Source organism: Amycolatopsis sp. cmx-11-12, from assembly GCF_046269425.1.
In the GTDB taxonomy this organism is placed as follows: Bacteria; Actinomycetota; Actinomycetes; order Mycobacteriales; family Pseudonocardiaceae; genus Amycolatopsis.
Genome location: NZ_JADNQM010000033.1, coordinates 1 through 103,872, shown reverse-complemented (window position 1 = coordinate 103,872; position 103,872 = coordinate 1). Strand labels below are relative to the sequence as shown.

The 103,872-nt window shown below is 68.0% G+C and carries 92 protein-coding genes and 2 pseudogenes; 50 read left to right on the top strand and 44 right to left on the bottom strand.

Features of this window, described 5'->3' with window-relative positions:
• Positions 1-116 precede the first annotated feature (116 nt).
• The 4 genes and pseudogenes from ACLARN_RS34020 to ACLARN_RS34005 all read left to right on the top strand — a co-directional run.
• Positions 117-347, top strand: a pseudogene (locus ACLARN_RS34020) (HNH endonuclease signature motif containing protein); the annotation flags it as partial.
• Between the two features lie 190 nt (positions 348-537).
• Positions 538-1,164, top strand: coding sequence for a hypothetical protein (locus tag ACLARN_RS34015; protein ID WP_409495568.1), 627 nt, complete (start codon positions 538-540; stop codon positions 1,162-1,164).
• Between the two features lie 305 nt (positions 1,165-1,469).
• Positions 1,470-1,847: a DUF1801 domain-containing protein gene (locus ACLARN_RS34010; protein WP_409495567.1), complete on the top strand. Its 378-nt coding sequence runs from the start codon at positions 1,470-1,472 to the stop codon at positions 1,845-1,847.
• Positions 1,848-1,866: 19 nt separating this feature from the next.
• On the top strand, positions 1,867-2,253 hold the full coding sequence (locus ACLARN_RS34005; protein WP_409495576.1) for a YchJ family protein: 387 nt from the start codon (positions 1,867-1,869) through the stop codon (positions 2,251-2,253).
• Here the strand turns inward: ACLARN_RS34005 and ACLARN_RS34000 are convergent.
• Positions 2,246-2,731: an NUDIX domain-containing protein gene (locus ACLARN_RS34000; protein WP_409495566.1), complete on the bottom strand. Its 486-nt coding sequence runs from the start codon at positions 2,729-2,731 to the stop codon at positions 2,246-2,248. The genes ACLARN_RS34005 and ACLARN_RS34000 overlap by 8 nt on opposite strands.
• A 154-nt stretch (positions 2,732-2,885) precedes the next feature.
• Between ACLARN_RS34000 and ACLARN_RS33995 the strand changes: the two genes are divergently transcribed.
• The 5 genes from ACLARN_RS33995 (at position 2,886) to ACLARN_RS33975 (ending at position 9,691) form a co-directional block, all read left to right on the top strand.
• The gene (locus tag ACLARN_RS33995) at positions 2,886-5,984 is read left to right on the top strand and encodes a glycosyl hydrolase 2 galactose-binding domain-containing protein (RefSeq protein WP_409495565.1); all 3,099 of its coding nucleotides are present in this window, start codon (positions 2,886-2,888) and stop codon (positions 5,982-5,984) included.
• A 62-nt stretch (positions 5,985-6,046) separates the two neighbouring features.
• Complete coding sequence (locus ACLARN_RS33990) at positions 6,047-6,514, top strand: helix-turn-helix transcriptional regulator (protein WP_409495564.1); 468 nt, start codon at positions 6,047-6,049, stop codon at positions 6,512-6,514.
• Between the two features lie 4 nt (positions 6,515-6,518).
• A complete protein-coding gene (locus tag ACLARN_RS33985; protein ID WP_409495563.1) occupies positions 6,519-6,914 on the top strand; it encodes a VOC family protein in 396 nt (131 codons plus the stop codon).
• Positions 6,915-6,954: 40 nt separating this feature from the next.
• Positions 6,955-8,823 (top strand): Na+/H+ antiporter, encoded by a 1,869-nt coding sequence (locus ACLARN_RS33980; protein WP_409495575.1) that lies wholly within the window; start codon positions 6,955-6,957, stop codon positions 8,821-8,823.
• Between the two features lie 181 nt (positions 8,824-9,004).
• Positions 9,005-9,691, top strand: coding sequence for a histidine phosphatase family protein (locus tag ACLARN_RS33975; RefSeq protein ID WP_409495562.1), 687 nt, complete (start codon positions 9,005-9,007; stop codon positions 9,689-9,691).
• Here the strand turns inward: ACLARN_RS33975 and ACLARN_RS33970 are convergent.
• The 3 genes from ACLARN_RS33970 to ACLARN_RS33960 form a co-directional block, all read right to left on the bottom strand.
• Positions 9,654-10,421, bottom strand: coding sequence for an ABC transporter permease (locus tag ACLARN_RS33970; protein ID WP_409495561.1), 768 nt, complete (start codon positions 10,419-10,421; stop codon positions 9,654-9,656). The genes ACLARN_RS33975 and ACLARN_RS33970 overlap by 38 nt on opposite strands.
• A gap of 28 nt (positions 10,422-10,449) precedes the next feature.
• Positions 10,450-10,935, bottom strand: a complete 486-nt coding sequence (locus tag ACLARN_RS33965; protein ID WP_409495560.1) for an MmpS family transport accessory protein — start codon at positions 10,933-10,935, stop codon at positions 10,450-10,452.
• 203 nt (positions 10,936-11,138) lie between these two features.
• On the bottom strand, positions 11,139-11,543 hold the full coding sequence (locus tag ACLARN_RS33960) for an NUDIX hydrolase (RefSeq protein WP_409495559.1): 405 nt from the start codon (positions 11,541-11,543) through the stop codon (positions 11,139-11,141).
• Positions 11,544-11,573: 30 nt separating this feature from the next.
• Here ACLARN_RS33960 and ACLARN_RS33955 point away from each other — a divergent pair, with 30 nt between their 5' ends.
• The gene (locus ACLARN_RS33955) at positions 11,574-12,302 is read left to right on the top strand and encodes a DUF6597 domain-containing transcriptional factor (RefSeq protein ID WP_409495558.1); all 729 of its coding nucleotides are present in this window, start codon (positions 11,574-11,576) and stop codon (positions 12,300-12,302) included.
• Here ACLARN_RS33955 and ACLARN_RS33950 read toward each other — a convergent pair.
• Positions 12,233-13,720, bottom strand: coding sequence for an FGGY-family carbohydrate kinase (locus ACLARN_RS33950; protein WP_409495574.1), 1,488 nt, complete (start codon positions 13,718-13,720; stop codon positions 12,233-12,235). The two genes, ACLARN_RS33955 and ACLARN_RS33950, sit on opposite strands and share 70 nt — an antisense overlap.
• A gap of 112 nt (positions 13,721-13,832) precedes the next feature.
• Here ACLARN_RS33950 and ACLARN_RS33945 point away from each other — a divergent pair, with 112 nt between their 5' ends.
• The 3 genes from ACLARN_RS33945 to ACLARN_RS33935 all read left to right on the top strand — a co-directional run bounded on the left by ACLARN_RS33945 (position 13,833) and on the right by ACLARN_RS33935 (position 16,494).
• A complete protein-coding gene (locus ACLARN_RS33945; RefSeq protein ID WP_409495557.1) occupies positions 13,833-14,813 on the top strand; it encodes a LacI family DNA-binding transcriptional regulator in 981 nt (326 codons plus the stop codon).
• Positions 14,814-15,157: 344 nt separating this feature from the next.
• Positions 15,158-15,739 (top strand): DNA-binding protein, encoded by a 582-nt coding sequence (locus tag ACLARN_RS33940; RefSeq protein WP_409495556.1) that lies wholly within the window; start codon positions 15,158-15,160, stop codon positions 15,737-15,739.
• A gap of 98 nt (positions 15,740-15,837) precedes the next feature.
• Positions 15,838-16,494, top strand: a complete 657-nt coding sequence (locus ACLARN_RS33935) for an RES family NAD+ phosphorylase (protein ID WP_016335461.1) — start codon at positions 15,838-15,840, stop codon at positions 16,492-16,494.
• A 189-nt stretch (positions 16,495-16,683) separates the two neighbouring features.
• On the opposite strand, the gene ACLARN_RS33930 is transcribed toward ACLARN_RS33935, so the two are convergent.
• Both ACLARN_RS33930 and ACLARN_RS33925 read right to left on the bottom strand, forming a co-directional pair.
• Positions 16,684-18,645 carry an alpha/beta fold hydrolase gene (locus ACLARN_RS33930; RefSeq protein WP_409495555.1) on the bottom strand — a complete coding sequence of 654 codons (1,962 nt, stop codon included), beginning with the start codon at positions 18,643-18,645 and terminating at the stop codon, positions 16,684-16,686.
• 30 nt (positions 18,646-18,675) lie between these two features.
• Complete coding sequence (locus ACLARN_RS33925; RefSeq protein WP_409495554.1) at positions 18,676-19,650, bottom strand: TerC family protein; 975 nt, start codon at positions 19,648-19,650, stop codon at positions 18,676-18,678.
• A gap of 334 nt (positions 19,651-19,984) precedes the next feature.
• Here ACLARN_RS33925 and ACLARN_RS33920 point away from each other — a divergent pair, with 334 nt between their 5' ends.
• From ACLARN_RS33920 to ACLARN_RS33885, 8 genes are all read left to right on the top strand, one after another.
• The gene (locus ACLARN_RS33920; RefSeq protein ID WP_409495553.1) at positions 19,985-22,876 is read left to right on the top strand and encodes an alpha/beta fold hydrolase; all 2,892 of its coding nucleotides are present in this window, start codon (positions 19,985-19,987) and stop codon (positions 22,874-22,876) included.
• Positions 22,869-23,828: an ABC transporter permease gene (locus ACLARN_RS33915; protein WP_409495552.1), complete on the top strand. Its 960-nt coding sequence runs from the start codon at positions 22,869-22,871 to the stop codon at positions 23,826-23,828. Before ACLARN_RS33920 ends, ACLARN_RS33915 begins: the two co-directional genes overlap by 8 nt.
• A 256-nt stretch (positions 23,829-24,084) precedes the next feature.
• Positions 24,085-24,507 (top strand): hypothetical protein, encoded by a 423-nt coding sequence (locus tag ACLARN_RS33910; RefSeq protein WP_409495551.1) that lies wholly within the window; start codon positions 24,085-24,087, stop codon positions 24,505-24,507.
• Positions 24,508-24,539: 32 nt separating this feature from the next.
• A complete protein-coding gene (locus tag ACLARN_RS33905; protein ID WP_409495550.1) occupies positions 24,540-25,310 on the top strand; it encodes an enoyl-CoA hydratase/isomerase family protein in 771 nt (256 codons plus the stop codon).
• Positions 25,311-25,399: 89 nt separating this feature from the next.
• A complete protein-coding gene (locus ACLARN_RS33900; RefSeq protein ID WP_409495549.1) occupies positions 25,400-26,809 on the top strand; it encodes a S28 family serine protease in 1,410 nt (469 codons plus the stop codon).
• Positions 26,810-27,009: 200 nt separating this feature from the next.
• On the top strand, positions 27,010-27,240 hold the full coding sequence (locus ACLARN_RS33895) for a hypothetical protein (RefSeq protein WP_409495548.1): 231 nt from the start codon (positions 27,010-27,012) through the stop codon (positions 27,238-27,240).
• A gap of 490 nt (positions 27,241-27,730) precedes the next feature.
• Positions 27,731-28,285 (top strand): hypothetical protein, encoded by a 555-nt coding sequence (locus ACLARN_RS33890; RefSeq protein WP_409495577.1) that lies wholly within the window; start codon positions 27,731-27,733, stop codon positions 28,283-28,285.
• Positions 28,237-28,386, top strand: a complete 150-nt coding sequence (locus ACLARN_RS33885) for a LuxR C-terminal-related transcriptional regulator (protein WP_409495573.1) — start codon at positions 28,237-28,239, stop codon at positions 28,384-28,386. The genes ACLARN_RS33890 and ACLARN_RS33885 overlap by 49 nt, the downstream gene beginning before the upstream one ends.
• On the opposite strand, the gene ACLARN_RS33880 is transcribed toward ACLARN_RS33885, so the two are convergent.
• The 4 genes from ACLARN_RS33880 to ACLARN_RS33865 form a co-directional block, all read right to left on the bottom strand.
• Entirely contained in the window at positions 28,346-29,605 is a 1,260-nt protein-coding gene (locus ACLARN_RS33880) for a helix-turn-helix domain-containing protein (protein ID WP_409495547.1), read from the bottom strand. The two genes, ACLARN_RS33885 and ACLARN_RS33880, sit on opposite strands and share 41 nt — an antisense overlap.
• A gap of 385 nt (positions 29,606-29,990) precedes the next feature.
• On the bottom strand, positions 29,991-30,563 hold the full coding sequence (locus tag ACLARN_RS33875; RefSeq protein WP_409495546.1) for an NUDIX domain-containing protein: 573 nt from the start codon (positions 30,561-30,563) through the stop codon (positions 29,991-29,993).
• 597 nt (positions 30,564-31,160) lie between these two features.
• A complete protein-coding gene (gene uvrB, locus ACLARN_RS33870; protein WP_409495545.1) occupies positions 31,161-33,320 on the bottom strand; it encodes an excinuclease ABC subunit UvrB in 2,160 nt (719 codons plus the stop codon).
• A gap of 59 nt (positions 33,321-33,379) precedes the next feature.
• The gene (locus ACLARN_RS33865; RefSeq protein ID WP_409495544.1) at positions 33,380-34,636 is read right to left on the bottom strand and encodes a DUF5685 family protein; all 1,257 of its coding nucleotides are present in this window, start codon (positions 34,634-34,636) and stop codon (positions 33,380-33,382) included.
• Positions 34,637-34,778: 142 nt separating this feature from the next.
• Between ACLARN_RS33865 and ACLARN_RS33860 the strand changes: the two genes are divergently transcribed.
• The 3 genes from ACLARN_RS33860 to ACLARN_RS33850 all read left to right on the top strand — a co-directional run bounded on the left by ACLARN_RS33860 (position 34,779) and on the right by ACLARN_RS33850 (position 38,577).
• Positions 34,779-35,294: a DUF402 domain-containing protein gene (locus ACLARN_RS33860; RefSeq protein WP_409495543.1), complete on the top strand. Its 516-nt coding sequence runs from the start codon at positions 34,779-34,781 to the stop codon at positions 35,292-35,294.
• 139 nt (positions 35,295-35,433) lie between these two features.
• On the top strand, positions 35,434-36,966 hold the full coding sequence (locus ACLARN_RS33855; RefSeq protein WP_409495542.1) for an ArnT family glycosyltransferase: 1,533 nt from the start codon (positions 35,434-35,436) through the stop codon (positions 36,964-36,966).
• 90 nt (positions 36,967-37,056) lie between these two features.
• Positions 37,057-38,577, top strand: coding sequence for an ArnT family glycosyltransferase (locus ACLARN_RS33850; RefSeq protein WP_409495541.1), 1,521 nt, complete (start codon positions 37,057-37,059; stop codon positions 38,575-38,577).
• Position 38,578: 1 nt separating this feature from the next.
• Here the strand turns inward: ACLARN_RS33850 and coaE are convergent, their stop codons facing one another.
• Positions 38,579-39,763 carry a dephospho-CoA kinase gene (coaE, locus tag ACLARN_RS33845; RefSeq protein ID WP_409495540.1) on the bottom strand — a complete coding sequence of 395 codons (1,185 nt, stop codon included), beginning with the start codon at positions 39,761-39,763 and terminating at the stop codon, positions 38,579-38,581.
• A 347-nt stretch (positions 39,764-40,110) separates the two neighbouring features.
• Here coaE and ACLARN_RS33840 point away from each other — a divergent pair, with 347 nt between their 5' ends.
• Positions 40,111-40,335, top strand: coding sequence for a hypothetical protein (locus ACLARN_RS33840; protein WP_409495539.1), 225 nt, complete (start codon positions 40,111-40,113; stop codon positions 40,333-40,335).
• A 163-nt stretch (positions 40,336-40,498) separates the two neighbouring features.
• Here the strand turns inward: ACLARN_RS33840 and rpsA are convergent, their stop codons facing one another.
• Positions 40,499-42,013, bottom strand: a complete 1,515-nt coding sequence (gene rpsA / locus ACLARN_RS33835) for a 30S ribosomal protein S1 (protein ID WP_409495538.1) — start codon at positions 42,011-42,013, stop codon at positions 40,499-40,501.
• Between the two features lie 304 nt (positions 42,014-42,317).
• Between rpsA and ACLARN_RS33830 the strand changes: the two genes are divergently transcribed.
• The 6 genes from ACLARN_RS33830 (at position 42,318) to ACLARN_RS33805 (ending at position 48,357) form a co-directional block, all read left to right on the top strand.
• Positions 42,318-43,181, top strand: coding sequence for a class I SAM-dependent methyltransferase (locus ACLARN_RS33830; RefSeq protein WP_409495537.1), 864 nt, complete (start codon positions 42,318-42,320; stop codon positions 43,179-43,181).
• The gene (locus tag ACLARN_RS33825; protein WP_409495536.1) at positions 43,178-44,080 is read left to right on the top strand and encodes a GNAT family N-acetyltransferase; all 903 of its coding nucleotides are present in this window, start codon (positions 43,178-43,180) and stop codon (positions 44,078-44,080) included. The genes ACLARN_RS33830 and ACLARN_RS33825 overlap by 4 nt, the downstream gene beginning before the upstream one ends.
• Before the next feature lie 32 nt (positions 44,081-44,112).
• Positions 44,113-45,042, top strand: a complete 930-nt coding sequence (locus ACLARN_RS33820; RefSeq protein WP_409495572.1) for a GNAT family N-acetyltransferase — start codon at positions 44,113-44,115, stop codon at positions 45,040-45,042.
• A 140-nt stretch (positions 45,043-45,182) separates the two neighbouring features.
• Positions 45,183-45,890 (top strand): ABC transporter ATP-binding protein, encoded by a 708-nt coding sequence (locus ACLARN_RS33815; RefSeq protein ID WP_409495535.1) that lies wholly within the window; start codon positions 45,183-45,185, stop codon positions 45,888-45,890.
• Complete coding sequence (locus ACLARN_RS33810) at positions 45,887-47,782, top strand: YhgE/Pip family protein (RefSeq protein WP_409495534.1); 1,896 nt, start codon at positions 45,887-45,889, stop codon at positions 47,780-47,782. The genes ACLARN_RS33815 and ACLARN_RS33810 overlap by 4 nt, the downstream gene beginning before the upstream one ends.
• Positions 47,779-48,357 (top strand): TetR/AcrR family transcriptional regulator, encoded by a 579-nt coding sequence (locus tag ACLARN_RS33805; protein WP_409495533.1) that lies wholly within the window; start codon positions 47,779-47,781, stop codon positions 48,355-48,357. Before ACLARN_RS33810 ends, ACLARN_RS33805 begins: the two co-directional genes overlap by 4 nt.
• Here the strand turns inward: ACLARN_RS33805 and ACLARN_RS33800 are convergent.
• The 7 genes from ACLARN_RS33800 to polA all read right to left on the bottom strand — a co-directional run bounded on the left by ACLARN_RS33800 (position 48,354) and on the right by polA (position 59,327).
• Positions 48,354-48,680, bottom strand: coding sequence for a CU044_2847 family protein (locus tag ACLARN_RS33800; RefSeq protein ID WP_409495532.1), 327 nt, complete (start codon positions 48,678-48,680; stop codon positions 48,354-48,356). The two genes, ACLARN_RS33805 and ACLARN_RS33800, sit on opposite strands and share 4 nt — an antisense overlap.
• Before the next feature lie 10 nt (positions 48,681-48,690).
• Positions 48,691-49,980 (bottom strand): ABC transporter substrate-binding protein, encoded by a 1,290-nt coding sequence (locus tag ACLARN_RS33795; RefSeq protein ID WP_409495531.1) that lies wholly within the window; start codon positions 49,978-49,980, stop codon positions 48,691-48,693.
• Positions 49,977-51,065 carry a hypothetical protein gene (locus ACLARN_RS33790; RefSeq protein ID WP_409495530.1) on the bottom strand — a complete coding sequence of 363 codons (1,089 nt, stop codon included), beginning with the start codon at positions 51,063-51,065 and terminating at the stop codon, positions 49,977-49,979. The genes ACLARN_RS33795 and ACLARN_RS33790 overlap by 4 nt, the downstream gene beginning before the upstream one ends.
• Positions 51,062-52,486, bottom strand: a complete 1,425-nt coding sequence (locus ACLARN_RS33785) for a VWA domain-containing protein (RefSeq protein WP_409495529.1) — start codon at positions 52,484-52,486, stop codon at positions 51,062-51,064. Before ACLARN_RS33785 ends, ACLARN_RS33790 begins: the two co-directional genes overlap by 4 nt.
• A 10-nt stretch (positions 52,487-52,496) precedes the next feature.
• Positions 52,497-54,740, bottom strand: a complete 2,244-nt coding sequence (locus tag ACLARN_RS33780) for a tetratricopeptide repeat protein (RefSeq protein WP_409495528.1) — start codon at positions 54,738-54,740, stop codon at positions 52,497-52,499.
• The gene (locus tag ACLARN_RS33775) at positions 54,737-56,341 is read right to left on the bottom strand and encodes a trypsin-like peptidase domain-containing protein (protein WP_409495527.1); all 1,605 of its coding nucleotides are present in this window, start codon (positions 56,339-56,341) and stop codon (positions 54,737-54,739) included. The genes ACLARN_RS33780 and ACLARN_RS33775 overlap by 4 nt, the downstream gene beginning before the upstream one ends.
• Positions 56,342-56,582: 241 nt before the next feature.
• Positions 56,583-59,327 (bottom strand): DNA polymerase I, encoded by a 2,745-nt coding sequence (gene polA / locus ACLARN_RS33770; protein WP_409495526.1) that lies wholly within the window; start codon positions 59,325-59,327, stop codon positions 56,583-56,585.
• A gap of 62 nt (positions 59,328-59,389) precedes the next feature.
• Here polA and ACLARN_RS33765 point away from each other — a divergent pair, with 62 nt between their 5' ends.
• Both ACLARN_RS33765 and ACLARN_RS33760 read left to right on the top strand, forming a co-directional pair.
• A complete protein-coding gene (locus ACLARN_RS33765) occupies positions 59,390-59,818 on the top strand; it encodes a hotdog fold thioesterase (RefSeq protein ID WP_184892383.1) in 429 nt (142 codons plus the stop codon).
• 156 nt (positions 59,819-59,974) lie between these two features.
• Positions 59,975-60,943, top strand: coding sequence for a LysR family transcriptional regulator (locus ACLARN_RS33760; protein WP_409495525.1), 969 nt, complete (start codon positions 59,975-59,977; stop codon positions 60,941-60,943).
• Here the strand turns inward: ACLARN_RS33760 and ACLARN_RS33755 are convergent.
• Positions 60,909-61,730, bottom strand: coding sequence for an alpha/beta hydrolase family protein (locus ACLARN_RS33755; RefSeq protein WP_409495571.1), 822 nt, complete (start codon positions 61,728-61,730; stop codon positions 60,909-60,911). The two genes, ACLARN_RS33760 and ACLARN_RS33755, sit on opposite strands and share 35 nt — an antisense overlap.
• 469 nt (positions 61,731-62,199) lie before the next feature.
• Between ACLARN_RS33755 and ACLARN_RS33750 the strand changes: the two genes are divergently transcribed.
• The 5 genes from ACLARN_RS33750 to ACLARN_RS33730 all read left to right on the top strand — a co-directional run bounded on the left by ACLARN_RS33750 (position 62,200) and on the right by ACLARN_RS33730 (position 67,041).
• Entirely contained in the window at positions 62,200-63,354 is a 1,155-nt protein-coding gene (locus ACLARN_RS33750) for a branched-chain amino acid ABC transporter substrate-binding protein (RefSeq protein WP_409495570.1), read from the top strand.
• Positions 63,355-63,469: 115 nt separating this feature from the next.
• Positions 63,470-64,441, top strand: a complete 972-nt coding sequence (locus ACLARN_RS33745; RefSeq protein WP_076157295.1) for a branched-chain amino acid ABC transporter permease — start codon at positions 63,470-63,472, stop codon at positions 64,439-64,441.
• Complete coding sequence (locus ACLARN_RS33740) at positions 64,438-65,568, top strand: branched-chain amino acid ABC transporter permease (protein ID WP_409495524.1); 1,131 nt, start codon at positions 64,438-64,440, stop codon at positions 65,566-65,568. The genes ACLARN_RS33745 and ACLARN_RS33740 overlap by 4 nt, the downstream gene beginning before the upstream one ends.
• Entirely contained in the window at positions 65,565-66,338 is a 774-nt protein-coding gene (locus ACLARN_RS33735) for an ABC transporter ATP-binding protein (RefSeq protein ID WP_409495523.1), read from the top strand. The genes ACLARN_RS33740 and ACLARN_RS33735 overlap by 4 nt, the downstream gene beginning before the upstream one ends.
• Positions 66,328-67,041 (top strand): ABC transporter ATP-binding protein, encoded by a 714-nt coding sequence (locus ACLARN_RS33730; protein WP_409495522.1) that lies wholly within the window; start codon positions 66,328-66,330, stop codon positions 67,039-67,041. Before ACLARN_RS33735 ends, ACLARN_RS33730 begins: the two co-directional genes overlap by 11 nt.
• 51 nt (positions 67,042-67,092) lie before the next feature.
• Here ACLARN_RS33730 and ACLARN_RS33725 read toward each other — a convergent pair whose 3' ends face one another.
• The 11 genes from ACLARN_RS33725 to ACLARN_RS33675 form a co-directional block, all read right to left on the bottom strand.
• Positions 67,093-67,641, bottom strand: a complete 549-nt coding sequence (locus ACLARN_RS33725; RefSeq protein WP_409495521.1) for a hypothetical protein — start codon at positions 67,639-67,641, stop codon at positions 67,093-67,095.
• Between the two features lie 286 nt (positions 67,642-67,927).
• On the bottom strand, positions 67,928-71,062 hold the full coding sequence (locus ACLARN_RS33720; protein WP_409495520.1) for a TIM-barrel domain-containing protein: 3,135 nt from the start codon (positions 71,060-71,062) through the stop codon (positions 67,928-67,930).
• A gap of 140 nt (positions 71,063-71,202) precedes the next feature.
• Positions 71,203-71,988: a DeoR/GlpR family DNA-binding transcription regulator gene (locus ACLARN_RS33715; protein ID WP_409495519.1), complete on the bottom strand. Its 786-nt coding sequence runs from the start codon at positions 71,986-71,988 to the stop codon at positions 71,203-71,205.
• Positions 71,989-72,114: 126 nt separating this feature from the next.
• Positions 72,115-73,971 carry a DUF5107 domain-containing protein gene (locus tag ACLARN_RS33710; RefSeq protein WP_409495518.1) on the bottom strand — a complete coding sequence of 619 codons (1,857 nt, stop codon included), beginning with the start codon at positions 73,969-73,971 and terminating at the stop codon, positions 72,115-72,117.
• On the bottom strand, positions 73,968-75,035 hold the full coding sequence (locus tag ACLARN_RS33705; RefSeq protein WP_409495517.1) for an ABC transporter ATP-binding protein: 1,068 nt from the start codon (positions 75,033-75,035) through the stop codon (positions 73,968-73,970). The genes ACLARN_RS33710 and ACLARN_RS33705 overlap by 4 nt, the downstream gene beginning before the upstream one ends.
• A gap of 6 nt (positions 75,036-75,041) precedes the next feature.
• The gene (locus ACLARN_RS33700) at positions 75,042-75,974 is read right to left on the bottom strand and encodes a carbohydrate ABC transporter permease (RefSeq protein WP_409495516.1); all 933 of its coding nucleotides are present in this window, start codon (positions 75,972-75,974) and stop codon (positions 75,042-75,044) included.
• Positions 75,975-75,984: 10 nt separating this feature from the next.
• Positions 75,985-76,926 carry a carbohydrate ABC transporter permease gene (locus tag ACLARN_RS33695; protein ID WP_409495515.1) on the bottom strand — a complete coding sequence of 314 codons (942 nt, stop codon included), beginning with the start codon at positions 76,924-76,926 and terminating at the stop codon, positions 75,985-75,987.
• Complete coding sequence (locus ACLARN_RS33690; RefSeq protein WP_409495514.1) at positions 76,926-78,317, bottom strand: ABC transporter substrate-binding protein; 1,392 nt, start codon at positions 78,315-78,317, stop codon at positions 76,926-76,928. Before ACLARN_RS33690 ends, ACLARN_RS33695 begins: the two co-directional genes overlap by 1 nt.
• 121 nt (positions 78,318-78,438) lie before the next feature.
• Positions 78,439-79,281 (bottom strand): ketose-bisphosphate aldolase, encoded by an 843-nt coding sequence (locus tag ACLARN_RS33685; protein ID WP_409495513.1) that lies wholly within the window; start codon positions 79,279-79,281, stop codon positions 78,439-78,441.
• 10 nt (positions 79,282-79,291) lie between these two features.
• Entirely contained in the window at positions 79,292-80,182 is an 891-nt protein-coding gene (locus ACLARN_RS33680; protein ID WP_409495512.1) for a 1-phosphofructokinase family hexose kinase, read from the bottom strand.
• Between the two features lie 7 nt (positions 80,183-80,189).
• Entirely contained in the window at positions 80,190-81,071 is an 882-nt protein-coding gene (locus ACLARN_RS33675) for an SIS domain-containing protein (protein WP_409495511.1), read from the bottom strand.
• Positions 81,072-81,294: 223 nt separating this feature from the next.
• Between ACLARN_RS33675 and ACLARN_RS33670 the strand changes: the two genes are divergently transcribed.
• From ACLARN_RS33670 to ACLARN_RS33660, 3 genes are all read left to right on the top strand, one after another.
• Positions 81,295-81,768 carry a carboxymuconolactone decarboxylase family protein gene (locus tag ACLARN_RS33670; protein WP_409495510.1) on the top strand — a complete coding sequence of 158 codons (474 nt, stop codon included), beginning with the start codon at positions 81,295-81,297 and terminating at the stop codon, positions 81,766-81,768.
• Positions 81,769-81,867: 99 nt separating this feature from the next.
• A complete protein-coding gene (locus tag ACLARN_RS33665) occupies positions 81,868-82,317 on the top strand; it encodes a MoaF C-terminal domain-containing protein (protein ID WP_409495509.1) in 450 nt (149 codons plus the stop codon).
• Between the two features lie 306 nt (positions 82,318-82,623).
• Positions 82,624-84,075 carry an APC family permease gene (locus ACLARN_RS33660; protein ID WP_409495508.1) on the top strand — a complete coding sequence of 484 codons (1,452 nt, stop codon included), beginning with the start codon at positions 82,624-82,626 and terminating at the stop codon, positions 84,073-84,075.
• On the opposite strand, the gene ACLARN_RS33655 is transcribed toward ACLARN_RS33660, so the two are convergent.
• A complete protein-coding gene (locus ACLARN_RS33655) occupies positions 84,055-84,804 on the bottom strand; it encodes a GntR family transcriptional regulator (RefSeq protein ID WP_409495507.1) in 750 nt (249 codons plus the stop codon). The two genes, ACLARN_RS33660 and ACLARN_RS33655, sit on opposite strands and share 21 nt — an antisense overlap.
• A gap of 112 nt (positions 84,805-84,916) precedes the next feature.
• Between ACLARN_RS33655 and ACLARN_RS33650 the strand changes: the two genes are divergently transcribed.
• Both ACLARN_RS33650 and ACLARN_RS33645 read left to right on the top strand, forming a co-directional pair.
• The gene (locus tag ACLARN_RS33650) at positions 84,917-85,786 is read left to right on the top strand and encodes an aldolase (RefSeq protein WP_409495506.1); all 870 of its coding nucleotides are present in this window, start codon (positions 84,917-84,919) and stop codon (positions 85,784-85,786) included.
• A 25-nt stretch (positions 85,787-85,811) separates the two neighbouring features.
• On the top strand, positions 85,812-87,296 hold the full coding sequence (locus tag ACLARN_RS33645) for a CoA-acylating methylmalonate-semialdehyde dehydrogenase (protein ID WP_409495505.1): 1,485 nt from the start codon (positions 85,812-85,814) through the stop codon (positions 87,294-87,296).
• Positions 87,297-87,372: 76 nt separating this feature from the next.
• Here ACLARN_RS33645 and ACLARN_RS33640 read toward each other — a convergent pair whose 3' ends face one another.
• Positions 87,373-88,758: an amino acid permease gene (locus tag ACLARN_RS33640; RefSeq protein WP_409495504.1), complete on the bottom strand. Its 1,386-nt coding sequence runs from the start codon at positions 88,756-88,758 to the stop codon at positions 87,373-87,375.
• Between the two features lie 170 nt (positions 88,759-88,928).
• Between ACLARN_RS33640 and ACLARN_RS33635 the strand changes: the two are divergent.
• Positions 88,929-89,835: pseudogene (locus ACLARN_RS33635) on the top strand (glutaminase).
• A gap of 4 nt (positions 89,836-89,839) precedes the next feature.
• Here ACLARN_RS33635 and ACLARN_RS33630 read toward each other — a convergent pair.
• Together ACLARN_RS33630 and ACLARN_RS33625 are read right to left on the bottom strand one after the other, a co-directional pair.
• The gene (locus ACLARN_RS33630; RefSeq protein WP_409495503.1) at positions 89,840-90,256 is read right to left on the bottom strand and encodes a hypothetical protein; all 417 of its coding nucleotides are present in this window, start codon (positions 90,254-90,256) and stop codon (positions 89,840-89,842) included.
• Between the two features lie 39 nt (positions 90,257-90,295).
• Positions 90,296-91,156, bottom strand: coding sequence for a LysR substrate-binding domain-containing protein (locus ACLARN_RS33625; RefSeq protein WP_409495502.1), 861 nt, complete (start codon positions 91,154-91,156; stop codon positions 90,296-90,298).
• Positions 91,157-91,238: 82 nt separating this feature from the next.
• Between ACLARN_RS33625 and ACLARN_RS33620 the strand changes: the two genes are divergently transcribed.
• Complete coding sequence (locus ACLARN_RS33620; RefSeq protein WP_409495501.1) at positions 91,239-92,180, top strand: MBL fold metallo-hydrolase; 942 nt, start codon at positions 91,239-91,241, stop codon at positions 92,178-92,180.
• Here the strand turns inward: ACLARN_RS33620 and ACLARN_RS33615 are convergent.
• From ACLARN_RS33615 to ACLARN_RS33600, 4 genes are all read right to left on the bottom strand, one after another.
• A complete protein-coding gene (locus ACLARN_RS33615) occupies positions 92,127-92,303 on the bottom strand; it encodes a hypothetical protein (protein WP_409495500.1) in 177 nt (58 codons plus the stop codon). The two genes, ACLARN_RS33620 and ACLARN_RS33615, sit on opposite strands and share 54 nt — an antisense overlap.
• A gap of 127 nt (positions 92,304-92,430) precedes the next feature.
• Complete coding sequence (locus ACLARN_RS33610) at positions 92,431-93,204, bottom strand: hypothetical protein (protein ID WP_409495499.1); 774 nt, start codon at positions 93,202-93,204, stop codon at positions 92,431-92,433.
• On the bottom strand, positions 93,191-94,723 hold the full coding sequence (locus ACLARN_RS33605) for a substrate-binding domain-containing protein (RefSeq protein WP_409495498.1): 1,533 nt from the start codon (positions 94,721-94,723) through the stop codon (positions 93,191-93,193). Before ACLARN_RS33605 ends, ACLARN_RS33610 begins: the two co-directional genes overlap by 14 nt.
• On the bottom strand, positions 94,720-95,955 hold the full coding sequence (locus tag ACLARN_RS33600) for a hypothetical protein (RefSeq protein ID WP_409495497.1): 1,236 nt from the start codon (positions 95,953-95,955) through the stop codon (positions 94,720-94,722). Before ACLARN_RS33600 ends, ACLARN_RS33605 begins: the two co-directional genes overlap by 4 nt.
• Positions 95,956-96,137: 182 nt before the next feature.
• Between ACLARN_RS33600 and ACLARN_RS33595 the strand changes: the two genes are divergently transcribed.
• The 3 genes from ACLARN_RS33595 (at position 96,138) to ACLARN_RS33585 (ending at position 100,117) form a co-directional block, all read left to right on the top strand.
• A complete protein-coding gene (locus ACLARN_RS33595; protein WP_409495496.1) occupies positions 96,138-97,790 on the top strand; it encodes a glutamate--tRNA ligase in 1,653 nt (550 codons plus the stop codon).
• A 580-nt stretch (positions 97,791-98,370) separates the two neighbouring features.
• Complete coding sequence (locus ACLARN_RS33590; RefSeq protein WP_409495569.1) at positions 98,371-99,837, top strand: SulP family inorganic anion transporter; 1,467 nt, start codon at positions 98,371-98,373, stop codon at positions 99,835-99,837.
• 58 nt (positions 99,838-99,895) lie between these two features.
• A complete protein-coding gene (locus tag ACLARN_RS33585) occupies positions 99,896-100,117 on the top strand; it encodes a hypothetical protein (protein ID WP_409495495.1) in 222 nt (73 codons plus the stop codon).
• Positions 100,118-100,135: 18 nt separating this feature from the next.
• Here the strand turns inward: ACLARN_RS33585 and ACLARN_RS33580 are convergent, their stop codons facing one another.
• Positions 100,136-100,369 carry a hypothetical protein gene (locus ACLARN_RS33580; RefSeq protein WP_409495494.1) on the bottom strand — a complete coding sequence of 78 codons (234 nt, stop codon included), beginning with the start codon at positions 100,367-100,369 and terminating at the stop codon, positions 100,136-100,138.
• Between the two features lie 212 nt (positions 100,370-100,581).
• On the opposite strand from ACLARN_RS33580, the gene ACLARN_RS33575 reads away from it, so the two are divergent.
• Positions 100,582-101,583 (top strand): ferritin-like domain-containing protein, encoded by a 1,002-nt coding sequence (locus ACLARN_RS33575; RefSeq protein ID WP_409495493.1) that lies wholly within the window; start codon positions 100,582-100,584, stop codon positions 101,581-101,583.
• A gap of 196 nt (positions 101,584-101,779) precedes the next feature.
• Here ACLARN_RS33575 and ACLARN_RS33570 read toward each other — a convergent pair whose 3' ends face one another.
• The 3 genes from ACLARN_RS33570 to ACLARN_RS33560 form a co-directional block, all read right to left on the bottom strand.
• Entirely contained in the window at positions 101,780-102,124 is a 345-nt protein-coding gene (locus tag ACLARN_RS33570) for a hypothetical protein (protein ID WP_409495492.1), read from the bottom strand.
• A gap of 290 nt (positions 102,125-102,414) precedes the next feature.
• Positions 102,415-102,711, bottom strand: a complete 297-nt coding sequence (locus ACLARN_RS33565) for a hypothetical protein (protein WP_409495491.1) — start codon at positions 102,709-102,711, stop codon at positions 102,415-102,417.
• Positions 102,712-102,845: 134 nt separating this feature from the next.
• Complete coding sequence (locus ACLARN_RS33560) at positions 102,846-103,478, bottom strand: hypothetical protein (RefSeq protein ID WP_409495490.1); 633 nt, start codon at positions 103,476-103,478, stop codon at positions 102,846-102,848.
• Positions 103,479-103,668: 190 nt separating this feature from the next.
• Between ACLARN_RS33560 and ACLARN_RS33555 the strand changes: the two genes are divergently transcribed.
• On the top strand, positions 103,669-103,872 hold a 204-nt coding region (locus ACLARN_RS33555; protein ID WP_409495489.1), incomplete at its 3' end, for a hypothetical protein.

The following is a 103,872-nucleotide window of genomic DNA, read 5'->3' as shown; positions in this document are numbered from 1 at the left end:
GCCCAACAAGCATAACTACATGGAGAGCCCGTTGCGGCGAGAGTCGCACGGCGGGTTCGGCGGGCGGCCTCTGGGAAACGCACCCGAGGAAACTCGGGCGGCGCGCCCAGGGCCGACCCATCTGCCATCGGCGGCCGAAGAACTGCCACGCCCACCACATTCATCACTGGGCAGACGGCGGACCCACCGACCTCCGCAACCTCACACTGCTCTGTTCTTTCCATCACCGGCTGATCCATCATGGTGATTGGCAAGTCCGGATGGCGGCCGATGGGTTGCCGGAGTTCATTCCGCCCCAGTATCTGGATCCGTTGCGAAGATCCCGGCGTAACGCCCTCCCTGCCTGACTCTGACCCCGAGGAGCCCGCCAGCCACACCGGCGACGGGCCCCTCGGCATGCCTGAAGACTGTTCGGTACCGGAGAAAGCCCAAGGGCCGATTGGGCTATTCGGGCGTATTCGCGGCAAAGGTCTCCGTGTCCTGTAGCTGTCGGAGCAGGATCGTCCGTTCCGGACTTGGGAGGGGACGGAACGCCTCATGGTGAATCAGCCACGTGGCCCGGACGGTCGTTGGGTCAAATACAAGTACGGTGTCGGCGCGGCGGCCTTGGGAGTGGCCGTGGCCGCCGGAATCGGGCTGGGCGGAGGCAGTGCCGCTTCGCTCGATTCCGCAGCGGGCCAAGCCCTCAAAGGCAAGACGTCCAGCAAGAAATCCGCACAAAAGGGCCGCCAGTCCGAGGCATGGCAACGTCTCGGCTGGCGTCAGCTCAGGAAGGCCGAGAACCGTGAACTGAAATGCGGACCGCATTCCTTCGGCGAAGTCCAGCGTTTCTTCCTTCGTCATCCTTGCACCGATCTCGATCGCATGATCGTCACCGTCGATGACGGGGCCGGGACCAGCATCGCCGTATCCGTCGCGTGGGTGAAGATGCCCAAGGCGAACGAGGCAGGCGAGCTGAAACGGCTCGTCGACAAGGACGGCACCGGCAATATCGCACTTCTCGGCGAGGTGCGGCACGGAGAGCGTTTCACCGGAGAGGACTACGACTCGCGCCTGGACAGGAAGCTGGTCGTGATCGCCGAATCCGCTCGCGTCGCCGGACGACCGAGCGAGGCGACACTGGAGACCGCCGTCGAAGTCGCCGTCGAATTCCCCGCACCTTGACGTTGTCACCGACCAAACGGAATGCGCACGTGGGCAGAAGCGAAGACTCGAGAAGGCGACTTCTCGAGTAAACCTTCCCCGGCCTGGACTCGTTGCACCGCGCGGCCGCGCGCCAGGTACTGCGTGACGCGAAGCCCCCGGACCGCAGGGCCGTTCCGGTCCCGGCTACCCGCGCTCAGGACTTCCCCTGGCACGGAATGCTCGACGACCAGGCCCATCGACCCACCGAATAATTTTTTTGTCTTGACAACTTGAACCTTCGGACGGTTAGCTGACCGCAGCACACCGACCGAAGGGATCAAGTCATGGCCAAGTTCGCGAATGTCGACGACTACCTCGCCGCTCTGCCCGAGGACCTGCGCGAGGTCACCGTCGCACTGCGCCCGATCGTCAACGCCGCCCTGCCCGGCTCCATCGAGGCGATGTACCACGGCTCCCCGACGTGGAGTGCGGGCGAAGCCGCGGGAAAGAACCTCGTCTGCTTGGTGAAGGCGTACTCGTCGTATGTCACTTTCGCCCTCTGGAAGGGCCAGGTCATCGACGATCCGTCCGGCAGGCTGGAGGCGAGCGCCCGGGAGATGGCGCACGTCAAGCTGCGCTCGGTCGACGAGATCGACGCCGAGTTGTTCACCGGATGGCTGAAGCAGGCACGGGACCTCGAATCGACCGCGGCGGCGCGATGACACAATCGCCGTCGTGCCTGTGATCACCGACGAATCCCGTTGCCCGTGCGGCCTCGGCGAGCCCTACGGCGCTTGCTGCGGCCGCTTCCATCGGGGAACCGCCACCGCGCCGACCGCCGAACTCCTGATGCGGTCGCGGTTCAGCGCGTTCGCCGTCGGCGACACCGCGTACCTCACCGAGACCTGGCACCCGAAGACCCGGCCGACAGACCTCGATCTCGATCCGGGCCAGCGCTGGACGTTCCTGGAGATCCTCGGCAAGACCGGCGGCGGACTGCTGGAGAGCGAGGGCACCGTGGAGTTCCGGGCCCACTACCGGCAGGACCGCCGGGCCGGCAGCATGCACGAGAACAGCAGTTTTGTCCGCATGGACGGGCAGTGGATCTACGTGGCACCTGTCAGCTGACGGGGCGGCCGCTTTCGCAGATCGCGAGACCGCCGGACCGGGCGGCTCCGAGCGCCGCGGAGACTCGCCGCGCGAGGCCGGGGTTCAGTTTCCGCGCCGCCTCCGCCAGGGGCACCAGCGCCGCGGTCAAGATCTCGGAGTCCGCGAAGACGAACGTGGCGACGTCTTCGTCCGTGATCACTCCGCCGTCGAAGACGAACGTGAGACCTTCGGGCATCCGGCCGTCTGCGGGGGCGTAGTCGATGGCGATCAACCGACCCGGCTCCCGGACGATTCCGAGTTCTTCACCGAGCTCGCGCTCCACTGTCCGCCAAGGCGGCTCGCCCTCGTCACACGCGCCGCCGGGGATCTCCCAGGTCTTCTTGTAGGACGGCTCCACGATCAGGACGCGGTCGGCGTCGTCACGGAACAGGACCCCGGCGGCCATCCGCTTCCGGTTCAGGGACCGCACGTACTCGTCGAACGGCAGCAGCTCCACGACCCGGAGGCTACCCGGCTCACCGCTGACAAACCCGGCGCAAGGGTCTGTTCCCCGCGTGACAGGGCGGCTACTATCTCCCCCAACATTGTTAGGGAACTTTCTTAACGATTTCCGCCCAGGTCCGCCGCCGTGTGCCCGAGGAGGCGCGCTCGTGAGTTTTCGGCAGAAGAAAACCCGGATCCCGTTACTGGCCTTGACCGTCACCGCGCTGGCCGCAGCGGTCTGCGGGGTGACCACCGCTCCCGCCGCCACCGGCGCGGAAGTGGCCGTTCCGCTGTCCGTCGGCGCCGCCGCGGGCAACGCCACCCCCATCCCCGGCTTCGTGATCCAGTCCTCGGCGCAGGTCGGCGACGACTCGGCGGTGTCGAAGCCGGGCTTCCCCACCTCCGGCTGGTACCCGGTGTCGTCGCGGTCGACGGTGTACGCCGGATTGCTGCAGAACGGCAAATACGCCGACCCCTTCTACTCCACGAACATGAAGAACGTCCCGGCGGCGCAGTTCTCCGTGCCGTGGTGGTACCGCACCGATCTGAACGTCGCGGACACCTCGTCGCGCACCTATCTCGACTTCAGCGGCGTTCTCTCGAAGGCCGACGTCTGGGTCAACGGCACCAAGATCGCGACGAAGGACCAGGTCAACGGCGCCTACACCCGGCACGACCTGGACATCACCGCGCATGTCCGCGCGGGCGTCAACAGCGTCGCGTTCAAGGTCTACCCCAACGACCCCAACAACGACCTCTCGATGGGCTGGATCGACTGGGCGCAGACCCCGCCGGACCAGAACATGGGCATCGTCCGTGACGTCCTCGTCCGCCGCGGCGGCCCGGTCGCGCTGCGCAGCGCTCACGTCGTCCAGAAGCTGAGCTCTTCGCTCAACCACGCCGACCTCACGGTGAAGGCCGACGTCCGCAACGACACGGCGAACGCGGTGCAGACCACCGTCGCAGGCACGGTCGCGGGCAAGCCGGTCAGCCAGACCGTCTCGCTGGCGGCCAAGGAGCGCAAGACCGTCACCTTCGGAGTGGTCGGTCTCGACAACCCGAACCTCTGGTGGCCCGCCGGGATGGGCTCGCAGCACCGGTACGAACTCGACCTGACCGCGAGCGTCGGCGGCACGCCGTCCGACTCCTCGAAGTCGAAGTTCGGTGTCCGCGACGTCAAGGCACCGCTGAACTCCAGCGGCGGGCGCCAGTACAGCGTCAACGGCAAACCGCTGCTGATCAGGGGCGGTGGCTACACGCCGGACCTGTTCCTGCGCTGGGACAAGACCGCGGCGGCCGACAAGCTCAAGTACGTGCTGAACCTCGGGCTCAACACGGTCCGCCTGGAAGGCCATATCGAACCGGACGAGTTCTTCGACCTCGCCGACGACCTCGGTGTGCTGACCATGCCCGGCTGGGAATGCTGCGACAAGTGGGAAGGCCACGTCAACGGCGAGGAGAAGGGCGAACCCTGGGTCGAATCGGACTACCCGATCGCCAAGGCTTCGATGTTCTCCGAGGCCGAGCGCCTGCGTGACCACCCGAGCGTCATCTCCTTCCACATCGGCAGCGACTTCGCGCCGGACAAGCGGATCGAGCAGGGTTACCTCGACGCGATGAAGGCCGCCGACTTCCAGCTCCCGGTGATCCCGTCGGCGTCGAAGCGGCCGTCTCCGATCACGGGCGCGTCCGGGATGAAGATGAACGGCCCGTACGACTACGTCCCGCCGGTCTACTGGTACGACAAGTCACAGAAGGACCGTGGCGGCGCGTGGAACTTCAACTCGGAGACCAGCGCCGGGGTCGACATCCCGACGATGGACACGCTGAAGCGGATGATGTCACCGAGCGAGCTGGAGACGATGTGGAAGAACCCGTCGGCTCCGCAGTACCACCGCTCGTCTTCGACCACGTTCGCGAATCTGAAGCTGTTCGGTGACGCGCTCACCAAACGGTATGGCGCGGCGTCGAACCTGAACGACTTCGTGCGCAAGGCGCAGCTCGCGCAGTACGAGAACGTCCGGGCGGAGTTCGAGTCGCACTCGCGCAACTACACCGACTCGAGCAACCCGTCGACCGGGTTGATCTACTGGATGCTCAACAGCCCGTGGACTTCGCTGCACTGGCAGCTGTTCGACGCCTACATGGACCAGAACGGCGCCTACTACGGTGCGAAGAAGGCCAACGAGCCACTGCACATCCAGTACTCGCACGACAACAAGTCGGTCGTGGTGATCAACCAGACGTCGAACGCGGTGAACGGGCTGACGGCGACCACGAAGCTGTACAACCTCGACGGCACGGAGAAGTACAGCAACACCAAGACCGGGCTGTCCGTCGGCGCGCTGGGCGCCAAGGCCACCGCGGTCACCGTTCCGGCGGTGAGCGGGCTGTCGACGACCTACCTGGCGAAGCTGGTGCTCACCGATTCCTCCGGCAAGGAGGTCAGCCGGAACGTGTACTGGCTGTCCACCAAGGAGGACAAGCTCAATTGGGCCGGCAGCGACTGGTACTACACCCCCCAGTCCGCTTTCGCCGATCTGTCCGGGCTGAACAACCTCGGCCAGTCGGCCGTCAGCGCGACGGCGAACTCGGTCGCCGGAGCCGACGGCACCACCACGACGACCGTGACGCTGAAGAACACCTCGGGCGGCAAGCTCCCGGCGTTCTACGTCGACACGAAGGTCGTGGATTCCGAAGGCAAGCCGGTGCTCCCGGTCGAGTGGAACGACAACGCGATGAGCCTCTGGCCGGGTGAAACGACCACGCTGACCGCGAAGTACCGCACCGCCGACCTCAAGGGCTCCAAGCCTTCGGTGCGGGTCTCGGGCTGGAACACCGGCACGCAGACCGTTCCCGCCGACGGCTCGGGCCCCGGCCCCGGCAACCCGGTCGACTACCAGGCCGAGGACGCCACGGTCGTCAAGGGCGCGGTGGAGTCCAACCACGCCGGGTTCACCGGCACCGGCTTCGTCAACTACGACAACGTGGCGGGCAGCTCGGTCGAGTGGACGGTCACCGCACCGGCGGCGGGCACCTACGACGTCGTCGTCCGGTACGCCAACGGGACGACGGCGAACCGGCCGCTGGACTTCTCCGTCAACGGCACGGTCAGCCCGTCAGGTGTCGGCTTCGGCGGCACAGGCGCCTGGCCGAACTGGACGACGAAGACCGTGAAGATGGCCCTGTCCGCAGGGGTGAACAAGATCAGGGCCGTCGCCACCACGGCGAACGGCGGTCCCAACGTCGACAAGATCACCCTCTAACCCGGGGAGCTGCCCCAAGGCCCCCTTCGCCGACCAGGCGAAGGGGGCTTTCCCGTCCCAGCGTGGGTTACGCTTTCCGGGTGACCGGACAGCGTGACCCCGACCCGCGCCTGCGCGACCTCGCCATGCTGCGACGCGTCCGCGACCGGATCGACCGTGACTACGCGCAGCCGCTGGACGTCGAGGCGCTGGCGCGTGGCGTCCACGTCTCGGCCGGGCACCTGAGCCGCGAGTTCCGGGCCGCGTACGGCGAATCGCCCTACAGCTACCTGATGACCCGCCGGATCGAGCGGGCCATGATGCTGCTGCGGCGCGGGGACATGTCGGTCACCGAGGTCTGTTTCGAGGTCGGCTGCTCGTCACTGGGCACGTTCAGCACGCGCTTCTCCGAACTGGTCGGGATGTCGCCGAGCGCGTACCGCAAGCAGGCGGTCGAAGAGGGACGCGGGATGCCCGGCTGCGTCGTCAAACAGGTCATGAGGCCGATCAGGAATAGAGAAGCGACTCCCCCTCGCGCCGACCTACCTTGACCGCATGACCCTCTCGATTCACGCGTCCTACCTCCCCGCCGACGATCTCGAGGCCTCACTTTCCTTCTACCGTGACATCTTGGGCTTCGAAGTGGGTGAGGAAGGCCCGCGCCTGGTCACCGTCAGCCCGCCGGGACAGCCGCGGACGTCGATCGTGCTCCATCCCCCGGCCGCCGACCCGGAAATCACCGACGAGGAACGCTCCACGATCCTCGAACTGATGGCCAAAGGGACCTACGGGGCCATCCTGCTGTCCACCCCGGACCTGACCGCGACCTTCGACCGGATCCAGGCGACCGGCGCCGACGTCGTCCAAGAGCCGCTCGACCAGCCCTACGGCGTCCGCGACTGCGCTTTCCGCGACCCGGCGGGCAACCTGGTGCGGATCGAACAGCGGTAGCCGGGCCTCGGTGCGCGCGCACCGGGGCTTCCGGGTGATGATGAGCGGCGTGGAGATCGCGGTAGAACTCGTGGCACTGGTGGTGGCCGTCCTCCTCGTCACCACCGCGGCGCGGAAACTCGACTGGTCGGCGCCGCTGTGCCTGATCGCGGTCGGGGTCGTCGCCTCGTACATCCCCGGCGTCCCGGAGTACGAACTGGACCCGGAGGTCGTGCTGCTGGGGCTGCTGCCCCCGCTGCTGTACGCGACCGCGATCCGCACCTCGCTGATCGACTTCCGCCGCAACCGCGGGCCGATCCTGCTGCTGTCGGTGGGGCTCGTCATCTTCACCACGGCCGCGGTCGGCTTCGTGGCGTGGCTGGTGATCCCCGGTCTGCCGCTCGCCGCCGGACTCGCGATCGGCGCGGTGGTCGCCCCGCCCGACGCGGTCGCGGCCACCGCCGTCGCCCGCAAGGTCGGGATGCCGCGCAAGCTGACCAGGCTGCTGGAGGGCGAAAGCCTCTTCAACGACGCGGCCGCGCTGGTCGCGCTGCGGACCGCCATCGCCGCCATCGCCGGTTCGGTCAGCCTGCTGCAGGTGGGTGGGGATTTCCTGCTCGCCGCCGGCGGTGGGCTCGTGATCGGGTTCGCAGTCGGCGCGCTCGCCGCGATGATCCGCACCCGGCTCCAGGATCCGGTCAGCGACACCGCGCTTTCGCTGGTGGTCCCGTTCGTCGCCTATCTGGCCGCCGAGGCGATCCACGGTTCCGGGGTGATCGCCGTGGTCGTCGCGGGCCTGATCCTCGGGCACAAGTCGCCCAGCATGCTTTCGGGCCGCTCCCGGCTGGCGAGCAGGCTGAACTGGCAGACCATCCAGTTCCTGCTGGAGAACATCGTCTTCCTGCTGATCGGGCTCCAGGTCCGCCGGATCATGACCGAGGTCGGCGAAAGCGGGCTGAGCGCGCTGGACCTCGTCCTGATCTGCGCCGCCACGCTCGCCGCGACGATCGTCACCCGCGTCATCTGGATGGCGGGTATCGGACTCGCCAGGCGACTGTTCCGCCGCCACGCCTGGCCTTGGCGGTACTCGGCGGTGATCGCCTGGGCGGGGATGCGCGGGGTCGTCACGCTCGCGGCGGCGTTCGTGCTGCCCGCGGACACCCCGCAGCGGGCCGTGCTGGTGCTGGTCGCGTTCGTCGTCGTGGCGGGAACGCTGTTGCTGCACGGAACGACACTGCCGGTACTGGTCCGCCGTCTGAAACTGCCTCCGCCCGATCCCGCCGAAGACGCGTTGCAGGAGGCGGCCGTCATCAACAACATGACGCGGGCCGCGCTCCAGGAGCTGGAGAAGATCCGGACGCCCGAGGATCCGGACGACATCGTCGAGCGGCTCCGCAGCAGGCTCCAGCACCGGTCCGATTCGGCTTGGGAAGAGCTCGGCAGGCAGAGCACGGTGACCGAAACGCCGAGCGACGTCTACCGCCGCCTCCGGCTGAGGCTGCTCGAAGTCGAACGGGAGAAGTTCCTGGAGGCGCGTGACTCCGGGATGGCCGATGATGATGTCCTGCGCCGGATCCTCGAACGCCTCGACATCGAGGAATCCATGCTCGACAGGGAGGAAGAGGTCGTGCCGGACTCCGATCGGGAACTACGCACCCCCGCCGCGACGGCCGGATCCTGCAAACATCTGACCAAGGAGTGGCCGCAGGTCGAACCCGGTTCTCCTGACGTGTGCGCGGTCTGTGTCGAGAACGGGATGACCTGGGTCCATCTGCGTGAATGCGTCAAATGCGGGAACGTGGCCTGCTGCGACTCGTCGCCGGGCAAACACGCGACCCAGCACTTCCACGACACCCTGCATCCGGTGATGCGCAGTCACGAGCCCGGGGAGACCTGGCGCTGGTGCTTCGTGGACAAACAGCTGGGTTAGCCAGGCCGTGTCCTGTAAGTCTGTTCGATGGGCTTCGCGATCCAGGTGGCTCCTGGCGGTGCGGGCGGTTCGGCCTCGTACCGGGTTGTACTCGGCTGAACCGCCCGTGCCGTCAGGGGCCGCCTGGGCGCGAAGACCGCGAACAAGACTTGCAGGACGCGGCCTGGGTATCGTCCGTTGCATGAGCACCCCTGAGCAGGAGATCGAATACCGCCAGCACCGGTTCTCGCCCCCGCCGGGGTCGACCGAGATCTTCCTTGTCCGCCACGGAGAATCAGCCCCGGCGAAGGGCAGTTCGCCGTTCGACATGGTCGACGGGCAGGCCGACCCCGACCTCGCGCCGGAGGGCCGGGACCACGCCGAGCGGGTCGGGCGCCGTCTGGCGGACGAGCGGCTCTCCGCGCTGTACGTGACCACCTTGCGGCGGACGTCGCAGACCGCGGCGCCGCTGGCGGCGAAACTCGGGTTCACGCCGGAGGTCGAGGCGGACCTGAGGGAGATCCACCTCGGAGACTGGGAGAACGGGCTCTTCCGGCGCTACACCCACGAAGGTCACCCGATCGTCGAAAAGCTGTGGCAGGAGCAGCGCTGGGACGTCATCCCTGGCGCGGAGACGATGGAGAGTTTCGGCGGCCGGATCAGAACGGCCATCGGCAGGCTCGCGGCCGCCAACCCGGACCGGCGGATCGCCGTGTTCACTCACGGCGGCGTCATTGGCGAGGTCTTCGCGCAGGCCAGCGCCGCGAAGAACCGGTTCGCGTTCCTTGGGGCGGACAACGGGTCGATCTCACACTTGGTGGTGTCGGGCGACAACTGGATGGCGCGCCGGTTCAACGATACGTCGCATCTTCAGTCGCCTTTCGGCTGATCCGGCCCGCCGCGACCAGGTGCACGGCGACCAGGACCGCGACCGCTTCCGCGGCCAGCAGCCCGATGAGGACGAGCACCTGGGTCACCCCGGCCTGCAACGGCCCGGCGCCACCGAGGAGGACACCGACGTAGGCGCCGGGCAGGGTCACCAGGCCGACCGTCCGCGTCTGGTCGAGCGCGGGGATCAGCGCGTGTCCCGCCGAAGGGCGGCAGATCTCCAGCGCGGCCGGGCGGCGCTGGAAACCCAGTGCCAGCGCCGCTTCGTACTCGCCGTGCCGGGACACGAGTTCGTCCAGGGCTCGCCGCGAAGCCTGGGAGGTCGCGGACATCGCGCCACCGATGACGATCCCGGCGATCGGCACGATCGCGATCGGTTTCCACGGGACCACCCCGGTCGCGAGCACGAGCGCCAGCACCGGCACCACGCCGGAGGCGATGGCGAGCGCCACCCACGCCAGGTCTTTCGGCACGCCGATCCGGCGCGACGAGGTGAACGCCGCGATCGCGAACATCAGCAGCACGAACCCGCCGGTCAGCCAGCCGGACTTCAGGATCCCGACGATCACCAGCGAGACGGCCGCGAGCTGCACGACGGCACGCGCGGCCGCGAACAACACCGCCTTGCCCTGCCCCAGCCGCCCGAACTGCACCACGGCCGCACCGAAGATCGCCAACACGACGAGGACCACGGCCAGCACAGGACCGAAAGAGATCGCACCATCCGTCACGCGGATGATCCTGCCGGAGAATCGAGGGTCAGGACGTGCAGGTCACCGGCGCGCCCGCGGCGGGGGCGGTGCGGTCGCTGACGACCTCGCCGTCGACGAGGATCCGGCATCGCAGCGCGCCGCTGCCGACACCCTGCGCGGAGACGCTGTAGAACTCGTCGCGGCCTTCTTGGCTCGCGCGGTCGAAGGCGGTGCTCCACGGCAACGTCACTTCGGTCTTCTGCATGAGTTCCGAACCCTGCGCGACGTAGGTGACGTTCTGCGCGCTCTTCGCTCCGGACAGCTCGTAGACGACCGAGTGCGTCACGGTGCGGACGGCCGCCGCGGCCTGCTCGACCTGCGGCGCGGGTGGGTTCTGCACCGGCTGGGAAGCCTTCGGCAGCACGTAACTGGTCAGGGTGACGGCGACGGCCATCACCCCCAGCACGACCACGACGGTCCCGAGCGGCTTCATCCTGCCCGGGGCACCCTGTCCCGGCGCCGATGCCGGAGGGGTCGCGGTGGGAACACCCATGGAGAGGTCTTCTCTCGTCCGAGCGCACTTCCGTCGAGTGCGTCAACTCCTTTTCGCTCGAAGGTGACTCCGCGTTAGCCGTTATCGGGAAGAAACCCGATATTCACCCTTTTGGGTGTCCTGGCGAGGACGGAGTACCTGGTCATCGGGCGATCGGCGTAAACAGACTGAGCCGGATAGCTCACTTTGAGTGATATCAGCCCTCAGTCGACGAGACCCGCCTCGGCGAGCAGACCCAGCATCCGCCGCCCTGCCGGCGGGCAGCGGTCGGCGTCGGCCGAAGACAGCCAGGCGGACTCCGCGATCTCCCGGCCAGGCGCGGGCTCACCGCGATGCTCGGCGGTATAACAGGTCATCCGGACGCGGCGGCCGTCCGCATAGCCGTCGGCCCGCTCGTTCAGCACCGTGAAGAAACGGAAGCTCAGCGGGTCGAGTTCGACGCCGAGTTCCTCCCTGATCTCCCGGCACAACCCGGCGACGTCGCCCTCCCCCGGCTCACGTTTGCCTCCCGGCAGGTAGAACTTGGCCTTGCCCTCGGTCCGCACCGACAGCAGACGGCGGTCGCGGACGTGGATCCAGGCCAGTGAATCGATCTCTGCTTCCGACACGGTCCGATTCTGTCGTAGTGCCGGTGCATCATGGCAACCGTGTATCAGGAGAAGACGGCACCCGGCGGCTTGAGCGACGTGGTGCGCTGCCTGTGGGAGGACGCGGGCGAGGCGCCGAAGCGGATCGTGCCCGACGGCTGTGTCGACCTAATCGAGAGCGGCGGCGAGGTCTTCGTCGCCGGGCCGGACACGACGGCCTGGACCTGGGAAACACCGCCCGGCGTCCGCGTGCGTGGTGTGCGCTTCGCCCCCGGCCGGGCGGGCGCCGTCCTGGGGCTGGGCGCCGACGAAGTGCGTGATCAGCGCGTCCTCCTCGGCGATCTCTGGGGCCGGGAGGGCGACCTGCTGGCCGAGCGGGTGCTCTGCGGCGGCGCCTCGCTCGCCGACGTCGTCGCGGAACGCCGAGCCGGGCGAGCCGATCGGGAGATCTCGGAACTGATCGCCAGGCTGGACGGCGGCGTGACCCGGGTGTCCGCCGCGCTGGAGCGGTTCACGACCGGGGAACGGCAGTTGCGGCGGCGGTTCACCCTCGCGGTCGGCTACGGACCGGCGACCTATCTGCGCGTCACGCGGTTCCAGCGCGCCATCGGGCTCGCCGGGACGGCACCGGATCTCGCCTCACTGGCGGCGTCGGCCGGATACGCCGATCAAGCGCATCTGAGCCGGGATTGCCGGGAATTCGCCGGAGTTCAGGCGAGGGAGTTCTTCCGCGCCAAGAAGTGCGCGATGTCCACTGTGGACTCGTATAGCGCGCGGTAATGCAGGTAGAACTCGTCGTAGACCTCGGCGTCCGCGCTCGGGCGGACGATCTCGGCGACCGGGTTCCAGGCTTCGACGTCCGGTTCCCGGCCCAGCGCGGTCGACGCGAGAACGGCGTTCCCGAACGCGGCGCCGATGGTTTCCGTGGGGATCTCCTGCTCGATCCGCGCGACGTCGCTGACGATCCGCGTCCATACCCCGCCTTGCGTCCCGCCGCCGACGGCGACGAACCGCCGCGCGCCGCCACCGGCTTCCCGCATGGCTTCGAGGTTGTGCCGCACCCCGAACGCCGTACCTTCGAGTGCCGCGCGGTACAGCTCCGCACGACCGTGGGAAGTGGTGAGTCCGGCGACGATGCCCCGCGCGTCCGGATCCGGCACCGGTGTCCGTTCTCCGGCGAAGTACGGCAGCATCAGCAATCCGCGGCTGCCCGCGGGGACCTCACCCGCCGCCGCGGTCAGTTCGCCGAACTCGCCGCCGACGAGATCCCGCAACCAGTCGGTGATCGCGCCGGACGTGGCCATCCCCGCCGCGAGCGAATAGGTGCCGGGGAACGCGCCGCGGGTCGTCCACAACCCCGGGCCGGGGCGGGGATCGGAGAGCACCTGGATCAGGAACATCGTGGTGCCGTACATCAGCATCGTGTCGCCGGGCGCGGTGACACCGGCACCGGTCGCCTCTGCCCAGGCGTCCACCGTGCCCGCCGTCACCGGGATCCCGTGCGGCAGACCGGTTTCCGCGGCCGCCTCGGCAGTGACCGAACCGACCACGTCGGTCGGCCACGCGAGCCTCGGCAGGTCGATGCCGGGGGCGATCGCGGCCACCCGGTCCGGCGCCCACCGCGCCTCGCGCAAGTCGTACATCGGGTCGCATTGGCTCGCGGAATGGTGGTCGAGCACGTATTCACCGGTCAGCCGGAGCACGAGGAACGAACTCGCCATCAGGAAGAGCTTCGCCCGTTCGAACACGTCCGGCTCGTTTTTGGCCAGCCAGCGCCACTTCGGCCCGACGGCCTGGGAGCCGAGCGCGCTACCGCCACGTTCCACAATGGATTCTTCACCGAATTCCCGGGTCAGTTCCCGGATTTCGTCGTGCGCGCGGGTGTCGACGCCGTAAAGGATCGCTGGGCGCAAAGGTTTCCCGGAGGAATCCGCGGGCAAGAGCACCGGTCCGATCCCGCTGACCGACACTCCGATGATGGGATGATCCCCGTCACCCGCCGAAAGTTCACTGGCCAGAACCAGGAAATCCTGCCACCACACGGTTTCGGCGTCGTGTTCGAACCAGCCGGGACGAGGGCGGGAAGTGTCGTGCCGTCTGGATGCTCGCGCCACCACGGTGCCTTGGGAATCTACGAGGACACCTTTGGAACTCGAGGTGCCGATGTCGATGCCGAGCACCAGGCCCGGTTCGCCCATTACCCCTCCGAACTCCTCCGCGAGTAGCGCGATCAGCGGATGGTAACGATTGTCGGTCAAGCTATTCTTCCCGTGCGAAGGTGTCAACACACCTGCAGAAGGGGAGGTCGCGGTGGCCACCATCAACGACGTGGCGGCGAAGGCCGGGGTTTCCACGGCGACCGTGTCGAGGACGCTCAACGGGAAGTCCACTGTGGACCCGGTACTCGCGGCGCGGGTGCAGGCCGCCGCCGCGGAACTGGGATACCACCCGAACGGGCTCGCGAGGAATCTGCGCCGCCAGGAGACGGCGGTGCTCGCGCTCATCATCTCCGACGTCGAGAACCCTTTCTTCACCGCGATCGCCCGCGGCGTGGAGGACATCGCGCAGACCGCGGGCTACTCGGTGGTGCTGTGCAACGCCGACGACAACGAGGAGAAGGAGCGGCGCTACATCGACGTCGCGCTCCAGGAACGGGTCGCCGGCGTGGTGCTCTCCCCCACCGGCCGGGCCACCAACGTCGACAGGCTGACGCAGCGCGGCACGCCGGTGGTCGCCGTCGACCGTCCACTGCTGGAGAACACCGGGGACCAGGTGCTGGTCGACACCCGGCTCGCCGCCCGCGACGCGACACGCCACCTACTCGACGGCGGATACCGGCGAGTCGCCTGCGTCAGCGGGCCGTCCGGGGTGCGTACGGCCGACGACCGGCTGGCCGGTTACACCGACGCCGTCGGCGCGGAGAACGCGCTCACTCGCCGCGCCGAGTTCCGCGCCGAGGGCGGCAGGCTCGCCGCGCTCAGCCTGCTGGACGAGCCCGAACCGCCGGACGCGCTGCTGGTCGGCAACAGCACGATGGCGATCGGCGTCCTGGAAGCGCTGGCCGCGCGCGGACTGCGGTCGGGACAGGACGTGGGGATCGTGTCGTTCGACGACGCGCCGTGGACGACGCTGATCGATCCGCCGCTGACGGTGGTCGCCCAGCCCGCGAACGAGGTGGGCAAGGTCGCCGCCGAACTGCTGCTCGCCCGGATCGGCGACAGCACACGCCAGGCAACGACGACCACATTGCAGGCGAGGCTGATCGTGCGCCGGAGTTCACGGCGCGACTGACAGCGGCAGGCATCGGAGATCCCAGGTGCACGACGTGCCTGGGCGACCGGTTCGCACCGGCCGCCCAGGAACGCCCCACCCCCTTGTTCCCCCAAGCCGGCCCCACACCAGCCGGGTTCTCCGAAGCGGTGGGAAGAAATCGATTACCTTTCGGAAGGTAAGTTCCCTTTACCGGCCTGTCAAGCCGAGATCCCTGGACAAGCTCGCCCGATACGGGCACACTATGGCGATATTGCCTACTGCGCGTGTTTGATTCCGTGCACTCTGTGTTCATCTCTGGTGAATTCACCCACGAAATCGAGATGAGACCGCACGAACCCGCACAGACGAGTTACTCTAGGCGCATGTCCATAGCGCTCGAGAACGTCCTCGCCAAGGCGGGCCTGAAGGTCGACGCCAACGAGTTCCTGACCCTCGTGGAGGACGCGGCGCGGAGGCTTTCCCCGCCGAACCCCGATCCGTCGCACTACTTCTCGGCGGATCAGCGTGCCGCGCTCACCGACGTCGGCCTGGACATCTCCCCCCGCAGTGAGGACGAACCGGACTTCCGTGCCCGCACGGTCGCCGCGCACGCCGTACTCGCCGATTCGGCGCTGAGTGTGCTGGAAGCGGCGAAGGCGCTGGGCGTGGACGACAGCCGCATCCGCCACCGCCTGAAGGAAGGCAGGCTCACCGGCTGGAAGGACCAGGGCTGGCGGCTGCCCGCCTGGCAGTTCACCGGCTCCGGGGTGCTGCCCGGCCTGGAGATCGTGCTGCGCGCCGTACCCGAAGACCAGCCCGCACTGGTCGTGGCCGCGTTCATGAGCACGCCGCAGACCGATCTGGTGATCAACGAACACCCCGCCACCCCGCGCCAATGGCTGCTCTCCGGTGGCGACCCCGAGCACGTCGCCAAGCTGGTGGCTACGCTGGGCTCCCCGTTCTAAGGTGTTTTGCCCGACGACGGAAAATTTCAGTCGGGGGTAGGCCGTAGGCTGGCCCCACCGAGCAAGATCACCCGACAAGGACGGACGACTCCCGAGGTATGGCCCGGCTCCCCCTGCCGCCCGCACGCTCTGTCCTGGTCAAGGAGCTGCACCGCACCAACGACGTGGTGACGGTGCACCCCGGCACCAGGCTGGTCAGGATCTTCACCGCGCACGGCAACCACCCCCAGCAGTGGAATTCGTTCCGCTACAGCGGCCCGCTCCCGCACGGCCGTTTCGACCCGCAGACCCCAGGTCGCGGCGGTCGTCCGGTGACCGACCCCGGAAACGGTGTCCTGTACTTCGGTCTCACCGTGCGCACCAGCATCGCGGAGGTCTTCCAGACCACGTCGACGGTCGACCGCAAATCCCGCGGTCCGCGTCTGGTCGTCGTCCGGCCGACCCGCACGTTGCGACTGCTCGACCTCGCCGGCCTGTGGCCGACCCGCGTCGGCGCCTCGCAGGAGATCTCCAGCGGCCCGAAGAAGATCACCCAAGCCTGGGCTCGCGCCATCCGCGCCGCTTTCGGTGACCTCGACGGTGTCTGGTACCGGTCGTCCATGGACTCCGGCGGCCCCGCGCTCGCACTGTGGGACCCGCCCGCCGGGAACTCGCTGCCGATCGCGCCGGACGTGCTGCTCCCCCTGGACCACCCGGGACTCGACGTCCCACTGGGCCGGGTGTGCGAAGAGCTGAACTACACGCTGCTGAGCTGACTCGCCGCGTGTTATGAACGGTCCGTTCATAACAAGATTTGTTATGAACGGACCGTTCATAACACCCTGGCGCCCGACAGCCTCCAGCTCGGCCTTGCCGAAGGGGGCTTTCCCCGCGTGAGATGAACGGGACTTTCATTGCAAAATTTGCAATGAAAGTCCCGTTCATCTCATCCGGTGACCCAGCGATCAGAGGTGACGGCCCCACCACTCCAGTAAGGCGTCGAACCGCTGCACCCGGTGCCGCGGCTGCCCCGAACGCGTGAGTTCGTGCCCCTCGCCCGGGAACAGCAGGAACTCGGCGGGGACCCCGTTGCGCCGCAGCGCCACGTACATCCGCTGCGCCTGCTCCAGCGGGCACCGCCAGTCCTGCTCGGAGTGCACGACCATGAACGGGATGTCGATCTTTCCCGCGTAGGTCAGCGGGCTGCGCTTGCGCTGTTCTTCGACGTCGTCGCCGACGTAGCCGTCGGCGAAGAACCAGCCGATGTCCGAGCTGCCGACGAACGAGTCATGGGCGTTGACGGCGCGTTCGCTCCAGGCCGCCTGGAACCGGCCGCCGTGGTGCGCGGCGAGCCAGCTGGTCATGAAGCCGCCGTACGAACCACCCATCACACCGACGCGATCACTGTCCAAATTGGACAACTTGAGCGCTTCGTCCAGCAGTGTCAGCAGATCCAGCGCGTCCACGGTACCGAAGCCGTGGACGATGCTGCGGCCGTGGCTCTCGCCGTAGCCCGCGGAACCGCGCGGGTTCCCCAGGACGACGGCATAGCCCGCCGCGGCGAGCACCTGCGCCTCGTCGAAGACCTTCCATTCGTACGGCGCGAACGGTCCACCGTGGACCATCAGGACCACGGGATGCGGTCCGTCGCCCTCGGGCCGGACGATCCAGCCGTGCACCGGATAGCCGTCGGACGCGGTCGAGTCCAGTTCCTCCAGCGGCCGGATCCCGATGTCCCGCAACGTCTTCGAGTAGTCCGTGAGCACACGGGGTTCCTCGTCCGACAGCAGCACGACGTCGCCGGAGCTCTCGGGCGTCCCGATCACCGCGGCGATCCGCGCGCCGTCGACGACGAACGACTTCACCGCGGCGAACTCGCCTGCCAGGTACCGCAACGACTTCAGCTCGGCCAGGTCGGCGTCGAGCGGAACGGCGCGCAACTCGGCGGCACCGCGGGTGCGGACCACGACGAGCACCTCGTCGCCGAAGACGACGGGCGGACCGGCCGCGCTGTCGCAGTCCACCGTTTCGACGTCGGTCAGCCGGCGCGCGGGCGACGGCTCGTCACCGGAAGGCCACGGCGCGTGCCAGAGCCCGGTGTTGCGGGCGATCTCTTCCATGCCGGGGAATTCGGTGCCGTAGAACAGGATCGAACCGTCCGGTGTGGACACCGGGGTGGCCGCGGTACCCGGCGTGCGGACCACCAGGCGGGGTTCACCGCCACCGGCGGGCACCGCGTAGACGTCCGAACGGACGGTGTCCTCGACGGCCCAGTCACGGGGCGCGACGATGAGGACGAACTCACCGTCGACCGTCCACGAGGGATGCTCGACGTCGGCGCGTTCGTCGGTCAGTGGCGTGAGGTCGGCGGGCGCGGCCTCGTCCAGCGCGGCGACGGCGTCCACGACGAACAGACGTTGTGGACGGTCGTTGAGGAAACCGACGTCGTCGACCCGGTAGAAGAGGTTCGTGATGTGCCGGGGCGCTTCTTCGGCGGGCTCCGGGGTTTCGCCGTCCGCGTTCTCCGTGCCGTAGCGGCCCGGCTCGGGCACGCGGGCGACGAAGGTGATCCGGCGGGAATCGGGTGCCCAGACCGGGACGCCCGCGCCGAGAGGCAGGTCGGTGATCCGCTTCGCGTCACCACCGGCCGCGGCGATCACGTGTACCTGCGGTTTGGCCGTCCGCCCGGAACCTTCCCCCGCCCGGAGGAAGGCGACCCATCGGCCGTCCGGCGAGATGACGGGGGCGGAATCCTGGGTCCCGTGGGTCCAGGGCTCTTCCCCGCCACCGCGCGGATCGACCCTGCGCAGGCCACCGCGGTAGCTGTTCGTCTTCAGATCAGGCCTGCTCACCGCGGTGAGCAGCAGGTCGCCGCGCAGCGCGGGGATGCCGGGGACCGTCAGGGCTTCGATGTCAACGGGACGCACAGCCCCGACGGTACCCGATCCTTAGCAGCTCTAACTACTGATCGAAGACTCCTGCTCAGCGGCTTCCAGCTTCTTCGCCTTCGCGAGACTGGCCACCGTCGTCACCGTCAGGACCACGACGATGACACTGAGGGAGACCCAGTTGTTGATGTCCAGCCAGTCCGGCACGACGTGGTACTCGTGCAGCGCGTGCAGGAACAGCTTGGCGCCGATGAAGGCGAGGATCACCGCGAGGCCGTAGGACAGGTACACCAGCTTGGTGACCAGGCCACCGAGCAGGAAGTAGAGCTGGCGCAGGCCCATCAGCGCGAACGCGTTGGCGGTGAAGACCAGGAAGGCCTCCTGCGTGATGCCGAAGATCGCCGGGATCGAGTCGACGGCGAACAGCAGATCCGCGCTGCCGATCGCGACGATCACCAGGAACATCGGGGTGATCCAGCGCTTGCCGTCCTTCTTCACGAACGACTTGTGGCCGTGCCACTCGTTGGTGACCGGGAAGAGCTTGCGCACCCAGCGGGTGAGCGCGTTCTCCTCGTACTCCTCGCCCTCGTCCTTGTTGCGGACCATGCTGACCGCGGTCCAGATGAGGACGGCACCGAAGAGGAAGAAGACCCAGACGAACTGCGCGATCAGCGCGGCGCCGACGGCGATGAACACACTGCGCATGGCGAGCGCGAGCAGGATGCCGATCAGCAGCACCCGGTGCTGGTGGATCGCGGGCACCTTGAACGACGTCATGATGATCATGAAGATGAACAGGTTGTCGACGCTCAGCGAGTACTCGGTGATGTACCCGGTGAAGAACTCGACGCCGGGATCGTGTCCCGCGAAGACCCAGACACCGATGCCGAACGCGACGGCCACGGCGACGTAGAAGATGACCCACCGCGCGGCTTCACCGGTGGTGACCTCATGCGGCTTGCGATCGACGATGACCAGGTCGAGTGCGATCAGCGCGAGCAGACCGCCGACCGTGGCGATCCATAGCCACAGGGGAACAGACATGTAACCAACCCTCCGGATAGTGCACAGCAGCGACTAACCGGAGGTCTCTTCCGCCGGTGGAACCGGCCGACGGTGCCGGGGGCCTGCGAAGACCACCGTGCTGACGACACCGCCGCGAAGGAATACTCCCCTCACAGCTGGTCCAGTTTGACCTGTCTGTACGCGTGACGCCAGTTAAGGTTGCCCTTGTCACCAAGATGATGGCGTAACTCCCGTCACACTCGCCGCCGCTCACTGAGAGATACCCGTTTCGGCGGAGCACCTAACGTCACACTTGTGTGGTCTGAGTGAACTCGGCGAGGCGTTCTCAGCTTCGGGCGAATACGGTCATTCCGTGCCCCGAATCCCGCTCCCTCGCACGCGAGGCGCGAAGCTCACCGCGCTCGCCGCGGTCGTGGTGGTCCTGGCCGCCGCGGCCGTCGTGTGGACGAACAGCGATCCCGCGCCGTCCGCAGTGAAAACCCAGGAAGCGATCCTCGACCTGCCCGAAACACCGGGCTCGTCGGAGGTCGTCAAAATCGACACGACGCTGTACGTCCCCGAGCAGACCCCGGCGCCCGCCGTCCTGCTCGCCCACGGTTTCGGCGGCGACAAGAACAGTGTCGCCACCGAAGCCCGCGAACTCGCCGAGAAGGGTTTCGTCGTGCTCGCCTGGTCCGCTCGCGGTTTCGGCCGCAGCACCGGGAAGATCGCGCTGAACGACCCCGACCGCGAAGTCGCCGACGCCCGGAAGCTGATCGACGATCTGGCCAAGCGGCCCGAAGTCCTCAGCGAGAACGGCGACCCGAAGGTGGCCGTGTCCGGCGCGTCGTACGGCGGGGCGCTTTCCCTTCTGCTCGCCGGGACCGACAAGCGGGTCGACGCGATCGCGCCGGTCATCACCTACAACGACCTCGCGCAGGGCCTCTTCCCGAACGCCGCCTCGGCCACGCCGTCGGCCGCCACCACTCCCGCCGCCGGCGCGTTCACCGCGGACGGCGTCTTCAAGAGGTCGTGGGCTGGCATCTTCTTCTCCGCCGGTTCCGGTGCGGCGCAGGGTGGATCGCCGTCGAACGACGCCCCCGAAGCCGGTGACGAGACGAGCGAATCCGGGGCCTCCCAGGGCACCGGCGCGGCGGGTGCCGCGGCGCAGGCCCTTCCGCTCGGCGGTCCGAACGGCCAGCGTCCGACGCCCGGCCCCGCCGACCCTTGTGGACAGTTCACCGCCGACGTCTGTCAGGCGTACACCGAACTCGCGACCACCGGCAAGGCGAGCCAGCGCACCGTCGACCTGCTCCGCCGCGTCTCCCCCGCGTCCGTGACGGACAAGATCACCGTGCCGACCCTGCTGGTGCAGGGCGAAAGCGACACCTTGTTCGGTTTGGACCAGTCCGACGCGACCGCGAGGCAGATCGCCGCGGCGGGCGGCAAGGTCCGCACGATCTGGTACACCGGCGGCCACGACGGCGGGAAGCCCGGGCAGAAGCTGCGGGCTCAGATCGCCGACTTCCTCAAGTTCTCGCTGACCGGACAGGGCACCGATCCCGGCACCGGGTTCAGCTACGACATCCAGGGCACGTTGCGGGCCAACGGCGCCCCCTCGGTCCGGACCGTCACGGCGCCCGCGTACCCGGGCGCCACCGGGGACGCCACCGAGCGGCGGTCGTTCGCACTGGAGGGTCCGGCTCAGCCGGTCGTCCGGCCCGCGGGCGGCAACCCCGCCGCGGTGAGCGGGATCCCCGGACTGAACGGAGCGGTGGCGGGCTCCTCCCGGCTGTCCGGACTGTTCAGTGTGGACCCACCTGGTCAGGCCGCGCAGTTCGCGACGCGACCGCTCGACGCGCAGACCATCGTGGCCGGTTCGTCCACGGTCAGGTTGCAGGTCTCGGCGGATCCGGCCGCGGCGGCACCACAGAAGGAAGCGGTCCTGTTCGCGAAGCTCTACGACGTCAACTCGGAAGGTGTCCGCACGCTTCCGGCCAACGCCGTCGCGCCGTTCCGCGTTTCCGGTCTGCCCGCGGACGGCAGCCCGGTCGAGGTGACGGTGACCCTGCCGGGCATCGTGCGGCCGCTGGAAGCCGGGCACACGCTCCGGCTCGTCGTCGGCACCACGGACCAGGCGTTCGCGACCCCGGTCGAGCCCGCGGTGTTCCGCATCGGACTCGCGGACGGCGGACAGCTCGGCGTCCCGGTCGTCCCCGGCAACTCGGTCGGTACGCCGGCGCCCGTCGCACAACTGCTCGGGATCGGCGGCACGCTGCTCGCGGGCATCGCGATCGCGGTGTTCGCCGCGTTCCGCCGCCGCCGCGCCCACGACGTCGACGAGAGCCTGGCGAAGACGCCGTTGGTGATCGAAGGACTGCACAAGGCCTACGCGGGCGGCTTCGTCGCGGTGAAGGACCTGTCGTTCCGGGTCGAACCCGGCCAGGTCCTCGGCCTGCTCGGGCCGAACGGCGCGGGCAAGACGACGACCCTGCGCATGCTGATGGGACTGATCACGCCGACCGCCGGGAACATCCGGGTGTTCGGCCACCTGATCGCGCCCGGTGCGCCGGTGCTGTCCAGGATCGGGTCCTTTGTGGAGGGTTCGGGCTTCCTGCCGCACCTGTCCGGCAAGGAGAACCTGGAGCTGTACTGGGCGAGCACGGGTCGTCCAAGGGAAAGGGCGCATTTCGCCGAGGCGCTGGAGATCGCCGGGCTCGGCGACGCGGTGAACCGGCGGGTCCGCACCTACAGCCAGGGCATGCGGCAACGGCTCGCGATCGCGCAGGCGATGCTCGGCCTGCCGGAGCTCATGGTGCTCGACGAACCGACCAACGGGCTCGACCCGCCACAGATCCACCAGATGCGCGAGGTGCTCCAGCGTTACGCGGCGACGGGACGCACCGTGGTGGTGTCGAGCCATCTGCTGGCCGAGGTCGAGCAGACCTGTACGCACGTGGTCGTGATGCACCGCGGCATGCTGGTCGCCTCGGGTGAGGTCGGCGAACTGGCCGCGTCCAGCGGCGAGGCGACGTTCCGGGTCGACAAGCCCGCCGAAGCGGCCGAAGCGCTGCGGAAGGTCGGCGGCGTTTCCGGCGTCGACGTCGACGGGGAACTGGTCCACGCGGATCTCGACGGTCTCGCACGCGCCGAGGCGGTCGCCGCCCTCGTGCGGGCCGGGGTCGCGGTCGAGCAGGCCGGGCCGCGGCGCCGTCTGGAAGACGCGTTCCTGCAGCTGGTCGGAGAGGACTCGAAGGGTGAGTAAGACCAATGGTTCCGGCCCGGTGACCCGGGCGGATCACGGCGTGCACACCGATCCGGCGGCACTGCTGGAGCTGACGGAGGTCGCGTCGCACGAACGGACCGAGGTCGGCCCGGACGGGGCGGTGGCGGGTTACCGCGCCGATCGGACGCTACGGCTCGGCGTCGAACTGAAACGGCAGCTCAAACGGCGGCGGACCCAGCTCATGCTGGGGTTCGTCGCGCTGCTGCCGTTCATCCTGGTGATCGCGTTCGAGATCGGGCAGGCCAACCCGAACCGCCGCAGCGGCGGATTCGTCGACCTCGCCACGGCGAGCGCGCCGAACTTCGTGGTGCTCGCGCTGTTCGTCTCCGGGACGTTCCTGCTGCCGATGATCGTGGCGCTGTTCTACGGCGACACGATCGCGAGCGAGGCGTCGTGGTCGAGCCTGAAGTACCTGCTCGCGATGCCGGTCCCCCGGCATCGGGTGCTGCGGCAGAAGGCGATCGTCTCCGGCATCCTCTCGGCGGTCGCGCTGATCCTGTTGCCGCTGGTGTCGCTGGTGGTCGGCGTCATCTGGTACGGCGCAGGGGACGCGATCAGCCCGACCGGGGACGCGGTGTCGTTCGGCGACAGTCTCATCGCCATGGGGCTGGCGACGATCTACATCATCTTGCAGCTCGCGTGGGTGGCCGGGCTGGCGATGCTGCTCTCGGTCGCCACCGACGCCCCGCTCGGCGCCGTCGGTGGCGCGGTGATCGTCGCGATCGTTTCGCAGATCCTCGACCAGATCACCGCTCTGGAAGGGCTGCGGGACTACCTGCCGACGCATTTCGCGTTCTCGTGGATGGATCTGATCTCGACCGACATCGACTGGACGAACATGGCCAACGGCATGCTGTCGGCGGCGTTGTACGGGACGGTTTTCTTCCTGCTGGCCGGTCGCCGGTTCGCGACGAAGGACATCACCAGCTGAGACCGTTTCCGCACCGGAAAACCACCGGGGCCCACCGGGAAGACGAAATTCTCTTCCCTGGTGGGCCCCGGTTTTCACTGGCCGTGGCGACCTTCACCCATTAGCGCCGGAAACCGGTGTTTCATGCGCATGAGAACATCGATTTTCCGATCATCGACTCATCGGGTGAAAAGTTCCCCTTCAGCTTCGGTGGCCCCTGAGAAATCCTTATCTTCAGGGAAAGGTGCCGACGCGAGAAGAAAGCGGGGACATCATCATGACCCAGTCACTGGAGATTCCGGTCCAGGAATTCTCTCTTGCTTGGACCATGACCGCCGACAAGGGCGGCCGGGTCGGGTTCGCCGCTTCGGGTCAGGTGACGCTTCTCGACAACAAGCGGTTCTACAAGATCGACGGGGTCCTCTACATCTCCGAGGGCAGCGCCTACTGCCGCGACATCGGCAACCCACATCTGTTCGTCCGCCGCAACGGCGTCGAAGAGAGCGGCAGGCAATGGGGCTGGGAGACCATCTGCAACCGCAAATCGTGCAGCAGGCTGTGCGCGATGGACGCGTACTTCGTCCGCACCGGCTACTGGGCGCCCGCCGACCGGGCCATCCAGCTGAGCATCGGCGCCGAGTCCGGCTGGAACCGCAAGCGGTCCTTCAGCCCGACGATCACCGTGCACCTCAAGGACTGAGCGGTCCACTGTAGATCGGGTACGGTCGGCCCATGGCCACCTCTTCGATTCGCGTGGACGACGAAGGCGGGATCGCCGTCGTCACCCTCCAGCACGGTAAGGCGAACACCCTCGACACGGAGTTCTGCCAGGAACTGGCGGTCCGGCTCGAAGACGTCCAGCTCGGCGGGTTTCGCGGAGTCGTGCTCACCGGTACCGGCGGCATCTTCTCGGCGGGCGTCGACCTGCGGCGAGTGCACGACGGCGGCTCGGACTACATCGAGGACTTCCTGCCCGCGCTGTCCGACGCGTTCCTTTCGGTGTTCGGCTTCCCCGGTCCGGTGGTCGCGGCCGTCAACGGTCACGCGATCGCCGGCGGGGCGGTGCTCGCCGCCGCCTGCGACCGCCGTGTCCTCGCCGACGGCCCGAGCCGGATCGGGATCACCGAACTGCACGTCGGCGTCCCGTTCCCGTTGGCCGCGCTGGAGATCCTGCGCTCCGGGTTCGGCGCCGACATCCTCGCCGAACTCGCGTTCCTCGGCGAGACCCACCTGCCCGCGGACGCGCTCCGGCTCGGCCTGGTGAACGAGGTGACCGCGCCCGAAAACGTCGTCGGGCGAGCGGTGGAGGTGGCCGGGAAACTCGCCGAGATCCCTGCGGCCGCGTACGCGCATACGAAGGCGCAGCTGCATCGGCCGTTCCACGAGCGGATCGCCGAACACCGCACCGGCGACGACGCCCACGTCCTCGAACTGTGGAGCTCCCCCGAGGCGCTCGCGGCCATCAAGGCCTATGTCGACCGGGTGCTGGGCGGGCAGGCCTGACTTCAGGCTCGACCGGATAGGCGATTGCCCACCGACGCGGACTCTGTGAGTATCCGACCGCTCAACAGGTCCCGATGGGGAGGGCATGAATGCGGAAGCTCACGGCCGCGTGGTCGGTTTTGGCGATCACGGTTCTCGCACTGGCCGGGCTGACCCCGGCCGCGCAGGCGGCACCCGAAGACATCAAGGAGTCGCTCGGCCGGATCCCCGGCCTGACCGTCGTCTCGGAGAACCCGGCGCCGACCGGATACCGGTTCTTCAAACTCGCCTACACCCAGCCCGTCGACCACCGCAAGCCGTCCGCCGGTACCTTCCAGCAGCGATTCACCTTGCTGCACAAGGAATTCCGCTCGCCGACCGTGGTGTACACGAGCGGGTACAACGTGGGAGATTCCCCCAACCGCTCGGAGCCGACGCAGCTCGTCGACGGCAATCAGCTGTCGATGGAGTACCGGTTCTTCACCCCCTCGCGACCGGAACGGCCGGACTGGGGCAAGCAACTGACGATCTGGCAGGCCGCCTCCGACCAGCACCGCGCTGTCGAGGCGTTCAAGCGGATCTACCCTGGCAAGTGGCTCGCGACCGGCGCCAGCAAGGGCGGCATGACGGCGACCTACTTCCGTAGGTTTTTTCCGAATGACGTCGACGCGACGATCCCTTACGTCGCACCCAACGACGTCATCAACTCGCACGACCGCTACAACCGGTTCCTGGCGAACGTCGGCAACGACCCGGCCTGCCGGTCGGCGCTGAAGGCGATCCAGCGTGACGTGTTGACCCGGCGCGCGGAGTTCGCGGCGCTCGCCGCCGCCGACGCGGCCAAATTCGGTTTGACGTTCACGACCGTCGGCTCGGCCGACATCTCACTGGAGATCTCGGTCATCGACTCGTACTTCGCTTTCTGGCAGTACCAGAAGCAGGCGGACTGCGCGACGATCCCGAAGGCCGGCGCGCCGGCGACCGAGGTCTACGCCTGGTTCGAACGCGTCGAAAGCCTCAACACGTACTCCGACCAGAGCCTCAGGATCTACGTCCCCTACTACTTCCAAGCGGCCTACCAGCTCGGCGCCCCCGAGTCCTACGAAGGCTATCTCCGGGATCTGCTGCGCTACCCGGGCGCCAACGTGTCGCGGACGTTCGTGCCGAAGTCGGTCGACATCCCGCGGTTCGATCACCTGGCGATGCCGGACATCGACTTCTGGGTGAAGACGCAGGGCAAGCGGCTGCTGTTCGTCTACGGCGAGAACGACCCTTGGGGTGCCGAACCGTTCCGGCTGGGCTTCGGCACGAAGGACTCGTATAGCTACACGGTGCCGGGCGGGAACCACGGCGCCCGGATCACGCAGCTTCCGGCGGCCCAGGCCGCCGAAGCGACGAACACCGTGCGGCGATGGGCGGGGCTACCTCCGGTTTCGCCCGGGGTGACCACACGTTCGGCGCCCGCCGGGTTCCCGGACTTCGACGCGGACCTGACCCTGCTTCACCGCCCGCGCCTCTGACGATCGTGGTCTCGCGGCAGGGGCGGAAATGACAACTTCTCGTCACTTCCGCCCCTTCTTTCCCGACGCTAGGGTTGCCAGCGATGGTGGGGAGGACTGACGAGGGCGATGATTCCAGCGTTACCGCGTTCGAAGAGCTGTGCACGGCCTTCGACGACGCGGTGTCACGCGCGTCAGTGGGTTCGTGACGCTGGAGGCGGATGACCGGAGTAGCGACAGACGCGCTTCCGCCGGAAAGCCCCGCGGAGCCCGAGGTCGCTCTGTACCTCGGTTTGGCACTCACCCATCGGCTACTCCGGCAAAGCACGACGTCGTCGCCGGATTTGACCGAGGCGATCGGTTCGCTCACGACCGCCCTCGCCGCGGCTTCGGCGTTCGGCCCCGACACGGTCCGGATGGCGAGGCAAAGAACTGAGCAAGATCATCGATGACGCCGACTCGCCCGCTTTCCTCGTCGACGCGGCTCATCTGGGTCTCGCCCTGCTCGCACTTTCCGGATCGACACCCGTCGAGATGCGACGAGGTATCACCGGACTGACCTCGAAAGTGTTGGAGACCTCAAGAACAAAACACTCGCCCGGGGTTCGCCGCGGCGGCCGATGTCGCGTCACACCATCTGGGAGCGATCTCCCCGCAGGACAATCCGTTCGGCACCGGCCTCTCGATGCTCCAAGGGTTGACAAGAATGCCGCGGAACGTATCGCCCATCGAAACGCCTCAATGGCAAGTAATTACCATTCCTTCGACCGGGCTTTTGTGGTAGCAGACCACCGCCGCCCGAGCCCGCGGAAGATCGTTTCCTGTCGCCTGCCTCAGTGGAAACAGAAAACCGCGCGCAGCTCGCCCCGCGTGCGCGATGCTGAAGAGGTCCGCGGTCCTGGGAGGGGGGCCGCGGACCTCAAACGCCACCAGGAGTCCGCAGTGACCTCGACAAGATCGGCCGCCACCATGTCCAACGGGCCCATCGACCTGCGACGACTCGCCAACATCGCCGAAATCGACGCGACATTCGCCGAACTTCACCATCAGGCCGAGCGCCGAGTGCGCGTCGTGTCACCAGGGGAAGCCGTTCTCTCGGCGTCGGACAACGCCGCCCGAATTCGACGCCAGACCCTTGTGTGGGAGGGCGGCGAGGCGGCGATGTTCTCACACCGGGCCGCCCCCTCAGATGAATTCCGCACTCGTGAGCACCTTCCTTCTCGAATGATTCATATCGACGCCCGAATCGCAGCGCTTTCCGCGGTCGATCAAGGTTCCCCCTCCGCTTTCGTCATCCGATCACCGCTCCTGCTCCAGTTGCTCGCGGAGTGGTTCGACCCGCTCTGGTCGGCACAAGGGACGGTGACGCCGGCAAGCACGCCTTCGGGCCCGCTGACCGTGATCCAGCATCGGATCCTCGGCCTGCTGCCGGAACATGTGACGAGGCGATCGCTCGGCTGCTCGGAATCAGTGTCACGACGGTCCGGCGGCACGTGAAGGCGATCTACGAGAAGTTCGGCGTCGGCAACCGGTTCGCGGCCGGAGTCGCGGCGGCGGTCACCTCGCGGGCGCACCGCCCGGCATCCGCAGCACGGTGACCAACCTCTGCCGCACTTCCCTTGCCACCGCGTGATTCTGCCGTCGAGCCAGTACTTGAGTCAGCTGCCTGAGATCGTGCCGGATCGTGGCCGAGTCGATCAGGTGCAGATGATCGAGCACGGAGGTCATCAGCTCACAGGCCCGGTCGAGCTCTCCCGCGGTGCCGTAGGCGAGGGCGGCACGGGTGACGTAGCGCGCGCGGCTGCGATGCGCGTCGGGGGCGAATCGCGTCACCCCTCGATCGAGCACTTCGGCCGCTTCCGCCGGCAGTCCGAGATCGTAGAGACACCAGCCTCCCACCAGAACACTCAGATCCGGCGTGTGCGTGGTTCCCAGTTCGGGAGTGCCGTCTCGCGCCTCGGCGGCACCGAGCAATTCGGCGGACAGATCCAGCGCGCGCCGGCAGGCCGCGTGGTCCCCGGCCAGCGCATGTCCCTGCGCCTCCCGTTGCGCGGCCAAACCGCGAATGCGTGCCGGGATCCGCTCGTCGACTTGGGCCTGACGGGCGAGGGAGATCGTGGTCAGCGCGTCCGCGGCGTGCAACGCGACATCGGCTTGCCGAACCAGCGCGTAGGTGGAGAGCGAGTGATCGCCACCGAGTACGGCCATCCGCACCGCGGTCTCGGTCCACCAGAGTGCCATCCGGTCGTCGCCTGCCTCCTGCGTCATCCAACCGGCGAATTCAGCGTAACGCGCCGCCAGCCGCCAGAGCACCGGGCGATCCTCTTGAGAAGCGTTGCTCGCCACCCCCCGCAAGGTCTGGGTGTCGGCGATGACCCCGGGAAGTACGACCGCGGGGCCCGCCACCTGGCCGAGGCGGCGCGCGGTCTCGAACCGGCTCCAGAACATCGCGGCGAGCGTGGTCACATCCCCGCTGTAGGTGGCCCGGTCGCCGAAGGTCATACCGAACTCGGTCTCCTTCGGTACCTGTTCCCCTCCCGGTACGAAAAAGCCCGCGCCTCCCGGCGTCACACCCAAGGTCCAGCCATCTCGCTCCACGGCGTCGAGTTCCCTGACGGACGCGCCCGCCACGACACCGTCCGCCACGAGCCGGAGCAGTTCGCCCTCCGCATCCACCGCCGCGTCGCACAAACGGGCCAGCTGAACAGTCGGCGCCTTCTGCCCGGATTCGATCTTGCTCAGGTGGCCCTTGCTGTAGTGGACGCGGACCCCCAATTCGGTGAGGGAGATACCTGCCGTCTCCCTCCGCCTGCGCAATTCAGCGCCAAAACCCGGTTCTCCCGGCACTGCTCACCTCCTCTTCAGGATCGGCACCTGCTCGAATTCTCCGGCGAGGTGTCCCGGTCGTGCACCCGTCACGAGACGGTGCCCGCGCGGACGACTTGGCGTGCCATCGCCGTTCCCAAGATCCGCCCCCTCCTCCGGTCAACTCGGCCCGACCGGAACCCCTCCGGCATAGATGCCAAGAATGAAACCGACCAGCAAGCACGCTACAGCGATCCTGACCGCCACAGCCAAGGTAAGGAACGAACGCATCGTCTGCACCTCTCTCGATGACTCGATCTGTCATTCGACGATGACAGGTCGAGACGAGGTTCAGAATGGGCTTCCCCGTGGCAACCGGCCAGGACAACGGGAAACGTCAACGCGACATCCGAAGCGCCATGGCCAGCACCGCGTGCGCGCTCCCCGCGTGCGGCAACTGACCCGATCCGACGAGATCGAGAACGTCTCCGAAAGGCAGCCTCGTCACGATCAGATCCGCCTCACCCGGCCCGAGAGATTGACCATGACAGGTCAATCCGGTCGCGAGAAAGATCCGATCGACATGATTGCTCAAGGAGTCGGCGCTGTGGATCACGCCCAGCGGTTCCCAAGCGGAAGCCCGCAAACCGGTCTCCTCGGCGAGTTCGCGGCGAGCGGCGGCGAGGGGATCGACGTCGTCCCTCTCGACCCCGCCTCCCGGCAACCGCCATTGAACCGAACCGTGCGTGTAGATCCACTGTCTGGTGAGTACCACCCGATCCGCGCCGTCGAGCGCCAATATGGTCACCGAATTCGGCGCGACCACATGCGAGTAGACGTCACGGCCCCCGTCCGGACGGATCACGTCGTCCGCTCGGACCTCGAACCATCGATTCTTGTGCACGACGTCGGTACCGAGTCGTTTCCACCCGAATTCAGAGATCGGACCGCAGCCGTCGACGAGTGTCACCTGACCACCTTATTTGTCAGCACCAAATCCGGACCGAATCGCCTCACTCGGCCACGCATCCAACGTTGGAAACCCCAGGACCATACGATATCGACGAACATCGCATCAGCACAGCGATCATGCCCACGGTTTCCCGTTTCCGATGGACCATGGAAATAAGAAAGGGGCTGACGACTCACACTTCTGCCGCAACGCCGAGCGCGGATCCGCGGTGTTCTGGAGTGTTCCCGGGCGCCTCAGGCGCACTCACCGTCACGCCAATCGCGTCCACACCGGACGAGCCGCCCTCGTGGCGACATCCAGACCTGCCGCAAGGGAATCCAGGATTAAACGCACGAACTTCCTCGTTCTGCGCCGGAAGTTCGTGTCGTAAGGTCGTGTACCGCATCCAGCGTGGCGTGTGGCCGCCCTGTGTGCGCGTTCACCTGGCCGCGAAGGCCTCCTTGCCTACCCTGAAGGTAGTGAAGGAGTCCTTCGCTACCCGCCACTGCGCGGTCACTGTCCCCAATGCCGCATTGGAGACGCTCAGCGACACCAATGCGACATTGGGGACACTCAGCCGCATGGGCGCCCACCACTCGCGACATCGAAACGCGGTTACTTGATACCGGCCGCGTCCATGCCGCGCAGCTCCTTCTTCAGGTCCGAGACCTCGTCTCGCAGGCGGGCGGCCAGTTCGAATTGCAGGTCGCGGGCGGCCTGCATCATCTGGTCGGTCATCTGCTGGATGAGGTCGGCCAGCTGGGCGCGCGGCATCCCGGAGACGTCCTTGTCGACGAGCATTCCGGAGCTGCGCACCCGGTCGCCCTGCTCGGGCTTCTTGCCGCGCGACACGTTGCGGCCCGAACCGCCGACGGCGACGGTCTCCTCCGAGTCCTCGGCCTCGCTGTAGACGCGGTCCAGGATGTCGGCGATCTTCTTCCGCAGCGGCTGCGGGTCGACGCCGCGCTCCTCGTTGTAGGCGACCTGCTTGGCGCGACGGCGATCGGTCTCGTCGATGGCGTGCCGCATCGAGTCGGTGATCTTGTCCGCGTACATGTGCACCTCGCCCGACACGTTTCGCGCCGCGCGGCCGATCGTCTGGATCAGTGACGTGCCGCTCCGGAGGAAACCCTCCTTGTCCGCGTCGAGGATCGCGACCAGTGAGACCTCGGGCAGGTCGAGACCCTCACGGAGCAGGTTGATGCCGACCAGCACGTCGTAATCGCCCGCGCGAAGCTGCCGCAGCAGCTCGATCCGGCGCAGCGTGTCGACCTCGGAGTGCAGGTACCGCACCCGGATCCCCAGCTCGAGCAGGTAGTCGGTGAGGTCCTCTGACATCTTCTTGGTGAGCGTGGTGACCAGGACGCGCTCGTCCTTCTCGGCCCGGTCCCGGATCTCGTGCACCAGGTCGTCGATCTGGCCTTCGGTGGGCTTCACGACCACCTTCGGGTCGACCAGGCCGGTGGGCCGGATGACCTGCTCGACGAACTCGCCGCCGGCCTGCCCCATCTCGTACGGCCCCGGCGTCGCCGACAGGTACACCGTCTGCCCGATCCGGTCGCTGAACTCCTCCCAGGTCAGCGGCCGGTTGTCGACCGCGCTGGGCAGCCGGAACCCGAACTCGACCAGGTTCCGCTTCCGCGACATGTCGCCCTCGTACATGCCGCCGATCTGCGGGACGGTCTGGTGCGACTCGTCGATGACCAGCAGGAAGTCGTCCGGGAAGTAGTCGATCAGCGTGGCGGGCGCGGTCCCCGCCCCACGGCCGTCGATATGCCGCGAATAGTTCTCGATGCCGGAGCAGAACCCGACCTGGCGCATCATCTCGATGTCGTACGCGGTGCGCATCCGCAGCCGCTGGGCCTCGAGCAGCTTGCCCTGTTTCTCCAGCTCGGCCAGCCGCTGCTCCAGCTCGGCTTCGATGCCGTGGATGGCCTTCTCCATCCGCTCCGGGCCCGCGACGTAGTGCGTGGCCGGGAAGATGCGGACCTCGTCGACCTCTTTCACGATGTCGCCGGTGAGCGGGTGCAGGTAGTACAGCTTCTCGATCTCGTCGCCGAAGAACTCGACGCGGATCGCCAGCTCCTCGTACGCCGGGATGATCTCGACCGTGTCGCCGCGGGCGCGGAAGGTGCCGCGCGCGAAGGCGATGTCGTTGCGGGTGTACTGCACGTCCACCAGCGCGCGGAGGAAGACGTCCCGGTCGAGCTGCTCGCCGACCTTCAGCTTCGACGACCGGTCCAGGTACGACTGGGGCGTGCCGAGGCCGTAGATGCACGAGACACTCGCGACCACGATGACGTCGCGCCGCGACAACAGGTTCATCGTCGCCGAGTGCCGCAGCCGCTCGACGTCGTCGTTGATCGACGAGTCCTTCTCGATGTAGGTGTCCGTCTGCGCGATGTACGCCTCGGGCTGGTAGTAGTCGTAATAGCTGACGAAGTATTCGACCGCGTTGTGCGGGAACAACTCCCTCAGCTCGTTCGCCAGCTGCGCGGCCAGCGTCTTGTTCGGCGCCATCACCAGCGTCGGACGCTGGACGCGCTCGATCAGCCAGGCCGTCGTCGCCGACTTGCCGGTACCCGTGGCGCCGAGCAGCACGACGTCCCGCTCGCCCGCGTTGACCCGGCGTTCGAGCTCGTCGATGGCCGCCGGCTGGTCACCGGCGGGCTTGTAGTCACTGACGACCTCGAACCGGCCGCCGGTCCGGGGGATGTCGGTGACGGGCCGGTGGTCCGACTGGGCGAGTACGGGGTGTTCGGTTGCGAAAGCCACGTCCACCAGAGTAGGCGCAAGGTCCGACAGTTTCTCCGATCGCCTGGTCGCCAGCCCCCTCAGCAGTTGCAGTCGCAGCAAGAACAGCACTCGCAGCAACTGCAATCGGCCCCGGCACAACCGTCATGCGGCTTCCCGCTCCACGCCCCGGGGAACGGGTCGCGGCAGCAGAACTGGCACGAACAGCACATGTAGGTGGCCACGGCGCAGCCGAAGAAGAAGCCCCGTGGCTGGGGCGGCACCCGGAACTTCGGCGTCCAGCAGCCGCCGCCCTGACCGTCGACCGGGCCGTGTCCGCCGCGTTTCCCCTTCTTCGGCGGCTCTTGGGGCGGACCGCCGCCGCCGGGTGCGCCCGGCGGTGGCGGAGGAGGCTGGTAACCGCCCTGCTGGGGCGGATAGGGCTGGTGGGGGTGCTGTTGCGGCTGAGGTCCGGGGCCGATCCACCCGGGTGGGGGCTGCTGGGTCCCGTGCCCGAAGGCGCGCCGCACCGCCTGCCGCAGTTCGTGCACCAGCAGCGCGTGCACCAGCTTGGGCTGCTCGAACCTCACCTCGCGAAGGGCGAGTTCGACGCCCAGTACGGCGTCGTCGCACAACCGTCGTGCCTCGGCGAGCCCGGTCCCGGTGGCCGTCAGCGGGTTCCACGCGCCGGCGGCCTCGTCCTCGGCGAGGTCCTCGACGGCGTCGAGCAGATGCGCGGCCCTGCCGAACAGGCGTCCGGCCTCGGCCAGCGGCGCGGTGTTCTCCGGACGACCCGCCAGCACGGCGGTGTGCGCGAACGCGGCCGACGTCGCCAGCTCGGCGGGTTCGGTGGCCAGGACGGCCGAGTCGCCGAGACGAACGGCGCGTTCGATCTCGCCCTGCCGGTCGACGGCCTCGGTCAGGACCGCCGTGTCGAAGCCGATCCGGGTGCCCGTGAGGCTCCCCTGGTCAGCCCAGCGCGTCGCCATCCGCCTCGCGGCGACAGCGACGGAGCGCCGCGCGAAGGCGCCGTCACGGTCCTCGACGTGGTCACTGATCTTGGCCGAGGCCAGCACCAGGGAGACCGCCGCCGCGAGCTGGGCGCCGCCGCCCTTCGCAACCGACGTTCCCTTCATCGCCCGAAGCGGGCAAGGTCCGGCGTCGCGCCGTCCCTCCACGCGCGGCGACTGGGCTTCGACGAGCGCCGAGATGATCAAGCCGTCGTAGTTCGTCACCATTCGGGCGAGATGTCCGTGTTCGTCGCGCAGCGTCAGGCAGAGCCCGCAGAGATGGGCAAGCCAATCTCCGTGCAGACCTGCGGAAAGCCGGTGGCGGCACGGCCTGATGATCCCGAACATGCGTTGTCTCCCACTCACCCCTTTGGCGGAACCAGCGCACCCTATCCGGCCCCGGCGCGCTACCCCGGGGAAACCACGAAACCGTGATCGTCCACCCGGTTGGGCGGTGGCCGCGGGCGCCGGAGCCTTCCAAGATGGGCCCATGACCGCGCTGCACCCACCCAAGGTCGAGTACTTCGACACGGCCGCGAAGACCAACACGGATCCCAAGGGCGTCGTGAGGAACGTCGAGGAGTACCGCGAAGAGCCCTTCGGCCTCTACATGGCGCGGCCGACCCCTGGACGGACTCAGTTCCACTACCTCGAGTCCTGGCTGCTGCCCGACCTGGGCCTGCGGATCACCGACTTCTGGTTCAACCCCGGCCACGAACGCGATCAGGACTTCTATCTCGACGTCGTCGACATCCGCCGCGAGGACGGCGTCTGGGTCGCCACCGACCTCTACCTCGATCTCGTCCTTCGGGACAAGAAATCCGTCGAGGTGATCGACACCGACGAACTCCTCGCCGCGGTCACCGCCGGGCTGCTCTCCCCCGCCGACGGCGAACGCGCGCTCGGCGTCAGTCACCTGACGGTGGACGGACTGGCCACCCACGGCCACGACCTGCGAGGCTGGCTGTCCACAAAGGACATCACGCTCGGCTGGCGACGGCACTGACCGGTCGGCATCCACCGATCGGTTGACCCCTGGTCATCCGGACGATCGAACGGATTCTGACCGCCCGAAGGACTCGCCGCGCGCCGCGTCGCGGGACTCTCGATCACGAGCGAAACCGATCGAGAGGGGGCGGATACCCGTGGTCATCGAGGCCGAGGGACTCCGGGAGCGGCACAGCGAAGGAGAACGCGCGGGGGTCGCGCCGTTCGCCAGGACGCCGGTGCTCGCGATCGCCGGGGCGATGGGGGCGGTCCTCGCGGCGACTGCCGGTCGCTACGGCTACTTCGGCGACGAGCTGTACTTCCTGGCCGCCGGCCGTCATCTGAACTGGGGGTATGCCGACCAGCCGCCGCTGTTGCCGCTCCTGGCGCGCCTGATGGACGCGTTCGGCGCCGATTCACCCTTCGTCCTGCGGATCCCGGCGATGCTGGCGATGGTCGCCGGGGTCGCGCTGACCGCGTTGATCGCCAGGGAACTGGGCGGCGGCCGCAAGGCGCAGGTGATCGCGGCGGCGACCTTCGCGGTGTCCATCCAGATGCTCGGTGGCGGGCACTACCTGGCGACCAGCACCCTCGACCCGTTCCTGTGGACGCTGCTGATCTGGCTGCTCGTCCGGTGGGTGCGGATTCGCGCGGACGGCCTCCTGCTCTGGGCCGGAGTGGTGACCGGGTTCGCGCTGAACACGAAGTTCCTCATCGGGGCCTTCTGGGTCGTCGCGCTGGCCGCCGCGGTGGTCTTCGGGCCGCGCGACCTCCTCCGCCGTCCGGCGCTCTGGCTCGGTGCGCTGATCGCCGTCGCGATGATCACGCCCACGCTGATCTGGCAGGCCGCGAACGGCTGGCCGCAGCTGACCATGGGCGCGGCGATCTCCCAGGAGGTCTCGGCCGGCTGGGGCGGGCGGGCCACGTTCGTGCCGACGCTGGTGATGAGCGCCGGCATCCCGATCGGCATGGTCCTCGTCTGCTACGGACTGTGGCGACTGCTGCGATCCGAACGGCTGCGGCCGTACCGGTTCCTCGGCTGGACCGCGCTCGGCGTGCTCGCCGTGTTCCTGCTGGCGAACGGGCGCTACTACTACGCGGCGGGGATGTTCGCCCCGCTGTTCGCCGCCGCCGCGGTGGAGATCGAAGCCGGTCAGGCGTCGAAGTACTGGCGCTGGATCGCCACCTGGCCGGTGTACCTGGTGGCCACGGTGATCGCGATCCCGCAGGCCCTTCCGATCCTTCCGCAATCGACGCTGGCGAGTACTCCGGTCTGGGCGCGGCCGATCTTCTCCGCCGAGGAGATCGGCTGGCGGGAGATCACGGAGTCGGTGGCACAGGCGTACCGCGCCGTTCCCGACCCGACCCGCACGGGCGTCATCGCGGCGAAGTACTGGCAGGCCAGCGCGATCGACCACTATGGACCGGAACTGGGCCTTCCGTCGCCGTCAAGTCCCAACCGTGGCTACGTGACGTTCCCGAGGCCGCCGGAATCGGCACGGGACATCCTTTTCGTCGGGAACGACGCTTCGGTACTTGTGCCGCACTTCACGCAGGTGCGTGAGGTCGGCGCGCTCGACAACCGGGCCGGGGTCACGAACGTGAGTCAGGGCATGAAGATCTGGCTGGCCACCGGCCGGAACGAGACTTGGGACACGGTGTGGCCGAGACTCACGGACTGGGGCTTCTGACCCCTCACCGGTCCTCCCACGACCGACGAGCCACGCCGGTGGGACGTAGGGTGCGAGAGGACCGGCACCCGAGGGATCTGCGAGGAATGGATGGAAGCCGCTAGCGCGGCCGAAACACCGACCGCGTCCAGTGCGGCGTTCGCCCGGCTCCCGGTGGCGCTGCTCGCCGCCGCGGCCGCGGCGGTCCTGCTGGCGACGGCGTGGCGGTACGGCTACTTCGGCGACGAGCTGTACTTTCTCTCCGCCGGCAAGCGGCTGGCCTGGGGTTACGCCGACCAGCCGCCGGTGCTGCCGTTCCTGGCGTTGGCGATGGATTCCCTCGCGCCGGGCGACGTCTTCGTGTTCCGCCTCCCCGCCGTCCTCGCGACGGCCGCGGGGGTCGTGTTCACCGGGCTCATCGCGTACGAGATGGGCGGGGACCGCCGGGCCCAGACCCGTGCGGCCGCCGCGTACGCGATCTGCGGGCAGTTCATCGGGAGCGGGCACTACCTGGCGACCTCGACGATCGATCCGGCCTTGTGGGCGCTCATCGCGTGGCTGCTCGTGCGGTGGATGCGGACGCGCGACGACAACCTGTTGCTGTGGCTGGGCGTGGCCACGGCGGTCGCGCTGAACGTCAAACTCCTCATCGCGACGTTCTGGGTCGCCGCCGGGGTCGCGATCCTCGTCTTCGGGCCCCGGGATCTCTTACGCAGGCCCAAACTCTGGATCGGCGCGGGTATCGCCGCACTGTCGCTCGTGCCGACCCTGTGGTGGCAGGCCGCGAACGGCTGGCCACAACTGGAGATGGGCGATGTCATCGCGCACGAGACCACCGGCGGCTGGAGCGGGCGGGCGGGCTTCCTGCCGGCCCTGCTGACCGGGGCGGGCCTCGGCATCGGGGTCATCGGTGTCCTTTATGGACTCTGGGTCCTGCTGTTCTCGCCGAGGTCGCGCGAATACCGATTCCTCGGCTGGACCGCCGTCGGCGTGATCGCGCTGTTCATCCTGTCCAACGGCCGGTACTACTACGCGGCAGGCATGTTCGGCGTCCTGTGGGCGGGCGCGGCCGTCCACTTCGGACAGTTGAAACCGTCACGATGGTTCCGCTGGATCCCGACCTGGCCGGTTTTCCTGCTTTCCGCGCTGTACACCCTCCCCTACGCACTGCCGGTGTGGCCCGCAGCCTGGCTCGCGGAAGGCCGGGACGTACCTCGTCCGGCGTACGCGCTGGAGGAGATCGGCTGGCCGGACCTCGCCCGTTCGGTCGCGGACGCCTATCACCGGCTCCCGCCGGAGCAGCGAGCGCGCACCACCCTCGTCACCGCCGGGTACTGGCAGGCCGGAGCGCTGGACCGGTACGGCGCCGACTACGGACTACCCGCCGTCTACAGCCCCAGCCGTGGCTTCTGGTACTTCGGTCATCCGCCCGAGACCGCGGACACCGTGCTGTTCGTCGGGCCCGATCCCGGGCGGCTGCGGCATTCGTTCACCGACGCCCGCGTCGTGTCCCGCGTCGACAACGCGCTCGGCGTCCGCAACGTGAGCCGCGGGATGCCGATCTGGCTGGTCACCGGGCATACCGAATCCTGGACGACGGCGTGGCCCGGCCTGCGAGAATTCCGGGTGTGACCTACGGGGTCCAGCCCGCCGACCCGGCCCACGCGTCGGCCCGGGTGAAGGCCGCGTCGACCCAGACCTGTTTCTCGTCGGTGTACTGCTCGACGGTCCCGTCACCGGCGTGCTTCGCGGCCATGGCGTTCTTGACCGCGGCGTAGGCGTCGCGCTCGTCCGAGTTCCGCCGCAGCCACTCCGGGAACAGCAGGGCGAGCCGCCAGGCAGGCGTCTCCTGGGAGCGGACGTGCAGGTTGACCGGGCGGCGTGGATCGCCGCCGAAGTGGAACCGCTTCGGCCAGGTGCCGTCTTCGCCATGCGCGTCGTCGAACCATTCGCCTTCCGCACGCGGGAACCCGGCGTCGGAGAGCACGTCGGACAGCTCGTCGGCCTTGTCCAAAGTGGACACCGTCAGCTGGAGGTCGAGAATGTCCTTGGCGGGCAGCCCTGGCACGGACGTCGAACCGATGTGATCGACCCGCACGGCGTTGTCCCCCACCACCATGCGGATCCGCGCGAGCGCCCGCTCGGCCTGCACGGGCCACGTCTGGTCGTACCGCGCGATCTTCGGCGACATGGGCGCTCGCGGCTTGCGCAGCCGCACGTTCGCCTCGAACGGGGTCAGCCTGTCCGCCCACAACGCGTCGACGTCGGCGAGCACGATGTCGGGAGCGCCGCTGTTGTCGAACCAGACGTCGGCCACCGCCCGGCGCTGATCGGTCGTGGCCTGCGCCTTGATCCTGGCGCGCGCGTCGGCCTCGGACATCCCCCGCGCGTCGACCAGACGGCGGACCCGGGTCTCTTCCGGCGCGTCGACCATGACGACGAGGTGGTACATCGGCGCGAGACCGCCTTCGACCAGCAGCGGGATGTCGTGGACGATGATCGCGTCCGGCGCCGCTTCGGCCATCAGCTCGGCCGTCCGGGCGCCGACCCTCGGGTGGACGATCGAGTTCAACCGCTTGCGGGACTCCTCGCCGGCGAACGCCTTGGCGGCGAGCGTGGCGCGATCGAGCGAACCGTCGGACGCGAGGATGTCGTCCCCGAACGCCTCGACGAGCTCGGCGAGACCGGGTGTTCCCGGTTCGACGACCTCCCTGGCGATCTTGTCGGAGTCGATGAGGACGGCGCCGTGCTCGGAAAGCCGGTTCGCCACCGTCGATTTTCCGGCGCCGATCCCGCCGGTCAGGCCCACACGCAGCATGTCGATCAGCCTAGGGCGTGTCTCCCAAACTGAAGTTGGCAGGTTGGGAGAGGGTACGCGCGCGTTTCTTTTCGGCCGGAGGCCTCGGGTTTGCGGAGGCGGGCCGCTGATGCCGCGGCCCGGCTGCGGAAATCCGAAAGCGCGCTTTGAGAGACACGGCCTAGTGGCGCGACCAGCGGTGACCGCGCAGGGTCACCGAGGTGGCACATCCGGCACAGAAGGGTGCAAAAGGCAAGATCATCGTGACGCGTGACTCAACCATTTCGAGTGACACGCCGGGCGGTTACGCGGATTTGGGAGCTTGATTGCGTACCGTGCGCGGCGAAGGTAGCCCACACGGAGGAACGATGGCAGACGGCAAGCACGCGGGAAGGCACCGGCTCGGTACGCCGGGGCTGGTGCACTGTGTCCTCCATCGTCCCGTGGCCGAGGCCCTCGCCGAATATCGGCGCACGTGGCTGAGCGCGCTCCTGGTCCCCGCCAGGCACAGCTTCGCCGGACTTCGCCGCAAGGCGCGCGCCGCGGCCCTCGAACGCATCTGGGTGCCGGCCGTCCGGCCCGCCACTTCCTGAACCGCAACTAGTCACCTACTTGCGGTAGTCGCAAACCCCGCACACGCGTGCTCAGAGGCGGATCACGCGAGTCCGGCGAAACGACCATCCCGGCACAAGACAGCGGCCCCGGTCCGTGGAGGACCGGGGCCGCTGTCTGTCAGCTACTGGCTGAGTGCCTGGATCAGGCAGCGCCGCCCGAGAGCTTCTCGCGGAGAGCCGCGAGCTGCTCGTCGCTGGCGAGCGTGCCACCGCTCTTGGCCTCGGCCGGAGCGGAGGTGTAGCTCTGCTCGCCCGAGTCGCTGCTGCTGCTGCTGCTGGTGACACCGGTCGCGGCGTCGGCAGCTGCCTCGGCGTCGGCCTCGGCGGCCTTGACGACCTGCTTCATGTGAGCCTCGTAGCGGGTGTGAGCCTCGGCGTACTGACGCTCCCACTCCTCACGCTGCTTGTCGAAGCCTTCCTGCCACTCCTGGGTGTCCGGGTCGAAACCTTCGGGGTAGATGTAGTTGCCCTCGGTGTCGTACTCGGCGGCCATGCCGTACTGAGTGGGGTCGAACTCGGTCTCCGGCGTGACGCCCTCGTTCGCCTGCTTCAGCGACAGCGAGATGCGACGACGCTCGAGGTCGATGTCGATGACCTTGACCATCACGTCGCCGTTGACCTGGACGACCTGCTCCGGGATCTCCACGTGGCGCTCGGCCAGCTCGGAGATGTGCACCAGGCCCTCGATGCCCTCTTCGACGCGCACGAACGCACCGAACGGAACGAGCTTGGTGACCTTGCCCGGCACGATCTGGCCGATCGCGTGGGTGCGGGCGAACTGACGCCACGGGTCTTCCTGGGTCGCCTTCAGCGACAGCGAGACGCGCTCGCGGTCCATGTCGACGTCCAGAACCTCGACCGTGACCTCCTGGCCGACCTCGACGACCTCGGACGGGTGGTCGATGTGCTTCCAGGACAGCTCGGAGACGTGCACCAGGCCGTCGACGCCACCCAGGTCCACGAAGGCACCGAAGTTGACGATGGACGACACGACGCCCTTGCGGACCTGGCCCTTGGCGAGCGCGTTGAGGAACTCGCTGCGCACCTCGGACTGGGTCTGCTCGAGGTAGGCACGGCGGGACAGGACCACGTTGTTGCGGTTCTTGTCCAGCTCGATGATCTTCGCCTCGAGCTCGCGGCCGACGTACGGCTGCAGGTCGCGCACACGGCGCATCTCGACCAGCGACGCGGGCAGGAAGCCGCGCAGGCCGATGTCCAGGATGAGGCCGCCCTTGACGACCTCGATGACGGTGCCCTTGACGGGCTCGTCCTTCTCCTTGAGCTCCTCGATCGTGCCCCAGGCGCGCTCGTACTGCGCACGCTTCTTGGACAGGATCAGACGGCCTTCCTTGTCCTCCTTCTGGAGAACCAGGGCTTCGACCTCATCGCCGACGGTGACAACCTCAGCCGGGTCGACATCGTGCTTGATGGATAGCTCGCGCGAGGGGATGACACCCTCGGTCTTGTAGCCGATGTCGAGCAGGACCTCATCACGATCAACCTTGACGATGGTTCCTTCGACGATGTCGCCATCGTTGAAGTACTTGATCGTCTTGTCGATCGCTGCGAGGAAATCTTCCTCCGACCCGATGTCGTTGATAGCGACCTGCGGGGCCCCAGTGGGGGCGGTCGGGGCGGTGGCGGTGTCGGTCGTCATTAGGCGGGTTGCTCCGGTGGATGGGAAGTAGTGGGTTTGCGGTTAGGGCACCATGGGCTCTTCCGGCATGCGGCGACCACATAAGCAAACGTCCACAGGGAACGACCGCGAGCATCACCGCATCCGGTGCGCGACCCCCTGACCCGGACGCTGAGCGAACCGGGGGAAAGAGCAGCGCGAACCCACTGCGCTAACAGATATCCTACGCGGCCCCCTGTACACGGCACAATCAGGGTCGCCCCCACGATCACGGCGGGCGGATAAACTGTCCCGCGAAGCCCTGACCTGGGGAAAGGATATCGGTTTGAGCCAGCAGTCCCCCACCGAGCAGCAAACGGCGGCCGAAAGGCACGCGCAGGCCGAGGAGCGGCTCGGCACCGCGGGGGTCGCCTACCGGGTGGTCTCGGCGCCCGAGGCGACGGCCGCGAACCTGGCGTGGTGGGACGCCGACGCCGACGACTACCAAGCGACCCACGGCGGCTTCCTCGGCGACGCCGACTTCGTCTGGTGCCCGGAGGGCGTCCGCGAGGCCGACGTCGCACTTCTGGGCGAGGTCGGCGGCAAGCGGATCCTGGAGGTCGGCTGCGGGCAGGCGGCGTGCTCGCGCTGGCTCGCCGAGCAAGGCGCCGACGCGGTGGCGACCGATCTGTCCGCGGGAATGCTGCGGCACGCGAGGGAGGGCAACGAGCGGACCGGTGCCGCCGTCCCGCTCGTGCAGGCGACGGCGGAGTCGCTCCCGTTCGCCGACGCGAGCTTCGACGCGGCGTGCTCGGCCTTCGGCGCGGTCCCGTTCGTGGCTTCGGTGGACGTCGTGTTCGCCGAAGTGCACCGGGTACTCCGGCCGGGTTCCCGCTGGGTGTTCTCGGTGACCCACCCGATGCGGTGGATCTTCCCCGACGACCCCGGGCCGCAGGGCCTCACCGTCACCCAGCCGTATTTCGACCGCACGCCCTACGTCGAGGTCGACGAAGAGGGCGTCGCGACCTACGTCGAGTACCACCGCACCATCGGCGACTACGTCCGCGCGCTCGCCGACGCCGGTTTCACACTGACGGACGTCATCGAGCCCGCCTGGCCGGAAGGCCACTCCCGCACCTGGGGGCAATGGAGCCCGTTGCGCGGCAAGCTCTTCCCCGGCACCGCGATCTTCTGCACCCAGCGGGGATGACCTCGACGGCGGGGCAGCAGCGCGCACGGTTCGCCGCGCTCGACCCGCTGCTCCCGCCGCCACCACCGCTCCCGCCCGGCGAGCCCGTCGAGGCGGGCGGCGCCGCCGGGACGATCGCGCACGTGCGGTTCGCGTCGGGTTCGTGGCAGCGACTCTGGAGCCCGGCGCACCTCCAGATCCTCTCCGCGATCCTCCCCCTCGACGCCGGAGCGGGGATGAGCGCGCTGCTCTCCGCCTGGCGCGAGCGGATCGCGCTCGCCGACCCCGAACCCGATTCGTCGTGCACGGTCGCCTGGCCCAGCCGCGACGTCGTGGTCGCGCGTGCCCTGCTCGACCACGGGCTCGCACCACAACTGGCGCTGGCCGTCCGCGCGCCGGCCAAGGGTGCGGCGCACACCGTGCCGGGCGTGACCGTCCGGGAATCGACACCCGGCGATCTGGAGGAGATCACCGACCTCCGGTTCGAAGAACTCCGCTACACCTCGTTCGTCGGCCACGGCGTCGTCCGGCCCGGGGCCAAGGCACTGCTCGCCGAAGAGGTCCGCCGCGGGCTGCAATTCGGCGGCCGCGTCTGGATCGCCGAAGAAGAAGGCGTCACGGTGGGGATGGTGACCGGCGGAAAACGCTCGCCGATCTCCGGTGACGCGCTCGCCGGACGGCTGCCGCCCGGCGAGTGGGGCTACCTCGGCACGCTCGCGGTCACCGCCGCCGCGCGGGGCCGCGGTATCGGGCGCGCGCTGACCGCCGTCGCGCACGACGAACTGTTCTCGCCGTCGCTGCGCGGTACCTTCGTCTCGTACAATCCGACCAATCCGCTTTCCCCGGTGTTCTGGCACCGGCAGGGTTACCGTCCTCTGTGGACGACTTGGGCGGTGAGCCCGGCCACGGCCCTGCGGTAGCGGTGATCGGCGCGGTCGACCCTGGGGACGGGATGGATATCGAGAAGACGTTGTTCGACGCGCACCGGACGCGGTTCGCGGCGATCGACCGGCTCCTGCCCGAAGCCGCCCCGCCGCCGGTGGCAGGCGAACGCGTGGACGCCGCCACCTCCTCGGGGGTCCAGGTCACCGGCGTGGTGCAGCGCCAGTTGCACGGCCCGGACGACGTCCCGCTGCTGTGGTCCGCCGCCGACGTCCGCCAGTTGTTCCCGTTCATCGGGAACACCGGCACCGAGGGCATGGACCTGCTGCTGCGCGCGTGGCAGACGTGGATGGACGCCGAATCCCCCGGTGAGGATTCGTCCTGCGTGGTCAACTGGCCGAGCCGGGACGCCGAGGCGATCCGCGCCTTCCTCGACCACGGCCTGGTGCCGATGTCGGCGCTCGCCGTGCGCACCGGCAGTCATCGCGAGGAACCCACCGACGACGGCGTGGCCGTCCGCCGGGCACGGCCCGAGGACTTCGAGGACGTCCTCGCGATGGCCGTGTCGACACACGACTACATCGGCCAGGTCGCCACCCGGTACCGCTCCAACGCCGGCGCCCTGCTCGCCCCCGGGCTGGAACGCGCCCTCGACAAGGACGCCCCGCTGCTGTGGCTGGCGGAGCGGCATGGCGAGATCGCCGCGTTCGCGCACGCCGCCTGGATCGCGTCGACGCCGGGGTCGGCCGAGGCCGAACTCCTCCCCCACGGCCGCTGGGGCTACGTCAACAACGTCGTCACCGTCCCCGGCCTGCGTGGAAGCGGCCTCGGGCGCACACTGATGTCCGTGGTGCACAAGGAGTTCGACGCCGACGGCGCGGACGGCACGTATCTCTACTACAACCCGACCAACCCGCTCTCTTCGGTGTTCTGGCACCGGCAGGGTTATCGTCCACTGTGGACGTCCTGGGAGGTCCATCCGGCCTCGGCCCTGCGTTAGAGAGTCCGGTTTGTGGCGGTTTCGTCACCCTTGCGTGTGACGTGGGCCCCGCACGGTTGTGCACCTCCCAGGTCAGGGCTAACTTTTGAACTGACCAGTCAGTTCAAAAGTTCCGCGAGTCACCGACCTGGGAGTTCTTCGTGCGGGTTCAAGCCGACAGGGTGTCCGTGACCGGACCCCACGGCACGTTGCTGTCGCCAACCTCGCTCACCGTTTCGGGCGGTGAGCTGGCGATCGTGCACGGCGAGCCGGGAGTCGGCGTCACGGCCTTCGGGCTGGCGCTGGCAGGCAGACTGAAGCCCGCCACCGGGACGGTGACCGTCGAGGGTGGCGACCCGCAGAAGGTCGTGGCGATCGTCGACTCCCCCGGCGTGAGCGAGCCTGACGGCGCGTTGTCGCTGCAGGTCGTCGTCGGGGAGGAACTCGAACTGGCGAAGCGCCCGGCGAACAAGGCCGCCGTCGCGAGCTGGCTGGCCGAGCACGACGCCGCCGCCTACGCCACCACCCGCTTCGAGAACATCGTGGCGGCGACCCGCACCCGGCTGCTCACCGAGCTCGCCGCGGCCCGCAAGGACGTCGGCGTCCTCGTCCTCGACACCCCGGACAGGCACACCAGCGACGTCGACAGCTGGGCACGGCTCGCCCGCGAGCACGCCGAGCGTGGCCTCGCCGTCATCGTGCTGACAGCCACCACCCCGGTTTCGGCCCTGCCGGAGCAGCCCGCCCTGTGCGGCGTTCTCGAGCAGCCCGATCCCGTGCGCTGCGCGCCCGTCGGAACTCCGGCGGAGACGACGCTGGAAGCGACCGTGGCGGACGACACCGAGAAGACTTCAGGAGACCAGGAATGAACCCCGTCCGGATCGCCGGCAACGAACTGCGGCGGCTGAGCAGCGGCACCCTGCCGAAGCTCGCCATGGTCGCGCTCGTCCTGGTGCCGCTGCTGTACGCGTCCTTCTACCTCTACGCGAACTACGACCCGTACTCGCGCCTGGACAAGCTCCCCGCCGCCGTCTTCACGTCGGACGCCGGTTCGAAGGACTCCGCTGGTGTGGAGCGCAACGTCGGCCGCGAAGTGACCGACGAGCTGGTCAAGTCCGGCACGTTCCAGTGGCACGAGGTCTCCCCCGAGGAAGCCGCGAAGGGCGTCCGCGACGACACCTACTCGTTCGCCATCGGCATCCCCCGCGATTTCTCCACGGCGCTGCTGTCGTCGGGGAACTTCCAGCCGCAGCAGGCGACGATCACGCTGACCACCAACGACGCCAACAACTATCTGTCCGGCACCATCGCGAAACAGGTGGCCGAGCAGGTTCGCAAGACGATCGCGGAGAAGGTCGGCAGCGAGGCAGCCGACAAGTTCCTGGTCGGCTTCTCCACGATCTTCGGCAAGATCCAGGAGGCGTCGACGGGCGCTTCGCAGCTCGCCGACGGCGCCGGCAAGCTCAAATCCGGTCAGCAGCAACTGGCTGACGGCGCGTCCCAGCTCGCCTCCGGCAGCTCCCAGCTGGCGACCGGGCTCGGCACCCTGAAATCCAGTACCGCCCAGTTACCGGCCCAGACGCAGAAACTCGCCGACGGCGCCGGTCAGGTCGCCGACGGGAACCAGAAGGTCGCCGACGCGGCCTCGCTCGCGGCGACGGCGTCCGGGGACATCCAGTCCAAGCTCGACAGCTACCGCACCCAGCTCGCGCAGGACCTGCGAAACGCCGAGGTCCCGGAGACGACGGTCCAGGAGATCCTGAGCCGCCTCGACACCCTCCGCTCGCCCGTTGACCAGGCGAACACGAAGATCCAGAGCGCGAACAGCCAGGTCACCCAGCTCGCGTCCGGCGCGCGCCAGGTGTCCGACGGCGCGCACCAGCTCGCCTCGGCGACACCGCAGCTCACCAGCGGGATCGCGCAGGCGGCCGACGCGTCGAACCAGATCCGTGACGGCGCTGCGAAGCTGAACGACGGCGAGAAGTCCGCTGTCACCGGCACGAACCAGCTCGCCGACGGCGCGGTGAAGCTGCGTGACGGGCTCGCCGCCGGGCTCAAGGAGATCCCGAACCCCGACGACCCCACCCGTGCGGCCACCGCCAACACCATCGCCGACCCGGTCGCGGTCAACTCCTCCGGCGTCGCCTCGGCCGGGACCTACGGCGCGGGCCTCGCCCCGTTCTTCATCTCCCTCGCCACCTGGATCGGCGCGTTCGTGCTGTTCCTGTTGCTGCGCCCGCTCTCGACCCGCGCGCTGACCGCCGGTGCGTCGCCGTTCAAGGTCGCGCTCGGCGGCTGGCTCTCCTCGGCCCTGCTGGGGATCGCGCAGGTGATCGTGCTGTTCGGCGCGGTGACCTGGCTGGTCGGCATCGACGTCGCGCATCCGCTCGGCGCGATCGGGTTCGCCGTGCTGGTGTCGCTCACCTTCACCGCCGTGGTACACGCGCTCAACGCCTTCTTCGGCGCCGTCGGGAAGTTCCTCGGATTGGTGCTGCTGGTGCTGCAACTGGTCAGCGCGGGCGGCACGTTCCCGTGGCAGACCATCCCGGACGCGCTCTATCCGCTGCACATCGTGCTGCCGATGGGTTACGCGATCGACGGGTTCCGGCACCTGCTCTACAGTGGCGCGTCGATGGAGATCCTCGGTGACATCGGCGTCCTGGTCGCGTACCTCGTCGGCGCGATCCTGGTTTCGACACTGGCCGCGCGGAAACGGCGCACCTGGACGGTTTCGGCGCTGAAACCCGAGCTGGCGTTGTGACCACCAGGGGTGAGGCGACGAAGCAGAAGCTGTTCGAGGCGACGCTGCGGCTGTCCGCCAGCCGCGGCCTCGTCGGGCTGACGGTGGACGACATCGCGGCCGAGGCGAAGGTCGCGAAGGGCACCGTCTACTACAACTTCGGCAGCAAAGACGGTCTTGTCGACGCACTCCTGCGCTACGGCGTCGGCGTGCTCGCGGACCGGCTGCGCGCGGCCACCGGCGACGGCGACCCGATGAACGTCATCGAGTCGCAAGTGGACGGTGCGCTGGAGTTCATCGCCGAATACCCCGGTTTCTCACAGATCCTGGTGAGCGAGATGTGGCGCACGCCCGGCACGTGGCACGAGACGCTGACCTTGCTGCGAGAGGAGATCATTTCGATCGTGCGCGAACAACTCCACCGGCTGGACGCCGCCGGGCGGCTGCCCGCCGGCGTCCAGATCCCGACGGCCGCGGCCGGGTTGTTCGGCACGATGCTGGTCGTCGCCCTGGACTGGCAGGTGTTCCAGCCGAAACGGACCCGGGCCGACGTCCTGGAATCGGTGATGGTCCTGATCCGAGGCCTCGGCCGCTAGAGGCTCTCCGTGGCCCGGACCCACTTCAGCTTGACCTCGAAGTTCCCCTCCAGCCCCGTTTTCGCGATCACCGCGCCCGCCTGCGCGGTCAGCTTGACGCCGAACTTGAGCTCGACCTCGTCCGGTCCGTTGGCCATCGACCGGAAGGTGTCCAGCGCCGCCGCTGCCGCGTCCTTGACGTTCGCCAGCGCCGCCTCGAAGGACCCCTTGACGTCCTCGACCAGGTCGTCGCGCCGGGAGACCCGGGACGTGCCGGAGACGGGGTCGATCTCGACGACCACCGAACCGCCGCCTTCGAGCGGGAACCGTGCCAGATCGTTCACCGGTGCTCCTTCACTGTCCACATTGGATCTTCAACCACTCGCCGGGCTGGATGCTCTTCTGGACGTCGTCGAGCTGCTTCAACAGGATGTTCAGCCGGTCCCGGTTGGCCAGGTACTCCAGGACGGCGCGGTGGAACGCGCCGGTCATCGTCGCGGGCATCAGGTCGGAGGCGTCGAAACACAGGGCCTGTGCCGAAGTGATCGTGTCCGCGACCTTCCTGCTCACCTGGTCGGTGTAGACGTCGAGACCGAGTTCCCGGTTGGCGGAGAACGCGCTCGCACGCGGGATCGACGGCCAGATCCGCTGCGCCTTTTCCGAGGCGAGGTACTGGATCAGTTTCCGCGCCTGCGGGGTGTCCTGGAACATGCCGGCGAGGTCGGCGGCGACTTCGGAGACGTCGCGACCGGGAAACGTGAGGAAGTCGAAATCGGTGCCAGGCCTCGGTGTCGTACCGTCGGCCCGCTTGAAATTCTGGTAGCGGCTCATGATGAACGACGGCTGGTGTTCGAGCACACAGCCCGGCGGGTCGGTGAACATCGGTTTGCCCGCGTCGCCGAAGTCGGTCAGCAGCGCAGCCGCGGTGCCGCCGCGGATTGCGGCGGGCTCGAGCAAGGAACCCCAGTCCAGCCAGGCCTGTTTGACTTCCGGCGACGTCCACTTCAGACTGCCGGACGCCCATTGCCAGTACTTCTCGGGCCCCGCCGAGTGCAGCAGGATGTCCTCGATCCAGTCCGTTCCCGGCCAGCCAGAGGTGGGTGGGGCGCCCATGCCGACACACCACGGGGTGCCGCCCGCGGCCGTCAGCCCGGCGGAGTACGTGCGGAGACCCTCGAACGTCGTCGGGTGGATCCCGGTCAGCCGGGCCGGGTTGTACCAGATCACGCTTTTGAGCTCGGCCTTCACCGCGACCGCGTACAGCTTCTGGGTGCCGATCTTCTGCAGGGCGACCCATTGCGGGCTGAAGGACCGTGTGACGGCGGCGGAGAGATCGTCGTCGAGCGGCAGCAGGTCGCCCGACTTCTGGTACTTCGCCAGCACCCCGGCGTTGGGCAGGACGGCCACGTCCGGTGGCGTGCCGCGCTGGACGTCCGAGGCGAGCACCTGGTCGACGGCACGGGTGCCCTGATAGAGGTGTTTGATCCCGGTGTCGGCCGTGAAGGCGTCTAGCACCTGCCGGAAGGCGTTCGCCTCGTCTCCGGTCCACGGCCCGAGCAAGACGACCGTCCCGCCGTCAGCCGGCGCCGAGCAGCCTCCCGCGACCAGCGACAGCGCCATCACCAAGGCCAGCAACCGTTTCACGGGCGGTACCGGTATTCCTCGATGCGGGCGTGCAGTCCGAGCAGGATGAGTCCGCCCGCGAGCAGGGTGCCCGCCGGGATCAGGAACTCCCTGCCGCCGGATTCGGCCGCGCCGATGGCGTCGGCCGCCACGGCCTTCGCCCCCGCCGTGGCCACCCGGGTGTTGTCGGTCGCCACCGTGGTCGTCTGTCGTGTCTTCGCCCGGAATTCGTCGGCGGTCACACCGCATCCCTGCTCCTCGTCGCAGTACTCGGCCAGCAGGTCGGCGAGCTTTCGCTGGCCCGCGTCGTCGGCCGCCTGGATCTGCGCACCCCTGGCGGCGGCGACGCCGTCGAGCCGCTCCCCGACCGAGTCCAGCCGGTCGCGGCTGATCAGGGTGAACACCAAGGCCACCCCGATGGCGGCGACCAGCACGGTCGCCGCGAGCAGCGGGACGTTCGCCACGCGGCGGAAGCGTTTCTTCAGATACAGCTGGGTGAGGACCAGCAGCACCAGGAGGGCGAGGACGGGCAGGAGCCACAGCGGGAGCGTCACGAGGCTCACCCCGGTGGACGACAACTGCCGGTTCAGCGCCTCACGTTGCTCGCCCTGCAACGATTCCAGCTCATCCAGGACACCGCCGGGTGCGTGCAGCAGCCGCGAGGCGTGCCAGAGGTCGACCGCGCCGAGTACGGGGGCGTCCGGCTGGCGGAAGTGCACGTCGGCCTGCCCGATGGAGCCCGAGTAGGCCGCGACCTGGCTTTCCACCACCTGCAACGCGTTGCCGCCGTATTCGCCCGCCTGGTTGAACTCCGCGATGCGCGCGAGGCTCTGGCTCGCCAGTGAGAGCTGATTCGAGTATTCCTGCCCCGGACCGGCGAGTTTCGCCTCGCCGGAGGCGAAACTGGCGATCGCGGCGGCGTCGGCGGCCACCAGCGCGGCCCGCGCGGCGGTCACTTCGAGCACCGCCTGCGACGTCCGGTCTCGGACGGTCTCCGCCGTGATCTGGACACTGTGGAACGCCCACAGCGAGAGCACCAGGACCGCGAGGGTGAGCGCCAGCAGGGCGGTGCGGAGCCGGACCAGCCGCACCCGGGTCGCCGTCACGAAACCGCCTCGCCGAACGGTCTTCCACAGCCCACGCAGAAGTTCGCCCCGGCAGGAGACAGCGCGGGACAGACGGTGCAGGCGACCGGCGGCGCGTCGGCGGGTTCGGGCATCGGCCGATCTTCCTGCCGGTGAGCGATTTCCGAAACCCTCGAGGGGATGACGACGTGCAACGCGTGGCTGCGGGTCGCGTCCGGGCGCAGGCGCACGACGCCCTTCTCCGCGTCGACGATCTCCACGACTCCCGCGAGGCGGCTGAGCGTCTCTTCGTCACCCGCGGCGGTGGCCAAGGCGGCCGCCCGGCCCCACTCCCGTTCGGCCCCGTCCCGGTCACCGGCCGCGTAGGCGTCGCCGCCGGCGGTCAGCGCCTCGCCGAGATCGGCCTGCGCGGCGTACTTCGAGACCATCGGGTGAATCAGCGTCGGCGGGATCGGATCATGTGTCCACCGCCCCGCGATGGCCAGCGCGTCCTCCTCCGTCGTGGCTCCGGGAACGGGCACGAGTTCCGTCCACGCCAGCTGACGGTCCTGCCCGTGGCTGGGTTCGAGATCGGGATCGAGGTCCAGGATCAGCTGATAGTCCCGTGTCTCGTCGCTCGCGAACGAACCGAGCGAGAGTTCCACCTCGCGGACGGCGATCTCCTGGCACCGGTCGGTGAGGTCGTACTCGTCCGGGAACACCTGCTTGACCGACCGCAGCCTGCTGAACGGCATGGTGCCGACCCGCAGCCGGACCTCGGGCAGCACCTTCGTCATCGCGTTCTCGACGAGCTGCCGGAAGTCCTCGGCGAGCCTGTCGTCCTCGACGACGGAGTCGACGTTCCCGCGCAGCACCCGGCCGATCTGGGTGAGTTCGGCGGGTTCCCAGCCGTCGCCGATCCCCCTGGCGTCGCAGACGAACCGGCCCTCGCAGCTGGTCAGCACGCGCATCAGGTCGGCCCTGGTCTGCGAATCGTTACGGCCGTCGGTGAGAAGGATCGCGTGGCGGACGGCGTCGGGGACACCTTCGAAGAGATCACGCGCCTTCGCGAGCCAGGCTCCCATCGCGGTTCCGCCGACCGCCGCGAGGTGCTCGACCACGGCGCGCGCCTCCGCCCGGGTCTGTTCGGAAGCGGTCACCAGGCCGTCCGTGGCCGGGTAGAGCATCGTGGCCCGGTCGGTCCCCTGGATGACGGCGAAGCGAACGCCGTCGGGCAGGACGTCGATGGCGGCCGCGGCGGCCCGCCGGGCCTCGCCGATCTTGGTGCTGGGGAAGCGCATCGAACTGGAGCAGTCGATCATCAGGACCTCGGCGGCCGCCCTGGAGACGCTCGCTTCGCCGCCGCGTGAGACGACACGGACGATCGCGGTCATCGCCCGGTCCCCCTCGGCCAGGAACTTGTTCTGGTGCACTTCGAGGCCCAGACTCGGCTCCCCGCTCATCATTCCCCTTTCACACCAAGGTCACCGGTCTCACCGAGTTGGCGAGATCGATCAGGACGTCGTGCGGCTCGGGCGCCGGCGCGTGATGGGCGAGCCGCCGGTACGACTTGTCCAGCACCGTGCGGGCACCCGTCACGGTGGATCGCAGGATCTCGCCGTCGGTGATCCCGTCCTGCCCGGTGAGCACCGCCGCCAGCGCGGTCTCGCGGACGGCCGTCACCAGCCTGTCGAGGGCGTCGCCGTCGAGGTCCAAAGCGGACAGCCGGACGACGGCGTCATCGAGTTCGGCCGACGCCGGAAGGTCGCCGGTCCCCGGCATCGGCGCGGACAGCACCCGCACCCCGGCGATCCGCGCGGCCTCGTCGTAGCGTGAGAATTCCGGGACCTGGTCGAGGATCTCGACGGCGGCGGCACGGTTGCCCCGCAGCAGCCGGACCCGCGCGAGCCCGAACGCCGCGCTGACCTGGGACCGGTCCCTCACCCACAAGGCGTCGTAGTACCGCTCGGCGGCGGCCGCGCCGTTGAGGTGCTCCTCGCAGAGACCCAACGCGAGTTTCGGCGGCTCCTCACCGGGGATGTCGCGGTACACGGCGGCGAATTTCTCCTTGGCCGCGGCGAAGTCGCCCGCGCCGAGCGCGAGCAGACCCCGGTGCCACGCCACTCGCCAGTCGTGGACGGCGCGCTCGCCGAGCAGGCGTTCGGCCTCCGCCACCGCCAACGCGCCTTCGATGGTCGCCCCGAGTTCCAGCCGCGCCCGGCACCGGCGGAACTCGACCTCGACCGAACCGGGCACCTTGTCGAGTTTCTTCAGCAGCCGCGCCGCGTCGGGGGCGCGGACGGCGCGGAGGAAGTTCGCCTGGGGGTCTTCCGGATCCTCACGCGGCAGCGGCAGGCCGACGGCGATCTCCGCGGCGGTCGGCCGTTCGCCGAGCGAGACGGGTGTCCCCCGCGTCCAGTGCTCCAGCGGCGGCGCCTGACCGAGTCCCGCGTCGAGCAGTACCGCCCCTTCCGTGAACAGCGTCGACCCGGCGGGCCGGGATTGCCTGTCCCGCAAGGAAAGGATCTCACCGAGCACGCCGTCGAGCTGGACGAGCATCTCGCGCGCGGTCGCGAACCGCTGTTCGAACGGAGCGGTCGCGCGGTCGAGGACGCCGATGAACGATTCGATGCCGAACCGGACGCCGCGCGCGTCGGGGGTGACCGACCAGCCGTCGCTGGCCTGGAACAGTTCTCGCAGCGTCACGCCGACGGTGTGGATGTCGGACCGGACGGTGAGCCCGTGTTTCGCCCGTTCTCGTGGGGTCACCTGGTAGTGCTCGGTTCCGACGGCGGGGCTTTCGTCGTCGGAGATCTTCCGGATGGCACCGAAATCGATGAGCTTGATCCGCTTCTCGCCGTGGATCACGTTGTCCGGCTTCATGTCGCAGTACAGCAGGCCCTCGCCGTGCAGGTAGTCGAGCGCGGTCAGGATCTCCCGGCCGTACGCCACGACGTGCTCGACCAGCAGCCGTCCCTCACTGGAATCCAGCCCGGCCCGGCCGCGGTTCTTGACCTCCCGCAAGGAAAGGCCGTCGACGAACTCCATGACGATGTAGCGGAAGCCATCGTGGTCGACCACGTTGAGGATCCGGACGATGTTCGGATGTTCCAGCGCGGTGAGTACCTGGCTCTCGGTCTCCGCGATCCGCACGGCGGCGGTGTTGTTCGTGTTGATCAGGCCCTTGAGCGCGACGTGCATCCCGCCGAGCCCGGAATCCGTTGCCAGGTAGACGAAACCGAGTCCGCCGCGGGCGACGCAGCCGAGGACGTGATAGCGGCCGTCGACCACGTCACCCGCCGCGAGCTTGGGCGAGAAGGAGAACGGCGTCCGGCAGACCGGGCAGAATCCTTCAGCGGGCGCGGTCCCGCCGCCGATCGAGCGGCCGACCGGGGTGCCGGTGCAGCCGTGCTTGCCGCAGAACCGCTCCTCCTCCGGGACATGCGGCTCGGTCAGCAGGCGGCCGGCGACGTCGGGGAGTTCGACGATCGGCAGCGGGACACGGTCGTCCGCGGTCGCGTGGCCCGCCATCTGCTGGGAGCGGGTGACCACCGTGCTGGTGATCCTGGTCGGCGCCTCACCGGGGCCGGGGATCACCAGGGTCGGCTTTTCCCGCCGCACGGGCTCTTCCGGCGTTCCGGGCGGCAGCCCGCAGACCTTGCAGAAGCCGGTCTTGCCGAGCATCCCCGGGCAGCTGCCCCGTCCGCAAGCCGTCATCCGTCGATCCGTTTCCGTACGATGTCCGCGTACCTCTCGACGGCGGCCGCCGCGGCCACGAGGTCGCACGGTCCTTCGAAGAGCATCCGCCAGGCGGGTGCGTAGGCGGCATCGAGTTCGACGTCCTCGACGAGCCCGCTGTTACGCGCCATTTCCCCGTACGCGTCGAGCCGGGCACGGAGTTCCGCGCGCCGGGCGACGTTCTCGTCGAGGAGACGGCGGAGGTCGCGGGCACGTTCCGCGGCCCTGGCCACGGTCCGTTCGCAGGCGGGCAGGTGTCTTTTCACCCATTCGGGTTCGCCGTCCTGCTCCGCCGACCGCAGTTGCGTCAACGCCCCCTTGAGCCGCCGCACCCTGGCCTGGGCTTCCGGGGCGTCGGTGAAGCGAGGCGCGTCGCTCAGGTTGTCCTTCTCCAGCCGGGCGAGTTCGGCCAGCCGGGTCTCCAGCAGCGCGAGACGGCCCTCGATGTCGTCCTCGTCGGCGGGTAGCAGGTCGGTGCTCGACCGGACCACGCTCACCCCCGGCGAGGTCTCCTCGCGGAAGGCCAACGCGAGCCGCAGCCCGAGTTCGTGCGCACGCTGGGCCAGCGGCACCAGCACCTCGCCGACGAGCTTGTCGGGCTCAGCCGACTCGTCGACCCCGTAGACGACGACGGTCCGGCCGCTTCCGTGCCATCCGGCGGGTGAGTCCGCGGCGACGTCGAGCCGTTCGGAGATGCGGCGGCGGACCTCGTCCGCGGTCTTGCCGACCGCGTCGACGGCGAGGACGACACTGCCCATCGGCGGCACTGTTGGCCCGGACGCGCTCCGCCCCGCCCCGCGTTCGCGGTCGGCGAGGACGACCGCGCGGCGCAACGAGCCCGCGACGGCGGAATCGTCCGCGCCCATGATGATCACCCAGACGTCCGACCGGCCGTGCCCGCCGAGCCAGCGGGCGAATTCGCGGGCGAACAGCACGTCGATCGCCGGCGGTTCCGGGTACTGCACGAAGCTGGGGTCGATCGCCGGGCTGCCCTCGGCCCAACGGCGCAGTTCCGGCAGGTAACCGAGCATGGTCTCGACCGGGATCATCCAGGAGACGCGGGCGGCCTCGGTCGCGTACCGGGTCGCGACCATGCCGACGACGTGCCCGGTCTTGTCGGCGATCACCGCGGACCCGCTGAACCCGTGGGTGATCGGCTCGGCGTCGGGAGTCCGGTGCAACTGGACGCGCTCGAGACCGTGCCCGCCGTCGCCGACGACGGTCGCCAACGACCACATGCCGTCAGAACCCTGCGGGAATCCGTACGCGCGTACGCGTTGATTGTCTTCGAGAGCCGTCCGATGGAGCGGGGCGCCGATGATCTGTTCCTCGGGGTCACGCAACCGGAGCAGCGCGACGTCCCCGCCGTCGTCGCCGATGGGCGCCGCCTGCGTGACGATCGTGGCGATTCCGGGCTCCACACCGGGAAGCGCCACGAAATCCACCGTGATGTCGTCGTGGCCTTCGATCACGTGAGCGCAGGTGAGGAGGTGTTCGCCGTCGAGCATGGTCCCGGCGCCCAGGATCCGCCCACGGTGATCGCGCAGCCGCACCCGCCAGCGTCTGCGCTCGGAAGTCACCCGGAAGACCCTACCCCCGATGTCACTATCGGTGGCCGGAAATCACCGAGGTGAACAAGTCACGAAGTGACCGCTTTCGGAAACGGGAATGCTTTGTTCGGAAACGGCGGAAATATGGTCGCGAGTGGCGATCGGGGGCCGAGCATGTCGCGAAAGCCACTTTCGGGACGTCTGATGTCCCGAAAGTGGCTTTCGCGACACCACGAGGGATTGAGTGAGACAGTGCTACCCGTCGGCCGTGTCAGTGCGCGGCGTCGTTCCAGGACCGCCCGTATCCGACGGAGACCTCCAGCGGCACCGCAAGCTCGTAGGCCGAGCCCATTCCCTGGCGCACCAAGGCTTCCAGCTGCTCGCGCTCGCCGTCGGCGACCTCGAGGACGAGTTCGTCGTGAACCTGCAGCAGCACACGGCTCTTCAACTTCGCCTCGGTCAGCGCGCGGTGCACATTGAGCATGGCGACCTTGATGATGTCGGCCGCGCTGCCCTGAATGGGAGCGTTGAGCGCCATCCGCTCGGCCATTTCACGACGCTGGCGATTGTCGCTGTTGAGGTCCGGCAGATAGCGGCGGCGGCCGAAGATCGTTTCGGTGTAACCGACCTTCGCCGCGTCACCCACGACCGAATGGAGATAATCGCGTACGCCGCCGAAACGGGAGAAGTACGCCTCCATCTGTTCCTTGGCGTCTTCGGTCGAGATCCGCAGCTGCTGCGAAAGCCCGTACGCCGAAAGCCCGTACGCCAGGCCGTACGACATCGCCTTGACGCGGAACCGCAGTTCCGGCGTGATCTCCTCCGGCGGCAGTGAGAACGCGCGCGACGCCACGAACGTGTGCAGGTCCTCGCCGCTGTTGAAGGCCTGGATGAGCCCTTCGTCCTGCGAGAGGTGCGCCATGATCCGCATTTCGATCTGGCTGTAGTCCGCCGTCATCAGCTCGGCGTAGCCGTCCCCGACGATGAACGCGTCGCGGATGCGGCGGCCTTCCTCGGTGCGGATCGGGATGTTCTGGAGGTTCGGGTCGATCGACGAGAGCCGTCCGGTGGCGGCGATCGTCTGCAACAGCGTGGTGTGGATGCGGCCGTCGTCCGCGACCGCCTTGATCAGGCCCTCGACCGTGGTGCGCAGCCGGGTCGCGTCCCGGTGCTCCAGCAGGTGCTGGAGGAACGGGTGCTCGGTCTTCTCGAACAGGCTCTGCAACGCCTCGGCGTCGGTGGTGTAGCCGGTCTTGGTGCGCTTGGTCTTCGGCATGCCGAGCTCGTCGAACAGGATCACCTGAAGTTGCTTCGGCGAACCGAGGTTGACCTGCTTGCCGATGACCGCGTACGCCTCGTCCGCGGCCTGGGTGACCCGGCCGAGGTAGTGCGACTCCAGATCCGTCAGATGCTCGATGTCGACCGCGATACCCGCTGCTTCGAGTCCGGTGATCACCTGCAACAGCGGCAGTTCCAGCTCGACGAGCAGCTGTGCGCCACCGAGTTCCTCCAGCTCCTTGGTCAGCGCGCCCGCCAGTTCGGCGACCGCGCGGGCCTTGACCAGCTCGGCCTGGATCTCCTTCTGCTCCATGTCCTCGGCGCCGCCGCCGTCGAGGAGCGACAGCTGGCCGTCACCGGTGTCGGCCTCCGAACGCAGCTCGCGGTGCAGGTACCGCAGGGCGAGGTCGTCGAGTTCGAAGGTGCGCTGGCCAGGGCGGACCAGGTACGCCGCGAGCGCGGTGTCCATGACGAGCCCGGCGAACGTCCAGCCGCGCGCGCGGACGGCGTGCAGCGCGACCTTGAGTTCGTGGCCGATCTTCTGGATCTTCTCGTCCGCCAGCCAGGCGGTGAGCGCCTTGTCGTCCTCGGCGTCCATCGCGATGACGTCGACGTACGCGCCTTCGCCATCCGACGCCGCGAAGCTGATGGCCTTCAGGTCGGAGCGGACCGAGGCACCGGTGGTGCGGAACGCCAGGCCGACCGGCGCGTCCTGCCCGGTGTGCGTTGACAGCCACGCCGGGAGCGCGCCCGGGGCGAGCTTCGCACCCTTGACCTCGAAGCCTTCTTCGGCCTCCGGCTCGGCGCTCTGCAAGGTCGCGAAGAGACGGTCACGCAGGACGCGGAACTCGAGCTCGTCGAACAGCGCGTGCACGGCCTCGCGGTCCCAGGGACGCAGCTCGAGACCGGTCGGGCCGAGTTCCAGCTCGACGTCGCGGATCAGCTCGGTGAGCTGGCGGTTCAGCATCACCGCGCCGAGGTGCTCGCGCAGCGCGTCGCCGACCTTGCCCTTGACCTCGTCGACCCGGTCGATCAGCTCGTTGAAGGACCCGAACTGCCTGATCCACTTCGCGGCCGTCTTCTCGCCGACGCCCGGGATGCTGGGCAGGTTGTCCGAGGGGTCGCCACGCAACGCGGCGAAGTCCGGGTACTGCGCCGGGGTGAGGCCGTACTTCTCCTCGACCGCCTCCGGGGTGAACCGGGTCATCTCGGATACGCCGCGCTTCGGGTACAGCACGGTGACCTGGTCGGTCACCAGCTGGAGCGCGTCACGGTCACCCGTACAGATGAGGACGTCGAAACCTTCGGCGGTCGCCTGTGTCGTGAGCGTGGCGATGATGTCGTCGGCTTCGTAGTTCTCCTTGGTCAGCGCCGGGATGCCGAGGACCTTCAGCACGTCCTCGACCAGCCCGACCTGGCCCTTGAACTCGTCCGGGGTGGCACTGCGGTTGGCCTTGTAGTCCGCGAACGTTTCCGAGCGGAACGTCTTGCGGGAGAGGTCGAACGCCACCGCGAGGTGGGTCGGCGCTTCGTCACGCAGCAGGTTGATGAGCATCGAGGTGAACCCGAACACCGCGTTCGTCGTCTGCCCGGTCTTCGTCTTGAAGTTCTCCGCGGGCAGCGCGAAGAACGCGCGATACGCCATCGAATGGCCGTCGATCAGCAGCAGTTTGGGCCGCTCGGCCTGTGCGGTGGCAGGTGTGGCGTTGGCAATGGTCGTGTTCTCACTCGGGCTCACGGGAGCGAGTCTAGGGTGAGGGTCTGACAGTCCTACCTGTCGTGTCGTTTAAGGAGCTCTGCGTGACCGAACAAGCCCTCGAATCCTTCGCGGGGATCGACCCGGCCTTCGCGGGCCAGCAGCTCAACGACAAGCTCGGGCTCGAGATCAGCGAATTCAGTCCCGAACGCGTCGTGGGCAGCATCCCGGTAGAGGGCAATCTCCAGCCTTACGGCCTCCTCCACGGCGGAGCGAACGCCGTCGTCGCCGAAGCGCTCGGCTCGATGGTCTGCGCGCTCAACGCCGGCACCGACAAGGCGACGATGGGGCTCGAACTCTCGTGCACCCACCACCGGGCGGTCCGCTCCGGACGGGTGACCGGCGTCGCGACCCCGGTGCACGTCGGACGCGGGACCGTCACCGCGGAGATCGTGCTGACCGACGACCAGGGGCGCCGGTCCTGCACGGCGCGGCTGACCTGCGTGGTGCGGGAACGGCCGCCGGGCGCCTGAGCCTCGGTTCGCCTGTCCGTGAAGGCCTCCTTCCCTACTCTCAAGGTAGGGAAGGAGGCCTTCACGGCGTCTGGACCGCGCCGCGCGTGAACCGAATGGGACTTTCAGGGCAAACTGTGCACTGAAAGTCTCGGCCGGGCAGGAAGGCGGTGAAGCGTGGATCTCGACACGGCTCAGGTGCGGGCGTTCGTCGCGACCGCCGACCACGGCCATTTCGGTCGCGCGGCAGAATCCCTGTTCCTGACGCAACAAGCACTGTCGAAGCGGATCCGGAAGCTCGAGGACGCCCTGTCGGTCCAGCTCTTCCGGCGCACCAACCGCCTCGTCGAATTGACCCCCGACGGTGACCGCTTCCTCCCGCACGCGCGCGAGCTGATCCGCGCCGCGGACGCCGCCGTCGCCGCGATGGGCCTGCAAGACCGCCCGCCCCGGCTCGACATCATCGACCCGCGTCTCTCCCCTATGTACATGCTGCGGCGCATCGCCCAGCGCGACCCCGCCCTCGCCGTCGAACGCGTCGCCGGGCGCGGGCTGGCCAACGCCCTCGACCCGCTGGTCCGCGGCGAGATCGACCTCGCGTTCGGCCGCGTCGCGGATCTCGGCCGCGAAGTGCCCGCCGAACTCGAGCACCGGCTCGTCCGGCTCGAACCACTGGTCGCCCTGCTCGCCCCGGAACACCCGCTGGCGGGCAACGACGTGCTCGCGCTGTCCGATCTCAGGAACGAAGGTATCTGGATCCCGCAATTGGGCGGCCCGGTCGAATGGCTTTCTTATTTGCAACGCCTATGCAAAGAATTCGACGTCCCGATCGACGATTCCGGCGTCAGCTACGACCTCCGGCACACTCTGGAACAGACCCGCTACGGAAAACAACGGGTCACTCTCGCCGGCGCCGACATGGACCTCGCCGCCGATCTCAATCTGCGAGTCCTGCCCTTCGAACCGTCACCGCTGTTCCCGTGGTCGGCGGTGTGGCGGCGCGGCGAAAGCCCGGCCCTGCGGCGCCTGCTGGCGCTCGCGGGCCGGACCAGCCACGAAGAAGGTTGGTGCTCCTACGATCCCGAGCGGTCCTGGCTCCCGGACGACGACCTCAGACAGCTAAATGCCGGGCGAACCAGCGCGTGAGCTCAGCTTCGACCAGCTTCGCGTGTTCCGTCTGAGGCGCGGGTTCGAGCCCCGGCGCCTCGGCGAATTCGTGCGCCATCCCCGGAATCGTCACGAGTTCGGATCGCTCCTCCCCCAGTTCCTTGTGCAGCGCGGCGGCCGGTTCGGTGATGGAGACGTCGTCCTCCCCGCCGATGACGAGCAGTACCGGCGCGGTCAGTTCCGCCGCCCGCCGCACGTAGTCGTACTCGTTCGCGACCGCGCGGGACCGGTCCGACCAGTGGTAGGTGACGTCGTAGACCCGCTCGTTCGCGGCGATCACCGGCGCCAGCTGGGTCACCGGGTTCACCAGCGCGGCCGCGGCCACCGGGATCTCGGTGTGGGTCAGCATCTGGAGCGCGACCCCGCCGCCCTGCGAACCGCCGACCAGTCCGATCGGACCGTCCTCAATGGACAGCCGCGAGCGCAGCTCCGCCACCGCCGCCGGGAACTCCGCCTCGACCTGCTTGATGAGAGGTTCGACGACGTTGAGCACGTTGTCCTCGCTCGCGAGCCGGAAGAAGCCCTCGAAACCGCCTTCGGGGAAGCGTTTCCCGGTCAGCGGTAACCCGAGGTGCACCCGCCACGCGTGCAGTTCCCGCATCGGCAGCGCCGCCGCCATGGCCGCCTCGCTGAACGGCGCGCCCAGCAGATGCCAGGTGAGCACCAGCGGCGCCGGGCGCTCCTTGTCCGACGGCGGCAGTGCCACGAACGGGACTCCCGCCGCCACGCCCTCGATCGCTTCGCTCAGTTCGACACTCATTGTCAGTTCTCCCAGGTCTTCTCGGTGTTTCCCGCTCTGGGAACAGTCAACCGCGAGGTCAGGGTGCTGATCCAACAGCCGTTCCGGCCTCGACGACAACCATCGGTTGTCAAGGCGGAAGAGAAGAGTGGGCACGCTTGACGCCCTTTGGGGCAGCATTGCTACGGCGAACGGACGCCCCCGAAGGTGGCGAAAAAGCGCAAGATACGCGGCCGAAACATGATCCTCACCCACGAGGATGATCGACGTGGTAACGGTGAATCCCCAGCGTGACCAGCGAAGGCCTGTCAATCGGCAACATTCGCCTTTTCGTGCAATTCGTTCTGGTTTCGACCGTCACGATGTGGACACAGAGTGATGGGCGCCTGTGCAGATGATGGCGTAGGGGGATATCTTCCTGCCCTAACCTAGCCCCTGTGTCGGGGGCAACGCCTACCGGCGGCTGGTTGGTCATGGGAGGTAGTCGGTGTCAGGAGTGCGTTTTGGACGGGTATTCGCCGTCGCGGCGGCTGCGTCGCTTGCGCTGGCAGGCTGCGCTGGCGGCAGCAGCTCGTCCGGCAGCGGTGACAGCAGCACGCTGAAGATCGGGTTCATGGGCGACCTCACCGGTGAGGGCTCCGGGATCGTGATCCCGCCCCGCAACGGCGCCAAGCTCGCTATCGACGAGTACAACAAGACGAATCCGGCCACCAAGCTGGAAATGAAGGAGTACGACAGCCAGGGCAAGCCCGAGCAGGCGACGTCGCTGATCGCGACCGCCGTCGGCCAGGACAAGATCACCGCGCTGATCGGCCCGGCCTTCTCCGGTGAGTCGAAGGCCATCGGCGGGCAGCTGGAGCAGAACAAGATCCCGAGCGTCTCGCCCTCGGCGACGGGCCCGGGCCTGGCGGCCAACGGCTGGAAGTACTGGCACCGTGTCGTCGCGAACGACAACGACCAGGGCCCGGCCATCGCGAACTTCCTCATCACGGCGAAGTCGCCGAAGAAGGCCTACGTCATCTCGGACGACCAGGAATACAGTGTCGGCCTGGCGGACGCCTTCGACAAGACCCTCAAGGAAAAGAACGTCCCGACCGAGCGCGACAAGTTCGCCAAGGACGCGTCGGACTACTCCTCGACCGTGCAGAAGGTCAAGGCCGCGAACCCGGACGTCGTCCTCTTCGGTGGCTACTACGCCCAGGGCAGCCGTCTGCTCAAGCAGCTGCGTGACGGCGGTGTGACCGCCACCTTCGCCACCGGCGACGGTTCGCTCGACGCCCAGCTCGTCAGCGGCGCGGGTACCGCCGCCGCCGAGAAGGCCGTCATCGGCTGCCCCTGCAACATCAAGGACGCCGGTACGGGCGACGAGTTCGTCACCAAGTACAAGGCCGCGTACAACGTCGACCCCGCGATCTACTCGACCGAGGGTTACGACGCCGCGACCGCCATCATCAACGCGGTCAAGGCGGGCAACACCACCTCGGAGAAGATCAACGAGTTCCTCAAGACGATCGACTTCAAGGGTGTCTCGAAGCAGATCAAGTTCAAGGAGAACGGCGAACCGTCGACGAACGCGATCTACGTCTACCAGGTCACCGGTGGCGTCATCAAGAACCTCGGCGCCTCGACCGAAGCCAAGCTCAACGGCTGACGGAGCAGGTAGGAACACCTAACGGAAGCGGGGGCGCTGTGTGTGCACAGCACCCCCGCTTCGGCGCAAATGTGGCGAAAGAAATCCTCGCCCCGTCAGGTAAGGCATCCACGTCATGCTTCAAGATCTGCAAGCCCAGTTCCTCGGTAGCACCATCGGCGGACTGGTCGCCGGAAGCATCTACGCCCTCATCGCCCTCGGCTACACAATGGTCTACGGCGTGCTCCGGCTCATCAACTTCGCGCATTCCGAAATCTTCATGATCGGGACGGTCACGTCCCTGTTCGTCCTGATCACCATCGCGGGCGGCACCGCCCCGATCACGCTCGGCTTGTTCGGGATGATCGCCGTGCTGCTGCTGATCATCATCGCCTCGGCCGCCGTGTCCGGCGGTGCGGCGGTATTGCTGGAGCAAGTGGCGTACCGGCCACTCCGCAAGAAGGGCGCGACCCGCCTGGCCGCCCTGATCTCCGCCATCGGCGCCTCGCTGTTCCTGCAGGAGCTGTTCGGCCTCGAGATCATCGAATGGATCACGGACAAGTCCGGTCGTGTGCAACAGAACGCGCCGCGGTTCATCCCGCACGACCCGCTGTTCCACATCGGCAACGGCGTCGTGCGCACGGACCACGTGTTCGTCATCGTCGGTGCCGTGATCATGATGGTCGTCCTCGACCAGCTGGTCAGCCGCACCCGCATCGGCCGCGGTATCCGTGCCACCGCACAGGATCCCGAAGCCGCCGTGCTGATGGGCGTCAGCATCGACAAGATCGTGCGTCTCACCTTCCTGCTCGGTGGCGCGATGGCCGGTGTCGCCGCGGCGCTGTACATCATGGAGTACGAGAACACCGATTACCGCATCGGCTTCCTCCTCGGCATCAAGGCGTTCACCGCGGCCGTGCTCGGCGGTATCGGCAACCTGCGCGGTGCCCTACTCGGTGGCATCGTGCTCGGTCTGGTGGAGAACTGGAGTTCCATCTTCTTCGGTTCAGCTTGGAAGGACGTCACCGCCTTCGTGGTTTTGGTGCTGGTCCTGATGTTCCGACCCACCGGCATCCTCGGTGAATCGCTACAGCGGGCACGCGCATGAAGGGCAACGAAGAAGTGTCTACAGAAAACGGAAAGCCCGCGCCCGGCGGGTTTCACCCCGTCGACGGCCTGCGGGATTGGTGGGCCCGCGCTCCGCATTGGCAGCGTTATGGCGTTTACCTCGCCCTGATCATCGGCGCGCTGATCCTGCCCGCACCGGCGATCGGCTCCGTCATGTCGCCGGACTCGGACTGGACGACCGTCCTGATCTTCCCGGTCGGGATCTACATCCTGCTGGCGATCGGCCTGAACATCGTGGTCGGCCACGCGGGCATGCTGGACCTCGGGTTCGTCGCGTTCTTCGCGATCGGCGCCTACACCCTCGCCGTGATGGGCACCCAATACGGCTGGAGTTTCTGGGGATGCCTCGTACTCGGCATCTTCCTGGCGGCGATGTCGGGGGTGATCCTCGGCGCGCCGACACTCCGGCTCCGCGGCGACTACCTGGCGATCGTGACGCTCGGCTTCGGTGAGATCGTCCGGATCACGGCGGTCAACACCGACAGCATCGGCGGCGCCCGCGGTATCACCAACGTGCCGCACCCGGAGCCGATCTTCGGAACCGAGTTCCTGCTCGACCCGGCGCCGTACTACTACCTGATCCTGGCGGCGATCGTGGTCGCGATCGTCTTCTCGGTGCGGCTGCACCGAAGCCGGGTCGGGCGGGCGTGGGCGGCCATCCGCGAGGACGAGGACGCCGCCGAACTGATGGGCGTCCCGACGTTCAGGTTCAAGCTGCTGGCGTTCGCCATCGGCGCCATGCTCGGCGGTATGGCCGGTGCGGTCTACGCCAGCAAGGCCGTCTTCATCGAGCCGAACAACTTCCCGTTCATCCTGTCGGCGACCATCCTCGCGGCGGTCGTGCTCGGTGGCGCGGGGAACCTGCCCGGCGTGATCCTCGGCGCCTTCCTGGTGGCCTGGCTCCCGGAGCGGTTCCGGTTCCTGTCCGAGTACCGCATCCTGATCTTCGGTTTCGTGCTCGTGCTGATGATGGCGCTGCGGCCGGAGGGTCTGCTGCCGTCGCGGCAGCGCAAGGCGGAACTACATGAAGGAACGGGCGGGATGGGTGCCATGGGCGCCGAAGTCGCGGGTCCGGATTCCGAGGCTTCGGCGGAGGTGACGAAATGAGCGCGCTGCTCGAATTCGACAACGTGACGATGCGCTTCGGCGGTGTCACGGCCCTGAAGGAAGTCAACCTCACCATCAACCAGGGTGAGATCTTCGCCCTGATCGGGCCGAACGGCGCGGGCAAGACCACCGTGTTCAACGTGGTCACCGGTGTCTACCAGCCGTCCGAAGGCCAGGTGCGCTTCAACGGCGGCCGGGTCGACGGGATGAAGCGGTTCAAGATCAACCAGACCGGGATCGCCCGCACGTTCCAGAACATCCGGCTGTTCCACAACATGTCGGCGCTCGAAAACGTGATGGTCGGTGCCGACTCGCACCACAAGACCGGCGCGATTTCGGCGACGCTGGGCCTGCCCGTGCACCGCAAGGAAGAGAAGCGGGGACGCGAGCTGGCTCGGGAACTGCTCGACTTCGTCGGCATCGGGCGCGTGGAGCACAACACCGCGAAGAACCTCTCCTACGGCGACCAGCGCCGTCTGGAGATCGCGCGTGCGCTCGCGACCGACCCGAAGCTGCTGCTGCTCGACGAGCCAGCCGCCGGTATGAACCCGGCGGAGAAGAACTCGCTGCAGCTGCTGATCCGCAAGATCCGTGACGACGGCCGGACCGTGCTGCTCATCGAGCACGACATGAGCCTGGTCATGCACATCAGCGACCGGCTCGCCGTGCTCGACTTCGGCCAGAAGATCGCAGAAGGGCTTCCCCAAGAGGTGCAGAACAACCAAAAGGTGATCGAGGCCTACCTGGGGGTGGCGGAAGATGCTTCTTGAGGTTCAGGACATCAACGTCCACTACGGGAAGATCGCCGCACTCAAGGGAATGAGCATCGAGGTCGACGAGGGCGAGATCGTTTCGCTCATCGGGGCCAATGGCGCGGGCAAGACCACGACACTGAAGACGATCTCGGGCCTGCGTCCGCTGACCAGCGGCCGGATCCTCTTCGACGGCAAGGACATCTCGAAGACCCCCGGCCACAAGCGGGTCGAACTCGGGATCGGCCAGTCACCGGAAGGCCGGGGTGTGTTCCCCGGGATGACGGTGCAGGAAAACCTCCTCATGGGTGCCTACACCCGCAAGGACGACCTGAAGGCCGACCTCGACGAGGTCTACGAGCTGTTCCCGCGGCTGAACGAACGCAAGACCCAGTTCGGCGGCACGATGTCCGGTGGCGAGCAGCAGATGATCGCCATCGGCCGCGCGCTGATGACCAAGCCCAAGGTGCTGCTGCTCGACGAGCCGTCCATGGGCCTGGCGCCGATGCTGATCGCGCAGATCTTCGACATCATCCGCGAGATCAACAAGCGCGGGACCACGGTCCTGCTGGTGGAGCAGAACGCGCAGCAGGCGCTGAAGCTCTCCGACCGCGCGTACGTGCTGGAGACCGGCGTGGTGGTCAAGAGCGCTCGCGGTTCCGAGCTGCTGGACGACCCGAAGGTCCGGGCCGCCTACCTCGGTGGCGACCTCGGCGTCTGACGCCTTCGAAAGGGCCCCGCCGCTTTCCGCGGCGGGGCCCTTTCTTTAGCTTCATCCCAGCTTGATGTCGGTACCGGTGAGGTTCTTCATGTCGGTCAGTGTCGGACCGCCGAAAGCCCGCAGTACCAAGGGTTTCGACTCCTTGGGGAGGTCGAAGTAGAGGTCGAACTCGACCCGCACACCGCGGCCGAGTTCGACCTTGTCGGGCTGCCGTTTGATCGTCATGGCCTGGTTGTCGACCCCGATCACGGCGCCGGACTCGGTGACGACCTGCTGGCGCCGGGTGTCGAAGAGGATTCCGGACACGCCTTTGCCGGTCACCACCAGCCGGAGCCGGACGAACTGTCCTTTCGCCTCGAATTCGGCGTGGCTGCCGGTGAGGCTGGGGAGTCCGGTGGCCAGTCCGATGAGGGAGAACTCGGTCTCCCCGTTGAGCGCCGCCGGCAAGTGCAAGGCGGTCTCGTCCGGCCGGACCTCGCGTGCGGGCAGGTCGTAGACGGGTTTGGCGGGGGTCTGCTGGGACTGGCCGCCGGAGCAGCCGGTCAGCAGGAGGACGGCGGCCGCCGCCGCCGCGAGACCACGAACGATTCCAGTACGCACCCCGTCGATTCTGCCCGGTGCACATGGGTCGTGAGTAGCGATTCGGGTTCTATTGAGAGGTACGGCAAAGGTGGCTTCGTGGCTGTGAAGGCCCCCTTGCTTGCGTCTAGCGCAATGAAGGGGTCCTTCACATACTTGGAAATAGAGTCAAACGATAACCAATCGGACAATTCCCCCGAAAGGGCGTCCTTTGTGGACGGTTAGCAATGCCGCTTCAAGGCCCCAAGGCAGTGAAGGCCCCTTTCCTTCGCTGAGCCACGGGAAGGGGCCATCACGCGCAACCGATTCAGCCGATTCCCGCCGCGAAAACGTGCATCGCGGTGTTCGAAGGCAGTGTCACCGCGACGACCTCCTTCCCCGCGGTCACCGGCACGGAGTTCGCGAACACCCGGTACGGCGTGGTCGGATAGGCCGCCCCGGCGCGGGTGTTCTTGCCCATCACGGTCGCCACCGTCGTCGCGCCGTACTGGGCGGGATCGGCGCAACACCAATTGGGGAAGCCGAGTTCGGCCTGGCTCGTGCTGCCGTCGGCGTAGCGGACGACGACCGTGCCCTTCGCCGTACCCGTGCCGGTTCCCGCCAACACGAGCTTGGCGCCCGTTCCGCGCACCGCGATCGTCTGGCCGGACGCGAGGACGTTGTCCTTCTCACCCGCACCGGCGGTCGGCCAGGTCAGCTGAGCACCGAGGGCGGTGAAGCCCGCACCGGGTTTGAGGCCGGCTTCGGCAAGACCTTCGGCCCGGAAGCTGCTGCCCCCGCCGTCGATGTCCCCCACCGCGACGTGAGCCGCGTCGGTGACGCCGACGTTGCCGTAAGCCGCGGAGAGTGAACCGTGCGGGACGGTGACCGTCACCGAGTCGGTCACCCTGTTCTCCCCCAGCCGCGCCTGGTACGAGGCGGTCGCCGTGAGCTGGTAATCGTCCGGTTTGATCCCCGCGTCCGGCGTCACCTTCACCGGGACCCGCACGGTCTTGCCGGGCATCACCAACCGGGGACCGGCGGGCACCTCGACCCGGAAGCCGTTGGCAGGCAAGGAGAATGTCACATCCCGGACCGGCAGCGGCGTGCCGTTGGTGAAGCTCAGGGTGCCGGTCGCGGTCTGCCCGGGACCGGCGACCGCCGGGACGGACAGCGCGACCGAACCGTCGCGGTCCTCGGGGAAGATCCCGCCGACCGCGCTCGTGCCGAACAGCCGGACGTCCTGCCGGTCACCGGCGCCGATCTTGCCTGTCTTGACCCGCGCGACCCCACCGGTCGCCGGATCGAACCACCAGCCCGACGGCGCCGCGTCCAGTTCTGCCTTGCTGCCGTACTGCCGCAGGATCGACGTCCCGGCGAGGACGGTCGCGGGCTTGCTTCCCGTGTGGACGGTCAACTGGTAGTTCCGCGACGCGGGCTTCCCTGCGTAGGAGCCGCTACTGGCACCGATCCCGACCGTCACCGTGCCCAGGCCGGACGTCGGCGCGTCCACGGTGAAGGTCTGCTTCGCCTGGTCACCGTTCTTGTACGCCCGGGTCACGCCGTCGTCCTCGGTGAGCGTGAACGACCCCTTGCCCTGCGGGTAGACGTCGAGGTCGAGCACTCCCTTGTCCCTGGTCTGCCACGACTTCGTGCCCTCGGCCCACATCGGCACCACGGCCCCGGCGCGGACGAACAACGGCAGCGTGTCGAGCGGCGCGTCATAACCGTCCACTGTGGTCGGTCCGGTGTAGGTCTTGCCGCTCCAGTAGTCGACCCAGGTGCCCTTGGGCAGGTAGATGCCGTTGCGGACGGTGGAGTTCTCGTAGACCGGCGCGACGAGGAAGTCCTTGCCAGACAGGAACTCGTACTTCGCCTTCTCGCTCCAGACGTTCGGATCGTCGGGGTACTCGAGCGCCAGCGGGCGGACCTGCCCGACGCCGGTCTTGTGCGCCTCCACCGAATGGCTGTAGGTGTAAGGCATCAGCCGCTCCTTGAGCAGCAGGTACTTGCGGTTGATCGAGGTGAACGGTTCGCCGTACCGCCACGGCTGCTTGTCCGAAGCCGCCCAGCCGTCCATCGTCATCGAAACCGGCAGGAACGACTTCCATTGCAGGTCGCGGACGTAGGTCTGCGGGCTGCCGCCGAAGATGCCGTCGATGTCACCGGTGTTGTACGCGATACCCGAAGTCGTGGCGCCGGCGTAGGTCGGGATCTGCCACTTGATGTAGTCGTAGGAACCGGCCTGGTCGCCGCTCCACAGCACGCCGCAGCGCTGCGCGCCCGCCCAGCTGACCGGGGTCCAGACGAACCCGCGCGCGTCACTGTTGTCCTCGATGCCCTTGTGCGCGGTGTCGCAGGCGTCCAGCGCGAACTGGTAGCCGGGGCCGACCCACGCGACGTCGAGTTTGCGGACCCGCACGCCCGCCTTGACCTCTTCGGCCTGGTTCGGGACGCCGTTCTCGGTCCACAGCCCGAGTTGCATGCCGTTCTTGCGCAGACCTTCGCCCGTCTGCTGGAGGTTCTCGTACCCGCAGCCGTAGCCGTCGTTGACCAGCATCCAGCCGTTGGGCATCCCGTGCTCGGTGTAGCCCTCCGCGACCTTCACCGCGTCCAGCGTGTGCCGTTCGCCGCGGTTGGCGTTGTGCAGGTAGCAGTCGGCGTCACCGGTCTCGAGCCCGTAGAGCGGTGGCAGGAAAGGCTTTCCGACCAGATCGGTGTAGCCGGTGATGACGTCCTTGAGGCCGTCGCCGACCACGTAGGTCGCGTCGAAGCGGCGCTCGTCGTGGGTGGTGCGCACCGGCTCGTTGAAGGCGTACGTGCCTTGCGCGAAGGTGTTGCGCAGCACGCCGTATCCCGCCGTGGAGGCGTAGAACGGCTGCGAATTCGGTGCTCCGCCGTCGTTCCAGTTGTAGTCGGCGAAGATCCGGATCGTCTGGCCACGGTGACTGAACCGGCCGTTCTGCTCGCCACCGCCGACGAACTGCTCGGTCGCCGTCCGCGCCAGGGTTTGCGTGGTCTGTTTGTCGGTCCAGGACAGCGGCGCCGACTCCTCCCAGAGCCGCTTGCGATCCGCGCCGTCGTACAACGCGAGCCGCATCGGGTGCTTGTACGCCCGCAGCGTCGCCTTGGCCGTGGAAACCGCCCAATAGTCGCCCTTGTCGGTCTTCTTCGGCGTGACCGGGGCGCCCTCGCGCGGCAGCACGATCTTGCTCCCGGCGGGATCGGTGAACGTGCCGTCCGGCGCCAGCCAGACGCGGACGGCTCCTTCGGCCGGGAAGCTGACGCGCACCGCGGCGCTTCCCGAATTCAACGTGACCGTCGGGCCTTCACTGGAGATTCCGGTCAGATCACCCAGCTTGCCGGACGGTGCCGCGGCCGGATCGGCGTGCGCGGCGACCGGGGAAAGCCCGAGAAGAGCCACTGCGGCCAAACAACTCAGGGATTGCGCAACTCTGCTCATTCAAGACACCTTTCGCGCATGAATACGCAATATGGTCTCTGTATAGCGCACGGTTCGCGCAAAGTCATCCGCCGAAGCGGTGCTGCCGACTTTCGTCGGGTCGCGCGAAGATCCTTATGCGGCAACGGGTGAGCGAGAAGTCAGACGGCCTGGACCTCGACCCCCGCGGCCTCGAAAGCGCGCAGGATCTTCGGATCGGCGTTGGAATCCGTGACGAGGGCGTGCACCTGCGTCGTCGCGCAGATCCTGGCGAACGCGCGTCGGCCCAGCTTCGAGCCGTCGGCGACCGCGACGACGCGTTCCGCCCGCTCGACCATCAGCCGGTTGATACTCGCTTCGCCCTCATGGTGGGCGAAGGCGCCTGCCTCGGCGTCGAAGGCGTCGACACCGAGGAACAGCAGGTCGATCGTCAGTTCGCTGAGTACCCGCGTGGCCAGCGGACCACTGAGTTCGAACGACTGCGGGCGTGCGACACCGCCGGTGACCACGATCTTCACATGCGGCCGCACGGCAAGTTCGTGCGCGATGTTCAGCGCGTTGGTGACCACCGTCAGCCCCGGCGAATCACGCAGGCCCGCGAGATCGGACCGTGTGGCCAGCGATCGCGCGACCCCGGCCGTGGTCGTGCCGCCGTTGAGGCCGACCACCATGCCCTGCGCCACGAGCGACGCCGCGGCGACGCTGATCCGCTGTTTCTCGGGCACGTGCCGCGCGGTCTTGTACCGCAACGGCAGATCGTAGGCGAGATCGTTGGCCACCGCGCCGCCCCGGGTGCGGGTGAGCAACTGCTGCTCCGCCAGGTGGTCGAGGTCGCGCCGGATCGTGGCCGCGGAGACGTTCAACTCCTCGGCGACGTCCTCGACGTCGATCTTTTCCCGCTGCCCCAGCAGGTCCAGCAGGGTGCTCAGGCGTTCGTGCCGGGCCATCCGCGCCACTCCTAGCTCGCTGCGGCCTATCGCGCATGACGTTGCGCTGTTGGCCACTGTTTCGAGCAGTATGCTGCATCGCGGTTGTCCGCCGCGCGCGGCACGCCGGTCGAGTGGCCCGGCCGGTCACTTCATTCGGAAGTCGTACCGTGCCGGCAGCGGTTCGTCCGAAACCGCCACCCAAGTGTCCGAAAGAGACGTTTCCCCTTCCCTGATGTTGGCGACCTCGAAACCGGTGTCGTACACGGCCTTGGCCCCGGCGATGTCCCCTTGTGCCAGGCGAGTGCGGGCCGTCAGCAAGGCGATCCGCCCCTCCAGAGGGAGCCCGTCCAGCAACTCGGCCGCTTCTTCCGGAAGCCCTGCGACGAGTTGCGCCGCGATCGCCTCGACCACCAGAGGACGCAGCGATGGCGCGAGGGCGATCGCTCGCCGGTACAGCCAAGCGGCCTCGTGTCCCGACGTGGCGACCGCGAGATTCCGCAGTGCCCAAGGGTTCTCAGCCGCCGAGACGGACTCGCGCCAGGCGCGGACGGCGTCCGAGTGCCGTCCGGCCGCCCAGTGCGCGACGCCGCGGTGATACCAGGTCAGCCAGTTCTTCGGGGCGTACTCCATCAGATCCGCCCAGTACCGGTTCACCAGTGTCGGCGGGGGCACGGCGAGCGGGTCCCCTTCCGGCGGCGTTCCGTCGAGCAACGCGAGCCACGGCGCCTGGTCCGGCCCGAGCGAATCGTCCGGGAACGGCGTGCCGGGCAGGCACATCGGCGCCCGCCGGTTCTCCAGCGCGCCCCAGCCGGAACCGGTGGCCAGGAACGATTCCGGGGTGACATCGGCGATCTTCCGCCAGGCGTCGTGGTACTCGTCCAGTACGTCCGCCGACGGCAGCCCGGCGGCGACGGCCTCGCGAGCCGCCGTCCAGTCTTTCCCGTGCACCGCCGCCGGATCCGCGGTGACCGGACCATAGGCCTCCAGCCAGTCCCAGCCCTCCCCCGGCGGCAACCGCAGGTGTTCCAGCTGGGTCCGGGCCAAGCCCGCTTGGATCTCCAGGTAGCCGCCCGCGCCGGGAGCCAGCCACTCCTGCCAGCGACGGCCGCCGTCGGATTCGCCCCACAGGAACAGCTTCCGCCCGCGCAACCGCTCGGTGGACAGCTGGGCCAGCCCCGTCCCGTCGCTCTCGACGGCCGCGACCCACGGCCTTCCGGTCACCTCGAAGAAGTAGTCCGCCGCGGCTTCGGCGCGAGCCGGGTAAGTCAATTCACCCGGGACGTCGACCAGATCGAGCCGCCCCGAATAGCCGTAATGCCACGCTTGCGTCGCGGGAGCCAGCACCCGGGTGCCCTCGTTCTGCGGCACCGCGATGTTCGACCACCAGTACACCGGGACGTCGTAGGGATGCGGGTTCCGGATCCGCACCGCCACGAGCAGATGATCGGACTCGGCGGGCAGCCAGAAGTCGATCTGGTACGGCAGGTCGCGGGTGCGTTCCCATTCCCACAACCGCAGCACCGGCGTGCCGTCCGGGCCCTCGATCTCGGCGGCGAACATCGGCTCGCAGGTCAGCGTGGTGTGCCCGGTGCTCCCGAGGTTCCATTCGACGCCACCGGCGAACCAGGCGTCCCGCAGAGCGAGGTTCGCGGGCTGGAACACGGGATTGTGGTACAGCAGCTCGCGTCCGGACGGCTTGTGGAAGAGCGAATACAGCCGTCCGCCCAGCGACGGCAGCACCGTGGCGCGGAGCCTGTCGTTCTCCAGCACCAACGCCGGAAGCTCGCGTTCGGTGCGTTCGCGGGTGTAGCCATCCTGCAACAGACAGGGCAGCGTGGTGTCCAGCCGGCCGTAGCCGATGCCTTCCGCCAGGTCCGGCGGCAGCTCGTCCACATTGGACACCTTGGCGACCGCTTCGGGCTTCCGAAGCGGTGGCAACGGGTTCTCCGGCCCCGGCTCGGCGGCCGGGAGCACCAGCCCGGTGCGGTACAGGCGGGTCATGCGTCGGGGAGCCGATCACCGGTGGCGGCGTCGAACAGGTGTACCGAACCCGGTTGCGGGGCCAGAGAGATCGGCTCGCCGCGCTGCCACGGGGCCATACCCGGAGTGCGGACCGTCAGCACGCGGTCGCCGTCGCGGCAGTACAGATACTGGTCGCTGCCCAGTTCCTCGACGACCTCGACGACGGCCTCGTAGCCACCGTCGCCGATCGTCCAGCCCTCCGGGCGAACGCCGACGACGACGCCGGGACCGGTCAGGGCGGACCGCTGCGCCGGGGTCAGCGGCAGCCGTGTCCCACCGACGACGGCGCCATCGGTGTCCACAGTGGTCTCCAGCAGGTTCATCGCGGGCGAGCCGATGAACCCGGCGACGAACACGTTGACCGGCCGCGCGAACAGCCCGACCGGCGTGTCGCACTGTTGCAGGATCCCGTCCTTCAGCACGGCGACCCGGTCGCCCATGGTCATCGCCTCGACCTGGTCGTGCGTGACGTAAAGCGTCGTGATGCCCAGCCGCCGTTGCAGGGAAGCGATCTGCGTCCGCGTCTGCACCCGGAGCTTGGCGTCCAGATTGGACAGTGGTTCGTCCATCAGGAAGACGCTCGGTTCCCGCACGATCGCCCGGCCCATCGCGACCCGCTGCCGCTGCCCGCCGGACAGCTTCGCGGGCTTGCGGTCCAGGTACTCGGACAGGTCGAGCACCGCCGCGGCCTCGCGCACCTTGCGTTCGCGTTCGGCCTTGGGCATCTTGGCCAGCTTCAGGTGGAAGCCGATGTTCTCCCCCACCGTCATATGCGGGTAGAGCGCGTAGTTCTGGAACACCATCGCGATGTCCCGGTCCTTCGGCGGCAATTCGGTGACGTCACGGTCGCCGATGTGGATGGTGCCGTCATCGACGCCTTCCAGCCCGGCGAGCATCCGCAGCGTGGTCGACTTGCCGCAGCCGGACGGGCCGACCAGGACGAGGAACTCGCCGTCGGCGACCTCGAGGTCGAGGCCGTCGACGGCCGGGCGCTCCACCCCGGCGTAGAACCGCGTGGTGTCGGAGAAGGTCACGGTGGCCATCAGGTCCTACTTTCCGGCGCCGAGGGTCAGGCCGGTGATGATCCGGCGGGCGAGCACGAGGTAGAGCACGAGCATCGGGAGCACGACGATCGCCACCCCGGCGATCAGGCCGCCGTACTCCGACTGGTAGCTCGCGGCCCCGTAGAAGGTGAAAAGCGCGCGGGAGAGCGTGAAATGCGCCTGGTCCTTGAGGAACACGATCGCCAGCAGCGTCTCGTTCCACAGGCCGATGGCGTTCAGTGTCAGCGCGGTGATCATGCCGCCGCGCGTCAGCGGCAGCATGACCGAGAAGAACGTCCGCGTCGGCGACGCGCCGTCGAGCGCGGCCGCCTCCTCCAGTTCGTCCGGCAGCGACCGGAAGAAGCCGGTCATCAGGAACACCGTGAACGGGATGGACAGGGCCACGTACAGCACGAACAGGCCGTACTCGTTGTCCAGGTGGATCTTGCTCAGCACCACGAACAGCGGGATGATCACGGTCTGGAACGGCACGCCCATGCCGATCGCGACCGCGTTGGTCATCGGCCCGGAGCCGCGGACGCCGAGCCTGGTCAGGGCGTACGCGCAGGGCGCGGAGACGGCGACCGTCACCACTGTCGCGAGCCCGACCAGGACGACCGTGGTCAGCACGGCGTCGCCGAAACCGGCGTTGTTCCAGGCGTAGATGAAGTTCCGGAACGGCTTGCCGTTCTGGAACCACTGGTACGGCAGGGCGAACGGCTTCGTGAAGATCTCCACCGGCGTCTTGAACGAGGCGGTGAGCAGCCAGTACAGCACCAAGATGTTGCCTGCGGTGAACAGCCACACGATGGTGGAACCCAGGACACGCAACGGACTGAACCGTCGCGCGCCGGGCGCCGGACGCGGTTTGCGCGGCGGCTTGCGCACCGGTTTCGCCGGCGGGCGCGCAGGCGCCTCGACGTCGTCGGTGACGGACATGGGGTCTCCCTCAGAACTGGATCGCGTCACGGCGCATCAAACGGCGGAGCAGGACGACGAGCACGGAAACCAGCGCGATCATCGCCACCGCGCAGGCACAGGCGGCACCGAAGTCCGGGGTGCCGTTCGAGCCGAAGGTCCGGTCGAACACGTAGATCCCCAGCGTCCACGCCTCGTTGGGCGGGGCGTAGGTGCCCGGCCCGGCCAGCACGAACACCAGCTCGAAGATCTTGAGCGCGTTGATCGTCCACAGCACCCCGGCGACGCCGACGACGTCCCAGGTCATCGGCAGCGTGATGTTGCGGAACTTCTGCCACGGTGACGCGCCGCCCAGTTCCGCGTCCTCGTAGAGATACGGCGGGATCCGGTCGACCGCGGCCATCAGGATGGTGATGTAGAAACCCGAACTGGCCCAGATCAGCGACGCCGTCACCACACCGGTCACATTGGACGGTGCGAGGAACTTCGCCGCGTCCGCGCCGAGGCTCTCCATCACGTAGTTCGCCAGTCCCTGTTTCCCCGGCTGGTACTTGAAGACGAAGCCGAGGAACATCCCGAGTGCGACGGGCGCCACGATGTTGGGGAAGAACAGGATGGCGCGGACGGTCTTCCCGCCCTTCATGTCCCGCAGCACCATGGTGAACAGGAACGCCAGCGCGAACGTGCCGATGCCGCCGAGGAAGACGTAGATCAGCGTGTTGCCGAAGGCGTACTGGAACGAGTCGCTCGCCACCATCTGCGTGTAGTTGGTGACACCGTTGGGTTTCGGCGTGTCCCCCGCCCCGGCCCAGCTGGTGAAGCTCAGCACCACGGTCGCGATCGTCGGCAGCACCAGGAAGGCCAGGTACAGCGCCAGTGCCGGCGCGGCGAACGGCCAGAACAGCCGTTTCTTCCGGTGCAGGTGAGCCCCGGCCTTCAAGGGTCGTGCAGGCTTGGTCGTGACCGTGGCCATCAGCCCTGGTTCTTCCAGAACTCGGCGCCCTTGACCGCGAGCTGGTCCACGAACTGCTCCGGGGTGATCTGCCCCTTCAGCAGCGCGACGTCGGCCGGGTCGAAGACGTCGGTCTGCCATTTGCCACCGGCGATGCCGTCGATCCCGTCGTACTGCAGGACGTGTTCCTTCTTCGGGTCGTCCAGCGCGGCCTTGACCTGCTTGAGGTCGTCCGGCACGGTGAGGTCGGCGCGCGGCACGAGGTTGTCGGCCACCGCGGGGATCCCGGAAAGCAGATCCTTGTTGAGGAAGTAGGCGATGAACGCCTTGGCGCCCTCGGCGTGCTTGGCCTTCTTGGTCACCGAGAAACCGATCGACATCTGCTCGACGGTGTCGTGCGTCGCGCCCTCGGGCATCGGGAACTGGAAGGAACCGTAGTTGATCTTCGTCCCGGCGCCCTGCTTGTCCAGGTACTCACGGGTCTCGCTCGGCGCCCAGCTGCCGACGTAGAGGAACCGGGAGTCGCCATCCGCCCAGCGCTGCTGCACCTGCGGGAACTTCGCCGCGTCCCAGCCGTCGATGAAGTACTTCGGCAGCTTCGCGGTTTCGGTGGCGGCCTTGAGGAAACCGGGCTCGGTCTTCCACGCCTGGCCGGTCTTGTCGGTCGCCGCCTTGTACAGCCCGCCCGCGCCGACGTACCGCTCGGCCAGCTGGGTGTAGAAGTACATGTTGTAGAACGGGATGTCGCCGTCGAGGCTGATCGCGGCCTTGCCGTCGGTCTTGGCCCTCTCGAACAGGCCGATCATCTCGTCCATCGTCTTCGGCTGCTGGATGTCACCGGCGGTGTCCTTGTTGAACCACCAGGCGCTCGACTGGATCGTGTACGGGACCATGAAGTTGTGGCCCTCGCGGTCCTTGTTCTGCGGGAAGTCGTACGAGCTGGGCGAAAGCACGTCCTTGACGGTCTTGTCGCCCTCGCCGACCTTCATCGCGAACACGTCGTCGACACTCTGCGTGCCGCCCGGCGTCATGATCGCGGCGCCGACCTTGCTGACGTCCTGGTCGAACAGGTCAGGCACCGCGTCGGTGTTCAGCGCGGGCACCAGGTTCTGCGTGTAGGCCTTGCGGCCCAGCCACTGCACGTCGACCTTGACGCCGGTCTTCTCCGTGAAGCACTTGAAGGCCTTCTGCAGGACCTTGCCCTGCGGTTCGTCGGCCGTCCACATGGACCAGTACGTGAACTCCTTGTCCGTCGCGGGCTTCACCGCCGCCTCCGGACAGGGCGCGTTGAGGAACTGGTCGACGCCGGGGAGCGCGTTCTCGCCGGTACCACCGGCCGTGTCCCCGCCGCCGCATCCCGCGAGCAGGAGCGCCGCCCCTGCCGTCAATGCCGTGAGCTTGCCTACCCGCATCCGCCACCACCTGGATCGAAGATCACACAAGTTCTGCTTGTTATTGCGCAGTTTTGTGAGGTTTCACGCACATGTCAACACTCAATCGCGCAAACTCTGCTCAATCGTCACCTTTTCCGGTTCAGATACGACCAAGCTTGAGCGCACCAAGCAAACGCCGCACCTCGATGGCGACGGCGGACCGCCCGGCACCGAGGTACTTCCGCGGGTCGACCCGCTCCGGATGTGCGCGCCAGTCGTCGACGGCGGCCGCGGTGAACACCTTGTTGAGCTGGGTGGCGATATTGATCTTCGTCATCCCGGCTCGTACCGCCTCGGCCAGCCCGTCGTCGGGCACGCCCGACGAGCCGTGTAGCACCAGCGGCACCGGCACCCATTCCCGCAGCCTGCTGATCAGCTCGAAGTCCAGCGCGGCGTCACGGGTGAGCATGGCGTGCGAACTGCCGACGGCCACCGCCAGCGCGTCGACCCCGGTGGCCGCGACGAACTCCGCCGCCTCGTCCGGATCGGTGCGTGCGCCGGGGGCGTGGACGCCGTCCTTTCCCCCGACCTCCCCGAGTTCCGCCTCGACCCAGACTCCGTGGTCGTGGCAGTACGCGGTGATCTCCTTGGTGGCACGCACATTGTCGGCGTAGTCCAGTTTGGACGCGTCGAACATGACCGAGCCGAAACCGAGCGCGACCGCCTCGCGGACCAGATCCGGCGACTCGGCATGGTCGAGATGCACCGCGACCGGGGTGACGGCGCCCCTGGCCGCGGCGAGCGCCGCCGCGCCGACGGGAGCAAGTGAACCGTGGTACCTCACGGCGTTCTGGCTCAACTGCACGATCACGGGTGTTTCCGCCGCGGCGGCACCGTCCACGATCGCGGTGATGTGCTCCAGCTGGATCGCGTTGAACGCGCCACAGCCGTGCCGGGCCGCCGCGGCGGCGCCGACGATCTCCCCGGTTCCCACCAGAGGCATGACGGTTCTCCTAGTCCGGGCGGACGCGTACGGCGACCAGGCCCTGTTCCGCTTGGTAGTGCGCGAGGTCGACGTCCCCGGCGAGCGGGCCGAGCACCGCCGCACCGGACAACGCGACGGCCCGGCGCAGGATGTCCGGCCACGCTTCGCCACGGCTCAATCCCAGCGCCAGCGCCGCGACGGCAGCGTCACCCGCGCCGGTGGTGTTGCCGCGCAGCACAGTGGACGGTGCCGCGTGCCAGGTGCCGGACCCGGTCACCGCCAGCAGCCCCTCGGGGCCGAGCGAGACGACGACCGCTTCCGCCCCGGCCTTACGCAGTTCGGCCGCGGCGGACACCGGGTCACGCAGGCCGGTGACCTCGCGGAGTTCGTCGGCGTTCGGTTTGACGACCGACGGCCGCCCGGCCAGCCCGGCGAGCAGCGCTTCGCCGGAAGTGTCCAAGATGGACGGTGCGTCGCCGAACAGCTCGGCGTATCCCCCGGCGCCCGGCGGGAGGCTGCCCGAGCAGACGAGCACGTCCGGCTTTCGGGCCCGGACGGCGGCCGCAAACGCTTGCCATTCGCCGTCGGCCAGCCGCGGCCCGGGTTCGTTCAGCAGCGTGACCGAGCCGTCGTCCGCCAAGACCGTGGTGGTACGCCGGGTTTCCCCGCCGATCGGAACGACGTCGACGGGGATCTTCGCCGCCGCGAGGTCTTCCTCGACGGCGGCTCCCGTCGCGCCACCGGCGGTGAGGACCGCGCGGACGTCGGCACCGAGCGCGTGCAGCACCCGGGCCACGTTGACGCCCTTACCGCCGGCCCGGTACCGCACTTCCCTCGCCCGGTGCACGTCACCGGGCCGGAGACCGTCCACTGTGTACGTGACGTCCAGCGCGGTGTTCGGCGTGACGGTGACGATCACGACGGCCTCAGGTCAGGACGACGGATCGGGTGAGACTGCGAGGGTTGTCCGGGTCAAGCCCCTTGCGGGCGGCGATCGCCCCGGCGACACGCTGCGCGCGGACCAGGTCCGCGAGCGGGTCCAGGCCGCTCTCGACGAACAGGCCACCCGCGCGGGCGACGTCGTCGGCGAGTCCGTCCGGCGCCTGCCCGAACATCCAGGTGACGCGGCCGGGCTCGCTGATGCTGATCGGACCGTGCCGGTAGTCCCACGCCGGGTACGACTCCGTCCACAGCAGACAGGCCTCGCGGAACTTCAGCGCGGCCTCGTTCGCGATGCCCACCGACCAACCGGTGCCGAGGAAGCTGAACTGTTCCGCGGCGACCAGTTCGTCGGGCAGCGGCTCGGCGAGTACGCGTTCGGCCTGATCAGCGGCCACACTCAGGTCTTCACCGAGGTGTGCGCGCAGCATCGCCAGCGCCGTGGTGGCGAAGCGGGTCTGTACGACCGAGCGTTCGTCCACAACGGACAGATCGACGATAGTGTCCGCGGCGGCCTCGATCTCACCGGGCACACCGGTGATCGCGATGGTCGGCGTCTTCCCCCGCAGTTTCGCCAGCAGGGCGTGCACCTCGGTCGTCGTACCCGACCGGGTCAGCGCCACGACATGGTCGTACTCGCGGTCCGCCGGGAACTCCGACGCGGCGAACGCGTCGGTCTCGCCGAGCCCGGCGGATTCGCGAAGGACGGCGTACGCCTGGCCGATGAACCACGACGTACCGCAGCCGACGATCGCGACCCGCGCGCCCGGCGGGGGCAGCAGATCACTGTTCGCCGAGGCCAGCCCCGCCGCGTCCCGCCAGCAACCGGGCTGACTCGCGATCTCCGCCGCCATGAAGGTCCCGCTCATGAACTCCCCATCCGTGCCAGTTGTGCGCAGTAGCTGTCACGTTAGGTGCAGTTTTGTGCAACGTCAATGCTCCGCGAGTGCAGTTTCACGCATTTGGCTCGCTCAGATGTGCAGGATGGGCGGATCCGCTTCCGTCGCGGAGTGACTGGCGTCACTTCGAGAGCTGTCACAACCTCTTCGGCCCGCTCGTCATGTGTGCAGAAACCGACGGAGAGGAAAGATCATGGAAGCCCGAGTCAACCTGTTCGAGAACGAGGTCATCCTCAAGTTCGCCAAGCGCCTCGGCGCCGCGAACCGCCCGATCGAGGAGTCCTCGCTGCCGCACTCGACGCAGGAGTTGGTGAAGCTGCGCGCCAGCCAGATCAACGGCTGCGGTTTCTGCACCGACATGCACAGCAAGGACGCCGCGCACGCCGGCGAGACCTCCTTGCGGCTCAACCTGGTCGCCGCCTGGCGGGAAGCGAACGTGTTCACCGAGGCGGAGCGCGCGGCACTGGCGCTGACCGAAGAGGGCACTCGCATCGCCGACGCCCACCAAGGTGTCAGCGACGAGACCTGGGCGCAGGTGCGCAAGCACTACGACGACGAGCAGATCGGTGCCCTGATCGCCCTGGTCGCCACGATCAACGCGTACAACAGGCTCAACGTCATCGCCCGGACCCCGGCCGGCGACTACCAGCCCGGCCAGTTCGGCTGAGCCTCGCGTTCACCGACAACAGGGCTGCCTCGCAGGACAAGGGGCGAGGCGGCGTCGGCTGCTAAACCTTCGGAAACACTCGATCCGGAGGTTCAGCCCGTGCAACTCGACGTCCGCTTCTTCCCCGTGACCGGAACCCATCGGCTCAGCACCGACCTCGTCGGGCTCCGCGCGAACTTCCATTACGGCTCCGGGAACGTGCTGGAGCAGCACTACGCGGACCGGACGACGATGATCTGGACGGGTGTGTCGGGTGACTTCGCCGGTGTCCGGCAAAAGGAGGCGACGCTGCGCGTCTTCGAAACCGGGCCGGCGCAGTACTTCGTCACCTGGTACGAGACCGGGACCGTCGCGACGGCCGCGCACGGGGAGGTCTTCGACGGCGGCTACCCGATCGCGGTGATGGCCGACTTCGGCCAGTTGGTGGCGACGGCGGCCTACACGAACCCGCGCGAGGATGGCGGGCAGTACTTTTTGGTGGACCAGGCGACCATCGAGATCCTGGAGCGGCCGCACGGATGGCCTTCCTTTCCCGAGCCGCGTCCGTGAAGGACCCCTTCCTGTACTGGGGAAGGTGTGAAGGTCGCGTTTCCTCGGCTGAGCCGAGGAAAGGGGGCCTTCACGCGCCACCATTGTGACTGGGGCGCCAGACGTGTGCTTCCCGGTCCGTGAAGGCCTCCTTCCCTACTCTGAAGGTAGGGAAGGAGGCCTTCATGGACCGGACCTGCGACCAGCCCGACCCCGACGTTCCGGAGCCGGTCCCTCACGAACAACCGCTGAGCGCGCAAAGGCAAAGCCCCCACCCCCGACCGCTTCCATACTGACGGCCCGGAAGTCGGCAGGCAGGGAGCGCGAATGAGCAAGGACGACACGTCACTCGCCAAGAACGTCCTGGGCGTGCCAGGCATCGTCTTCCTCGTGCTCGCCGCGGTCGCGCCCTTGACCGGGATGGTCGTGATCGCGGCCATCGGCATCGCGGTCGGGAACGGCGGCGGCATGGTCGCGGCGTTCCTGCTGGCCACGGTCGTCCTGCTGCTGTTCGCGGTCGGCTACGCGCAGATGTCGAAAGTCCTCACCAGCGCGGGCGGCTTCTATGCCTTCGTGGTCAAGGGTTTGGGCCGGACCCCGGGTCTCGTCGCCGGTTTCATCGCGATGCTCGGCTACAACTGTTTCGTCGCGGGCGCGATCGGCACGAGCGGGTTCTTCACCTCCACCGCGATCGACACCGTCTTCGGGCTGAAGCTCGACTGGCTCTTCTGGAGCACGCTTTCGGTCGTGCTGGTGCTGCTGCTCAGCCGACGCGGAATCGCGGTCAGCGCGAAAGTGCTGGGGGTCTCGCTGATCCTCGAAGTGTCGATCCTGCTGATCATGGACTTCAGCGTGCTGTTCCGGCACGGCTTCTCCTTCGCCGCGTTCAGCCCGTCGGTCATCTTCCAGGGCGCGAGCGGCCTGGCGTTGTTGTTCGCCGCCAACGCTTTCATCGGATTCGAGGCAACGGCGTTGTTCGGCGAGGAGGCCAAGGATCCCAAGCGGACGATTCCCCGGGCGACCTACATCGCCATCGGGTTCATCGGGGTGTTCGCCGCGTTCACGACCTGGGCCGTGGTCAGCGCGATCGGTGCCGAGCAGGCACAGGACGTGGCCGCCGAGCACCTTTCGACCGGCGACCTGGTGCAGTCGGTCGCCCAGGAGTACCTCGGCGACACCTTGACCAAGGTGATGTTGCTGCTCCTGGTGGTCAGCCTGTTCGCGGCACTGCTGGCGCTGCACAATTCGGCCACCCGCTACCTGTACGCGCTGGGCCGGGTCGGCGTGTTGCCGCGGCTGCTGGGCAAGACCAACCCGCGCAACGGCGCGCCGCGCTACGCCTCGATCGTCCAGTTGGCCTTCGGATCGTTGGTGGCGCTGGCGTTCCGGCTCGCCGGGCTCGACCCGGTCGCCGACCTCACCGCGAGCATGACCGGCTTCGGCACGCTCGGAATCCTGGCCCTGCAACTGTTCGCGGCGGTGGCGATCCTCGTCCACTTCCGCCGGACCCGTGACCGCCGGATCGTGAAGACGCTGATCGCTCCCGGGCTCGGCGCGGTGGGGCTCGGACTCATCGTGACGCTGGCCATCCTCAACTTCCCGACACTCGCCGGGTCGAGCAACGGAGTCGTCCCGCTTCTGCCGTGGCTGCTCCTGATCGTCGCGCTGGCCGGGCTCGGGCTCGCCGTCTGGCTGCGCAAGTCCCGTCCCTCGGTGTACGCGGCGCTGGAGACCGATCTGGAACGCGAACCGGCGCCGTCAGACGTTGTTGGTCAGTGAGAGGTTGAACGAGTAGCGCGAGGCGCGGTAGACGTGCCATCCGTGCTCGACGACGCGGCCCGCGTCGTCGTAAGTGGTGCGGCGCATGGTGAGCAGCGCCGCCCCCGGCTTCTCCTCCAGCAGTTCGGCGTCCTCCTCGGTCGCCTGCCGGGCGCCGACGTTCTGCTGGGCCGCGTGCAGGCGGACCCCCGCGGCCCGCAGTAGCTGGTAGAGCCCCTTGTCTCGCAGCTCGTCGTCGTCCGGGTCGATGATGCCGTCGGGCAGGTAGTTGTTCATGATCGCCAGTGGTTCGCCGCCGGTCGAGCGCACCCGCTTCAGCCGCCGGACGTGAGTCAGGTCCGGTGTCTCGAGCCGCTCGGCCGCGTCTTCGCCGGCGGGCTCGACCCGATTGACCAGGACGACGGATTCCGGCTTGTCACCGAGTTCGCTGAGATCGTCGAAGAGGCTGCTCAACCGCAGCGGGCGGGCGACCTTGGTGCGGACGACCTGCGTGCCGACACCGCGTTTGCGGACCAGCATCCCCTGATTGACCAGTGACTGGATCGCCTGGCGGACGGTCGGCCGGGACAGGTGCAGCCGCGCGGCCAGGTCCAGCTCGTTGTCCAGTCTCGCGCCGTTCGGCAGCCTGCCGTCCTCGATCGCGGCGTGGAGTTGCCGCGCGACCTGGGAGTACAGCGGCTCCGGGCGGTCCGGATCCACCACGATCTCGCCGGGCGACCAGGGTTTCATGCGCGGAGCCTACCGCGATGGAACCACTATGACCTTATGTCCATATGTCTTGACAAAGTCTCCGGCGCCTTGCGATGGTCGAGTCACCACGGGAAGCCGGGAGGAACAAAGGGTGTCCGACACAGTACGCCGGGTAGTCACCGCACGGGTGCGCGATCCGGAGGCCATCGCGCTGGCCGCGACCACCCGGCGCCGGGCGAAATCACCGTTCAACGACAAGGGCCGCACGATGATCATCGCCGCGGACCATCCGGCGCGCGGCGCGAACGGCGTCGGCTCCGATCCCTTCGCGATGGCCGACCGCGGCGAACTGCTGGACCGCCTCGGCCTGGCGCTGGAGCGCCCCGGCGTCACGGGTGTGCTGGCGACGCCGGACATCATCGACGACCTGCTGCTCCTCGGCGTCCTCGACGGCAAGACCGTCATCGGCTCGATGAACCGCACCGGCCTCGCCGGGTCGAGCTTCGAGATCGACGACCGATTCGCCTGCTACGACGCCGAAGCGATCGAGCGGATGCGGTTCGACGGCGGCAAGACGCTCACCAGGATCTGCCTGACCGACCCGGCGACGCCCAGCGTCCTGGAGAACACCGCGAAGGCGATCAACGACCTGGCCGACCGGAAACTGATCGCGATGGTCGAACCGTTCCTCGCGGACTGGGTCGACGGACATCTCCGCAACGACCTCTCCCCCGAGGCCGTGATCCGCTCCATCACCATCGCCTCCGGCCTCGGCCGCACCTCGGCCTATACCTGGTTGAAACTCCCGGTGGTCAAGAACATGGAGCGCGTGCTGGCCGCGTCGACGTTGCCCGCCGTCCTGCTGGGCGGCGAGGTCAAGGATCCCGACGCCGCGTTCGCCGCCTGGCAACGAGCGCTCGCCCTGCCGACCGTGCAAGGCCTCGTGGTCGGCCGGTCCCTGCTCTACCCACACGACGGCGACGTCGCCAAGGCCGTCGATACGGCCGTCGGACTGCTGTGAATCCACTACCGCGAAAGGCTTTCCCGTGAAGACCATCGATCACTGGATCAACGGCACCGCGACCACGGCGGGCTCCACCCGCACCGCTCCGGTGTACGACCCGGCGGTGGGACGTCCGCAGGCGGAAGTGCTCCTCGCGGAACCGTCCGATGTGGACACCGCGGTGGCGGCCGCGGGCAAGGCGTTCGAGTCTTGGGGTGATTCGTCGCTGTCGCAGCGGACCAAGGTGATGTTCGCCTTCCGCGAGTTGCTGGTGCGGCACGAGGACGAACTCGCCAGGATCATCTCCTCGGAGCACGGCAAGGTGATCGACGACGCTCGTGGCGAGATCGTGCGCGGCCGCGAGATCGTCGAGTACGCCTGCGGGATCGCCGACGCGCTGAAGGGCGGGTTCTCCGACCAGGTCTCGCGGGACGTCGACGTCCACGACTTCCGGCAGCCACTCGGCGTCGTCGCCGGGATCACGCCGTTCAACTTCCCGATCATGGTGCCGCTGTGGATGCACCCGATCGCCATCGCGACCGGCAACACGTTCGTGCTCAAGCCCAGCGAACGGGTGCCATCCGCGTCCCGGCTGGTCGCCGAACTATACGCCGAGGCCGGACTGCCCGACGGCGTGTTCAACGTGGTCAACGGGGACAAGGTCGCGGTCGACGCGATCCTCGACCATCCCGGCATCTCGGCCGTGTCCTTCGTCGGGTCCACCCCGATCGCCAAGTACGTCCACGAACGCGCGACGGCCACCGGCAAACGCGTGCAGGCGCTGGGCGGAGCCAAGAACCACGCCGTCGTCCTGCCCGACGCCGATCTCGACTACGCCGCGAACCATCTCACGGCCGCCGCGTTCGGTTCCGCCGGGCAGCGCTGCATGGCGATCTCCATCGGCGTCGCCGTGGGTTCGGCCGGGGACGAACTGGTCGAGATCCTCAAGCGCAAGGCGGCCGAGATCACGGTCGGTCCCGGCCGCGACGTCGGCAACGACATGGGCCCTGTCGTCACCGAGGCCGCGCGACAACGGGTGATCGATTCCGTCACCCGGGGCGCGGAGCAGGGCGCGACCGTGGTGGTCGACGGCCGGGCGCTTGAAATCGAAGGCCACGCGGACGGGTTCTTCGTCGGACCGTCCCTTTTGGACAACGTGACCACGGAGATGGCCGCGTACCGTGAGGAAATCTTCGGGCCGGTGCTCGCGATCGTGCGAGTGTCCACTGTGGACGAGGCGATCGCGTTGATCAACGCGAACCCGTACGGCAACGGGACCGCCATCTTCACCGGAAGCGGCGAGGCCGCGCGGAGGTTCCAGCGGGAGGTGAAGGTGGGGATGATCGGGGTGAACGTGCCCATCCCGGTGCCGATGTCGTACTACTCCTTCGGCGGCTGGAAGGACTCCCTCATCGGGGACAGCCCGATCCACGGCCCGGCAGGCGTCCGGTTCTACACGCGGGCGAAGGTCGTCACGACGCGTTGGCCGCATACCGCCGCCGCCTTCACCTTCCCGACTTCGAGCTGACGCCCCGCAATTAGTCACCTGGTTGCGATCACACAAAGAGCGCAAGTAGGTGACTAATTGCGGGCGCGGAGCGGGGTTAGCGGAGCTGTTGTTGCCGTTTTCCGACGACTCGCCAGCCGACCGCCAGTACCACGACCAGCACCGGGATCGAGTAGAACGCGATCTTCTCCGCGCCGTCGGAGAAGCCCATCAGAACCACGACCAGCGCGAGGAAGCCCAGCGTCGCCCAGCCGCTGTAGGGCGCCCACGGCATCCGGTAGGACGGCCGTTCCAGCTCGCCGCGCAGCGCCGCCTGGCGCATCCGCATCTGGCAGAAGATCAGCGTCGCCCACGTCGTGATCACGCCGAGCGAGGCGATCGCGATCGCGATGTCGAAAGCGTCCTTCGGCACCAGGTAGTTGAGCACCACGCCCAGCACGTACGCGCCGGAGGTGAACAGGATTCCGCCGTAGGGCACGTGACGACTGCTCATCTTGCCGACGAACTTCGGCGCCTCGCCCTTGTCCGCCAGCGCCCGCAGGATGCGGCCGGTCGAATAGAGCCCGGAGTTGCAGCTCGACAGCGCGGCGGTGAGCACGACCGCGTTCATCACGTCGCCGATACCCGGGATCCCGAGCCGCGAGAAGACGGTGACGAACGGGCTCTCGCCGCCGTTGTAGAACGGCCACGGCAGCAGCATCGCCAGCATCAACACGGAACCGACGTAGAACACGCCGATCCGCCAGACCACGCCGTTGATCGCCTTCGGCAGCACCTTGCGGGCGTCTTTGGTCTCGCCCGCGGCGATACCGACGACCTCGATCGCCGAGTACGCGAAGATGACCGCCTGCAACGTCATCAGCGCGATGCCGATACCGGCCGGGAAGAATCCATGGTGAGCGGTCAGGTTGTGCACACCGGCCGTGGTGCCGCCGATGTCGGCGCTGGTGAGCACCAGCCCGATCGCGGTGATCAGGAAGACCACGATGGCCAGCACCTTGACCACCGAGAACCAGAATTCCAGCTCGCCGAACAGTTTCACCGAAAGGAGGTTCACCAGGATCAGGACGCCGAGGGCGACCAGGGCGGTGATCCACTGTGGCACGTCGGGCAGCCACTTGTGCACGTAGATCGCCACCGCGGTGATCTCCGCGATGCCGGTCATCGCCCAGTTCACCCAGTACATCCAGCCGGAGGCGAAACCCGCCCACGGCCCGATGAACTTGCGGGCATAGGTGACGAAACTGCCGGAAGTCGGCTCGTGCAGCACGAGCTCACCGAGCGCGCGCATCACGAAGTACGCGGCGATGCCGCAGAGCGCGTACGACAGGACCAGCGACGGCCCGACCTGCTGGAGCTTGCCACCGGCACCGAGGAACAGCCCGACACCGATCGCACCGCCGATGGCGATCATCTGCACTTGGCGGTTGCCCAGTGCTTTTGAGTAGCTTTCACCTTTTTCGGTGAGCAGCGAGGAATCCATGGTTGCCAGACGCTAGAGCGTGTGCGGCACGTCACCAACGTTGCTAAGGAAGACTTAAGGTGTGCGGGACGTCACTCTGGCGGTTTTACCGGTATTTCCCTTTTCGATTTGACAAATTCACCCGCGAACCCCGATCTTCGCGCGCGAAGGCGGCCTCCTACGCTACGGCCGTGGACCTCGCAGCGTTGCTGGACCGGATCGCCGACGACGTCGCGCCGGAGATCGGCCGCGGCGCCGTCGCGGACTACATCCCCGCCCTGGCCAGGGTCGAGCCGCGGCAGTTCGGCATGGCGGTGGCCGAAGTGGACGGTGGGGTGCACGGTGTCGGTGACTGGGAAGCGCCGTTCTCCATCCAGAGCATGTCGAAGGTCTTCACCCTGGCGCTCGCGCTCTCCCACGGCGACGGCGTGTGGACGCGAGTGGGCCGCGAGCCGTCCGGCAACCCGTTCAATTCGCTGGTGCAACTGGAGAACGAGGACGGGATCCCCCGCAATCCCTTCATCAACGCCGGAGCGCTGGTGGTGACCGACGAATTGGCGCACCACGGCGACGCGGCCGAAACGCTGCTTCGGTTCCTCCGCGAGGAAAGCGGTCGCGCGGACATCGGAATCGACGCCGAGGTCGCCGCGTCGGAGGCCGGGCACGCCGACCGCAACCGCGCCCTCGCGTACTTCATGGCGTCCTACCGGAACATGCGCAATCCGGTGCCCCGCCGTCCTCGACCAGTACGTGCGCCAGTGCTCGATCGCGATGAACTGTGCGGACGTCGCACGCTCGGCGGTGTTCCTCGCCCGCCACGGCATCCGCAACGACGGCACCCGGCTGCTCGGGCTGAGCGCCGCCAAGCGGGTCAACGCGGTGATGCTGACCTGCGGAACCTACGACGCGGCCGGCGAATTCGCCTACCGCGTCGGGCTTCCCGGCAAGAGCGGGGTCGGCGGCGGCATCGTCGCGATCGTCCCCGGCCGGTGCGCGGTCTGCGTGTGGAGCCCCGGGCTGGACGCGCGCGGCAACTCCGTCGCGGGCGTCGCGGCACTGGACCGGTTCACCACGCTGACCGGCTGGTCGATCTTCTAGCGGCTCAGGTGCTGGGCCGCCCCATTTCGTGTCCCGGCCGTCCGTCGGTCCGCCGCCGTCGCTTGATCCGCTCCTCGTGCAGGTGCCGTCGCCCGCCGGTGAGGTCACCGGCGACGTCCCGCGTCATCCTGCGGAAGGCCGCGTAGTAACCGTCGTCGTACTCCTCGATCAGCTGGAAGGTCCACCGCTCCGGCAGCACGTTGAGCCCGATCAGCTCGGTCCGGATCCGCTCGGCCCACTCGGGATGCCCTGCCTTCCGGAGTTCCTCCGAGGCTTCGTCGAGTGCGAAGTCGGCGCTTCCCGTGAGGTGGTGGAAGGCGTACAGATGGCCTCGCGCCTGCTCGACCGTTTCGAGCGCGGCGACCAGTTTGCCGACGGCGTCGACGGTCGCGTCGTCGGGTTCTGAAGGTGATTCCGGCATGACCTTTGATTCCCCTGACCGGGCGGTTTCACACCACCCTCATCGGTGGTTTTCGACGGCGATCCTGGCGAACGAGCGGATCAGCGGGCTCTCCCGTCCGGTCACCCACGCCACGACGAGCGGGCTCGGCGGCATGTCGGCCAGCGGCACCCAGGTGAGCCCGTCGGGCAGGGCGTGCCCGAGTGGCGCAATACCCGCCGTGCCGTTCCACAGGACGGCTTGCAGGCATTCGCTGACCGTGCGCACCACCGGGCCGGCCGGTCGCTCCCCGATCGGCGCCGCCCCGTTCCAGTACACACGCCACAGCGGGTCCGTCCCGTCTGGCAGTTGGAACCAGGGCCGATCGGCGACGTCGGCCAGCGCGATCGACTCACGACCGGCGAGCGGGTCGCCGGTGCGCAGGACGAGCCCGACCGGGTCGGAGCGCAGGACGCGGACGCTGATACCGGTTTCGTCGAACGGCGACCGGGTCAGCGCGACGTCGGCAAGTCCTGCACGCAAACCGGTGGTGGGGTCGGTGAAATCCGCCTCGCGGAAGCGGATCGAGACCTCGGGATGACGTCGTCGGAACGCCGCGGCCAGCCGGGTGCCCGCCTCCCCCGCCCCGTCGGCGAGGGTGCCGACGGTGAGTGTCGCGGGGCCTGCCGCCGCCGTCACGCGAGCGCGGGCCCGCTCGGCCTGGTCCAGCAGGGTACGGGCCTCGGCGTACAGGGTGGTCCCGGCCGCGGTGGGCTCGACGCCGGCGGCCGAGCGGAGCAGCAGCACGACCCCCAGGTCGCTTTCCAGCTGCTGGATGGCCCGGCTCAGCGGCGGCTGGGTCATGTGCAGCCGCGCGGCGGCCCGGCCGAAATGCCGCTCCTCGGCGACGGCCACGAAGTAGCGCAGCAGGCGAAGTTCCATCACCGGCGATGATACCCAGCCGGTATCGGGGCGGGAAGATCGGACTTGGACGGCGGAGGGGTCCCGGCGGCACATTCGGCTCATGCCCTTCGAACCACTCACCCACGAGCCCGCCGTCGATCCCGGCCAAGCCCGCGAAATCGCCCGCGACGTCGTCGTGATCCCGAACCTCGGTGTCGACCTCGTCCCCAACATCGGCGTCATCGGCGGCGAGCATTCGGTACTCGTCGTCGACACCGGGCTGGGTCCGCGCAACGCCGAAAAGGTGCTCGCCTTCGCGACCGAACACGCCCGCGGCCGCAGGCTGTACCTGACCACGACGCATTTCCACCCCGAGCACGCGTTCGGCGCGCAGGTTTTCGCGGACCACGCGACCTACCTCGTCAACGGTGCGCAGGCGGCGGACCTTGTCCACAAAGGACCGGCCTACCTGGAGATGTTCCGCGGCCTCGGCGCTCCGGTCGCGCGGAACCTGGAAGGCGTCGACCTGGTCGCACCGGACGTGGTCTACGACGACCGCTACGACCTCGATCTCGGTGGACGGGTCGTGCGCCTGGAGGCCACCGGCCGCGCCCACAGCAAGGGCGATCAGGTGGTGACCGTCCCCGACGCGGGCGTGCTGTTCACCGGGGATCTGATCGAGGCCGGCCAGTTCTCGATCTTCCCGTGGTTCCCGCCGTACGACACCGATGTGTCGGGACAGCGGTGGATCGAAGTGCTCCGAAGGCTGGCCGCCGCCGGGCCGGACATCGTCGTCCCCGGCCACGGCGACGTCTCCGGACGCCGGATCCTCACCGACGTCCGCGAGTACCTCGAACTGCTGCGCGACGAGACCTGGAAGCGGCGCGACTCGGCTCTCCCCGAAGAGACCATCGCCGCGGAGGTCGAAGCGCTGATGATCGAACGCCACCCCGAGTGGGAAGGGCGGGATTGGATCGCGAAGGGCGTCGGCTGCTTCTGCGCGGAACACTCAGGCCATGAGGCAGCAAGCGCCGGTGAAGCAGCCGAAGGCCCCTCCGCTTGACGCGTTCGTCCAGTTGTCGAAGTGATCGATCACGACGTCGACTTCGGTCTGCCCTACCGCGGTGACGTCGAACCCGGAGTCGGCGAAGAAGCGGCGGATGTCGTCGGAAACGGCGGTCTTCATTGGAATTCTCCCTGTCGAACCTGCGGTGTTCGGTACCGGAATCGTGCAGGTCCGGCCCCGTCGGCCGACAGTGCGAAGCGCCATGGGCGACGTGTGGTTTTCGTCTACTCCATTCGGCGGTCGAGGGTTACTTGAAGATGGCGATGGGATGAACGACGAGTTCGCCGGTTTCGGGGTCCCAGTCCTCGACCTTGCCGAGGCACCGGGCCCGGAACGCGCCGGCGGGCACGGAATCCCGCAGGTCGCCGGTCACACAGGTGAACCGGATCCGCCTGCTCTTCTCCGGGTCGTCCGGGTTTCCGTACGGTGCGACGAAAACCGTCTCGTCGTCGGTCTGGGATCGTTTGCGGAACAGGCCCTTCACCGAGACGAACGCGTCGACGCCACGCAGCCGCGTCTTGAGCTGGCGGGTGCTCTCGGCACCGTCGGACCAGCCGAGTTCCTTGACCAGCGCGCGGTTGTGGACGAGTTCCTGTTTCGACAGATCGACGTAGATGATGTCGTGGTGCTTCTCCAGCACCTTCATCACGATGCCGATCACGGTGATCGGTTCGGCCTTGTGGATGTACCGCCGGAACTCCTCGTTGGTGTCGGTGCGCTCCGATTCCCCTTTGAGCGGACCGAATCCACCCGATCCCCAGAACCGCCAGCCCCGGCTCCGCCGTTTCTCCACCTCCTGTTCCAGTGCCTCGTTGTACCGGTGCAACTGATAGAGGCCCATCACGGATTTCGCGTGCAGGTAGAAGCCGATGCCCCGGATCATTCCCTGATCGCCGTCGGACCGCGTGCGGCGCCAGTGTTTCACGAAGATCACGATCGCGACGACGAAAGCGACCAGGGTCAGCACCCAGACGGCCAGCCACAGTCCCCAGACGTCCCACCACAGATTATCGGCAGCCACGGATCTCCTTGAACGCGTCGAGCAGGGATGTCGAGTTCGCGTCGACCAGATGACCACCGGTGGCCACGGCCGCGCGATCGAGTTCGGCGGGATTCGCCTCGCCGAACCGGACGGTGTACGTGTGCACGCCGGATTCCCTTGGCGCGCGCAGGAATTCTTCGATGCCCTGGCCGGCGTTGCTCTCACCGTCGGTCATCAGCACGATCGAGACGTTCTGGCCGGGTTCGGCCCGCCGATGGGCACCTGCCTTCGCATAGGCCTCACCGAGCGCCGACCAGACGGCGGTGTTGCCGTCGAAGTCGTCGGTGGCGATGAAGGCCCGCAGCGCGTCGAGATCCCGCGGCCCGTTGATCGTGAACTCCTGGTCCCCCAGTATCTTCCCGCCGAAGCGCAGGACCGTGAGCCGCTCGCCGCGGTAGAAGCGATCGAAACCGCCGCCCGCTTCGCTCAGCCCGGCGAAAGTCGCCCTGAGCGCGGCGATCCGCGACCCCTTCATCGAACCGGAGAAGTCCAGTACGAAGATCACTCGCCCGGGTTTCCAGCCCGCGGGATCGGCGTAGTCGTCGAGCAGTTTGTCCACCACGGCCGGGTTGTCGGGGAAGTAGAGCGAGTTCCCGGTCGAGGCGGGCAGCCTCGGATCCAGCCCCACGTCACCGATGACCGGCCGCCGGAGGGTTCTTTCCATCAGTTTCTTCTGTGTCGCAGGGCTTCTGACCCAGGAGACGACCTTGTCGTACGCCTCTCGCTTGGCCGGGTCGAGCAGCAGGATCGGGTAATCCGCCTGGACGATGCCGTCGCGCGGGTACACCAGTTCCAGCGGTGCCTTGAGCCTGCCGCTGCCGTTCAGCGTGAGCAAAGTGGACTCGTAGCCGATGAACGCGCCGACTTCCTGGTGCTCGGCGAACCGATCGGCCAACGCGGCCGCCGTGTCCGCGGTGACCGTGTGCCCGGTGCGGAAGCCCTGCAGCTTGTCGCACTTCACGTCCTCGAGCCGCAGCGCCGCCCCGGTGCCCGCGGCTGCCGTCGCCACCCCGACGAGAGAGATGAGCCCGCTGGTCGCCGTGGCGGGGTTAGCCATCGCGAACCGGAACGATCCGCTCGCGGCGGCGTCCGCGAGGTCCGCCCAGGACAGCTTGCCGTCCGGTTTGCCACGGCGCAGTTCCGCCGCCTTCGCCGGGGTCATCCCGACGACGACCGGCGAGATCATGGTCTTGGTGGCGAGCGGCCGTTCGCCCTTGTCCGCGGCCCGCCGGAAGTCGAGCTGGAAGAACCGGTCGGTGGAAAGCCAGGCGAGGTCGTGCGAGGCCCTTCCGGGGATGAGGGCGGTACTCGTGTTCACGGTTCCCTGGAAATCCATTTCCAGCTCGATTCCGGTTTCCTCGCGGAGTTCGCCGAGGAGCGGCCCGAGATCGGCGAGTTCGGGACTGGCCAGGACGCGCAGTTTCACCTGCTGTCCACCGCTCGTACACGCGGCGGCCACCAGGAGCAGGCAGCACAGGACCATCAGGAGTCGTTTCACGAGCAGTCCCCGACGGTCTTGATCATCTCTTCCAGCACCAGGTTGTCCGGCAGTGGCGTGGTGCTGTCGTTGTCCGCGATCTCCGGGGTCGGCAGCCCCTGTTCGCGCAGGAAGTCGTACAACCGCGCGCTTTTCGTGCTGCCGGCAGGGGTCGCCACACCGAACCCGAGCTCCATCGCGCGGCGCTGTAGATCGGGATCGAAGGTGATCAGTTCGCCAAGGCGTTCCGCTTCCGGTTTCAGGGCGAGGAACTGCGGCTTCGTCAGAATGTTGTCCTTGGGGTACAGCAGGACGCGGTCCGGATCCTGCCGCCCGCTCTGCGCCTTGGCCCGCAACTGCATGGCGAGGTACTGGTGCTCGTAGATGACGACGATCGGTTTGTCGCCCTCGGCCAGATTCGCGTAGGACTCGGACAGGTCGGACGACGAGAAGCCCTGCGCGGCCACGAGCGGTTTGACCCGGACGGCCAGTTCCTTCGCGCTCGACAGGTTCGGCGGCCCGGCGGGCACACCGGCCGGTGGCGGATCGACGACCGGGACATGGCGGCCGTTTTCGAGGAACGCCAACAGAATCAGATACGTCGCGCCGGAATTGGATTCGCAGACGTTCGAGGTCTGGGCGAGCACCTGGTTCCCGTTCGCCGCGCCGAAGTCGCCGACGCGCAGCGAGTCCCAGGTCACCTTCTTCCTCATCGTCTGGATGAACTTCTCGGTGTCCAGTGTGTAGTAGAGCGGGTCCTGCCCCGGCGGTTTCGACGCGATCCCCTCACGCGCCAGCGTATCGGCGTAGCGGCGGTACGTGGCGAGGACGATCGGGCTGGTGAACGGCTGCCGTGCACTGCCCGTCCACTGGTTCGCCCTCGACCGGCGGACGAGTCCCGCCGCAGGCTCACCGGACATGAACACGAAGTCGTACTCGCTGAGGTCGTGCGTGGCCGTGTCCCTGGATCCCGCCCTGGTCACGTGGACCCGGATGTGGTGGCGCATCAGGATTTCCTGGACCTTCGCGTCCTCGAAGAGATCCGATTTGGAACCCATCTTGCCGCGCAGGACCAGTGTCTGCTGAAAGGGCACCACGACCGTCCCGGTCAGGAGCAGCACGATCAGGCCGCTCACGGCGAGGGCCAGCGCGGGCCCGAAACTGCGGAGAAAACGACGGCGCAGAAAGAACGCCGAAGGCTTTGGTCGGATGGTGAGCTGGGGTTCTTCACGAAGCGATCTATCGGTGGTCACCGATTTCCTCCCCGAATGTCCGGCAAGGCCCATTTTACCGGGATACACCGACAGAAAAGCACGTCTCGATTCGGCTTCCCGCCGCTTCAGGACCCACCCTCACCAGGCCGGGAGGCCGGACGGTTAGGCTCTTCGGTGGCGAAAACAGCCATGCACCACGACGCCGGGAGATCTGAACCGCCATGCTGGACCGAGCAGTCATCGACGCCCTCTTCCCCGCCGACCTGCCCGAACCCGAGCACTGGGAACAGCGTTACCCCGCCCGCGAGCTCCCCGAGGGCGCCCTGGTCACCCGTTTCGGCCCATCGCCCACCGGATTCGTCCACATCGGCGGGGTCTACGTCGCCACCATCGACCAGGACGTCGCCCGCCGCAGCGGCGGTCGCTACCTGGTCCGCGTCGAGGACACCGACCGGTCCCGCGAGGTCGAAGGAGCCATCGACCAGTTCGAGCGTGGCTTCGCCTACTTCGGCCTTGCCGCCGACGAGGACATCCACCGCGGTGGCGACTACGGCCCGTACCAGCAGTCCGAGCGCGAGCAGATCTACCTGACCTACGTCCGCCATCTGCTCCGCCTCGGCCGCGCGTACCTCGACTTCGCCACCAAGGACGAGCTGGCGGCGATCACCGCCCGGCAGCAGGCCACGAAGCTGCCGACCGGCTACTACGGTTCCTGGGCGATCTGGCGTGACGCCGACCCCGCCGACGTCCAGGCCAAGCTCGACGCCGGCGACCCGTACGTCGTGCGGTTCCGCGCGCCGGACGACACCGGCGCCCGCGCGCGCTTCACCGACGCCATCCGCGGCCCGCTCGAGGCCGAGGCCAACCGCAACGACGTCGTCATCCTCAAGAGCTCCGACCAGAGCCCGCGGCTGCCGACCTACCACTTCGCGCACGCCGTCGACGACCACCTGATGCGCGTCAACCTGGTCATCCGCGGCGACGAGTGGATCTCGTCGGTGCCGACGCACCAGCAACTGTTCGACGCGCTCGCCTTCGAGCCGATCACGTACGCGCACATCGCGCCGCTGATGAAGCAGGAAGGCGGCAGCAAGCGCAAGCTGTCGAAGCGCAAGGACCCGGAAGCGAGCGTCGACTTCTACATCGAGTCCGGCTACCCCACGAAGGCCGTCCTCTACTACCTGCGCGGCCTCGCCAACGGCCGTCTCGCCGAAATGCCGCTCGAGGAGGCTCTGGCCGAGCCGATCAACCTGGACGAATGCGGTGTCGCCGGCCCCCTGGTCGACCTGGTCAAACTCGACGACATCTCGGCCGACCACATCGCCACCCTGTCCGGCGCCGAGATCCTCGCCGAGGTGAGCGCCTGGGCCGAGCGGTTCGACCCCGCGCTGCGGACCGTCCTGGACGCCGAGCCCGACCTCGCGCTCCGTGCGCTGGCCGTCGAGCGCGACGGGGCCGAGAATCCGCGCAAGGACCTGAAGAAGTGGAGCGAGTTCCGCGCCGTCTACGGCTTCTTCTTCCCGCAGCTGCACGCCGCCGTCGAAGGTCCCGACGACGAGCGCATCGCCGCCCTCGGCGTCGACCGCGACGTCGTCCAGGCCGTGGCGCGCGACTTCGTCGAGAACTACCAGCAGCTCGACGACGGCCAGGAGTGGTTCCAGCAGATCCGCGACGTGGCCGCGAAGCACGGCTTCGCGAAGAACGCCAAGGAGCTCAAGAAGAACCCCGAGGGTTACCCGGGTTCCATCCGGGAGGCTTCGCAGATCATCCGGATCGCGATCACCGGCTCGACCCGGAGCCCGGACCTGCACTCGATCACGCAGGCACTGGGGCGCGAGGAGACGCTGGGGCGGTTCGCCGGTCTCATCGGCTAGGTCTGGTTTGAAGTACCTGAAACGTGGCTCCCGGCAAAGTTAAGATCTTGCAGGTCAGACGGCTATTCGCCGCCTGCGTGAGGCTGACGATGAAGGAATGGGGACGTTGAATGTCCCCATTCCTTCACCGTCAGCGGGCACACCGGTTGCGGAGCCCCCCGGGCGGGGAAGAATCCGGACGTTCAACGTCCGGAATCCTCCCCGCTCGGCCCTTGCGGGGCACTAACGATGTCAAGCCCGGATTACCAAGAGCACCGCTGACCAGCAGCCCTGCGACTTTGCCGGGACCCTGACTCTCAAGGTAGGGAAGGAGGCCTTCACGTACTTCAGGTGGACGCCGAGCGCGAGGACCCTCCTGCGGGAGATCGGTGAGGCCGCGCAGCGCGGATGGTTCGCTCAGGCCGTTTTCGAACTCGTCAAGGTCGCGCATCCGGAACGGAATCCGTGATCGTGACCCCGGCCTCATCGCAGGGAGCCGACCGTTCGCATTCGCACGCGCGGGCCTAACCTGATCTCGAATCCCACTCCGATCACGTCAGGTTGCCGCGTGCCCTCATCGTCTTCGCTGTCGTTGTCCGGCATGCGGCCTTCCTGGCTTTCGCCGAAGGTCGCCCGCACCGAGATCCTGGCCGGACTCGTAGTGGCACTGGCGCTGATCCCGGAGGCGATCTCGTTCTCGATCATCGCGGGCGTCGACCCGAGCATCGGACTGTTCGCGTCGTTCACGATGGCCGTGGTGATCTCCGTCGTCGGCGGCAGGCCCGCGATGATCTCCGCGGCCACCGGCGCGATCGCGCTCGTGGTCGCCCCGATCGCCCGTGAACACGGCCTCGGGCATCTGATCGCCACGGTGATCCTCGGCGGGCTGTTCCAGATCGCGCTCGGTTCGCTCGGCGTGGCCAAGCTGATGCGGTTCGTCCCGCGTAGCGTCATGGTCGGCTTCGTCAACGCGCTCGCCATCCTGATCTTCCTGGCTCAGGTGCCCGAACTCATCGACGTGCCGTGGCCGGTCTACCCGCTGTTCGCCGCGGGCCTGGTGCTGATGGTGCTGTTCCCCCGCTTCACCAAGGTGGTCCCGGCACCGCTGGTGTCGATCGTCGCGCTCACCGCGCTGACCATCGGCGCCGGGATCGCGGTTCCGACCGTTGGCGACAAGGGCGCGCTGCCGTCCTCCCTGCCGGTGCCGGGACTGCCGGAAGTCCCGTTCACCATGAGCACGTTCGCCCTGCTCGCCCCGTACGCACTCGCCTTCGCGCTGGTGGGGCTGATGGAGTCGCTTATGACGGCGAAGCTGGTCGACGACATCACCGACACCCGCTCGAACAAGACCCGCGAGGCGATCGGCCAGGGCATCGCGAACGTCATCACCGGCTTCTTCGGCGGTATGGGCGGTTGCGCGATGATCGGCCAGACGATGATCAACGTGAAGACCGCCGGAGCCCGCACGCGGCTCTCCACGTTCCTGGCCGGTGCCTTCCTCATGGTCCTGTGCATCGTCTTCGGCCCGCTGGTGTCCCGGATCCCGATGGCGGCACTCGTCGCGGTGATGGTGCTCGTCGCCTTCGGCACCTTCGACTGGCACTCGATCGCGCCCTCGACCCTGAGGCGCCTGCCCGCGGGCGAGATCATCGTCATGGTCGTGACCGTGGCGGCCGTCGTGGCCACCGACAATCTCGCCATCGGCGTCGTCCTCGGCTCGATCGTCGCGATGATCATCTTCGCGCGCCGCGTCGCGCACCAGGTCGAGGTCACCGCGGTCACCGACCCGGACGGCACCCAGGTCGTCTACGCGGTCACCGGCGGGCTGTTCTTCGCCTCCAGTAACGACCTCGTCCACCGGTTCGACTACGTGAACGACCCAGACTCCGTCGTCGTCGACCTCACCGGCGCCCGCATCTGGGACGCCTCCACCGTGGCCGCGCTCGACGCCGTAACCGGCAAGTACCAGGCGCGGGGCAAGACCGTCGAGATCGTCGGTCTCGACGAGCACAGCGCGACCCTGCACGGCAGGCTTTCCGGAGAGCTCACCGGCGGCCACACAGGGTGAAACGCTCGGCGCCCGACAGACGACTTACCCGGTACGCAAGTACGGAAAGTTGTGGTCGATGAGCGCTGATCGCGTTGTCCAGCTGTGCTGGGAGCCCAGGCAGGTGGCCGCCGGGCACTCGGCGCTGTCCTATTCCGGTATCGCCGTGGTCCGCCACCGCGACGGCGAAGTCGTCGGCCGCATCTGGGTGCCGGTCGGCGACGAACCGACCTTCGATGACGACGAGGCCCTGATCGCCGCCCTGCACGCCGCGTGGCGATGGAGCAGACCGGCCGCCTGATCATCCACTTAGGACGGTTTACTCGTCGCCCGACTTGTACCGGCGCCGGAGTTCCTCTTCCTGTTCACGCGACGACTTGTCCACCCAGCGCCCGTGGACCATGTCGTTCTCCGTGTAGTCCGCTCGCCGCGAGGCCCAGCTCGGCAGCATGATCTTGCGGGTTCCGCCTCGCCCCCGATCGCGCAGATCGGTGAGGACGGCGATGCCGATCACCAGTACGAGTACGCCGAGCGCTATCCAGATTCCGACCATGTCCGCTCCCCCGCAGATGAAGTCAGTTTCCCCCAGGGTAGCGCCGAACTCTCCCCAGGTCGGCATCCTTTCCGGGCCAAGACCAAGCCGATCGGCGAGCTGCCTCGAAATGGTCGGTCCGAAGATCCAGCCCGCGCGTCGCGGTGACACCGCGGAGCCCGGGAATCGCCCGGTGACGTGCGGAGCCACCCCGGGCGGGAAGGAGATCGCCCGTGTTTGGCAAGCGCTATGCCGCTTCGATGATCAACCGCAGTGCCGAGAACGCCCAGGATCGGCGCCGTTTCCTGCGGGCCGCGGGGGTGACCGGGCTCGGCGTCGTCGGGGCGGGGGCACTCGGCGGCCTGGCCGGTCCGGCCGCTTCCGCCGTCACCTCGCGCCCGGCCGCCGCCGAAACCGCGGCCGAGGGGGTCAGTGACGCCGCGGTCCTCAACTTCGCCCTCAACCTCGAGTACCTCGAAGCCGAGTTCTATCTGCACGCCGTCACCGGAAAGGGGCTCGCCGACTCGTCGACCACCGGAACCGGCACCCGCGGCGGGGTCACCGGCGGCCGGGCGGTGAAGTTCAAGACGAAGGCCGCGAAGCAGTACGCCCAGGAGATCGCCGGCGACGAGAAGGCACACGTCGAGTTCCTGCGCGCCGCGCTGGGTTCGGCGGCGGTCAGCCGTCCGGCGATCGATCTCCAGGCCAGCTTCACGGCCGCGGCGCAGGCCGCAGGCCTGGTCAAACGCGGTCAGAGCTTCGACGCGTTCGCCTGCGAGGAGAACTTCCTCCTGGCGGCGTATCTGTTCGAGGACGTCGGCGTCACCGCCTACAAGGGCGCCGCGCCGCTGATCAGCAACAAGACCTACCTCGAAGCCGCGGCCGGGATCCTCGCCGTCGAGGCGTACCACGCCGCGAACATACGCACCGCGCTCTACCAGCACACCGGTGGGCTGCTGGGGCTCGGCCTGCTCGGCCGGGACCTCCGCGAAGCCAGCGTCAAGCTCTCCAACGCGCGCGACAGCCTCGACGGCGGCACAGACCTGGACCAAGGCGTCGTCGACAAGAACGGCCGGGTGAACATCGTGCCCACCGACGCCAACGGCATCGCCTACAGCCGCTCCCCCGGCCAGGTCCTCAACATCGTCTACCTGACGCCCAAGGCCGTGACCTCCGGCGGCTTCTTCCCCAAGGGCGTCAACGGGGAGGTCAACACCAGCGCGGCCAACGGCTGAGCCTCGCTCACCCGGCTGAGGTCCGCTGCCGCCGTTCCGCCGCGTCCGATCCGGGCACGCGGCGGAACGGCGGCCAGGATGGGGCGGCGGTTGCGGATCAGGGCAGCGAGCGCGATGACCCCGTAGACACCGCGCAGGACGTAACGCGCAGTCTGTCCTGGCAGTGCGAACTGCACCGCGACAGGGTCCAGGCCGCTCACTGCGGGAAGCGCAGCGCCAGCCACTGCACGAGTTGGAACCGGTCGATACCCAGTTCCGTTCCGACACCGATCAGGTTGTGCGCGAACGGTTCCGCGCTCGCGAGGATCACCACGGCGGCGAACACGAACAGCGTCACCACCATCGTGCGGCGGGACCGTTTGGGCAGCGCGCCGAGGGTGGCGGCGGGCCCCGGCCAGCCGAGGCCGAGCAGCAGCCGGTCATGTTCGCCGCGGCATAGGATTCGAGCCCGCCGTGTAGGCGAAGTACAGGTCGACGGCGTATTCGGGCAGGACCGCCGGAGAACCGCAGGACGAGCGCGGGAACGGTCAACCCGGCGCACAGGCCGATCGGCCTCAGTCGTTTGACGATCACGAACCGAGATTCACGTCGCCCGACGGGTTATCACAACCGTTTCCCCGTTCGCCGATTTGGCGAGAATTCCTTTGCGGAACAAGGGAAACGGAAGATCGTCATACCGAACTCCGGACGTCGTCCCCCGCAGCATTCGGGCCGGGCAGCGCCGATCCCGCCACAGCGCGGCGGGTTCACGCGTTCGGCTCACCGCCGCCGCGCGGGCATGACGGTAGCCGGTGTCCGCGAGGTCTCGCGGACACCGGCTACCGGGGGCGGTCAGCCCCGGGCGTTCGGGTCGATCACGTCGCCTGCCAGCCCGGTGGCGGCGTCACCGACGGCACCAGTGGAGTCGACGACGCCCTGTCCGGCCGCGGTGGCCGAATCGACGGCGTCCTGGCCGGCGGTGGTGGCGTTCTCGGCGAGGCCCTGCCCGGTCTCGGCCAGGCCACCGGCGGCCTGAGTGGCCTGGTCGGCGGCACCGGAAAGGTCGACGCCGGTCAGCTCGCTGACCTTGTCACCGGCACCGCCCAGCAACTCGGCGGCCTTCTCCTTGAGCGAGTCGAACAGGCTCATCAGGGGTACTCCTCGGATCGGTCGAGCGGGTGCGACTGAAGGTTCACAGTACAGGACAAATCGGTCACACCGTGCAACGGGCCTTCAACTGTCCACAAGGGACGATCTATCCGAGGCAGTGCTCATCCTGATGGTCAGAGGCAGGGAGGCTGGTAGCGATCGATCGCGAGACCACGGAAATCGAGCTTGTTCGGGGTCTTGCCGACGAAGACCAAGCCCCGCGCTTCGACCAGAGCCGAAGCGAAGGAGTATGCGGGCTTGCCCAGTTCCGGCAACGTCGTCCACGCGTCGGGTGCGAAGCTGAAGAACTTTTTCACGAGCTTCCCACCGGTCGACGGCACCTTCGTGAGCCACTTGTCGCCGCCGCTCCAGTGCGAGGCCGGGCGCAGCTGAACATAGAGGTCGTCGGTCGCGCTGTAGGTCATCCAGAAACCGGCGGATTTCGAAAGATCGGCCTGCGCCTCGAACTGATTCCCCAGCCAGACGACGACCACATGCCATTCGGCGTTGAGGAAGGTCACCTTGGCCGCGTAACCGCCACGTTCGCGGACGAGCAGACTGCCGGTCGCCGGAACCGTCGTACCCTCGCCGGACGCGAGCCATTGCTGCAACCGGTCGATCGACGGGGTCGCGCATTCACAGCCGTGCCGAGGCGGATGCCCACCGGACGCGTTCGCGACGGCTCCGGGAACGATCAGCGAGACCATGAGCACGGACGCGGCCACCGCGAGCGTCCGAATGAAGGGAACCCTGGATCCTCCGCGCATTCCGGGAAGCTAGCACAGGGATCGCCGAAAACCTTCGCGCAGCGGGAAAGTAGGTCACGGTGCTCCGCTCAGTGGGAACCATCCTTTGTGGATGATCGATGCTCAGCCCGCCGTCGGAAACTTCGTCGCGCAACTCGTCGACTAAATGCGATGGACGAGCGAGGCCGATCACCTGCCGACCTCGCGATAGATGCCATGGGCGACGATTTCCATCGAAAGTATTCACGTCGAGCCGACCACATCACCCTTCAGTGGTAAACGTACCGTTTCATTGTTGCTTAAAATTACGAACACATGTTCGACAGGAATCCGGTATTATGGAGGTGTGTCCGAGACGATCCTTCCCGAGTTGCCGCAGGAACTGTGGCGCGCTGGCAAGCTGGAGCTTGCCCAC

What these genes read in the sequence shown, in the direction of transcription:
- ACLARN_RS34015 (WP_409495568.1), top strand. Translation starts at nt 538, where the DNA reads ATGGTGAATCAGCCACGTGGCCCGGACGGTCGTTGGGTCAAATACAAG.
- ACLARN_RS34010 (WP_409495567.1), top strand. Translation starts at nt 1,470, where the DNA reads ATGGCCAAGTTCGCGAATGTCGACGACTACCTCGCCGCTCTGCCCGAG.
- ACLARN_RS33985 (WP_409495563.1), top strand. Translation starts at nt 6,519, where the DNA reads ATGACCCTCTCGATTCACGCGTCCTACCTCCCCGCCGACGATCTCGAG.
- ACLARN_RS33980 (WP_409495575.1), top strand. Translation starts at nt 6,955, where the DNA reads ATGAGCGGCGTGGAGATCGCGGTAGAACTCGTGGCACTGGTGGTGGCC.
- ACLARN_RS33975 (WP_409495562.1), top strand. Translation starts at nt 9,005, where the DNA reads ATGAGCACCCCTGAGCAGGAGATCGAATACCGCCAGCACCGGTTCTCG.
- ACLARN_RS33965 (WP_409495560.1), bottom strand. Translation starts at nt 10,935, where the DNA reads ATGGGTGTTCCCACCGCGACCCCTCCGGCATCGGCGCCGGGACAGGGT.
- ACLARN_RS33955 (WP_409495558.1), top strand. Translation starts at nt 11,574, where the DNA reads ATGGCAACCGTGTATCAGGAGAAGACGGCACCCGGCGGCTTGAGCGAC.
- ACLARN_RS33950 (WP_409495574.1), bottom strand. Translation starts at nt 13,720, where the DNA reads ATGGGCGAACCGGGCCTGGTGCTCGGCATCGACATCGGCACCTCGAGT.
- ACLARN_RS33940 (WP_409495556.1), top strand. Translation starts at nt 15,158, where the DNA reads ATGTCCATAGCGCTCGAGAACGTCCTCGCCAAGGCGGGCCTGAAGGTC.
- ACLARN_RS33935 (WP_016335461.1), top strand. Translation starts at nt 15,838, where the DNA reads ATGGCCCGGCTCCCCCTGCCGCCCGCACGCTCTGTCCTGGTCAAGGAG.
- ACLARN_RS33925 (WP_409495554.1), bottom strand. Translation starts at nt 19,650, where the DNA reads ATGTCTGTTCCCCTGTGGCTATGGATCGCCACGGTCGGCGGTCTGCTC.
- ACLARN_RS33910 (WP_409495551.1), top strand. Translation starts at nt 24,085, where the DNA reads ATGACCCAGTCACTGGAGATTCCGGTCCAGGAATTCTCTCTTGCTTGG.
- ACLARN_RS33905 (WP_409495550.1), top strand. Translation starts at nt 24,540, where the DNA reads ATGGCCACCTCTTCGATTCGCGTGGACGACGAAGGCGGGATCGCCGTC.
- ACLARN_RS33900 (WP_409495549.1), top strand. Translation starts at nt 25,400, where the DNA reads ATGCGGAAGCTCACGGCCGCGTGGTCGGTTTTGGCGATCACGGTTCTC.
- ACLARN_RS33895 (WP_409495548.1), top strand. Translation starts at nt 27,010, where the DNA reads ATGACCGGAGTAGCGACAGACGCGCTTCCGCCGGAAAGCCCCGCGGAG.
- ACLARN_RS33865 (WP_409495544.1), bottom strand. Translation starts at nt 34,636, where the DNA reads ATGTTCGGGATCATCAGGCCGTGCCGCCACCGGCTTTCCGCAGGTCTG.
- ACLARN_RS33860 (WP_409495543.1), top strand. Translation starts at nt 34,779, where the DNA reads ATGACCGCGCTGCACCCACCCAAGGTCGAGTACTTCGACACGGCCGCG.
- ACLARN_RS33850 (WP_409495541.1), top strand. Translation starts at nt 37,057, where the DNA reads ATGGAAGCCGCTAGCGCGGCCGAAACACCGACCGCGTCCAGTGCGGCG.
- coaE (WP_409495540.1), bottom strand. Translation starts at nt 39,763, where the DNA reads ATGCTGCGTGTGGGCCTGACCGGCGGGATCGGCGCCGGAAAATCGACG.
- ACLARN_RS33840 (WP_409495539.1), top strand. Translation starts at nt 40,111, where the DNA reads ATGGCAGACGGCAAGCACGCGGGAAGGCACCGGCTCGGTACGCCGGGG.
- rpsA (WP_409495538.1), bottom strand. Translation starts at nt 42,013, where the DNA reads ATGACGACCGACACCGCCACCGCCCCGACCGCCCCCACTGGGGCCCCG.
- ACLARN_RS33825 (WP_409495536.1), top strand. Translation starts at nt 43,178, where the DNA reads ATGACCTCGACGGCGGGGCAGCAGCGCGCACGGTTCGCCGCGCTCGAC.
- ACLARN_RS33820 (WP_409495572.1), top strand. Translation starts at nt 44,113, where the DNA reads ATGGATATCGAGAAGACGTTGTTCGACGCGCACCGGACGCGGTTCGCG.
- ACLARN_RS33810 (WP_409495534.1), top strand. Translation starts at nt 45,887, where the DNA reads ATGAACCCCGTCCGGATCGCCGGCAACGAACTGCGGCGGCTGAGCAGC.
- ACLARN_RS33785 (WP_409495529.1), bottom strand. Translation starts at nt 52,486, where the DNA reads ATGAGCGGGGAGCCGAGTCTGGGCCTCGAAGTGCACCAGAACAAGTTC.
- ACLARN_RS33780 (WP_409495528.1), bottom strand. Translation starts at nt 54,740, where the DNA reads ATGACGGCTTGCGGACGGGGCAGCTGCCCGGGGATGCTCGGCAAGACC.
- ACLARN_RS33745 (WP_076157295.1), top strand. Translation starts at nt 63,470, where the DNA reads ATGCTTCAAGATCTGCAAGCCCAGTTCCTCGGTAGCACCATCGGCGGA.
- ACLARN_RS33740 (WP_409495524.1), top strand. Translation starts at nt 64,438, where the DNA reads ATGAAGGGCAACGAAGAAGTGTCTACAGAAAACGGAAAGCCCGCGCCC.
- ACLARN_RS33735 (WP_409495523.1), top strand. Translation starts at nt 65,565, where the DNA reads ATGAGCGCGCTGCTCGAATTCGACAACGTGACGATGCGCTTCGGCGGT.
- ACLARN_RS33730 (WP_409495522.1), top strand. Translation starts at nt 66,328, where the DNA reads ATGCTTCTTGAGGTTCAGGACATCAACGTCCACTACGGGAAGATCGCC.
- ACLARN_RS33720 (WP_409495520.1), bottom strand. Translation starts at nt 71,062, where the DNA reads ATGAGCAGAGTTGCGCAATCCCTGAGTTGTTTGGCCGCAGTGGCTCTT.
- ACLARN_RS33715 (WP_409495519.1), bottom strand. Translation starts at nt 71,988, where the DNA reads ATGGCCCGGCACGAACGCCTGAGCACCCTGCTGGACCTGCTGGGGCAG.
- ACLARN_RS33710 (WP_409495518.1), bottom strand. Translation starts at nt 73,971, where the DNA reads ATGACCCGCCTGTACCGCACCGGGCTGGTGCTCCCGGCCGCCGAGCCG.
- ACLARN_RS33705 (WP_409495517.1), bottom strand. Translation starts at nt 75,035, where the DNA reads ATGGCCACCGTGACCTTCTCCGACACCACGCGGTTCTACGCCGGGGTG.
- ACLARN_RS33700 (WP_409495516.1), bottom strand. Translation starts at nt 75,974, where the DNA reads ATGTCCGTCACCGACGACGTCGAGGCGCCTGCGCGCCCGCCGGCGAAA.
- ACLARN_RS33695 (WP_409495515.1), bottom strand. Translation starts at nt 76,926, where the DNA reads ATGGCCACGGTCACGACCAAGCCTGCACGACCCTTGAAGGCCGGGGCT.
- ACLARN_RS33690 (WP_409495514.1), bottom strand. Translation starts at nt 78,317, where the DNA reads ATGCGGGTAGGCAAGCTCACGGCATTGACGGCAGGGGCGGCGCTCCTG.
- ACLARN_RS33685 (WP_409495513.1), bottom strand. Translation starts at nt 79,281, where the DNA reads ATGCCTCTGGTGGGAACCGGGGAGATCGTCGGCGCCGCCGCGGCGGCC.
- ACLARN_RS33675 (WP_409495511.1), bottom strand. Translation starts at nt 81,071, where the DNA reads ATGAGCGGGACCTTCATGGCGGCGGAGATCGCGAGTCAGCCCGGTTGC.
- ACLARN_RS33670 (WP_409495510.1), top strand. Translation starts at nt 81,295, where the DNA reads ATGGAAGCCCGAGTCAACCTGTTCGAGAACGAGGTCATCCTCAAGTTC.
- ACLARN_RS33660 (WP_409495508.1), top strand. Translation starts at nt 82,624, where the DNA reads ATGAGCAAGGACGACACGTCACTCGCCAAGAACGTCCTGGGCGTGCCA.
- ACLARN_RS33655 (WP_409495507.1), bottom strand. Translation starts at nt 84,804, where the DNA reads ATGAAACCCTGGTCGCCCGGCGAGATCGTGGTGGATCCGGACCGCCCG.
- ACLARN_RS33640 (WP_409495504.1), bottom strand. Translation starts at nt 88,758, where the DNA reads ATGGATTCCTCGCTGCTCACCGAAAAAGGTGAAAGCTACTCAAAAGCA.
- ACLARN_RS33630 (WP_409495503.1), bottom strand. Translation starts at nt 90,256, where the DNA reads ATGCCGGAATCACCTTCAGAACCCGACGACGCGACCGTCGACGCCGTC.
- ACLARN_RS33625 (WP_409495502.1), bottom strand. Translation starts at nt 91,156, where the DNA reads ATGGAACTTCGCCTGCTGCGCTACTTCGTGGCCGTCGCCGAGGAGCGG.
- ACLARN_RS33620 (WP_409495501.1), top strand. Translation starts at nt 91,239, where the DNA reads ATGCCCTTCGAACCACTCACCCACGAGCCCGCCGTCGATCCCGGCCAA.
- ACLARN_RS33615 (WP_409495500.1), bottom strand. Translation starts at nt 92,303, where the DNA reads ATGAAGACCGCCGTTTCCGACGACATCCGCCGCTTCTTCGCCGACTCC.
- ACLARN_RS33595 (WP_409495496.1), top strand. Translation starts at nt 96,138, where the DNA reads ATGCTGGACCGAGCAGTCATCGACGCCCTCTTCCCCGCCGACCTGCCC.
- ACLARN_RS33590 (WP_409495569.1), top strand. Translation starts at nt 98,371, where the DNA reads ATGCGGCCTTCCTGGCTTTCGCCGAAGGTCGCCCGCACCGAGATCCTG.
- ACLARN_RS33585 (WP_409495495.1), top strand. Translation starts at nt 99,896, where the DNA reads ATGAGCGCTGATCGCGTTGTCCAGCTGTGCTGGGAGCCCAGGCAGGTG.
- ACLARN_RS33580 (WP_409495494.1), bottom strand. Translation starts at nt 100,369, where the DNA reads ATGGTCGGAATCTGGATAGCGCTCGGCGTACTCGTACTGGTGATCGGC.
- ACLARN_RS33565 (WP_409495491.1), bottom strand. Translation starts at nt 102,711, where the DNA reads ATGAGCCTGTTCGACTCGCTCAAGGAGAAGGCCGCCGAGTTGCTGGGC.
- ACLARN_RS33560 (WP_409495490.1), bottom strand. Translation starts at nt 103,478, where the DNA reads ATGCGCGGAGGATCCAGGGTTCCCTTCATTCGGACGCTCGCGGTGGCC.